The organism is Streptomyces tamarix (assembly GCF_032423885.1).
Lineage (GTDB): Bacteria > Actinomycetota > Actinomycetes > Streptomycetales > Streptomycetaceae > Streptomyces > Streptomyces tamarix.
In genome coordinates, this window is the sequence record NZ_JAWCTQ010000009.1 from 57,672 (window position 1) to 172,696 (window position 115,025).

Below are 115,025 nucleotides of genomic sequence, written 5' to 3' on the forward strand. Positions count from 1 at the left end.
TGGCTCCGCTGGTGCCGGGTGGGTGGTGGGGTGGTCGTGCGGCGGCGAGACGCTGTTCGACCGGGAGCGGGAGGAGACCTGGGGCCGGCGAGGGCGTCGACGCGGGCGGCCAGTTCGAAGTCACGCCCGGTGAGGCGCCGCCGGCGTCGTGGGTGCTCACCGCCCGGGCGACCGTGTCGTACCCGAGGGTCAGGTCGGGGTGGTGGTTCGGCTCGTCCTGCACGCGGGTGACGTGGAGGGCCATCGCGATCGCCGCGAAGTGCGTGGCGAGGCGGTGCGTACGGGATCACGGGGGCGGTGCGGGGACCGGACGCCGGGTGGAGTGCGCCACCCGGTGCCCGGCACGGACCACCCTGCCGGTCGGCCGCCGCCCGGTCGATTACCCCGGAGGTAATGACCGCGGGGCGGCGGCCGCCCGGACCCCGGGTCGGCCCCGTGCGGGGCGCTCCGGGACCGTGACCGCGCAGGGGCGTCGCGGGCCCCCCGTGCGGGGGCGCCTCGGCCCCGGCCGTACGAGGGCCTCCAGGCCGTCCCCGTACGGAGGCGCCCCGGGCCGGCCCGCACGAGGGTGCCCGGGGCCGGCCCGTCCCGCCGTCACGCCGTGCGGCGTCCGGCCCGTCGGTGAGCCCGGTGGCCGCTGCCGGCCGCTGGTCGGTCCGCCATCGACCAGGCGGCCAGCCAGGCGATCTCCATGGCCGCGTCCAGGAGGTACGTGGCGCGGATGCGTCCTCTGGGGACGTACGCCAGGTCGATGGCGAGGAAGGCGAGCGCCGTGCCGACGCCGGTGCGGCGCGCGTGCCGGACGCTCTCCCCGTCGGAGGCGGAGGCGGCGCGCAGCATGTTCCAGCCGGCGGACAGCAGGAGGGCCCCGCTGGTCTTCTGCAGCCATCCGTCGGCGATCGGGCCGTAGATCCGGCCGAAGGTCCGGAGCGACACCAGCGGCCAGACTCCGCCGACCACGTTGAACAGGCCCTGGGCGCGGGCCACCGTCCGCGGATCGACGCGCGGGGAGCCGGGTCCGACGCGCCTCACCGGAGCCGCCTCCGCCCGCGCCGCGCGCGTGCCCCGCCGTGCGGGCCGCCCGGTCACCCGGTCCGCCCCGGGCCGGTGAAGACGGCGCGGACGCGTCCGTCGGTCTTTTCCTTGAACATGTCGTAGCCTTTCGCGGCTTGGTCGAGGGGCATGGTGTGGGTGGCCAGGTGTGCGGTGGTGAGTTCTCCTTTGGCCATGCGGTCCAGGAGCATGGGGATGTACCGCTGGCCGTGCTGTTGTGCGGCGTGCAGGGTGAGGCCCTTGTTGAGGACCGCGCCGAGGGGGAACTTGTCCACCATCCCGGCGAACACGCCCAGGACGAACACGGTGCCGCCCTTGCGGCAGGCGTGGATGGCCTGGCGCACGGCGGTGGGCCGGTCGGTCTGGAGGCGCAGTTGCTGTTTGACCTGCTCGTACAGGTACATCGGTCCGTGGCTGTGGGCTTCCATGCCGACCGCTTCGATGCACACGTCGGGTCCACGGCCGCCGGTGCGTTCGCGTAGTTCCGCGGCGATGTCGGTGGTGGTGTAGTTCAGCGTCTCGGCGCCGACGTACCGCTCGGTCATCGCCAGCCGCTCTGGGATGCGGTCGATGGAGATCACCCGTTCGGCGCCCAGGAGGATCGCGGCCCGTGCCGCCATCTGGCCCACGGCGCCGCAGCCCCAGACCGCGACGACGTCGCCGCGAGGGCGGATGTGACGCGCTTCACCGGGCACCTCCTTCGTAGAGCTCGGGCTCTGAGGACGCCCCTCACCGGTGCCCTTCGCGAGGGTGGGCAAACGGCGTCCACGCGCCGAGTACCCCGTGGAGCCCCTACGACACGGGGACCGCACCCGGGGCGTCCCGGGTGCGGTCCCAACGGTAGGTTACGGAGCGTGACGGACGGGGCAGGGTGCCCCGGACCCGCCGCCCCTCAGGTCACCTGGCGATGGTCCAGGCGCTCGCGCACAGCGCCGCCGCGGTGAGGAGCGAGGCGATGCTCGCGCGCAGGAGGCGCTGTCGCAGCCGCGTGTAGCGCGCGGTGTACTCGCCGCGCAGTTCGACGCAGCGGTCGGCGATCGTCCGCAGGACCTTCTTCGACAGCTCGATGCGGTCCTCGGCGTAGAGGCGGGCGACCTCCTCGTGCTGGGCGGTGGTCAGCCACGGCATGCGGCGTGCGAACGCTTCGCCCTGCTCGCGGGCGTTGAGCAGCTCCGCCTGGGCCAGGAGGTAGCCCTCGACGCGGTTGATGCCCTCGGCCGTCTCGCGGCGCGTCGCCGAGGTGGCCCTCATCACCGCTCCTCCTCGCCGCCCCGCGCGGCGGTCCCCTTCTCGGGCTCGATCATGTCCCGACGGCCCCCCGTCTCCTGGGCCCTGAGCGCGGTGACTTCGGGGTGGTGCAGGTCGAAGGCCGGCGATTCGGAGCGGATCCGGGGCAGGGTGACGAAGTTGTGGCGGGGTGGGGGGCAAGACGTCGCCCATTCGAGGGAGCGGCCGTAGCCCCAGGGGTCGTCGACCTCGACCCGCTCACCGACCTTGGCCGTCTTCCAGATGTTGTAGAGGAACGGCAGGGTGGACAGGCCCAGGAGGAAGGCGCCGATGGAGGAGAGCATGTTGAGGCCGGTGAAGCCGTCGGCGGCGAGGTAGTCGGCGTAGCGGCGGGGCATGCCCTCGGCGCCGAGCCAGTGCTGGACGAGGAAGGTGAGGTGGAAGCCGGTGAACAGGGTCCAAAAGTGGATCTTCTCCAGCCGCGTGTCCAGCATCTTGCCCGTCATCTTGGGCCACCAGAAGCTGAAGCCGGCGAACATGGCGAAGACGATGGTGCCGAACAGGACGTAGTGGAAGTGGGCGACGACGAAGTACGTGTCGTGCACGTGCCAGTCCAGGGGCGGCGAGCCGAGGATGATCCCGGTCAGGCCGCCGAAGAGGAAGGTCACCAGGAAGCCGACCGACCACAGCATGGGCGGCTCGAAGCTGATCGAACCGTTCCACATGGTGCCGATCCAGTTGAAGAATTTCACGCCGGTGGGCACCGCGATCAGGAAGGTCATGAAGGAGAAGAACGGCAGCAGCACCGCCCCGGTGGCGAACATGTGGTGCGCCCAGACCGTCACTGACAGCCCGGCGATGGCGATCGTCGCCGCCACCAGCCCGATGTAGCCGAACAGCGGTTTGCGGGAGAAGACCGGGATGACCTCGCTGACCACCCCGAAGAACGGCAGGGCGAGGATGTAGACCTCCGGGTGGCCGAAGAACCAGAACAGGTGCTGCCACAGCAGCGCGCCGCCGTTCTCCGGGTTGAACACCTGGGCGCCGAGGCGCCGGTCTGCCTCCAGGGCGAACAGGGCGGCGGCCAGGACGGGGAAGGCGAGCAGGACCAGGACCGAGGTGAGCAGCACGTTCCAGGTGAAGATCGGCATGCGGAACATGGTCATGCCCGGGGCGCGCATGCAGATGATCGTGGTCATGAAGTTGACCGCGCCCAGGATCGTGCCGAACCCGGACAGCGCCAGCCCCATGATCCACATGTCGCCGCCGACGTAGGGCGTGCGTTCCCCGCCGCTGAGGGGCGTGTAGGCGGTCCAGCCGAAGTCCGCGGTGCCGTGGGTCGTCAGCAGGCTCCCGACGACGATGAGGCCGCCGAAGAGGAACAGCCAGTACGACAGCATGTTCAGGCGGGGGAAGGCCACATCCGGCGCGCCGATCTGCAACGGCATGATCGCGTTGGCGAACCCGGCGAAGGTGGGGGTGGCGAACAGCAACAGCATGATCGTGCCGTGCAGGGTGAAGGTCTGGTTGTACTGCTCGTTGGAGAGTAGCTGGAGGCCGGGGCGCGCCAGCTCCGCACGGAGCATCAAGGCTAGGAAGCCGCCGAAGAGGAAGAACCCGAACGACGTGATCAGGTACAGGTGCCCGATCTTCTTGTGATCCGTCGTGGTGAGCCAGTCGACGGCGACACGCCCCACACCGCGCCCCTTCACGGGCACGAGGGTGGGCGCCTCCGTGGATGTGACCATGCGAAACCTCATCCGGGCGGTCGGTGGTGATCGGAGAAGAGCGGGCGTCCGTCTTCCCCTGCCGCGCCACGGCAAACACGGCGGTCGACCGTCCGTCGGGGGCGGCCCGGACGGGTCCTCGCGGCGCGGTCCGCCCACCACGGGCCCCGGCCCGGGCCGGTTACGGCCCTGGCGGCAGGGCACTCGTGGGGCGTGGGACGACGCGGAGGGACGGGCGGGCCGGCTGGCCGGAGCAGGCGGCGGGGGGCGGGGCCGGCCCACCTCGTCGCGACGGTGACCGGATCGCACGAGGACCGGCCGGTCGTGGCGGTGATCGGTGAACTCGACGCCACCCAGGTCCCCCACCTGTACGCCACCCTGCTCGCGGCCCTGGAGTCGTCGAGCGGCCTCGACCTCGACCTCTCGGCGGTGTCGGCCTGTGACCGGGCGGGCCTCCACCTCCTCCTCGCCGTCCACCGGCATGCCGTGGCCGACGGGAAGCCCTTCGCCCTGATCAGCAGCAGCCGGGCCGTGCGGCTCGTAGCATGGCTCGCCCACGCGGGTCACCTCCTCGGCGCGCCCACCCGCGCCGGGGTGGCGCGGGCGTGAGGCCGCCCCACGGCGCGGGCCGGGACACGCGACGCGGGGCAGGGCGGCGGACCGTCCCCGTACCGTGTCCGGCGCGCGGGCGCACCGGACACGGGGCTCCCCGCGACCGGGGCGGAAAGCGAATCCTCGGCGCCGCGACCGTCCTCCGCACCCGCGCGGGGAGCGGCGGGGTCCTTCGGGCGGCCGCCGGGTCGGCAGGGGTTCACGGGGCGGCCCGGCGGAGCGTGGTCGCACCGCTGCCGGACCGGATCTCCCCCGCCCGCCGGGTTCCTCCGCGGTCCGCCCCACCGGGGAGAGGGGGGAGCGCCCCTCTACCGGCCCGTGGGACGGCCGCTGCCGCGGGTCAGCAGGACGCCCAGGGCGATCATGCCCACCCCGAGGACGAAGTGCAGCCAGTTGTCGGCGGTGTTCACGGGCACGAAGTTGGCGGCGCTGTCGTGATCGATGATCAGGCCGTAGATCCACAGGATCAGGTAGACCGCACCGCCCCCGATGAGGAAGGGGCGGGCGGTGGAGGCCGCGCGGGCCATGGTGACGCCCGCGAGCCCGAACAACAGGTGCACGATGTTGTGCAGGACCGACACCTGGAACAGGCCCAGCAGCTTGGCCTCGGAGTGGTGCTCGGCGAACTTCAGCGTGTCGTAGTCCGTCGTGATCCCGGGGATGAAGCCGAGGATTCCCACCAGCAGGAACACCGCGCCCACCAGGAGCGCAGCCTGCTGTACGGGAGTCCGTGCGGCCGCCGTACGGGGGTGAGTGGTCATGAGCCGACCTCTTTCTCGCGGGGCGGCGGGCGCCGCCGTCCGGCTCTCACGACGCCGACTACCCCTCCCCCGGCCTTTCAGCCCCGTCGGGGTCGGACCGGGGGTCACCCGCACGGCGGATCAGTCCCGGGCGGAAGCCGGCGCCGGGGCCGGCGGCGGACCGGCCGTACGCGCGCCGCGGGACGCAGCGGGCTCCGAAGCGGCGGACGGCAGCCGGTAGGTGGCGCAGGTGGCGGGAAGCCGTACTCCGGCGAGGCGGAGCTGTGTGACCCGGCTGTGGAAGGCCGCCGCGCGCAGCAGGTGCCCGGCGACCTCGGCGGCGTGCCGGTGCTCCGGCGCGGCCAGCGCGCTGCCCGCGGTCCAGGCGTTGAAGGCGCCCATGGCGGGACCGCACCAGACCTGCCAGTCACCTCGGCGCGCGGTGTCGCCGTCGACGGCCCAGCGGGAGGCCATGCCCAGGTACCAGCGGAAGACCATCGCCATGCGGTGCTTGGGGTCGCTCGCGGCACGGTCCCCCCATTCCGGATGGTGTTCCCGCAGGTAGGCGGCGGCGTCCTGCCACACGTCCGCCACGGGGCGGCGCAGGATCCGCGTCTCCAGGTACGCGCGTTCCGCGGCCGGCAGGCTCTCCAGCCCGTCGTGGTCGCGATAGAGGCGGTACAGCCGTCCGGCCTGTCCGGCGAACATCGTGCCGCGGCCGAGGACCTGGACGGTGACGCCCTGTTCGAACATGTCGGCGGCCGGGGCCATGGTGCAGTCGGCCGGGCCGGCCTGGGCCAGGAGCTGTTTGACGGCCGCCGACGTCCCGGACTCGGTGAGGGCCTGGTTGACCGATCCGGTGACCACGTAGGAGGCCCCGAGGGCCAGTGCCGCCACGACGGCCTCCGGGGTACCGATCCCGCCGGCGGCGCCGACGCGGACCCGCGCGGAGGCCGGCACGCCGCGGGCGAGGTGGTCGCGGAGGCGGAGCACCGCGGGCAGCATCACCACCAGCGGCCGGCGGTCGGTGTGGCCGCCGGAGTCGGCCTCGACCGTGATGTCGTCGGCCATCGCGACGGTACGGGCGAGAGCCGCCTGCTCAGCCGCGATCTGTCCTCGCGCGAGCAGGTCCGCCACCATCGTCTCGGGGGCGGGCCGCAGGAACAGCTCCGCCGTCTCCGGGCGGGACACCTTGGCGACGACCCGGTTGCCGGCCCGCACCCCACCGGACGCGGGGTCGCGTTCGAGACCGGCGACGCGGTAGCGCACCAGGTCGGGGGTGAGCTGTACGAAGGCCGACGCCTCCACGCACCGCACCCCGTGCCGCAGGCACGCGTCGACGCAGGCGCGTTCCCGGGCGGGGTCCATGGGGTGGTGCAGGAGGTTGCAGGCGTACGGCGCGCCGGACGGGCCCAGCGCCCGCCGCAACCGCTCCAGCGCCCGGTCGACCCGGGCGTCGGGCAGCCCCGCGGCGCCGAAGGAGGACAGGTGCCCGGCGCGGGCGAAGGCGGTGACCAGTTCCTCGCCGGCGATGCCGCCGGCCATGGCCCCCGCCATGTGGGCGTACCGCGTCCCGTGGTGCCGCCGGAAGTCCCCGGAGCCGATCTCCTCCGGGGACAGCGGTCCCGCGACGGCCAGCGGGCGCAGGCCGCTGCCGGGCGCGGGCGGTTCCGGCGTGGCGCCGACCCGGCCGCCGCCGGAGACGATGTAGCAGGGGCTCGCGAGGTCGGCCAGCACCTCGTACACGCCCTGCGGGTCGTAGCGCACCGCTGCGGGGGTCATGCGGGCACCTCCTGTGCCTCGTGCCCTCCGGGCTCCCGGCCAATGAGGTCGACGGCGATGTTGCGCACCCGGTAGACCCGCAGGGCGTCGCGCCACACGCTGCCGTCGGCGTGCAGTCGCACGCCGGTGGCGTGCCGGTGGACGCGGCGGACGTGGACCTCCCCGCGCACCCGCTCGTGCTCCCGCAGGACCTGCCCGCGGTAGGACCAGCTCAGCTCCTCCCCCACGGCCACGGCGCACCGGGGGCGGACCAGGTGGTCCACCAGCCCGGTGTGCAGGGCGAGGGCGTGCACGGCCTGGAAGAGCATCTGCACCCCGGCCGAGCCGGGCATGACCGGGTCCTGGAAGAAGTGGTGGTCGAAGAACCAGTCGTCGGGCCGCACCGGCTTGTCGCACAGCACGTACCCCGCGCCGTGCTCCCCGCCGTCGGGGACCAGCACCACGTCCTCCAGCAGGGCCAACCGGCCGCGGCCGAGCCGTTCGTCGTCCCGCAGGTCCATCCGGCGTACCGTGCGTCCCGCCGGGCCGTGGACCTCCAGCCAGGACGGCACGTACCGTCCGCCGTCCAGGCCCTGCTGGAGTGCCATCAGTTCGGGTGTGAAGAGGCCGTGGGCGGCTTCGGCGGTGCAGAGGGGGGCGCCGCCGGAACGCAGTTCCAGGTCGTAGCGGTGCAGGAGGCCGCCGGGCAGCCGGGAGTGGGACCGGAGCACCACGTGCTGCTCGACCGTGGTGCCGGGCAGTTCCACCTCGCGGAGCAGCCGCATCCGGCCGTCCAGGTTGCGGCAGCGCAGGTCCTGGTCGGGGTACTCACCGGCCGCACCGAGCAAGGCGCTGAACGCCCCGGCCGGTTGCAGGGCGATCTCCATGAGGGCGAGCGCGGGCACGGACCCGCCGCACTCCCGGAGGTACCACGGGTCCTCGGGAACGTCGTACTCGAACACCCCCCGGCTGCCGGGCCGGTACGCCTGCCACTCGCCCTCGCCGCTCATCCCCCGGTCGAGCATCCTCATGTCCCCGCGCGGCAGCCGGGGGCGGACCCGGGCGGTGACGGTGCCGCCGTCGGGCACGGCCACGAACAGCTCCGGCCTGCCTTCCGCGGTGTGTACGGCGTGCAACTCGTGTGCGAGGACCGGAGCGCCGCCGGGGCTCCTTCGGCAACTGGGGCGGCCGTAGCGGACGGACAGGTCCGCGCCCCGGCCCTCCCGCAGCGTGATGCCGATGTCGCGCAGCCGGGCCACCGTGCGCCCCCGCGCGTGGAAGACGCAGTCCGCGACGAGGAAGGGGCGGTCGACCATGCCGGTCGCGGTGATCTCGGCGTCCATGTCGAGTTCGCCGCCCGCGGCCCCGACCACCTCGACCAGCAGCGGGGCGCCGGTCAGGGGCACGGCCCGCGCCCCCGGCAGGCACAGGTGGAGGCCGCTGTGCAGCGCGTGCGCCCGGAGCGCCTCCGCCGCCGCGGCGACGAGGTGGCTCCAGAGGTGCCCGGGGTCGTCGTCCGGCAGGCGGAGCACGGCCCGCAGGCTTCCCTGGCCGTACCCGCCGCCGCGGGGATCGATGCCGGTGACGGCGGTCAGGAGCCGGAAGGGCTCCTTCGCCGGCAGGGCGTCGGGCGGCAGGTGGCCCTGGTCGAAGCCGGGGCCGAGCACCGCCGCGATGTCACCCGCCGCGAAGGCGGCCAGGTCCGCGGCGGCCAGCCGGCGCACGGACGTACGGGCCAGGGGGCGGGGGTCCGCGGGGAAACGGGGGACGGGACGCCGCGGCCACACGGCGTCCGCGTACGGCCCGACGGTGACGACGGGGCGGGTTCCGTCCCGGACCTGCCACCCGTCGTCCTGCCGTACCGCCTGAAGCGCCGCCGCGTCCTCGGGCGCCTCACCGTGCCAGGTGACGGTGAGGCGCCCGGGGGCCGGGGCGGCACCGGCGCTCCGGACGGCACGGGCCAGCGCCGCCAGTGCCCCGGCCGTGCCGTACCCGGGCGCGGGTCCCGGCTCCGTTGACCCGTGCGCGGGGCCGAAGCCGTACCCGGGCGCGGGGCCGGGCGCGAGACCGGGCGCGGGCGCGGGGCCGGGCGCGGTGGCGGGGACGCGGCCGGTCCGCACGGCGCGGGCGACCTGCCAGTCCTCGACGGCCTGGTGAGCGGTGAGGACGGCGGCGTGGGCCCGCTGCACCTGGGCGGCGAGCCTGAGCGCCGGCGCCGAGGGGGGAGGATCCACGGCCCGTCCGCCCGCGAGGGGCGGCTCCGCGGGGAGCGGCGTGCCTTCGAAGGCGATTTCGTCCACGGCTGCCTTCCGTCAGTTCCGGTCGGTGGACGCGGTGCGGTCGGCCTGCGAGAGCATGCCGTGGACGACCGTGTCGGGAGCGGCCCACAGCGCCCGTACCGCGTGCCACCGCTGGAGGACCCGGCCGTCCGCGGCGCACCCGGTCAGCGTGCATTCGGAGAAGAACGGTGAGTCGCCGTCGTGGATCTCGACGTCCACGGCGAAGGGCTCGTCGTCGGGCAGAGGGGCGAACAGCTCCAGTCGGCCGACGGACACCGGCATGGGGATGTCGCCGGTGTCCGTGCGGCGCAGCAGGGCCAGCAACCCGCCCTGCAGGAGCAGGTCGGACAGCGCCGGGCTGTACAGCAGCCCCGCGTACGCTCCCTTGGCGAACGGCGGGTCGGGCATGCGGGCTGCGACCACGAACCGGCCGGGTTCCTCCACGAGTACCTCGCGCAGGCCCCGCAGGGCAGGGCCGTGGAACAACCTGCCGTCGGCGTAGCCGGGGTGCAGGTCCCCGTCGGCCGCGAACGCGGGGACGTCCAGCCGTGGCGGCTCCCCGGGCCGCTCGGCGAGCCGGAAGGAGCCTTCGTAGCGGAGCCTTCCCCGTTCGGTTGTGTCGTGGACGGTCACCCGGACGTCGGCGGGGTCCTCCCCGGGGGCCAGGTGGAACCGGAAGCGCTCCTCGTGGCCGTCGGGGAGGGCCAGGCCCCGGGTGATCCGCACGTCGCGGCACTCGACGACGGGGCGGTAGCCGCCGTGGGCGCGTTCGACGGCGTGCAGGGCCCAACCCACGGCGGCGGTCATGGGCAGGACCGGAACGCCGCCGAAGGAGTGGTCGCGCAGGACGGGTTCCGCGGTGAGGCCGCGCAGCGACCGGTGTGCGGTGAGGCCGCCCGCGGGCAGGTGCTCCTGGCGGTGGTGCAGGGGGGCGGTTGGGCCGATGACGGTGACGGTGCCCGTAGGGGCGCCGGCAGTCGTCGCGGCGAGGAAGTGGGCGCAGCCGTCCTCTCGGCTGAGGATGGGGACGCCGATTTCGGTGAACATCTCGTGGACCTGGCCGGCCATGCCACCGGCCCAGGGGCCCCAGGCCAGCGGCAGGACCCGGCATCGCGGATGGGCCGCCTGGAAGGCGCAGCCGAAGCGGTTGAGGCTCTCGTTGGCCAGCGTGTAGTCGGCCTGCCGGATATTGCCCCAGATGCCGGCGACGGAGGAGAACAGGACCAGGTGACGCAGCCGGTCGGTGTCCAGGGCGCCCAGGACCGTGTGGAGTCCGGCGAGTTTGGTGTCGATCACCGTGGTGACGGACTCGGCGGTGACTTCCGACAGCGATCGGTCCCGCAGGACGCCCGCCCCGTGCACCACGCCGGTGATCCGCGAGGCGTACGGGGCGAGGGCGGCGGACACGGCGTCGGCGTCCCGTACGTCCGCGGACACGTAGGCGGCCTCCGCGCCGTGGGCGCGCAGCGCGTCGAGACAGGAGCGGATGCCGCGCTGCGCCAGGAACCGCCCGGCCTCCTCCTCCAGGCGGTTGCGGACCCCGTCCTCCTCCGGGTCCTCGCCCGCCTGCCGGGCCCGCTCAACGAGGACGGCGCGCAGTTCCTCCTCGGTGAGCCCGTGTGCCCACTCCGGTTCGGGCTCCAGCGGAGTGCGGCCCAGCAGCAGGTAGCCGCAGTGGCTCTCGGCCGCCAGGGCCTGGACACACCAGGCGGTGACGCCACCGGCGCCGCCGGTGACGAGCAGCAGGTCGTCGTCGGTGAACTCCGTGGTCCGGTCCGGTGCCGCGGGCTGCGGCGGTGGGTCGGCGGAGACGATCGGGGTACGGCGCCCCTTCGCGTCGACGCCGATCTCCCGGACGTCGGTGGCGATGTCGCAGAGTTCGGCGGCGAACGCCTCGCCGGCATCCCCGTCCGGCAGGCCGGGCGCGAGGTCGACCGCGCGGCAGAACAGGGTCGTCGCCTCGACGGCGAGGGTCTTCACGAGGCCGCCCAGGCCACCGGCGAGCGCGGCGAGTGTGTCGCCGCCCGTCCCCGAGTAGCCGAGCGCACCGTCCAACCGGGTCACCGTGACCAGTCCGGCGCGGGTGCCGTCCGCCGCGGCGGCCTCCAGCAGGGGGCGGGTGTGCTTGACCACCAGGACCGCGTGCCGCAGCCGGGCGAGCATGGTGTCGGCATCGGTGTCCGCGGTACGGCTGACGGGCAGCACGCACAGATCCAGCCGTGTGACGCCGTCCAGCGCCTCCCCCAGGGTTGAAGCCAGCACTTCCTCCCCCCAGTCGGCGAGCTGGACGGCGGTGCCGGTCCCTTCGCCGTGCAGACCGGCACCGGGCAGTGACAGGCGGCGGACTTCCCAGCCCCGTGCGACGAGCGTGTTCTGGAGGATGCCCGGCAGGTCACCGCCGTCGTCGAGCAGCAGGGCCTGTGCCCCGGGGGCGAAAGCGTCGACGCACACGTCGGCGGGCGGCAGGTCCCGGAGCGTGACGAAGACCCGTCCGGTCTGCGGGGCATGGGTGCCCAGGAGCAGGCGGGGCCGGCGGGTGGTGATGACCTCGTGCAGCATGTCCTCCAGTTGCCGGACGGTCCTGGCCTCGCTGAGGCGGTACATATCGGTACGGCCGATCACGGGGTAGCGGCGCCACATCTCCGCGCCGATCTCGACCTGCTTGAGCGAGTCGATGCCCAGGTCCTCCTGGAGGTACATGTCCGGCTCGATCATGTCGATGTCGTAGCCGGTCTTCTCGGCGACCACCCTGCGGAAGGCCTCCTCCAGTTCCTCCGGGTCCACCTCGCCGATGTCCATGGTGGCCTCCCCGTCCAGCCCTTGCCCGCTCCGCTCGGCGGCCCACAACTGGGCGAGCGCGGAACGGGCGGGGTCCTTCGGCGGCTCGGAGGCGGCGTCCGCCGCCGGGGAAGTCGTTCGCGCCGCGGGTTCGCCCCGCCGGGGCCCGAGCGGGGCCGGCGGCTGATCCGGGGCCGGGCCCGCCACAGGCTCGGCGTCCGTGTCCGCTCCGGTGGACGGCCGCCCGTCGTGGGGCAGCCGCAGCATGGCGGCGACGGCCTCGCCGGCCCTGGCGTGGCTCTCCCCCAGCGCGACGCAGTGGTCGGTGACGGTGCTGATGGCCGCCGCCAGGGCCTCGTCGAGCGGACGCTCCGCCAGGAGTCCGGTCAGCTGCTCCGCGGTGCGCAACTGGCTGTCGAGGTAGCGGGTGTGGGCGGCGAGGTGGTCGGCGGCGGCCCGGGCGAGCGGGTCGGTCTCCTGCACGGCCACCGGCGCCACCGGAACCTCCCCCTGGTGAGCGGGGTGGCCCTGCTCCGGGGGCCGCCGGTCCTGTTCCTCCTCCGCCACCGCCCGGGCGAGCTGCTGCTCGTACCTCTGCTGCAGCCGCACCGTCGCGAAGTTCGGGCCGTCCAGGACCCTGGCCAGCTTCGAGGGGGTGGGGCGCGCGGCCGTAGTGGGCCGTGCGTACCGGTCGAACCCGGTGAGGGGCAGTCCCAGCACGGCCAGCCGCAGGGCGGCCTGCTGGAGCGCCGCGCAGCTGTCGGCGCGGGGGCCGGCGTCGCAGGCGATCGTCTCCACGCCCCGGTCGCCCAGGGTCCGCCGCACCAGCCCTGTCAAGGTCTGCCCGGGACCGCATTCGACGAAGACCCGGATGCCGTCCGCGTACATCTGCTCCAGCCGGGCCGCGAAGTCCACCGGTTCGCGGAGCTGTTCGGCCAGCGTGCGCCGGTCGGCCGCCGCGCCCCGGCCGTAGCGGGCGCCCGCGGTGCCGGCGTACACCGGGATGCGGGGTGCGGTGAAGTCCGTCTGGGAGCAGGCTTCGGCGAAGGCGTCGACGGCGTGCCGCACGTACGCGGTGTGGAAGGCGGCGGCGACCGGCAGCAGCCGTGCCGGGAACCCCTCGGCGGCGCAGCGGTCGGTGAAGGCCCGGACGGCGGCGGTCGGACCGCCGACGGCGTGCTCGTCGGGCGCGTTGCGGTTGCACACCACCAGCTCCGGGTGGCCGGCCAGCGCCTGCGTCAGGTCCTCGGCGGGCATCCGCACCGCGGCCATCGCCCCGGCGTCGGCGTCCTGCCCGGCGGGCGGTTCCATGGCCAGCCCCCGCGCCCGGGCCAGCGCGGTGAACCCCTCGTCGGTCAGGGCGCCGGCCGCCCACAGCGCGGTCAGTTCACCGAAGCTGTGCCCGAGGACACCGTCCGGGGCGAGTCCCAGCTCCCGCAGCCACCGGTACTGCCCCATCGACAGCGCGCCGATCGCCGACTGCGCGTAGGCGGTCCGGCGCAACCGCGCCTCCAGTACCTCGGGCTCCGCGGTGCCCGGCGCGGGGAAGACGGTACGTGCGAGGTTGTCCCCCGCGGGGAACAGCGCGTTGGCCTCGTCGAAGGCCCTGCGCACCGGAGGCAGGGCGAGGGCGGCGTGCCGGCCCATGTCCACGTACTGGCTGCCCTGGCCGGGGAAGAGCACGGCGGTCTTGGTGCCGGTGGGCAGGGCGGCGGGGCGGAAGTGGACGCCGCGGGGATGGCTCCAACCGCCTTGGCCGTGTTCGCCGCGGAGTCGGTCCGCGGCGAGGGCCAGCAGGTCGGCGTAGTCCGCCGCGTCCGCGGCGACGAAGCCGACGCGGGCGTGGCCGGCCGGTGGTGGTTCTTGCTGCGGGGCGTCCCCCCGCTCCAGGGCGTGGAGCAGTTCGGAGATGTCCGGGGCGTGCCACAGGTGGATCCGGGGGGTGTCGTGCAGGGGGCGTTCGGGTTCGCCGCGCGTGCCGTCGCCGGTGTACTCCTCCAGGACGGCGTGGTAGTTCACCCCGCCGAAGCCGAAGGCCGAGACCCCGGCCCGCCGTACGGTCCGGGCGGGGTCCCGGATCCAGGGGCGGGTGACGGTGTTGACGTAGAGGGCCCCGTCCTCGCGGGCCGCCTGTGGGTTGGGGGTGCGCACGTTGATGGTGGGCGGCAGCACCTTGTGGTGGAGGGCGAGTACCGCTTTGATCAGCCCGGCCGCCCCGGCCGCCGCCTTGGCGTGGCCGATCTGGGACTTCACGCTGCCGACGGCGGTGTGGCGCCGATCGTCGGGGTCGGCCAGCAGTTCGTTGAGGGCGGTCAGTTCGACCTCGTCCCCCGCCCGGGTGCCGGTGCCGTGCGCCTCGATCAGCTCGACCGACTGCGGCGGGCAGTCCGCGTCCTCGTAGGCCCGCCGGAGCGCGGTGAGCTGGCCCGTGCCGCAGGGTGCGTAGATGCTCTGGCCCCGGCCGTCGCTGGAACTGCCGAGGCCGCGCAGGACGGCGTAGATCCGGTCGCCGTCGCGTTCGGCGTCCGCGAGCCGCTTGAGGGCGACCATGCCGACGCCCTCACCGATCAGTGTGCCGTCGGCGTCGGCGTCGAAGGGTCGCACCCGGCCGCTGAGGGAGAGGGCCGGGGTCTTGCTGAAGCAGAGGAACGACACGACCGTGTTGTCCGTGTCGCAACCGCCGGTGAGCATGAGGTCCGCCCGGCGGCCGACCAGTTCGTCCACCGCGGAACGCAGAGCGGTGAGAGAACTGGCGCAGGCCGCGTCCACCGTGTGGTTGGCGGCCCGCAGGTCCAGCCGATTGGCGACCCGGCCGGAGACGATGTTGCCGAGGACACCGGGGAAGGAGTCCTCCGTCCACGACGGCAGGGCGGCCAGCAGCGTCCGCATGATGCGGCGGACCTTCTCCTCGGGAGTGCCTAAGTTGATCATCGTTTCCGCCATCTGCGGTGCGAGCAGCCGCGCGGCGAGCGGCATCAGGGTGGAGTTGGCACCGCACACCCCGAGCACGACGCCCGCTCGCGCCGGGTCGTACCACTGCGCACGGCCGCGGCCCGCGTCGCGCAGGGTCTCCTTCGCGACGACCAGGCTCAGCAACTGCACCAGGCCCGTGGAGTCCAGTGTGTTGGGCGGCATGCCGAACTCACGGGGGTCGAAGACCTCCGGGGTGAGGAATCCGCCGCGCTGGCAGTAGGTCTTGTCCTCGGCGAACGGATCCGGGTCGTAGTGGAGATCGGTCCTCCACCAGCTCTCCGGTACGGTGTCCGAACAGTCCCGCCCTTTGACGATGTTGTCCCAGAACTCCTGGACGTCACCGGCCTTGGGGAATCTGCCGGCCATGCCGATGACGGCGATCGGGTCGCGGGCCAGTCGGCGGTCGGTCTCCGCGGGGTCGGACGCGTGCGTGGGTGAAGGCACGGGCACCTCACTGGTTCGTCGGGGCGGAGGGCGGGTGGGGCGTAGGGAGCACGCGGGGCGGTACGTGTGCTCTCGTCGTGCCGGCCACCCCTGTCAACCGGGGGCTCCGGCCGGGGCGCGGGGCCGATGCGGTGGCGGGACCGTCTCTTCGTCGCCCCCGCTCGGAGGAGAGAGGGGAAGGACGGACGTGGAATCCACGCCGACCGGGGGCGGGTCCGTCCCGTCCCGTCGGGCGGCCCCGGCAACTGGTGCCTCCAGGGGGCGGTGAGGGTGCCGGCGTTCCGCCGGGCCCGGAAGCGCTCGTGGGTGGCCGGGTCCCGGACCCGTCCGGTGCTCCGTGCCGTCGCGCGCCGGGGGGGCACGGGCTGGGCCCGCCCGCCGGCGGGAACGGTCCGGTCAGGATCCTCTGCATACCGATGCGTTGGCCGAGCGGCACGGCTCCTCCTCACCGGTTCCGCCGCCGCGTCCCCCTCGTCTTAGGGCGGTACGTCCGGAGTGGTTCGGCCATCCCCGCGTCGAAGGTGACCGGCGGTTCGTCTTCGGGCCCGGGCCGGAGGACGGTGGCGAGGGCCGTGAGCTGGCCGGCGAGGTGGCGTGGTGGTACTCCGCGCCCCTGGGCCGCCCGGTGGAGCCGGAGGTGAAGAAGTTCATCGCCGGGCCTTCGGCGTGCGGCTGCGGAGCGTGCGGTCCGGGCCCGCTTCCGTCCGGCACCACGGGCAGGCGCTGCCCCAGGAGCCTGTCCCGACCGGGGAAGGACCGGCCGGTGACCAGGGCCGTACGGACGTGGCCGCGGCCCCGGCCGGGGAGGCGGCGTGCCGCGTGGGCCAGGGGCTTCCCCACGAAGGCATCGGGGGCGATCCTCTTCGGGCGGCGCCGCACCTCGGCGTGGGGCTCGATCAGGACGGGGACGGCGCCGGGCGAGACCGTCCCGTGGACGGCGGCGAAGAGTTCGTAGGCGTCCTGGGTCATCACCACGGCCTTGTCGCCGCGGCGCACTCCGGCGGCCCGGAGGGCGTGCGCGGTGCGGCGGCAGCCGTCCAGCGGCTGTGCCGCCGAGACGGCCTGTGACGCGCGGGCGCCGGTGCGACCGATGGGTACGTCCGCCTCGGGGTGCTCGACCAGGGCGGCCGGGCGCGCGAGGACGTCGTCCTTTGCGGCGGTCATCGCTGTCCTCGCAGGAAGTCGCAGATGTGGGGGCCGAGTTCGTCGGCGGCGTCCTCCATCACCAGGTGGCCGGCGCCGGGGTAGCGGTGGACCACGGCGTGTGGGTGGCGGCGGGTCCACTCGGCGAGGACCAGCGGGGTGAAGACCGGGTCGCGCATGCCCCAGCCGACGAACATCGGCATCCTCCGCAAGTCGTCGGACGTGCCGGGCGGTTCGAGCAGTCGCCACGCCTCGTCCGTGTCGCCCCGGGGGATGGCGCGGATGAACTCCGTGATCGCCCGGCGATTGCCCCGGCGGACGTGGGGCAGCAGGTAGGCGCGTCGCTCGGCGGGGCTGAGCGGGCGGGTGACGCCGACGCGGAACGTGAGGCGGGCGAAGGCGTTGGTGGCGTGCACGGCGGCGGCCACGGGGCGATGGTCCCTGATCCAGCGCAGGTGGAACGGCAGACGGTAGCCGTCGGGCCAGGGGAAGGCGATGGTGTTGAGGACGACCAGGGCGGACACGATTCCCGGGTTGCGCCGGAGCCAGGCGACGCCGAGCGGCCCGCCCCAGTCGTGCACGACGAGCGTCCAGCCCCGCGGCGCCACCCCCTCCCGGTGGACCAGGTGGTGGTACAGGGCGTCCAAGTGGTCCAACTGGGCCCGGTTCCGGGCCGCCGGGTCCGGCGGGAGGGCGAGGTGGTGGGACAGGCCGAGGCCGGGCAGGTCCGGGACGAGGCAGCGCGCGTGGGGGGCCAGCTCGGGCAGGAGCTTGCGCCAGGCGTAGCTCCACGTGGGGTTGCCGTGCAGGAAGAGCAGGGGGTCGCCCGCTCCGAGGTCGAGGTAGTGCTGGTCGGTCGCGGGGACGAGCCGCCAGTGCTCCCGCCCGGGGTAGCCGGGGAGCAACTGCTGGAAGATCGAGGAGTGCGCCGGGACGGCCGTGGGATCGATCATGTTTGTCTCACCAGCGGATCAGGGTCGGGCCGAAGCTGAGGCCGCCGCCCGAACCGAGCATCGCCACGGTGTCCTCCGCTTCGAGGAGTTCGGCTTCCCCGCGCCTCGGCCAGTTGCAGGGGCGGTGGTGCGGCGGCGTGGTCGCCGTGCCCGGCGCCTGCCGGCACGCACCGGTCTGCGGGCGGGGAAAGGGCGTCGAGCGTCTCGTGGTACTGCGGCATCGCGATCTGGCGCCGGGCGGTGAACGCGCTCGAACGCACTGCGCGCAGCTCGTCCCGTGGGGCCTCCGGGATCAGCGGCAGACCGTTGACCACGGTCGTGTGCAGCAGGTCGCCGTCGAGGCGCAGTGTGACGTGCTCGTCGGACAGGGAGCGCGGACACATGGTCCCTCCGCAGGCGGCGGTGCAGGCGTTCCACGCGGTGGAGTCGGCGGCGAGCTTCGACGTCAGCACGCCGGGGCGTCCTGGTCCGCGGGTCCGGCGGTCAGGACCAGCGCGGCACCGGCGCCGGGGACGGTGCGGCCGGGCACCGCCCGGATCAGTGCCTCGTGGTCGGGCCCGTGCCAGCGGGTGGCCGGTGAGCCCACTTCTTCGCAGGCGGTGAGCGCGGTGCGGCAGCGGCCGGTGGCGATGAGGGCGGCGGCCTTCTCCATGGCGTTGAGCACGCTGCCGCAGGCGTTCTTCACATCGGACGCCGGGCAGCCGGCGCCCAGTTCGGCGGCCGTGATGTGAGAGGTGGCGGGCCCGAGCCGGATCCTGCGCGGTGACGGCGAACAGCAGGAGGTCCGCGTCGCCGACGCCTACGCCCGCCTCGTCCAGGGCCTTGCCGGTCGCCACGGCCGGGTCGAAGGCGTCCTCACCCTGCTCACGGACGTGGACGCCGCGTACTCCGGTGTGGTCTTCCAGGAGGCCGGGCAGCGGGGCGTAGCCGCCCGGGGCGGCGATTCTCGCGCGGGTCTCCTCCACGGTGCGGTACGGAGACGGCGAGTGGACGGCGGTCACTACCAAGCGGGTGCGCAGGACATCGAACACCGAATCACCGTAACGACTATCCAACCGAGCCATACGGGTGAATCGAATGAATCACTCCAAGGAGTGGCAAGTCATGGTTTCCTCCCCGCAAGCTGTTTCAGTCACCACCAAAGGTGGAAACCAGCGCGAAGAGGCAGTCAAGCGCCGATGGTGTGATGCGATCGGGCAGTGGCGGTCGTGTGTGGGCCGTCGGCTTCCCGGAGGATCACGGACCGGGCCTTGACGCCTCGATCCGTCACCCCGCGGCTGGTCCCCGATCGGTCGTGACGGATCCTCGCACTCGGCGGTGGCTCGGCCGGTCCCTGGAACGTCATGGACGACCGGGTGAAGTGGATCGCCGGGCTCGCACGGACCAGCGGGGGCCCGGCCGTCGGCCCGCGCGGCACCGCCGACGGGAACACCGCCCCGGCTGGTCCGTACGCCCCCTCGTACAGGGTGTGTTCACCCACTGTCCACCGGTGAGGAGGCCACACCCACCGCCGTCGGAGAGTTCCACCGCGTCCGGCCGCTGCTCCTCGGTGGAAACCGGCTCACCGCGGGCCCGGCGCCCGCGGCGGTTCCGTGACGTCGGGCGCACCGCAACGGCGGTCGGGGAGCCGGTGTCCCACGGGGGGGGAGTTCGGTGCCCGGGCGGGAGCCGGGGCCGCTGCGAGCCGGGGTACGGGCGCGCCGTCCGCCGCACGGACACGGAGGGGACGGCCGCGTACGCGGCGGGCGTGCCGCCGGCCTTCAGGGTGGGTGCCGGCGCAGGGGCACGAGGGGCGGGGCCCGGCCTGAGGCGTGCGGCACGCGTTGTGTCACTGGAGCTCGGCCGCGCAGGTCAGGGGCGTTCCGGCGCGCCTGGTCCGGAGTCGCTCTCGCAACTCGCGTCCCCTGTCCCGGCCGGGGAACGCTTCGACTGGTGACAAGGGCGCTCGGTCACCACACGTCGATGGACCATACGTCGCCGGCCCGATGACCGGCCGGGCCGGGATCATCCGAGCCGTGGGGGCCGGGATCGACGATGACGTGAATGCGGGCACCCGACCCGGACACGCGATAGCGGTGCATGTCACGCGACACGTCGTCGAGCTCGGCCGTGCGGCCCAGGGCCGAAACGGCGGCCTGTAGTTCTCCGAACGGAACCCTGGGCGCGAACTCCCCGTAGTGCCGCGAGAGCGGTACCGGTACGGCGCTCGGAGACCGGTCGTGAAGGAGACGGTGGATCTCGATGCCGAAACCGAAGCAGGACATCCGTCCCCGCGGGTCCGGCGCGAAGTTGATCTCCACGAGTCCGTAGTCCCGTCGCAGCAGGCCGTCACCGGGCACATCGAGGAAGCCCCTGCCCAGGGCGGCTTCCCACCTGTCGGGGTGCGCGCCCGCCCCCGCCCCGAGCACGTCGCGGCGCGTGGCGACATGAGCGTAGAAGTCCAGAGCGGACACGTATTGCCCCTTCCTCCGCTGTGCATGCGAAGCGGCCTGAACGATAACAACATCACCCGGCCGCCTACGACACCCCTCTGACCTGCGCAAACAAACTCCAGTGAGACAAGCCGCCCGGTCGCCGGGTTCGATGGGACTGCTCGGCCTTCGACGCGACAGGACACGTGACGGCCCCGCCGGGGAGGCCCCTCCACCGTTCCGGCCAACCGAGCGCCTCGTCCCCGTGAGGGGATCACCTGAGCCGTTCCACGAGACGCGATCTCCACTCGTCTAGGTGAATTGATCGAACTTTTGACCGTAGGTTCTTTGTTCCGGGTACCGTGCGTTCCGGACGGCCCGGCAGAGCCGGTTCGCGACGGTCAGGGGCAGGGGTGCGGGGATGACGGACGATTCTTCGATCCGGGAGGGCGGGCTGTCGCGGCGCGGGCTGCTCGCGTCGTCGGCCGCCGCGGGCGGTGCGGTCTGGTTGCTGCGCGGGCTCATCCGGCCGGGCAGCGCCCATGCGGCCCCGGCACCGCCGCCGGGCTTCCCGGCCGGGGTCGACCTCCACCGGCGCGTCTACGAGAACTGGGCCGGTGAAATCCGTACCGACCAGTTGTGGACGTGCGTGCCGCGCGGTCCTCAGGAGGTGCTCGATGTCGTCAACTGGGCCCATGGCGCGGGCTGGAAGGTGCGCGCGCAAGGCAAACGGCACGGCTGGGCTCCCCTGACGGTGGCCGACGGCACACCGGCGACGGCCCGGGTCGTCCTGCTGGACACCACCGCACACCTGACCGCGATGTCACTGGAGCGGCGGGCCGACGACGGGTCGGCCGAGGTTCGGGTCCAGACCGGAGCCACCCTGGAGGACCTGCTCGCGTTCGCCGGCGCGAGAGGACACGGGGTCGTCTCCGCACCGGCGCCCGGCGAGCTCTCGGTCGGCGGCGCGCTCGCCATCGGGGCGCACGGCACGGCCGTCCCCGCCGTCGGCGAGAGCCCGTCCCCCGGCCACGGCTACGGTTCGCTGAGCAACCTGGTCACCGAGCTGACCGCGGTCGTCTGGGACGCCGCCTCCGGCCGCTACGTCCTGCGGACCGTCGGCCGGGCGGAGCCCGACTGCGGCGCGCTCCTGGCCCACCTCGGCCGTTCGCTGGTCACCGAGGCCGTCCTGCGGGTGGGTACGGACCACAACCTGCGCTGCCAGTCCTTCGTGGACATCCCCGCCACCGAACTGTTCGCCGCCCCCGGTGCCCCGGCCGGCACGCGGACGCTGGCCGGCTTCGTGGACCGTACCGGCCGGGCGGAGGCGATCTGGTTCGCCTTCACCGACAAGCCCTGGCTGAAGGTCTGGAGCGTCAGCCCGCACCGACCCCTTGCGGCCCGCGCGGTCGACGAGCCGTACAACTACCCGTTCTCCGACTCCCTTCCCGAGCCGGTGGCCCGGCTGGCCGGCTCCCTGGTCTCCGGGGCCTGGGCGAGCGCCCCGCTCTTCGGACGGGTCCAGTACCTGCTGACCAAGGTCGCGCTGACCGGTGACATCACCGACGTCCTCCTCTCCGACGACCTCGTACGGGAGGTGCTGACCGGCGACGTCCTCACCCACCTCCTGGCGGGCGGCCTGCGCTCGGACCTGTGGGGCGCCTCCCGCAACCTGTTGCAGTACGTGCGGCCCACCACGCTGCGCGAGACGGCCAACGGATACGCCGTCCTCGTCCGCCGCGCCGATCTGCAGTGGGTGGTCAGCCAGTTCGCCGACTTCTACCGCACGCTGCTCGCCCAGTACGCGGCACGCGGCGAGTACCCGGTCAACGGCCAGGTGGAGATCCGCGTGACCGGCCTGGAGGATCCGTCCGCGTGCGGCGTCCCCGGCGCACAGCCCCCGCTGCTGTCCGCCCTGCGACCGCGCCCCGACCGGCCGGACGCCGACACCGCCGTGTGGATCGACGTCCTCTCCCTGCCGGGCACACCCGCTCTGCACCGTTTCTACCGTGAGATCGAGCAGTTCCTCCTGGCCTTGGACGGCGACCGGGCGTCGGTCCGGGTGGAGTGGTCCAAGGGCTGGGCCTACACCGACACCGCCGCATGGTCCGACCCGGACGTCCTCGCCCGCCACATCCCCGCCGGCCACCGCGCCGGGGGCGGCCCGGGTTGGGACGAGGCGGTGACAGCACTCGACCGGCTCGACCCCCACCACGTACTGTCCAGCCCCTTCCTCGACACCCTGCTGCGCTGAACCGCGAGCGTGCCGGTGCACAACTGCGCCCCGACCGGAAGTGAACCCGTCGAGATCCAGACCCGGACCGACGACGCCCCGTCCGTTCGCCCCTGCCGGCACGGACTATCCGCGTTCCTCACGGGGCAACGCCCTCGACGCACCGGAGTCGGCCGGCCCGCACCGGGTCGGCGCCGACGCCCGGCGGCCGTCGACCCGCGCGCAGCGGCGGCGCCGGGCGGGGCGGGGCGGCGGTGGGCCGTCCTCGTCTGCGACCTTCCAGCACTCGATCAGCTCCTCCTTCCACACGCGGGTGGGGTGTCCATGAGCGCTTCCCCCAGCAGTTGCCCAGTGCCGCATCGAGCAACGTTCGCCCTGTTGCCGCCTGGCGTCAGCTCGTACTGAATGGTGCGGTTCGTTCGGCGTCGAGTTGGTGGTCGGCCCAGACGTAGCTTTCGGGAAGCAGGTCGGTGATGCGGACGGTTCGGAGACGGTCGCCTGTACCGACGATGACCTTCAGGGCCGGGAAGTAGTCGAGAAGGACTTGGCGGCAACGTCCGCACGGGGGAACGACTCCGCGGTCGCGGTCGCCAACGGCGACGATCGTGTCCAGCTCGTAAGCGCCCTGGGTTGCCGCCGTGCCGATGAGGACCAACTCGGCGCACGGGCCTCCCGTGAAGTGGTAGGCGTTCACCGCGGTGATGATCCGTCCGTCCCGGGCGCGGCCCGCGGCTGCCATGGTGTGGTTGTCGCCGCGGCATCGAGTGCGAGCGACGTGGGCCGCGGCCGCGATGAGTTCGTGGTCGACGGGGTGGGGATGCGTGGTCATCTTCTCTGCCTTCGTGCGGTGTCAGGCGACGTTGGCGCGAGTGACGACGGTGCGCAAGCGAATATCGGCGGTGTGCTCGTTCCGCCAGGCGATGTAACGGCGGATCGTGCTGCCCCGGGCCGTTCTTCTGCTCGACGACGAAGGTTTCAGGCGGTGGTACGCCGCCAACCTCCTCGACATCGGGTTGCCCCGTGGGGGGCGCAGGAACCGCAGGGCCAGGACCCGGCCCTGCGGTTCGCCTCCCAGAACGGGACGAAGGGACTCCTGCCTTCGCTGCCGCACCACGTCGGCGGTCAAGGACAGAGGGGGGTGGGAGCGGGCACCGGCGCAGTCGGCGCGAGCGGCGAAGTCCCCGCGCCGGCACGGGGGCTTCTCGAAGGATCCTCCGCAGGGGGCACCGCCCGCCTTCCGAGGAAGCGGTTGTGAGATGCCTTGACAGCATGTGACAGAGCCATGACAGTTCGTTGGAGGTTCGATCGTGGGAGCGCTCCCACCCCTGCGGAGAAAAACGAGAGGAACCTCATGCGCCTCAGAACCGCCTTGGCACCGGTCGCGATCGCCGGGGTCGTCGCGACCGGTGTCTCCGTGCCCGCGACGGCGGCCGCCGCGGTCGGGCCGGCCCTGACCGTCGACGCGACCGCGGCCGGGCGTTCCATCAGCCCGTACGTCTACGGAATGAACTTCGCCGACGAGGCCCTGGCGGCCGACCTGCGTCTGCCGGTCCACCGCTGGGGCGGCAACCACACCACCCGCTACAACTTCCGCAACGACACCACCAACCGCGCCTCGGACTGGTACTTCGAGAACATCCCCAACGACAACCCCGACCCCGGCAGCCTGCCGAACGGGTCGGAGACGGACCGCTTCGTCGAGCAGAACCGGGCGACGGGCACCCAGACGATCCTGACCGTCCCCCTGCTCGGCCAGGTGGCCAAGGACCGGTCCAAGGCGTGCGCCTTCAGCGTGCAGAAGTACGGACCGCAGCAGTCCACCGACCCCTGGGCGCCGGACTGCGGCAACGGCAGGAAACCGGACGGCACCCCCATCACCGGCAACGACCCTGCCGACACCAGCGTCGAGATCGGTCCGCAGTACGTGACCGACTGGATCAACCACCTCAAGAGCCGCTACGGCGGCGCGGCCGGTGACGGAGTGCGGTTCTACAACCTGGACAACGAGCCCGACCTGTGGCACTCCACGCACCGCGACGTCCGCCGCGAAGGGCTGGGGTACGACGAGCTGCGCGATCTCACCTACCGGTACGCGGGCGCCGTCAAGGCGGCCGATCCCGACGCCAAGACGCTGGGACCGGTCGGCTGGGGACTGAACTCGATCTTCTACTCGGGACTCGACCAGGACGTCTGCGGCCGTACGGGCTGCTGGAGCAACCCGCCCGACCGGGCAGCGCACGGCGGCCAGGACCTGGGCCCGTGGTACCTGGACCAGATGCGCGCCTACGAGAGGGAGCACGGCACCCGCATCCTGGACTACTTCGACATCCACCTGTACCCGCAGCAGGCGGGAGTGCACGGCGAGGAGGCCGGTGACGCCGCCACCCAGGAACGCCGGCTGCGCTCCACGCGGCAGTTGTGGGACCCCACCTACGTCGACGAGAGCTGGATCAACCGCCCGGTCCAGATGATCCCCCGGATGCGCAAGCTGGTCGACGACCACTACCCCGGCACCAAGCTCGCCATGACCGAGTACAGCTGGGGCGCCCACGGGCACATCAACGGCGCCCTGGCCCAGGCCGACGTCCTGGGCATCTTCGGCCGTGAGGGCATGGACCTGGCCTCGCTGTGGACCGCCCCCGAGAGCGACGAACCGGTCGCGCACGCCTTTCGCGTCTACCGCAACTACGACGGCGAGGGCGGTGCGTTCGGAGAGACCTCCCTTCCCGCAGCCAGTGAGGACCAGGACAAGCTCGCCGTCTACGCGGCCCGGCGCGCCTCCGACGACGCCCTGACCGTGGTGGTGGTCAACAAGAGCGGAGCCGACCTCACCAGCCCCGTCAGGATCAACGGCGCCGGCACCGGCACGGCCGAGGTCCACCGCTACAGCGCCCGGCACCTGGACGGCATCGTCCGTGAGGACGACCAGGCCGTCACGGCCGGCGCGTTCACGGCCGACTTCCCCGCCGACTCCATCACCCACCTCGTCCTGCCCGCCGGCGGAGGCGGCGAGCAGGACACCGAAGCGCCCACCGCACCGGGCAAACCCAGCGCCTCGAACATCACGGCCGACGGCCTCACCCTCACCTGGCCGGCGGCCACCGACGACACCGGCGTCACCGGTTACGACGTGTACCGGCTCGACGGCGACACACCCGTCAAGATCGCCAGCACCACCGGCACCTCACACACCATCACCTCTTTGCGACCCGACACCGCATACACCTTCACCGTCAAGGCCCGGGACGCGGCAGGCAACGTCTCGCCGCCCTCGCCCGACGTCACCGTGCGCACAGCGGCAGTTCCCGCACAACAGTGCAAGGTCGACTACACCGTGGCCAACCAATGGCCCGGCGGCTTCACGGCCCATGTGAAGATCACCAACACCAGCGACAAACCGATCGACGGCTGGCAACTGCGCTGGGACTTCACAGCCGGACAACGCGTCGGCCAGGGCTGGGCAGCACAGTGGGAGCAACAGGGCACAACGGTCACCGCGCAGAACCTGACCTGGAACGCGAAACTCGCGGCGGGCGCCTCCACCACCATCGGCTTCAACGGCAGCCGCACCCAGGACGGCCCCGCACCGACCGCCTTCACCCTCAACGGACACACCTGCGGCACCTGACCCGGCACACACCACGCGCCGCACCACCCCGACCGGCCCCGCAGCGGCGACGGCCCGCTCCATGGACGCTCCTCGCCGTGCCCGAGCCCCGGCCGCACGGCAAGGAGCACCCCATACTCACCCAGCTCACCCAGTGGCAGTGCCACGGCCAGGTCCAGCAGCGCTGGACCGCCACCGCCGTCTGACCCGGCCTCCTCCCCCACCACGCCTCCGTACCCGGCCCACTGCCCGGCCCCCATGCCTGGGCAGCGGGCCGCGTACGCCCCCGGGCTTTGTCACAGGAGGGAACCGCCCGCCCGGGGCAGCGCCCCCAGCACGGCATGCGCGGCAGGAGAGCGGAGGGGAGACCCGCCGGCACGACGCCGGCACGGTCGAGACGAAGACATCGACGCTGAAGGCTCCCGCCCACCGGCGGGGGCCTTCACATCCGTACAGGGCCAGGAGCGACCAGCGCCCCACCATGAACAAGCCGCCTTCGCGGCGCCCGGGCCGAAGTGGCCGTACGGAAAGGGCAGGGCGGCGCCGAGCGGGGATCAAGACCGGACTCGGCCGGATTGGCGGCCGAAGAGATGTTTGTCCGGGCCCGGACGGTGCACACGAGGAACTAACACTGCCTTTATACGGAGAGACGGAGACACACCATGGGCATCATCGCGTGGATCATCATCGGCCTGCTCGCCGGCATGATCGCCAAGGCCCTGACGCCGGGCAAGGACCCCGGCGGCATCATCATCACCATGCTCATCGGCATCGCCGGCGGTCTGCTCGGCGGCTGGCTCGGCAAGGTCATCTTCGGCGTCGACTCCATCGACGGGTTCTTCGACCTCTCCACCTGGATCGCCGCGATCATCGGCTCCGTCATCCTGCTCCTCCTCTACCGTCTCGTCACCGGCAACCGGCACTCGCACCGCCACGCGTGACCCGTTTAAGGCGTACCTCGCCGACAAACCGGACGGCTCCCTCCCCCACGCGCGGGACGGGAGCCGTCAGCGTGCACAGCCCACCCGCACCGATCACACACGTCCCACGCACCGGACGGATGGCGGGCCAGCGCCCCGGCAGGCACGACAGCAGCGCCCTCAGCCCGGCAGGCCCCGCAGGCGACGGAAGCACGGCACAGCGGGAGGCCGGGCAGCGGGCGACGACCGACGGGACGGTGGTCCGGCAGTCCGCCGGGCAAACCACGAAACGCGTGACCGTAGACAGCAGCACGAAGTCCGAGGGCACCGAACCGCTCATGACCACCGAGACGGTCGAGGTGGGGTTCGGCAGGAACCGGGCCGGTGCGGCCGACGTCCCGCTCCCCCACACGGCGGCCGTCGACGCGCTCGTCGCCGCGCGCCCCGAGGTCGACTGGGAGGGGCTGCGGCACAGTACCGGTTGGGCTGCGGGCCCGGGTGGTCGACGGTCGGCGCCGTAGACCCGGTGGCACAGCAGGTGCTCGTCATCACGGTCCGTCCGGTCGGCTTCGCAGCCACCGCTGACAGCCGGGCTCGATCACGGCATGCGGTCGACTCCGAGGCCGGAGCCGGCCGCATCCCCAGTACCGGTTGGCCCGACCCACGCGGTGGTTGCTCGACCGGGGCGACACGATCAACGATGCCGTCGGGTGCCGTTCCCGCCTTGCTATCGTTCGCCGGGTGCAGCAGCATCGGGCAGATCCTTCCGCCTTCGCTCCCGCCCCCACGGCTGCCACCGGACGATCCGGCGGACACCACGACGAAGCGCTACCGCCGATCGGCGTGGTCATCCTGGCCGCGGAGAAGGACATGCCCGGGCTGGACGTCTGCGTGCGGGGCCTACGGGATCACTGTCTGAATCCCGTCACCACGGTGCAGGTGATCGCCCAGCGCGTGCCGGAGCGGCCCCGCGGCGACATCGATCCGCGCATCGTGTGGTACGACGAACGCCGGTGCACCGTCGCCGGCAGCACGGTGCGCGCGTACCTGCGGGACCTGGGCAGAGATCCCTCCACCGCCTCGTGGTACTTCCAGCAGCTGGTGAAGCTGGAGTGCTTCACCCTCCTTCCCGCGGACGCGCCGGAGCACGTGCTGGTGGTCGACGCGGACTTCGTGTTCCTGCGGGACACGGTGTTCGTCGACGGACGGGGAAGGTCCCTGCTGTCCTACGGCTATCCGCTCTCCTGGCACCCCGGCTCCCGGACGCACCGGCTGCCCGCCCGCCACTCGGCGCTGGAGGCCGCCGGGAGACTGGTACCGGGCTGGTTGCCCGTGGACGCCTACAGCGGCATGCAGCACCACATGGTCTTCGACCGCACCGTCCTGGGCGACCTCGTCCAGCGCGCCCAGGACGCCCACGGCGAGCCCTTCTGGCAGGCGTTCTTGCGCACCGCCGACCCCGGCAAGTGGACCGGCGCCTCCGAGTACGTCCTCTACCGGCACTTCGCGGCGCGCTTCTTCCCCGAACGCGTGCGCCACCGGCACGTCGACGCCGTCGACGTGATCCAGGGCGAGGGCCCCGGCGGCTTCACCCTGCCCGAGGTGGCCGCCGCGGCGCAGGGCTCCTCCCTGCGTGCCGTCGGCTGCCACCGCTTCCTCCACTACACCGAGCGGCTCGCGACCATGGACTACGTTCCCACCGCCCTGCGCCGCACCCTGGGCGCCGATCCCGGCCCCCTGTGGTTGCGGCTGGACGGCGGGGTGCTGGCCATCGGCCGGGCGGTCCCGCCTCTCGCCCTCGCCTGAGGGCTTCAGCCCTCGTCGAGCCGACGGAGGATACCGGCGGCCACCGCCGTGATGTCCGCCCTGGAGGAAGTCGGACAAGGGCAGGCGGACGTCGAAGTCACGGCTCAGGGACCCGTGGAGCTCGATGGCGCGCAGCGACCCCAGCCCCTGGGCCGCCATCGACACGTCGTCTTCGACCGATGCGGGTCGGACCGCCAGGAGGTCGGCCACGCGGCGGCGCACTTCCGCCGCGACCGCCGCGGCGCGCCGCCCGGCCGGCAGGGCCGCGACCGTCGCGCGCATCTCGCTCCGCGGCGGCGTCCCGGGCGGGGCGGCCGGGGAGACGCCGCGTGCGGGGGTGGTGTGGATCGGATCCAGCAGTCCGGCGACGTACGCCTGCCGGCAGGCGGTGCGGCGCACCTTGCCGCTCCGGGTCGTCGGCAACCCGCCGGAACGCACGAGGACGACGACTCGCCGTGACCGGTGCGACACTGTCCGAAGGGGCTTGCCCGCCTCACCCGACCGGTCTCGGCCTCACTTCTCCACCCTGCCGGAAACCCTGCGGATTTTCCCTCTCTGAAGAACCGGCCTGGTCCTGACGGTCGTCGTTTCCCCGAGGCGGGCCTTTGTCGTCGTGATCACCGGACGACCCCGAGGACGTCAAGGACGACAATGGCCCGGCCGGTGCGGCCCTCCCCCAGGAGGCGGATCGTCGAGCAGACCGCGAGGTCCGCACCAACCGAGCAGACGGCGTGCTCCCGGGCCCGCCCCCGCGTGAGACCGCCACGATGCGAGTACCGGTGCCGGGGCTCTGCCCGGTGCGGTCCGCCCGATGGGCATCGCCCTCCCCTACGGCTTCGGAGGGAACAAGGGACGGCAGCGCACCCGGCGGGCAGACGTGGGTGTCGACGATGTCGCCGAGGCCAAGCGCAGCGAGAGGCCGGCAGGTGGCCGGACGGGCCGCCCGGGGCGGCCTCGAAGCTCGTCACCCGGACTGGGCGGCACTCAAGGACGGGCCGCCCGCGCCCGGGTTCGACAAGGTCGACTCGCCGGCCCTGCTGAGGTCTGTCGACCTTCGGGGACGGACCGTTGCGCAGAAGACCACGGCAGGGACGGCCGCCGCCCTCGCGGTCGAGGAGGCGTCGCCGGTGCCGCCCCCTGCCGTCCGCCTGTCCGCGCGACCTCTTGTCGTCCGGGTGAACACCGATCAGACCAACTCGCCCACAGCCGCCCGGGGCGGGTGTGGCCCTGGGCTCGGCCGTCGCAGACCGACGGCGACGCCGACTGTGACGAGCAGGGCACCGGTGACGTCGGCGGGGCCTGCCCGGCCGAGGCCGAGTGCCACGGCAGTGAGCAGTGCGCCCACCGGCACCAGGCCGGCGAAGAGGCCCGCACGGTCGGCGCCGAGGCGGCGCAGTGCGTCGTACCACAGGAAGAAGGCGGCAGCGGTGACGACCGCGCCGAGGTAGCCGAAGGCGGCTGCTTGGCCAGGGGTGGGCAGCCGCAGGGAGGTCGTACCGTCCAGGGCGAGACCCGCGGCCAGGAGCATGGGGACGGACAGGGCGGCGGGATAGGCGGCGACCCTCAGGGGGCCGAGTTTGGGCAGGAGCGGGACGGCCAGCAGGGAGAAGGCCACCTCGCCGGCGAGTGCGCCGAGGGACAGGAGGAGGCCCCTCACGCTGCCCGAGCCGAGGCCGGCGGCGACGGCTGTGCCGAGTGCCACCACGACCGCGGCGCCGACGGTACGGGGCGCGGGGCGCCGGCGTTCCGTCAACGGCCCCACGAGGGCGAGCACGAGAGGGACCGCTCCGACCACAGCGGCGATCATGGCGGGCCCGGCGTGCCGGGTGGCTTCGACGAGGAAGACGTTGAACCCCGCCAGGCCGGTGGCGGCCAGCGCGAACAACAGCAGAACGTCACGTGCGGTCAGGCGTACGCGGGGCAGCCGCCGGTGGCCCACGACGGTCAGCAGGATCGCCGCGGCGAGCGCGTAACGCAGGGCCTGCCCCGTGAAGACCGGGTAGTCGGCGATGGTGGCGGAGACCGCGGTCGAGGTGCCGACGAGCAGCATCGCCGAGGCGGCGCCGACAGGGGCGGCCGAGGCTCTCATGCGGCGCGCTCCGGCGACGTCGAGGGGGCGGCCGAGGTGGCCAGGACCTTGCGGGTGACGCGTTCGGCGATGGCCGCGACCAGGGTCCGGGGGCGGCGGGGTGACAGGTGTGCGGCCAGGGCGTTGCCAAGTCCGGGGGCGACGTAGCCGCGGTCGCGCTCCAGCGCGCGCAGCGCGGCGCGTACGACGGGCTCCGGGGTGGTCATGGAGCCGGTGACAGCCGCCCGGCGGGTGCCGATGGCGTCGAAGAAGGCGGTCTCGACCGGGCCGGGGCACAAGGTGAGCACGCGGATGCCACGCCGGCGGTACTCCTGGCGCAGGGCGAGGCCGAAGTTCAGCACGAAGGCCTTGGCCGCACCGTAGACGGCGAAGTACGGGGCGGGCTGGAAGGCGGCGTTGGACGCGACGTTGACGACCGCCCCGCGGCCGCGCTCCAGCATGCCGGGCAGCAGTTCATGGGTGAGGTCGACGAGGGCGACGACATTGACCATCAACTGGTCGTGGTCGCGGGCCCCGGAGATCTCCTCGAAGCGGCCGCAGGTACCGAACCCGGCGTTGTTGACCAGCAGGTCGACGCTCAGGCCGCAGGCGGTCAACCGGTCGGCGACGCGGCGGGCCGCGTCCGGTTCGGCGAGGTCCTGGACCAGCACGTGCGCGCGGACGCCGTGCTCGGCGATCAGACGCTCGGCGAGGGCGGCAAGCCGGTCGCCGGAGCGCGCCACCAGGACCACGTCGTGTCCCTGGGCGGCGAGCTGCGCGGCGAACTCCGCGCCGAGGCCGGACGACGCTCCGGTGATGAGGGCGGTGCTGTTCACAAGCTTCTCCTTCAACCGAGGCCAACTGAGATGAGTATGTATCAACAATTCGATGAGTCGCAACAGAAGTGTTGCAGTTATATGCGGCATCGCGTCACAGATGTATGATGTTTCCGGTCAAGGGGTCCAGCAGGAGGCGTGATGGGTGAGACGGCGGGACGGTCGCTGCGGGCTGACGCGGAACGCAGCGTGCGCGCGATCCTGGAAGCGGCCGAGCGGGTGCTCGCCGAAGAACCCGGCGCTTCCATGGAGCAGATCGCCGCAGCCGCGGGTGTGGCCCGCACGACGATCCACCGGCGGTTCGCCAACCGGCAGGCACTGATCGAGGCGTTGGCGTCATCGGCCGCCCGTCAGCTCGCCCGGGCAGTGGACGACGGCAGGCCGGACACCGCGCCGCCGCTGGTGGCGATGCACCGGATCACGGCCAACGTGCTGCAGGTCAAAAGCGCCTGGGCGTTCGCCCTGGAGCTGCCGGCCGACCCGGACAGCGAGGCCGCCGTCCTCCACCAGGACATCGCCCGCCGCTGCATCGCCGTGCTGAAGCGGGCCCAGGACGACAAGCTCATCGACGAAGCGGCCGACCTCGACTGGGTGCGCCGGGTCTACTACGCGCTCATCGGGGAATCCCTGCACGGCAACGCGGAGGGTGCCGACCCGGACACCCTCGCCGCCCGCATCATCGACACCCTGCTGCACGGCGCCGGTCCACGCGCCTGAGCCGAGAGCTGCCGCCGGGAGTCGCGGTCGACCCAGGCGCAGCACCAGGGTGGGGGCGCGTCGGCCGCATGTCCCCCGCCTGGTTCAGCGGCCTGCGCCGGCTCGTCCTCGGCCGCGCGGTGGCTCATCGTCCTCGGCGACGCGACGGTCGGCGTCCCCCGTCCGCCGGGCAGCCTGAGCGGCACGGCGATCGGCTGGTCCGGGGCACCGCCGTCCGCTCCGGCCGCGGGCATGCCGAAGCCGACGGCGCCCGCGCTCGGGCGGGGACGGCTTTGGCCAGGCTCGCCAGGCCGTTTTCCGGCGGCCCGTGGAGCGACGAGGACCGCCAGGGTGTCGTCGGCGAGCGCCTCCTCCATCCGGCAGTGGCCCCGCGCCACCGTCACCTCGGGGGCCTCGTCCGGACCGAGCCCCCGCGCGTACGAGCCGGGGAGCGGGCCGGCCGCCGGGACCGCCGGTCGGGGCGCGGTCCAGCGGGCGGGTGAGGACGTCATCGGATGGCCGGTTCCTTCGCGAGGTCTCTAGGGTCGGTGGAATGGCACACGACACCGTGGATCCGGCGACGATCACGCCGGAGATGGCCGCCCGGATCCGTACGTGGCGAGTCGACGAGGACCTCTCCTGGCGCGCCGTGGCCCAGGCCGCGTCCGACCTGTGGGGTTCCGGTTTCGGCAGCAACCAGCTCTACGGCAAAAACCTCTGCGTGGCCGCCGCGAAGGTACTGGGCGAAGACCCCCACCAGGAACCGTGGAACTGACCCCCCGCCAAGCGGCCCCCTCGCATCAGCGAGCGGACCGGACGAAGACATCGGCGATGCGGAATCCGGCTCGAAAGAGGACGGGTGGGGGCGCGCCCGGTGACGGAGCCGGCCCCGGGCGACAGCGGGATGGTGGTCCACGACTACGACCGCCGGGGCACTGGGGCACTGGGGCACTGGGGCACTGGGGTGACGGTCGGGTGGGGTGCGCCCGGTGGCGGAGCTGACGGCCGGGGCGGCGGGTTGACGCCCGGCCCTGTGGTGCCGGAGATACGGGAGGGCCCGCCCGGGCCCTCCCTGGCGGGTTCCTTCCCGTGGCCCCGTCGGGGCGGACCCGTCAGCCGGGCTCGTCCTTCTTGGGGGCGCGGTCCCCGGTGGGCCGGGGTGCCTCGTCCTGCGCGGGGCCGATGCGGATCTCGAAGTCACCCGCGTACTTCTCGTGTCCCGCGATCACCGCTTCCTCGACGGCCTCCTCGGCCAGTTCGCCCCGGACGATCAGCGGGTCCTTGCGGAGGTCCTTCATCAAGGCCCAGCACATGCCGATCATCACCAGGACGAACGGGGCGGCGACCAGGATCGTCAGGTGTTGCAGGCCCGCGAGGGCGTTGCCCTTGCCCTCGCCGACGAGCAGCATCACGGCCGCGACGCCGCCGGTCACCACGCCCCAGAAGACGACGACGAGCCGGGCCGGTTCGAAGGTGCCCTTCTGGGAGAGGGTGCCCATGACGATGGACGCCGCGTCGGCGCCCGAGATGAAGAAGATGCCGACCAGGATCATCACGAGCAGGCTCATCACGCCGGCGATCGGGAACTCCTGGAGGACGCCGAAGAGCTGGGCCTCGGGCGTGGACGCACCCCCGAGGTCTCCCTCCCCCTTCAGACGCATGGCCGTCCCGCCGAAGACGGCGAACCAGATCAGGCTGACGGTGCTGGGCACCAGGATGACGCCGCCGATGAACTGGCGGATGGTCCGCCCCCGGCTGATGCGGGCGATGAACATGCCGACGAACGGCGTCCAGGAGATCCACCAGGCCCAGTAGAAGACGGTCCAACTGCTCAGCCAGTCGGCGACGTCACCGCCGCCGGTGGACGCCTCCGTGCGACCGACCAGCGTGGGCAGCTCGTCGAAGTACGCGGCGAGCGAGGTGGGGATCAGGTCGAGGACCAGGATGGTGGGACCGAAGACGAAGACGAAGGCGGCGAGGACCACGGCGAGCACCATGTTGGTGTTGGAGAGCCACTGGATGCCCTTCTCCACGCCGGAGACCGCGGAGAAGACGAAGCAGACGGTCAGGACACCGATGATGGTCACGAGCAGTCCGGTCCCGGCCCTGTCGAGCCAGCCCACCTCGTGCATGCCGCTGCCGATTTGGAGCGCGCCCAGCCCCAGGGAGGTGGCGGACCCGAAGAGCGTGGCGAAGATGGCGAGGATGTCGATCACCCGGCCGGGGACGCCGTCGGCGTGCTTCTGGCCGATGAGGGGTACGAAGACGGCGCTGATGGTCTGCCGCCGCCGGCGCCGGAAGGTGCTGTACGCGATGGCGAGGCCGACCACGGCGTAGATGGCCCACGGATGCAGGGTCCAGTGGAAGAGCGTGGTGGCGAGGGCCGTCTGCATGGCGTCCGCCGGGTCGGCGGGGTCGGTGCCCGGCGGCGGGGTCGTGTAGTGGGCGAGCGGCTCGCTGACGCCGTAGAACATCAGGCCGATGCCCATGCCGGCGCTGAACATCATGGCGACCCAGGAGACGGTGCTGAACTCGGGCTTCTCGTGCTCCTGCCCCAGCTGGATCCGTCCGTACCGGCTGATCGCGAGCCACAGAGCGAAGACGACGAAGCCCGAGGCGGCCAGGACGAACGCCCAGCCGCCGTTGTGCATGAGACCGTCGAGCATCGTGTCGGAGACGCTCTCCAGCGTGTCGGTCGCCGTGGCGCCCCAGATCACGAAGCCCAGGGTGAGCACCGCCGTCACACCGAAGACGACCGGGTCGGTGACGGGTGCCCTGTCCTCGTGCGGGTGACGGCCGGGAAGGGCCGCCTTCACGGGTAGGCGCATCCTTTGCCCCGGTTTATGTCGCTCCTGAGACACAGGCGGCACCTTTCACGATCATGGCTGGATTTGGCTCTTGCTACCCCCTATCACGTGGTTAACGCCTGAACCGGGATCAACAGGCGTCAACGGGTCCGCGTGCGTGAGGCGATACGCAGTGCGGGTGTCGAGCGGCAGGGGCACGAGCGGACTGCCGCAGCGGTACGAAGGCACCACCGTTGATCGCGACCCCGGCACTCGCGCGGCGGCCCCTGGCCCGGGCGGCCGTGCTCCCGCATCCCGGACAGCAGGTGGGACCGGTGGCCGGCCGGGGCGCGAGCGGCGGCGCGGTGCGGCGCGGGCACACGGCCCCGGGCCGACACTGGCCGAGCACAGCGGACGGGTGAGCGGCCGGGGCCGCTGGGAGCCGGTGGGCGGGGAGCAGCCGCGCGGTGGGGAAAGGCCGGCGCCCTCCTCTCACCGCGCCGACGAAGCAGACCGCCGCAGCGCCGCGGCCTGACCCGGGCCGCCCGCCGGCGACGTCGCCCCTCCCCCGTGACCGATGGGCGGGGCGGTTGCGGAATGGCGGTCCGCCCCGGCCCCGGCCCGACCCGGTGGGCGGGTCAGACCGGGGCGGAGGGGGACGGGGCGGGGGCCGCCCTCATCCCTACCCGAAGACGGGACCGGGGCGCCCTTGTCCCTACCTGCGGTACAGGAACCATGCGATGAGGGGCACCACGATGATGACGAAAAGGATCACGAAGAGGACGCCGGCCTCCGAGGACTCCAGAGGCATCGGGGCGCCGGTGCTCATCGTCGGGCCTTCCTCATGCTCACGTACGCAAGGACCAGTGAAACGCATCCCGACGCCAGGAGCAGCAGACCACAGCCGAGTGCGACAGAAGCTTGGTTGAACAGTGTGACGAGCAGCAGTCCGCAGACGACCTGCAGGAGGCCGAGCGGTGCGATGGTCTTCTCGCGTCCTGGCTGGATCATTTTCCTGTCTCCTGTCCCCTGTCATGAGGGCCGGGGCCGAACCCCGGCCCTCATCGCGTCAGCTCAGATCGTTCTGGTAGGTGGCACCCACGTACGTGGCTGCGGCTGCGCCGATGGCCATGCAGTAGGGTGTTGCGGCTGCGGCTCCCACCGTGGTGAAGGCCGCTGCTCCCGCCACGCACAGGCCGGTGATGCCGACCTCCGCGATCATCGCGGCCGTGGCCGCCTCGGCCGCGTCCGCGCCTTCGGTCAGGCCGGAGTAGAGGATGCCGCCGATGCCGAGGGCATTGCCGATGCCATCGATGCTGAGGAGCCCCGTGGGGTCGGTGTTGTTGACGGGGTCGCCGGTGGCGTAGAGGTAGGGGTTGTTCTCCTGGCCGCTGGGGTCGGGCTGGGTGAAGCGTCCGAGGTGGGGGTCGTAGTAGCGGGCGCCCATCTTGTACAGCCCCGAGGGGTCGAGGTAGGCACCGGTGTAGCGGAAGGGCTGCTGGGTGCCGGTGTGGGTGCGCGGCTCGCCGTAGGGGCCGTAGGCGTAGGCGGCGGTGCGCTTGCCGGCGGTGTCGACCAGGCCGATGACGGAGTTCTGGGCGTCGGTGAGGTAGTACTGGCTGCTTCCCCCGCTTCGCATGGCTATCAAGGTGCCCGAGGGCTCGCGGACGAAACCGGTGGCCGCGCCGGAGACGCTCTGGCCGGTGATGCCGACGGCGGCGTTGGTGAAGGTGGTGTTGTCGCGGGTGAGGCGCTGGGTGTTGTCGGTGCCGGCGTAGACCTGCTCGGTGGTGGTGCCGGAGTGGGTGTAGGCGGCGAGCTGGGTGAAGGGGGTCCAGGTCGCGTTGGTGCGGGTGCCGGTGGGGCCGGCGGCGCTGGTCTCGTTGCCGGCGCCGTCGTAGGCGAAGCCGGAGTCACCGTCGTAGGCGGTCAGTTGACCGGCGTCGTCGTAGGTGTAGGTGTGCTGGGCGTCGTCGCAGGTCGGGAGGGACGTGCCGGTGGAGCCGGCGGTGCGGTTTCCGGCCTTGTCGTAGCAGTAGGCCCAGCCGGCCGTGGTGGAGCCGTTCTTGGTCTCCACGGCTTTGGTGAGGCGACCGAGGGTGTCGTAGGTGTAGGTGGTGGTGGCGCCGTCGACGGTGCGCTTGCGGATCTTGTCGGTGTCCTTGCCGCTGTTGCTGTAGTCGTAGGAGATCGACGACAGGGTCGCGGTGCCGGACTTCACTTCGATCTTGGTGGGGCGGCTGGAGTCGTCGGGGGTGACGGTCTGGGTGATGCCGCCGGGGAAGGTCGTCTTGGTGCGCTTGCCGTTGTTGTCGTACTCGAACGACGTTTTGGCGCCGCCGGGTTCGGTGACCGAGGTGAGCTGGTTGGCGTCGTCGTAGCCGTAGGTGACGGTGCCGCCGGCGTCGGTGGCGCTCGCCACGTTCCCCGTCGCGTCGTAGGCGATGGATGTGGCCGGGGTGCCGGGCAGGGTGCGGGTGCGTTCGCGGTTCTGCTCGTCGTAGGTGAACGTCGACGTGCCGGCCGGGGTGGTGCGGGTGGTGAGGTTGCCGTCACCGTCGTAGGTGAAGGCGGCGGTCGCCGAGCCGGCGGTCCGGGTCTTGATGCGGTCGCGGTCGTCGTAGGTGTAGGTCGTGGTGGTGCCGCGGCCGTCGGTCATCGTCTTCTGCCGGCCGAGGGCATCGTAGGTGTAGGTGATCGGGTTGAGGGGGCTGGGCGGGGTGACCTTGGTCAGGTTGCCCTCGGCGTCGTAGGTGTAGCCGGTCTTCTTGCCCCGCGGGTCGGTGGCGGTGCAGCGCTGGCCGGGCAGGCCGCCGCAGTCCATCTCACCGGTCTTGGGGTTGTAGGTGTAGGTCCACTTCGCGGCGGTGCCACCGGAGGTGGAGTCCTGCGAGGTGAGCAGGTTGCCCGAGTCGTCGTAGCTGTTGGCGGTCTTCTCCGCCGAAGCGGAGGTCAGCGTCTCGGGGAAGTAGCCGCTGCCCTTCTTCACCCACGTCGCCGTCGCCGTCGCCCCGGTCGGGAGGGTGGCGGTGGTGGGGTTGAAGACCGAGTCGTACTCGAACTTGGTGACGTTGCCGTCCTCCGGGGTGGCACCCATGGCGTCGGTGGCGGTGACGACGTCGTTGTCCGGGCCCCAGGACGTCGAGCGGGTGTGGCCGAGGGGGTCCTCGGTCTTCTTGGTGCGCCAGTAGCCGTCGACGGTCTTGAGGGTGTGCTTGCCGCGGGGGTCGGTGATCCGCACGACCCCTTCGGCGTTGGTGTTGTTGGCGGGCAGGATCCAGCGGAAGGCGGTGGTGTTGCCCGCTCCGGTGGCGTTGTTCACGACGCGGGTGAGGGAGGCGACCTTGGTGCTGTCCCAGGTGAACCTGGTCTGCCGCCCTTCTGCTGTGGTCACCCTGGTCAGGCGGTGGGAGGCGTCGTAGTCGAAGACGGTGGTCTTGCCGGCGGTGTCGGTGAACGTCTTGATCAGGTCACCGGTGTAGGTGTAGCTGATCGACCGTCCGGTTTCGTCGGTGACCTTCGTGATGTGCTCGCCGTCGTTGGCGAAGGTCAGCGTGCGCCCGGAAGCCGAGGTGATCCTGGAGGTGAAGGCGCCGGAGTAGGCGATGGTGGTGGCGTTGCCGTTCTTGTCCTCCACCTTCGTCACGCGCGCGTCCCCGGTGGTGCCGGAGCGGGTGAAGGTGGTCTTCTCTCCTGTGCGACGGCTGGTGAGGGTGAAGGACTTCTTGTCGTCCGCCTCGGTCAGGTCCTGCTTGTAGCCCTTGGCCGGGGTGAAACCCGCACCGTCGCGGGCGAAGACCGCCATGGTGCCGGACGGTCCCTCGACGACGACGGCGTTGGGGGTGGCCTCGTTGACGCGGTAGTCGGTGCCGGTGGTGGCGTTCCAACCCGCCTGGTTGAGGCTGTTGAAGGCGTTGCCGTAGGCCAGCCCGGGCCCGGCGTCGGCGATGTCGAAGCCGTCGACGGTCAACAGCAGGTTGCCGCTGCCGTAGTTGACCTGGGCGCTGACGCCGTCGGACAGTTGGGCGGTGAAGAACTCCGACCACGGCACCTGGCCGACGCCCAGGGCGTAGACGCCCGGTTCGACGGCTGCCGACTTCACCAGTGGTCCGTCGGTCTCGGCCGCCTTGACCGGGGAGCTGGCCGGCGCCTTGGTGGTGCCCAGCGGTGTGGGCGTTGCCTTGGTGGTGGCCGGCGCCGCAGCGGGACGCGGTGTGGCATTGGCCGGGATGGCCGTGGTCATCATGGCGGTCGTGGCGAGGATCGTGAGCGACAGCCAGTGTCTGCGGCGCCGGGTTTCGGGCATGCGAGAATTCACGAAGGTCTCTCCGATGCGTGGATGTCAGAGGAGCAGGGCCTGGAGGGACGGCACCCGTGCCGGGGTGCCGCCCCGCCCTTTCCCCGAGGTGATGACGATGGGGTGGTCGACGTCTGTCAGCAGCGGCGTTCGGTACGCGCGTGGTAGGTGGCCTCGCCCGTGATGCTGAGGGTGCCGTCGGCCGAGGTGCACTCGTCGACGGTGTCGGCGCCGTTGCTCCAGAACTCCTGGGCGTGGGTGTCGAAGGCGTCCTTCCGGCCCACCAGGGCGTTGCGGTCGAATGACCACACCCCCACCGTCAGGTCGAACGTGATGTTCTTGTCCAGGAAGGACTTCCAGGCCCACACGTAGCCGTAGTTCTTGTCACAACCGGGCGAGTAGAACTGCTTGACCGAGGCGATCTTCTCGCTGCCCCGGTAGATGTACTCGGTCGCGCCGATCTGGTAGGCGTCCGAACACACCCCCGTCGCGGCGGCGACGGCGCTGGCCGGGTTGCCGGCTTCCGTGCCCGCCGTACCCGCCGCCTCGGTGGCCTCCCGCTGCTGCGGCGTGGGTGCCGGCCCCGTACCCGCCGAGGCCGTCCCCGTTCCCAGCAAGGACAAGGCGGCCCCCGCCACCGTCGCCGCCACCGTCAAACGCACACGTCGCACGTGCATCCCCCTCTGTGAAGAAGCGCAGCCCCCGAGCCCAACACAAGCAGTCCAGGCAGCTCGCGCAGAACGAAGGCGCACCAGCCGATGCGCCTTCGCATTCTTTCTGAAGCCCCTACGGAACCGTGGATTCCATGAACAAGAACACGCAGCGTTACTTACCTAACGCGCCGTCAATTCATGGTTTTCGCAAGGAACTTCCTGCGAAGGGACGGCAAATCGCCCGTCTTGGGCGAACGTTTCCAGGTAGCTCTCACATTTAGTTGCGACTTGCACGGATGCGCTGTCACCTGTGACTTGAGTGACACGCATGACACATGAAGGGACGGGCAACCGGAGAAGTTTGCCGATCTCGCAGCGACCGCGCCCCTGCCCCGAAAGCACCGCGTTCCCGTACGTCCTCAACGTCGGTTCGAGGAGGGGCGGCCTGCCCGTCACCCCTCCGGAGGACACGCGAGCAGCCGCCCCGCACCTCACCACTGCCACGATCGTCCCGCACGGCACGACCGGCTTGCGTGAGGATCACCGGCAGCGCCGTCACAAAACAGCACGGATGCCCCCGTTCCCGACTTCTTCCCGACCTCGCCGGATCCAGTTCACCGCCAGGCATCCGCCCCACCGTCACGGAGACCATCACGGCCGTGGGGTGCGGCGCCCCCGTCCCGTGCTCCCGTTCCAGGAAGGCCAGGGCCTCCCGGTCCGGCGTTCCAGCCACAGCGGCAGCCCGCCGCACCGGCGCGCGAGAACGGCGAGATCGCCTCGCGCGGAACGTCCCGGCCGCACGCCGCCCGAACGTTCGTCACCGAGGTGGCCGCCGGGCACACCCGCCGTGTCCGACCGCAACGACATCTGGAGGCTGGAAACCGACGGTCGCACACAGGAAGCGGGACGAAAGTTTCCCACTCCCCCGAAACCGGGATAATGACCCCCGGAAGGGCCATGGACACCCGGCCTGCGCAGTGGTCCGCGTCCGCAGACCGCAGGCGATGGAGGAAGGATCGCGGCTGTCGCCAGTACCCCCATGAACCTCACCCGGGCCGCCCCCCTCAGGATCCCGGCCTCGGATCCGGACGCCCCGGTCGCGTTCCACCACGCTCTGACCGGACGTGAACCCGTCGCCGCGGGGGACCATGAGCAGCGTCTCCCGTCCGGTGACTCCCAAGGGCTGTCGAACGCGAAGCCGCGGTACGCCACGATCAAGGTGGACGGTCTCGGCATCGGCCCCCTCCGGTTCCATGAACCGGTGGGCGAGCGCACGAACGGCGGGGCGAACCGCCCCGGCTCGATGCGACGGGACCGCGGGCTGCGCACCGGCCCGAACCCCGACACCCTGAACTGACCACCGCCCCGAGCGCCCGCCCCTCGTGTCACGGGAACGAGCACTCGGGACACCCTGCCGTGCACCGGCGTCGACGTACATCGGCACCGGTGTACAGCCGCCCACCCCCGACGAGGAGGACATCGTGCAGATCGACCTTTCCGGCCGCACCGCCCTGGTCACCGGCTCCACCCAGGGCATCGGACACGCCATCGCCGTCGGCCTCTCCCGCGCCGGAGCCCGGGTCGCCGTCAACGGCCGGGGCGCGGAGCGCGTCGCGGACGCGGTGGACCGGGTGCGTGCCGACTCCGGCGGCGACGTCATCGCCGCCGCGGGCGACCTGGCGACCGAGGAGGGCGCCGCGGCCGTACTGGAGGCCGTTCCCACGGTCGACATCCTGGTCAACAACCTCGGCATCTTCGGCTCCGCCGCCCCGCTGGAGATCGACGACGCCGAGTGGCGCCGCTACTTCGAGGTGAACGTCCTCTCCGCCGTCCGGCTCATCCGCGCCTACCTGCCCGACATGACGGAGCGGGGCTGGGGCCGCGTCCTCAACCTCGCCAGTGACTCGGCCGTGGTCACCCCCGCCGAGATGATCCACTACGGCATGACCAAGACCTCGCTGCTCGCCGTCAGCCGCGGCTTCGCCAAGGAGGCGGCCGGCACGGGCGTGACCGTCAACTCCGTCATCGCCGGCCCGACGCACACCGGCGGCGTCGAGGACTTCGTGCGGGAGCTGGTCGGCAACGAGCTGCCCTGGGACGAGGCGCAGCGCGAGTTCATGATCAAGCATCGCCCGCAGTCCCTGATCCAGCGCCTCATCGAGCCCGAGGAGATCGCCCACATGGTCGTCTACCTCGCCTCGCCCCACGCGTCCGCGACGACCGGCGGCGCCCTGCGCGTCGATGGCGGCTACGTCGACTCGATCCTGCCCTGAGCAGCCCGGCAACCGCTGGTTCCCGGCCCCCCGCCCGTGACCGGGGGGCGAGGCACAGGACCACCGCGTTGCCTTCGACACGGTGGTGAACGCGGCACCCGTTGCCGTAGGGCCCCGTGGAGGGCCGGACGGTGCGCCCGTCCGGCCCTCGCCCGCGGGCGGTCAGTTACGGAATGTCTCGTTCGTGATGTAGGTGCCCGTCGGCGGGGTGACGGTGGTGCGGTTGGGGCCGCTCTCCCATATGACGGGGGCGTTGACGGCCTTGATGACGTACTTGTACTCCACCTTGGTGTCGGCCGGCAGGAGCACGGTCGCCGACCAGGTGGGGTAGGAGGCCGAGGAGAGCGGTACCGCCTTGTCCGGGTTCCACGACCCGAGCTCCGGGCGGTTGCCGGTCACGTAGACCTGCTGGCCCCACTGCGTGTGCGCGGTGACGTTGAACGTCGCCACCACTGAGTTCTGGTTCGCTCCTGCGGCCGGTGCGGCCAGCGCCGGCGGAGTCACGAGCGCCCCGAGGAGCAGGGCGAACACCGCTGCGAAACCCAGGCGCTGGCGGATTCGAGGACGGGTGCGGTCCATGGGAAACGTCCTTTCGGATGGTGACGGCAAGGTCTGTCAGGCCCTGACGGGCGCCCATCCTTGTGACACTCACGCTTCTTGCGCAATCTCATGAAGGTTTTTTCAGACGTAGTCAAGCGATCAAGTAGATCGCCCAGTTCACAGGCCATTGTTCGAGATGAAACGCTTGCAACAGCTCCACGGGTGACGGCTGCTGAGAGCCGACACCGAGCCGACCTGGGGAGTCGTTGCCACGCATCGCCGACGCGTGCGCGCGGAGGACCGGGTCGGCCGACGTGACCGGCCGGAGTCGCCTCCGGCCGCCGGCCAGTCGGTCAATGTCCTGAAGTGCACGCGCTTTCGACGCCGTGGACAGCCCAGCCCTGCCCGCCGGGTGGGCGGCGGAGCCGGAGCGGGACGGCCACCGCCCCGGGAGCAGCGGGCCCGGCTCGCCGACGGCCCCTCCCCCGGGGTACGGGCCGCTCTCGCTCACGGACCCGAATGGCGCACCCCCCGTACGACGGTCGCGCCGCTGCCGGACGACGTGTGCGCCCGCCTGCTCGACGACCCCGACCCCTCCGTACGGGCCGCCCTGCCGGCCCCGCCCCACCTGGTGCCGTCGTTCGCGGCCTCGCCGGCCGCGCACCGCGAGTCCGGCAGTGTGCCGGAGCGCGGCGCGCGCAGGGAAGACGCTGCCGGCGGGCGAGCGGTCGGCGCTGCCGGCCGGCCCGGACCCCGTGGTGCGGCAGGCCGCCGCGCGGTGGGAGTGCCGACGGGACGCACGCGTCACCGCCGGACTCCTCCGCGATCCGAAGTCCGCCGCCGAGGCGCTGCGACGGGGCTCCCGCACCGCGCCGACGCCGGGCGGTGCGTCGCGCCGGGCGGTCGCGCCTGGCCGCCCGCACGCCGGTGCGACACGCCACGGGCAGGAGCGGCCACCTGCGGGTGCCGCCCCTGCCCGTGAGGGTGGTGTGGTCAGCCCCTGCCGAGCAGCTCGTTCATCTTCTCGATCTCGGCCGTCTGAGAGCTGATGATCCGCCCGGCCATCTCCTTGGCCGGCGCGTGGGACCCGTCAGCCTGTTCGGTCTTCGCCATGGCCACGGCGCCCTCGTGGTGCTCGATCATCATCTCCATGAAGGCGGTGTCGAACGCGGCACCCGACGCCTTCTCCAGCTTCTCCATGTCCTCGGCGGTCATCATGCCGCCGGCGCCGTGCACGGAGTGGTCCACGGCGCCTTCGGCAGGCACCTCCTCGCCCCAGGAGGCCAGCCAGCCGGACAGGGTCCTGATCTCCGGGTCCTGGGCCTTCTTGATGTCCGCGGCGAGCCTCTTCACCTCGGTCGACCGCGCCCGGTCGGGGGCCAGCTCGGCCATCTCGACGGCCTGGCGGTGGTGGGGGATCATCCCCTGGGCGAAGGCGACGTCGGCGGCGTTGTGCCGGCCCTGCGACGCGGACGCCGAAGCGGTGGCGGAAGCCGACGTGCTGGTGTGCCCGTCGTGTCCGGCCGGGTCGTCGCCGCTGCCGCCGCAGGCCGCCAGAACGAGAGCGGCCGTGCCGGCGGCGGCCACGGCGGCGCCGCGACGGACGAGGGAACGCTTACTGGTCATGGGGGTGCAACTCCTCTTCGCGCGCACGTTTGGGCGCTCGGAACACAGGTGGGTGTGAGAACAGGCGGAAGCGCGGCACCCGCCTCGGCCGGGGCGTGCGGGGGTGCCGTGCGGGCCGCTCTACACCCGCAGGAGTTGCAGCTCGGAAAGGTCAGGCGGCGCCCGTACCCGCACGGCTGACGCCGGGAGGGCCGACAGCCGGGCCGCCGTCGCAGCCGGGGCGTCGGGCAGGGCACCGGCCAGCGCGGGCGGCACGTACGCGGAGCCGACACCGGCCGCCGCACAGGTACCGTCCGCGTGCGCGAGGTGTCCGGTGCCTCCGTCGCCGTGCGAGCACGCTCCGGTCGCGTGCTCGGCGGCCGGAACGTGAGCCGTGGCCATGGCGTGCTCCGGCACGGGAGCCCCGCCCGGGGGCAGGGCGTGCATGCCCAGCACACCGGCCAGCACCGCCAGCACGAGCAGCGCGAACAGCCGCCCGACGGGGCGGCGGCTCGGTCGCATGCTGCCGGTCACAGCCGCCATCGTACGGGCACGCTGTTCACGGACGCTCCTGGCTCACCGCGCCGTTCGGGTCCGTGGTGCCGGCCCGGGGGTTCCGCCGGGCCGAAGACGGCGAGGGCTTCGCGGGCCGGCACCACTGTGCGACGGCTGGGGACGACATCGGCTACGAGACGCGGCTGGAGCGGGACCGTCTGGTCTTGACGGACCGCGATCTGGAAGTGGTGGGGACCACCTCGTAGGCGTTGCGCGCCGGCAGGACGGCGTTCGGTCTCACGCCCGTGCTTGCTTCGGCAGGGTGAGGACCTCCGCTCCGTCCTCGGTGATGGCGATCGTGTGCTCGCTGTGCGCCGTCCTGCAGCCGGTGGCGCTGCGGAGGGTCCAGCCGTCGGCGTCGGTGACGAGTCGGGCGGTGTCCGCCATCACCCATGGCTCCAGAGCCAGCAGCAGTCCGGGGCGCAGTGTGTAGCCGCGGCCGGGCCGTCCCGTGTTCGGGACGTGCGGATCCTGGTGCATCGTCGAGCCGATGCCGTGACCGCCGAACTCGGTGTTGATCGAGTACCCCGCTCGGGAGAGGACCGTGCCGATGGCGTGGGCGATGTCACCGATTCGCGCCCCGGGCCCGGCGACGGCGATCCCCGCGGCCAGCGCGCGTTCGGTCGCGTTGATCAGGGCGACGCTCTCCGCAGGTCTCGTGTCGCCCACGATGAAGCTGATGGCGGCGTCGGCGGCGACTCCGCCGAGGGAGACGGCAAGGTCGAGGGTCAGCAGGTCACCGTCGGCGAGCGGATAGTCGTACGGACGCCCGTGCAGGACCGCGTCGTTGACGGCGGTGCAGATGTAGTGGCCGAACGGGCCGCGCCCGAAGGACGGGGCGTAGTCGACGTAACAGGAGGTGGCTCCCGCCTCGACGATCATCTCCTTGGCCCACCGGTCGATGTCCAACAGGTTCGTGCCGACCGTGCTGCGGCTCTTCACCGTCTGCAGGATGTCGGCGACCAGGGCGCCGGTGTCCCTCGCCCGGGACAGCAGGGTGGGGTTCAGGATCTCGATCATGTGGCGTCCTTCTCGCGGGCCCAATAACTATACCGGCCTTACTGTACCGGTATAGAATTCGCGCCATGGTCAGGTTGCCGCTCACTCCCGAAGAGGTCGAACGCGGACAGCGGCTCGGCGCCCTCCTGCGCCGGGCCAGGGGAGAGCGTTCGATGCTCGACACCGCGCTCGCCGCAGGCATCTCGCCGGAGACTCTCCGGAAGATCGAGACAGGCCGCGTGGCCACCCCCGCCTTCCCGACCATCGCGGCGATCGCCGACGTCCTCGGCCTCTCCCTCGACGCGGTGTGGGCCGAGATCAGCGGAGCCGAACGCGCCGTCGGGCCCGCCGGCCCCACCCACCGCTCCCCGGAACGGCTGGCGTCCTGAGCGACGCCGCGGCGGCCCTGGGCAGGCGGGTCGGTGCCGGTGACCGCACGCCGTCACGGCTGTTCAGGGCCGACCTCGGCATGACGTTCCCGCAGTGGCGCACCCCACTGCGGCTCCCCCACGCCCTGGTGCTGCCCGCCGGGGACGCACCGGTGACGGTGGTGGCGCACCGGTGCGGCCGGTCCTCGGCGAGCGCGTTCATCGACGTCTTCCGCCGCGCCTTCGGCCACACACCGGGCCCCGCGCCGGGGACCCGGCGCGGCCGGCGGGACGGCAACGGGCGGCGGCCCGCCGTCAGCCGGCGGGAGAGAGCGCCGCGTCGCGCTCCCGGATGGCCGGGTAGAGCACCTCGGTGATCCGCCGGTAGTCCTCCGGGAAATCGCACTCGGAGAACAGCAGGGAGCCCGGCAGCCGCGCGACACCGAGCCGGGACAGCCCGAAGAGGTACTGCCAGACCTCCTCGTGCTCGGACAGGCGACGGCTGTAGCCGTAGGCAGGCCGGGAAGGCGGGTCGCCGACCATCCACCGCGTCAGCTCCGCGCAGGGACGCACGTCCCCGGCGGCGAGGTGGATCATCCCGAGACTCTCCCCCAGCAGTTCCAGGCCGCGTGACACCTCGGGTCCGATCCCCTTGCCGATGAGCCTCGGCACGTGCTCGGACGCGCCGTAGACGCACACCTCCTCGGTGTCGCCGGTCACCCGGTCGACCGTGAAGAGGCGGGAGGCGTCGCAGCGGGCCAGCAACTGGGCGAGCAGGGCGCGTTCGTAGACCACGTCCGCGTCCGTGACCAGCGTGTCCACCCCCCTCGGACGGTGCCGCAGGACGGCGTCCAGGCCGGCCAACATGCTGACGCTGGACCCGGTGGGCGCGGACTCCCGCGGGAGGGCGACGAGCTCCACCCCCTCCCCCAGGCAGGGGGCGAACCGCTCCGCCGCGGGCTCGCCGACGACGACGAACACGCGCTGCGCCCCCGTCGCGAGGAACAGGTCGATCCCTCGGCTGAGGAACGTCGGCGAGTCCGGGTCCCCCGGGTCCAGCGGCAGCAGCGCCTTCGGCACCGGGGCGGCGTCCCCCATCCGGCGGTTCGCCCCGGCGGCCAGGACCACGACGGCCCGCGTCACGTGACCACCTCGCTCGGCCGCGCGGCCCGTGCCGTCGAGCACGCTTCCCAGAAGTCCTCGAGCCAGGTGAGGACGTCCTGCATGACGTGGTGGTTCTGGTTCGGGCGCAACGCGCCCAACTGGAAGAACATGACCCCCTCGGACGGCGGGCCGAGCACGGTGAGGCGCTCCTCGGTCCGGCCGTCGGCCCGGACCGGGTGGAAGCGCGGCGTGATGTCGAGCCCCCCGGGGGCGAAGGAGGTGCCGTCCGCCGCCGAGTTGCGCCACGGGCGCACGAGTCCACCGGCCATCAGGTTCCGGTACAGGGGCAGCACGTCCTTGTCCGGTGAGAAGGGGTGCACCCGTGCGTCGACCAGGGTGTCGACGTGGACGACCGACCCGGTGTGGGGGCCCTCGACGCGGAACCGGCCCGTCGACTCGTCCGGCTCGACGCGGGCCCCGGGGCCGGTGGCCACGTCCAGCAGCCCGTGCCGGATCAGCGCGCGCATCTTCTCCATCACTTCCAGCGCCGCCCCGTTGGCGAGCTTGTTGTGGTGCCGCATGTACCGGTCGAGGAAGACGCGGTGCGAATCCGGGGTGAGCCCCGCCCCGTCCACGGCGTGGGCGAGAACGCCCCGCAGGTCGCGCCAGACTCCGTCGGCGGCGGCCTTGTGCGGGTTGTCGAGGTTGCCCTGCGCCGCCCACGCGTGGTCGCGCGCCATGAAGTCCAGCAGCGCCTCCCGGTACGCCTCCCGATCCGGGTGGCCGTCGGCCGGCAGCGGGTGAACGGTCCGCTCCCAGTCGAAGACGTTGCCGTGCGGGCTCGTCTCCAGGTGCCAGGGCGAGGTCCGGCCCCGAAGGAGCCCGGCGAGCGCCCCCGGATCCGCGTAGCGGTCCGCCGCGAGCGCGGCCACGTCGGCGCCGTGGACGACGTGGATCCAGCGCAGCACCGTCTCCCGCGGTGGCCACCCGCGGGCCCGTACGGCCGCCGGCCCGGCCGCCAGCACCGCGTCCAGGCCGTCGGCGATCTCCGCCACGGCGGCGCGCACCGGCGCGAGCAGGGCGTCGGCGCCGCCCGCCACCGCCCCGTCGAGGAAACGCCGCCACCGCGGCTCGGCACGGGACGCGACGAACGCGGCGGCCCCCGGGCCGAACAGCGTGGCGTAGTGCACGTGGGCCATCTCCAGGATCACCACCGGCAGCACGTGGCCCTCGAAGTCGAGCTGCCGCCGCCCCGTGCCGCCGGGCCCCGCGGGGCTGCCGACCGAGGCGCGGAGCCGGTCGACGGCCTCCTCCGTGAGGAAGACCCCGCGGTGTTCCAGGCGCTCGGGGTCCCGCTCCTTGTGGTTGTGCGGCCGGGCGTAGGTGAACAGCCCGGTGTCGCTGAAGGCGACGATGCGCCGGGGTTCCTGCCCGCTGGGCCGGTACCGCAGCTCCCCGTCACCGTCCGGCGCGAAGATGCCGCCGCGGCCCTCGGTGAGGTACAGGATCTCGTCGATCGCGGTCAGCCCGAGCCCCGCGCAGCCCACCACGGTGTCCGGCCCCGAGACGGACTGCGGCAGCATGACGTCGAGCGGGTAGGCGTACGGCACGTACACGGCGTCGCCGCGCTCGGCGAAACGCGCCAGCCGCTCGGTACGCGCGCTGCTGTCCGCTCGGTTGTGCGAGTGGCCGGTCAGCAGCAGGACGTGGTCGGCGGGGCGGCTGCTGCCGTCGGCGGCCAGTACCACCAGGCCGCCGTCCTCCTCCCGCACGTCGACGACCTCGACGGCGTGCAGTTCGACCGTCACGCCCGGGTGGGCGCGCAGCTCGGCGACGTACGCCTCGAACATCTCCTTGAGCGCGAGGCCGTGCACGTAGCGCTTCGGCCAGTCCTCCGGGCGCAGGTCGAAGTCGGGGTCGCCGGTGGCCTCGAACCGGCGCCGGCACCATTCGTACAGGGTGGGACGGGCCTCCCGGGCGCGCAGCGGATGCGCGCCCCGCACGCTTTCGTCGGCGGCGAAGCCGACCTGGCCCGTGATGCGGTTGAGGAAACTGGTGACGGGCTGGGACCAACTGTGGACGCGTCCCGCCCCGAACTCGCCGCTGCGTTCGTAGAGGTGGACCTCCAGGCGTTCGCCGGGGCCCAGTCGGCCGACGGTCATGGAGAGCCGTTCCATGCAGTAGGTGGCGCTGGGTCCGCCGCCGACGACGGCGAGGCGGAACGGCCCGCCGGCTCCGGGGCCGGTGGCCGGGGCGCGGGCTTCGGTCGCTTCAGGAGGGAACAACGTCGCCTGCCTCGATGATCTTCGAGGTGATGGCCGAGGCACGTCCGACGCAGATGCGCGCCATCCGCTCCCGGTGCTGGGCGTACTTGCGCTCCCACGCCTCGGGGTCCCGCAGGTAGATGCTCTTGTTGTAGCGCTCCAGGAAATCCTCGACGAGCCCCTCCAGCCGGTCCGGCGCGATGGTGGCCAGCCGCAGCGTGGAGCGGGCGGTGTCGATGTGGAGGGCGCCCTCGTAGCTGATCGTCCCGTTGCTCACCGCGCGTTCGAACAGTTCCGAGCCGGGGATGGCCTGCGCGATGAAGACGTTGATGGAGTTGAAGGGCAGCGACTCGACGTACCGGAACCCCTCCTCGATCTGCTCCTCGGTCTCCCCGGGCATGCCCACCACGAGGGTGCCGTGCATGAGGACGCCGAGCTTTTGCAGGTGGTGCATGAGGTCGGGGACCCGCGTGAGGTCCACGGGTTTGCGGTGCTGCTGCTTCAGGGTCTCCGCGCTGCCGCTGTCGAGGGACAGGGTGATCTGGTAAAGGCCGGACGCGACCATGGCGTCCACCAGGGGCGGACTGAGCGTGTTGACCATGATCCCGTTGGGCGTGCACCAGGGCAGCTTCAGCGGGGTCATCCGCTGGAACAGCTCCATGGCGCGCTTCTTGTCGAACGTGAGGTTGTCGTCCGCGAATTGGATCTCGTCGATGCCGTACTCGTCCTTGTAGTACTGCATCTCGGCGATCACGTTGTCGACGGAGCGGGCGACGTACGCCTTGGAGAAGTTGGTGCTGGAGCAGAACGTGCACCCCACGGGGCAGCCGCGGGACGTGTAGATCTGCATCACCCGATGGCCCCGCGGGTAGGGCGAGAACGGCACGTTGTGCTCGAAGTACCGCTCCAACGGGACCTTGTGGTACGCCGGGAAGGGCAGGGCGTCGAGGTCGGTGATCCGGGCGAGCTGCGGGTTGGCGAACACCTCGCCGTCGTGCCAGCCGGCCAGGCCGTCGGCGTTGCGGTCGTAGCGCCCCTCCTGGAGGTGGCGCAGGAACGGGCCGAGCCGGATCTCGCCCTCGCCGCGCAGGACGAAGTCGATGGTCGGCACCCCGTCGACGACGGCGTCCCGCAGGAAGCGCTTGGTGTAGATGCTGGCGTGCAGGCCGCCGGCGATGACGACGGTCCCGGGGCGCACCTCCTTGACGATCTGCGCGTACCGGTAGAGGTTCTGCAGGTCGGAGGAGTAGATCATGGTGAAGCCGACGACGTCGTAGTCGTGCTCGGCGATGTACGCGCGGAAGCGGTCCTCGGACATGCCGAGCCGCCAGACGCCCTCGGCGACCGGCACCTCCTCGTCGACGCCCTCGACGATGCAGTCGAGGATGTCGACGTCGATGCCGTCCCGTTCCAGGGCCGCCGCGACGTAGCACAGGCCCAGCGGCGGGATGACGCGTTTGACCGCGCCTTCGTACAGGCACATCGGCGGTTGGACCAGGAGCGTGCGGGGGAAGGTGCCGGTGGGCGGGCGGAAGTCGACCAGTGAGGGGGCCTTGTGGGGCCGCTTCACACGGGCCGTCTCGTCCTTCTCCGCCAGGTAGAGGCGCAATTCGCTGTCGTGCGGCAGGTTCTCGTCGAGTTTGTTCTGTTTGACGCGCAGGTCGCGCTCGGGTCGGCGGTCGTCTCCGCTGCCGCTCATCGGCTGGTTCCTCCCTGTTCGAAAGTGCTGGCGACGGCCGGTGTGCGGGCCAGCGCGTCCAGGAATCCCGTGATGTCCTCCGTGGTGAGTGCGCCCAGCGTCGAGAGCCGGAAGTGCCCTTCGGCGAGAGGGCCCTGGGCCGCGTAGATGACGTAGCCGGCCGCCTTCAGCGGGGCGTGCAACGCGTCGTAGGACACTCCTGGGGGCAGTCGGACGACGGTGAGGCCGACCGCCCTGTGCTCGGGTGGCAGCAGGAGGGTGAACCCGAGGCGTTCGAGCCCGTCCCGCAGGAGGCGGACGAGCGCGCGGTACCGGTCGCGCCGGGCCGGGACCCCTTCGCGCAGGGCCAGTCGGAGGGCCGTGTCGAAGGCGTAGAAGGTGGGCACCGCCGGTGTGAAGGCGGGTGCTCCGGACGTCTCCTGCGCGGTGAAGTGACGCGCCAGGTCCAGGTAGTACGAGCGCCGGGGGTGCCCGGCGAGGGCGGCGAAGGCGGCGCGCCGGCCGGTGACGAAGGCGAGGCCGGGCATGCCCTCCAGGCACTTGTTGGCGGAGCCGGCGAGCCAGTCGATCCCGTCCCTGACCAGGTCGATGTCCTCGGCGCCGACGCTGCTGACGGCGTCGACGACCACTTCGCGGCCGTGCCGGTGGGCGACGCGGGTGACGGCGGCGAGGTCGTTGAGCATGCCGGTGCTGGTCTCGTGGTGCACCACGGCGACGTGGCTCAGTCCGGGGTCCGCGGCCAGCGCCCGGTCGACGGCGTCCAGGTCGAGGGGGACGGTCCAGCCGAAGTCCAGGCGGTGGCTGCGCAGGCCGTGGGCGACGGCGATGTCGTGCATGCGGCGGCCGTAATGCCCGTTGTCGAGGGTGAGGAGGGCGCCGTCGGCCGGCACCACCGAGGTGAGGGCCGCCTCGACGGCGGAGGTTCCCGAACCGGTGAGGATCAGCGCGGTGTGCTCGTCGCCTCCGCCGCAGATCCGCGTGACGCGGTCCCGTACCCGGCTCATCAACTCCGTGAACTCCGGTTCGCGGTGGCACAGGTCGGGGCCGCCGAGCGCCGCCCGGACCCGCTCGTCGGCGACGACCGGTCCGGGGTTCATGAGCACCGTGCGCCGCGGCGCGGCGGTGGTCTCGCCGGGGCCGTCCAGCGGCTCGTGGGCGGGTGCCGCCTGCCGCCGGCCGGTCCGCTGGGGCGCCGTCATGAACGGACCTCCTTCTGGAAGCGTGCGGCCGAGTCGGGCGGGGCCAGCGCGGGGCGGCCCAGCGCGGGGTCGGAGCCGGGCGCGATACGGACCCTGACCATCGCGGGTCCGGCCGCCGCGGCCGTGCCGACGGCCCGGTCCAGGCCGTCCGCGGTGGAGACGTCCCGGGCGTACCGGTAGCCGCACGCGAGGGCGACGGCCGTCAGGTCCACACCGGGCGAGGCCGTGGGCTGCGCGCCCGTCGACTCGTAGGCGGCGTTGTCGAGGACGACGTGCAGCAGGTTGGCGGGCGCGTGGTGGCCGATGCCGACGACGGCCTCCAGGCGCATCAGCGCGGCGCCGTCGCCGTCCAGGACCGCGACCGGGCGGCCGGGGGCGTGCAGCGCGACACCGAGCGCCACGCTGGAGGCGCAGCCCATGGAGCCGACGACGTACAGGTTGCCGGGGCGGTCCCGGTCGCGTTCGAGTTCCCGCGCGGTCTTGCCGGTGGTGGCGACCACCAGGGTCCGCGGGTCGAGCGCCCGCATGATCCGGTCGATGGCTTCGGCCCGCAGCATGAGTCCGGGGCCGGCCGCGGGGGCGGGGGCGCCGCCGTAACGGCCGATGGCGCCCTTCGGCACGACGAAGGCGAACGGCAGTCCGGTGTCCCGCATGTGCGCCGCGGCCACGGCGAGCCGCTCGTCGAGGTCGGCCACGCGCGCGGGGAACGGCTCGTTGCGGACCTCCATCGCATCGAGGAGGGCCGGGGTGATGCGGCCCATCAGCTCGTGCTGCGGCTCGTCGGGGCGGCCGGGCTCGCCGCGCCAGGTCACGAGCAGCAGGACGGGGATGCGCAGGGTGTGCAGCAGGGAGGTGACGGGGTTGACCGTGTTGCCGAGTCCCGAGTTCTGCAGGATCACCACGGGGGTGCGGCCGGCGAGACGGGCCCCGGCCGCGACGGCCACGGCCTCGCCCTCGTTGCTGGCGATGAGGTAGGAGTCGGGCGCCTCCTGCTGGAGGCAGCTGATGACGGGGCCGAGGAACGAGCAGGGGACACCGGTGAACGGGCCGAATCCCGCCTGACGGAAGGCCCGTACGACGGCGGCGGGGTCCAGCCCGGTCGCGGGGGGCGCGGGCGGGGCGGGGGTGGGCTGAGGGCTCACGCGTCCGCTCCGGCGGTGGTGGAGCCGGCGCGGGCGGCGGTGACGTCGACCGCGGTCCAGCCGGTGTCGGCCAGGTCGCCTATGAGCGCGTGCAGGGCCGTGTCCGGTTGCCCGTCGGCGATGCGCTTGCCCGCGACCTCGCGCAGGGCGCTGTAGGCCGGGCCGGACAGGGCGGCGAGCGAGTCGCCTGCCGTGGCGATGTCCGCGGACTCCGTCAGGAGCCGGTGCAGCGTGCCGTCCTCGGGGGGCTCCGTCCCGCCCACCACCACGACCCGGCAGTGGCCGCCCGGATCGGTGGCGGCGACGGCCTCGGCGTCGTGGCCCGCCGTGCCGACCGGGATGAGGACCGTCTGCACCCCCCGCGCGCGCAGGGCGCCCACCCGGCCGTCGACGGCGGGACGCACGTCGGGCGGCCCCGGGGGCGCGGGCAGGACGACCGCCGCGTGCGGGGCGGTCGGCGCGGGGACGAAGCGGGCCTCGCTCTCCTTGATCCGGTCCATGCCCTGGAGGTCGAAGACCGTGGCGAGGGGAGCGATGCGGGCCTCGATGCCGGTGGTGCGGCCCTCGTCCAGGATGGCCTCGAAGACCTCGCTGACCGCGGTGATGCCCGCGCGCAGCCCGTGGTTGGCGTAGATGACGAGCTTCGCACCGGCTTCGGCCAGCTCGTCGAAGGTGATGGTGTGATAGGTGGTCGGGACCACCACGACGGGGAGTTGCCCGCTCCACCGGTCGAGGAACTCCAGGACCGGCTCCGGGGAGGACCCTTTGGCGTGGATCAGGATCGCGTCCGCGCCGGCCGCCGCGTACGCGTCCGCCCTCGTCAGCGCCTCGTCCATGCCCCAGCCCGCGATCAGCGCCTCGGTCCGGGCGATCACCATCAGGTTCGGATCGCGCTGCGCGGCCTTGGCCGCGGCCACCTTCGCGGCGAACACCTCGACGGACTCCAGTACCTGGCGGCCCGGGATGAAGCTGTTGACCTTGGGGAACCGCTTGTCCTCGATGCAGACCGCGGCGACTCCGGCCGCCTCGTACCGTCTGATCATGTGCATGACATTCAGGGCGTTGCCGTAGCCGGCGTCGCAGTCGGCGACGACCGGGATGTCCACCGCGGCGGCCATCGAGCCGGCCACGGCCAGCAGGTCCGTCATGGTCATCAGGTCGGTGTCCGGGAGCCCCTGGGAGGCGGACACCTCCAGCCCGCTGGACCACACGCCGTCGAATCCCGCGCGCTCGGCCAGTCGCGCGCCGAGCGGGTTGTGGGCGCCCACGATGCGCAGCGCCCCGGGGCGCGCAAAGAGTTCCCTGAGTCGCGCGGATTGCTTCCGTGCGACTCCCCCGGTCAGATTCGGCGAGGCGGTGGAGGTTTCCTCGAATATCTCATCCATCGCGATCTCTAAGTCGTTCCCGGCCATGCTCACGCGAACCCCCGAAGGTCAAGTTCAGCAATAATCGACACACGCCTCGATAAAGGATTCAGGGCACTACTGCGGAGTGGAAGGGACTATATCATCGAGCCTTTCTTTGCGGCCAGTGTTTTCTCACCGTGCACCATCGAGTCACCTTCTCGACGTCACTGCGGGCTACAGGCGTGTTCGACGAATTCAGACACATCGACGCAGGTCAAATGGGGTTCATCTGGTCGAGCCGGCGCCTGGTTCGACAGTTGGTACGCGCGAACCGCATCGAGCGGGGCGACGGAGAGGAATCACAGAAACTTTCGGGTCATAAAAACGGCCCCGGGGGCTTGCCGCTCCGCCGGAAGAGTGCCTAAGCGGCTCATCCCGCGGTTTTCGAAACGGGTGGTTGCGCGGCGACCACCGTGCGTGGGACACCCCTCGGCCACTCCTCGAAGGGAGCCAGCAGAAAAGTAGGGTCCGCGCCGATCCGGGCGCCGTGCAGGATCACACATTCCGCTCCTTTCCGGGAGTGTTCGAGTGCGGCCGTCAGCTTCCCCGCCATCCCACCGGTGGTGTCCCATCGCGGGGCCTCCCACAGGGCCCGCAGCCCGGCGTCGGCCCCGTCCGGGGTGAGGCGCGGGATCACGGTCTCCCCGTCCATCACCCCGTCCACGTCGGTCAGCATCACGATGCGGGTGGCGCCGGGTGCGAGGGCGGCCAGGGCGCCCGGCACCAGGTCGCTGCCCACCACGTGGAGGCGGCCCGAGCGGTCCGGCAGGCAGTCTCCGCTGAGCACGGGCAGCACCCCGGCGGCGAGCAGCCGCGCGACCGCCTCCCCGGAGAGCCGGGCGTCACCCTCCGGCCCCAGTACCGCGGCGGCCGCGAACTGGACCGGGAAAGCGGCCACGCCCGCCTCCCGCAGCGCCACCGTCCACGCCCAGCGCAGTTCGGCGTTGGCGCCGGTCAGCGCCAGCGCCGCGAACGGCTCCGAGGGGTCCAGACCGCGGACGGCACCGTGTCCGTACGCTCCGCCGCCGGACACCAGCACCACGCGTCCCGGCGCGGCCCGGTGCAGGGCCGCGGCGATCCGCGCGTAGCGGCGCACCGCCGCCGGGTCCAGGTGCCGGTCGAGCCGCTTGTCGGAGAAGAGGCTGCCGCCGATCTTCACTACCAGCAGGTCAGCCGTGTGCATGAGTCACCCCCTGTCTCTCGGCGGCCCGGCGCCGGTGGCGCCGCTCGTGTTCCCGGACCTGCTCGGCGAAGGTGTCGAGCAGCGGCCGGCTGCCGGGCTCGCCGGCCAGGTTCCGCAGCTCGCCCTGGTCGACGGTCCGGTCGAACAACAGCGGTGGCAGCGCGGGGAAGTGGACGTAGGTGTGGGACGCGCTGCGCAGGACGGTCAGCCGGCAGGCGTCGGGCTCCGCGCGGGCGGCCCACGGCCAGCTGTCCCGCAGGGCCGCGCGGAAGTGGAACTCGCCCACGGCGTGCTGCCGGAACCAGCCGTCGGGTGTGCCGTGCAGGAACGGGAGCAGCGACCGGCCGCACGCCCCGGGCAGGCTGGGCAACCCGGCCCACTCCAGCACCGTGGGCACCAGGTCGACGGACTCGGTGAACCGGTCCGTGCGCCGCGGCCCGTCCGGTGCCGCGGGGGCTCCGGGGACGGCGATGATCAGCGGCACCCGGTAGGCGCCGGCGGCGAACCCGCCGGTGCCCAGGGTCCAGTGGTCGCCCAGGGCGTCGCCGTGATCGGCGGTGAAGACGACGAGGGTCTCCTCGGCCTGACCGGTCCGGCGCAGCGCGGCGAGGACACGGCCGACGTGGTGGTCCACCTCGGTGAGCAGCCCCAGGTACACGGCACGGCCGCGTGCCACGGCGGTGTCGGTGAGCCGGTCCGGCGCGGTGTCGAGACCCGGCCGGCCGATCCACCGCCGCAGGAAGGGGTGGACGGCGCCCTGCGCCTCCCGGGTGGGCAGCCGCTGCGGTGCCGCCATCGCGGCCGGCTCGTACATCGTGTCGTACGGGGGCGGTGCCACCCAGGGCGGATGCGGGCGCAGGAAGGTGCTGACGATGAGCCAGGGTTCGTCGCGGTGCTCGGTCAGGCAGTCGATGGTGCGGTTCGCCACGTACGCGGTGTCGCTGAGCTCCGCGTCGTAGCGCGCCCGGTGCGCGGTCCCCTCGACGGGACGGAAGACGTCCATCGGGCGCCGCGGGACGGGGTGCCCGGCGGCGCGCAGCGTCTCCAGCCAGCCGCGCAGTCCGGGGTCGTTCAGGTTGAAGCGGGTGTGCCAGGAGAAGCCGGGCGGGACCCCTTCCACCCCGTCGTGGCCGTCCTCGTGGACGCTGTCCGTGTAGCCCACGACGTGGCACGGGATGCGGGCGGTGGCCGGCGTGGGCAGCGCGGGGTCCAGCGGCGCGGAGTTGGAGACGACCCCGTGCTCGGCCTGGTGGAGGCCGGTGAGCAGGGAGGCCCGGGCGGGACCGCAGGGCGCGCAGACGGAGTAGTGCTGCTCGAAGAGGGCTCCGCGGGCGGCGAGTTCGTCGAGGTGCGGGGTGGGCGCCACCGGGTTCCCGTACGCGCCGAGGGCGTCGGCGCGCAGTTGGTCCGCGACGATCAGGAGGATCTTGCGGCCGCGCCCCAAGCGACCGCTCTCCGGACGGCCGCGCACCGGCGCCGCACCGGCCCGCGGCGAGGGGGGCACCGAGGTGCCCTCCCTCCTCAGGGCCACAGCAGTTCCCGCCGCCAGGCGCCCCGGGCCGTGTCCGCGTCCCTGCGGTACCGCACGCGGTGGTGGACGCGGTCCGTGCTCGCCTCCCAGAACTCCACCTCGGTGGGGGTGATCGCATAGAGCGTCCAACTCGGCGGGCACGGCACCTGGTCCGGGTAGAGCGCGTCGAGGCGCTCGAACTCGCCGTACGCGGTGTGACGGTCCGGCAGCGGGCCGGGCCGGTGCAGGTGGGCGGAGAGCCGGGAACCGCGGCCGCGCTCGGCGAAGTCACGCTCGGAGGCGTCCCGGTCCAGGCCGGAAGCCGTCCCCGTGATCCGCACCTGCCGACCGGTGACGGGCCAGTAGAAGTGGGCGGCGACGTGCGGGTTCGACGCGATTTCGATTCCCTTGCGACTGTCGGCAGGGGTGGCGAAGAACAACCGGTCGGTGTCGATGTCCTTCACCAGCAGGACCCGGCTCGACGGAATTCCCTCGGCATTGACCGTGCACAGGCTCATCGCGTGGGGTTCCGGCTGTCCGGCCGCATGCGCCGCGAGGATCCACTCGGCCACCCTCGGCACGGGATTCTCGGGAAGCTCGGATTCCTTGAAATCAACCGGTCCGACGTCCGCGAAGACGGAAATCCTTCTGAGTCTGTCCCGCATTGCTTCGGTCATGCTTCGGGTTCCTGCCCCTTGGTGCGGTCCGTACCGGAGACGCTCCGGACGGCGGTTGCTTTTCGGGAGGGTAACTGATTCTCCGGGCGTACCGCTCCGTCGAAATATTTCGAACCACGGTTCCCGTAATACGGCGTTTACGGAACGCCGCGCGCGGGGGCGCGCCCGCGCTCCGCCGCCGGGGGGTGCACGGCGGCGAGGGCCCGGCAGGTCTCGGCGGCCGCGGCCCGCCCCTCGGCGGCCATCGTGTCGGCCTGGCGCAGGTGGAACCGGCGCACGGCCTCCCGCAGGTCGGCGAGGCTCATCCGTCCCGCGTCGAGCGCGGCCGTCGCCGCGCCGAGGAACCCGTCCAGGTCGACCAGGAGCATGAGGCTGTAGAAGTCGTCGCCCAGCCGCTCCCGGCTCGCCGACCCCGAGGTCGACCGGGGGATGCGGTAGCCCGCCGTCACGTCCGGCAGGAACCCCAGGCCGTCGCCGCCGGCGAGCAGGCGGAACCAGGCGTGGGCGTCCTCGGAGACCGCGGTGTGCGGGAACGGGTGGCGCAGCGCCAGGCCGGTGCGCACGGCGACCGTGCTGGTGAGGGTGGCGTAGCCGGTGGCGGTGCCGATGGGCAGCCAGGCGTCGGGACCCTGCACCGGGCCGGCTTCCAGGGCCTCCAGGATCTCCCGCACCGACGGCGTGACCTCGTCCCGCGGTACCGGCTTGTCGTGCTCGTCGATGACCTCGAACGCGGAGTAGAGGAAGTCGGTCCGCGGCTCCTCGGCGAACCGGCGCCGGGTGCGGTCGAGCCGTTCCGGGTCGGCCAGGTCGTCGGAGTCCTGGAACAGGACGAACGGCGCCTCCCGGGCCGCCGCCCAGCGCACCCCCTCGTTGCGGGCGCTTCCCGGGCCGCCGTTGTGGTCCTGCCGCAGGACGTGCAGACGCTCCGGATCGAGCGCGGCGATCCCTGCCAGTCGGTCGTCGGCACCGGGGTCCGGGGACGCGTCGTCCACGATCACCGCCCGCCAGCCGGCATCCGACTGCGCCAACAGGCTGCGTACGGTCCGGTCGAGATAGTCCCAGGCCAGGGGCGTGTCCCCGTAGTGCGGAACCACGAACACGGGCGAGTTGGCCAACGGATCCAAGGGGGTCTCCTCACATCCTGAGCGAACCGGCTCTGCCGCCGGGCGGGCACGGCCGGGCGGTACGGCGGGGCGGCGAATTCCGACGCGGTACGGTGCCGCAGCCCGTGGCCCGCGTCCACAGGTACCGAGTTCCGAACCGGAACGCCGAACACTCCACACCGCAACCGCACCCCGAACAGCGAAGTGCGCTTTCCTGAATAAGGGCGGACGCCCCGTCCGGCGGCCCGGATGGAGAGCGGTTTCAAGACTCTCCGAGCGCGCACGAGATTGTCAAGGACTGTAAGAAACGGGCTCCGACGGCCCCATTCTCCCGTCGATAGCGTCTTGCGCCCGGCAGGAGCCGCCTGCATATAATGCGCTGCCGCCTTGAGGTGTGCCGCTTTTCTACGTCCGCGTCTGCACCGAAGTGCCGGTAGTAGCGGCTGAGCTGCTTTTTCACATCTCGCCGAGAGGCCACTTCACCGGCGGCGCACGACCCTCGCTGCCGCGCTCCACTCGACCGGGCATCGGCCCGTCCGATCACGAGAGGTGGGCCAACGTGACGTCAGGGGACCTCCGGCGCGACCGGGTGAGCGTCCCGGCCGCCCTGAGTACCGGGCTGCTGCTGAACGCCGCCTTCGCCGGCCTGCTGAGCGTGACGCTTCCCCTCTGGCTGGCCGACCGCGGCCACGGAAAGGTCGGCATCGCCGCCTTCTTCCTGCTCACGGCGGTCTTCGCGGCGGCGCTCAACCTCCTCGTCGGGCGGCGCCCACGGAACTGGGCCCGCGTGGTGCGGACCGCCGCCGTCGTCTCCGTGGCCGGACTGGCGGCCCTGTCCTACCTGCCGTGGTCCTGGACGGTCTTCCCGGCCGGTGCCGCCACGATGGCGATGAGCCTCGTCTACCCCCAGTACATGGCGGCGGCACAGCAGTTGGCCGGCCCGGCCCCCGAACTGCGCGTGGTGGCGCGTCTGCGCACCCTCTACGTGATCGGTTACGTCGCCGGCCTGGGCCTGTTCAGCGTGGTCAGCGCGCTCGACGGGTACGCGGAGGTGCTGCGGCCGATCAACTGGGCGCTGCTGATCGGAGCCGTCATCGCCCTGTTGCCCAGGCCCGCCGCACCGGCCCCCGCCCCGGCTGACGGCCAGTCCGCGGAGCAGCCCGGCGAGCGGGAGCCGGCCGAGGAGCAGCGCCCCGGCCCGGCCCGCACCGGCCTGTGGGTGCTCGGCTGCACCGTTGCCGCGATCGTGCTGCTGCGCGCCGCCGACAGCCTGCGCGGCGTCTACCTCCCGCTGTACGTGCTGCACGGCGGCTGGTCCGAGCAGTGGGTGTCGGCCCTGTTCGCCGTCACCGTGGTCGTCGAGATCGCCGTGCTGCGCCCGCTGGGCCGCATCGGAGGCCGCTACCGCGACGGCGCGGTGCTGACCCTGATCGCCGCGGTCGGCGGTGTCTCCTTCCTGCTGGTCGTGATCGGCGGCGGCCGACCCGTGCTGCTGGTCTCCCAGATCGTGTACGCGGTGTTCACGGCCGGCTTCCAGGCCGTCGGCATGACCCTGCTGGGCCGGCTCCTGAAGACCGGCGCCGCCGGTGGTGCCAGCCTCTACACCGCGGCGGTGCAGATCGGTTCGGCGGCCGGCGTGCTGGCGCCGCTGGCCGTCAGCGGCTACTCACCGGCGATCTTCACCATCGCGGCGGGCTTCTGCGCGGTTTCCTGCCTGCTGCTGGTGCTCGCGCTCCCCGACCGGGCCGGCCGCCGCACCGGCCGAGGGCGCGTTCGGGCCGCCACCGGCACCGCGACCACGTCACGGTGACCGGTCCGCGCCGCTTCACGGCCCGGTGCCGTCCGGCCCGGGCACCCTTCGGAAGAAACGGGCACGCCTACAGATGACGCCGCTTGACCACGACGCCGGCCGGGACAGCTCGGTGCGGGCCCTGCGCGCCGCGATGACCTGGGCCGCTGGCGCCCCCGGAGACCCTCCCGCCCTCGCCTCCGGGCACCTTCCCCGGGTGAGGGAGCTGCTGGACGCCCATCGGCTGGACGCGCGTTTCCTGCGCCGCGTCGACGCGGAGGGGCCGCGGACGTTCGGCGACGACCTGGTCCGCGGCGTGCGGGAACGGCAGGAACGCACCGCGGCGGGCGTCGTCCGGCGCATCGCCCTGGCCCGGCAGGTCGCCGACCTGCTACGGCGTGACGGGGCCGCTCAACCCCTCGTGCTGGTCAAGGGCTTCACCCTGTACGGCCGGACCGGGGACCCGGCCCACCTGCGGCGCAGCGGCGACCTGGACGTCGTGTCCGACGAGCCGCAGCAGTTGGTGGACACACTGGTCCGCGAGGGATTCGTCCCGGAGGGCGAGCTCGACGTCCTGGACGAGTACTGCCGGCTGCGCAGCCCCGACGGCCAGTTGGTCGAGGTGCACTCCCACGTGCGGGTGCCCCGGCTGCCCGACGGCGTTCGGCCGTCCGACTGCGATCCCCGGCTGCACCCCGGCGACTGGCCCCAGCCGTGGCACCTGGAGACGTACCAGCTGGGGCAGAAGCGGCTGGCCGGTCTGCTGGACTCCGGGGACAACGCGGTCGGCCTTCCGCTGCTGCGGCCGGAGCCCGCGTTGCTCGCGCAGGTGTGCCACGCGTTCGGCGACTACGTGACGGCGGTGTTCCCGCTGCCGACGGCCACCGTACGCCTCGACGAGATCGCGGCAGGTGCCGACTACGCCGCGCTGCCGGACTTCCGCCCCGAGTTGCTGGCGGAACTGACGGAGGAGACCGGAGCCCATGACGCGGTGGCCTTCTTCCGCTCGATGGCGGTGGCCCTGCTGGGCACCGACCCGCTGGCCGGCGCGGGACTGCCCGGCCGCTGCGAGCCCCGGGAGTTCTTCCCCGTCGACGCCTGGTGGGACGGCGTCGACGGCTACACGATCGACAGGGGCTGGCACCCCGAGCAGCTCGTGGTCCGTGACAGCGCGGCGATCCCGGCACTGCTGGACCGCTTCGACGCGCCGACCGTGGACCTCCTCGCGCCGGGCGACACCCACCGGGTGGCGGCCCCCGGCCAAGGGGCCGCGGGGCGCAGCGTCCACCGCACGGTTCCGGGCCATGCGTTCGACGTGGAGGCCCGCTTCACCCGCGCGTCCGACGGCGGACTCACCGTGGTCGTCTCCGTCCCCGCGGCAGCCGCGGGAGCGTTCTCGGCCCTCTCGTTGAACTTCGGCGACCACCGCTACGAATGCTTCTACGAACCGGACGGCGACCGGTTCCGCCACGACGACTACTCGCTGGCCGATCCCGGCGGCAACGGCTTCACCTCCCACTTCACGCGCCGCGACGGTCGGGACGTCTTCGAGGCGCGCCTTCCCCGCGCGGCGACGGGCGACCCCGAGGACGGCGTGCTGCCCCTGCTCCTGGGGGCGCGGCACCAGCGCGCGGGCTGGGGCCGCATGCTCGGCGGAGCCGTTCTTCCGCTGCGCCTGCGACTGTCGGAGCGACCGCACCGCGCCCGTGGTTGAGGCGGCCCGGGGCGCCGCTCCCGGCCGCCCGGCACCGTCCGCGACCGTACGGGCGGGAGCGGACGGTCCGTCCCCCGGCCCCGGCCGCGGCATCCGGCGACCAGCGATGGAGGGAAGGTTGCTGTGATCATTTCCGTGGTCGGCACCGACGGGGCCGGCAAGTCGACCGTCACCCGCCGGGTCCACGCCCTGCTCGACAGCCCGGAACATCCGGTCCGGAGGGTCGATCGCTGGGACATCGTGGACAACCCGGCTTATCCGGCAGCCAGGTTCATGCGCCCGGATGTCCCGGACACCCGGCTGTGCGTGGCGGAGATGCCCACCACGTCGCGGTTCCTCTTCCTGATGTGGTCGATCGGTCTGGCCCTGACCGGGAACACGGCGGTGCCCGACGGGCAGCCCGTCCTGCTGGACGGCTACTGGATGAAGCACGCCGCGAGCGAGACGGTGTACGGCCTCGACCGCGCGTGGACGGAGAGCGTGACGGCCGGGCTGCCCCGGTCCGACCTGGTGTTCTACCTGCGGCTCGACCCGGCCGTGGCCTGGCGGCGCAAGTGCGGGCGGGACGTCGTCCCCTACGAGTGCGGGATGGACCCGGACTGCTCGGAGCGAAGCTTCCTCTCCCACCAGCAGGCGATCCTCAAGGTGCTCGACTCCTGGGCCGACCGGGACGGCTGGACGGTGATCGATGCCGCGGCACCGCCGGACGCGGTGGTGGCCGCCGTCGCCGACGGGATCAGGGCGGCCGTTCCGGCCCTGCGGGACCCCGCGGTCGGCGGGCCGCGGGGGCGGTGACCCACGGCCCGGCGAGCGGTGGGCGGCGCCCGGGTGCGCGCCGGGCCCGACGCGTCCCCGCCGGCCCGGTCCCCGCCGGCGCGGACCGGGCCGGCCGTCCCAGGAACGACCAGACCAGACCGAGCGGAAGAAAGCAGGACGTGCCCTCATGAACGGCTCCCCCCTGGCAGGAACGGGCCCCTCGCCCTTGGCACCGCACACCTGGCGCGAGCACGCGGACGGCTCGCTCGGCAGGCACGGACGCGCCCTGCTGTTCGACCTCGACGGCACGCTGGTCGACTCGGCGGCGGCCATCGAACGCCACACCCGGGCCTGGGCCGCGCGCTGCCACCTCGACGGCGACCACGTGCTGGAACTGTCCCACGGGCGCCGGGACACCGATCTCGTCGCCCTGCTGGCCCCCACCCGCCGCCACGACGAGGAACTGGCCTGGCTGCACGACGTCTCCTGCCGTGACACGTGGGGCATCGGACCGATCCCCGGCGCCGCGGCCCTGCTCGCCCGGCTGGCCCCCGAGGACTGGGCGGTGGTCACGTCCGGCGCACGCGAGGTGGCCTTGGCCCGACTGGCGGCGGCGGGACTGCCGGTACCCCGGGTCCTGGTCACCGCCGAGGACGTGGTCGAGGGGAAACCGGCCCCCGAGGGCTATCTGCTCGCGGCCCACCGGCTCGGGGTGCCACCCGCCCAGTGCCTCGCCTTCGAGGACGCGGACGTGGGAGTGGCCGCCGCACGGGCCGCGGGGGTGGCCGTGGTGCGGGTCGGCGGCACGGGCGACCCCGGCGTCACCGACCTGCGCGAGGTATCGGTCGTTCCGGAGACCGGCCGCACGGGACGACGGCTCGCCGTGCGGGTGGACAACCGGCGGGTACGGCCCAGGCCCTGACGGACGCTCAGGTCGGACGGAGCCGAGCGGCACGGACACCCGCCGGCGGTCCGTGCCCGCCGCGCGACGGGCGGCTCCCGGTATCCGGCGAGGACCACCAGGACCTCCGGGGCGAGTGGGGACGGCCGTCTCCACCACGCCCGAAGGCCCCTCCTCGATCGACTGCCGACGGCCGCACGTCACCGACGTGACGGCCGAATGCGGCTGCGCGGGCAGAGCGGGCCTCGGAACCCGCCCGGCTCCGAGGCCGTCCGGTCACCCGCGCGCCGAGGGACGGCCGACACCGCCCTCGGCACACCCGGCGGCCTCGGCCGCGCCCTCGGCCGCGCCCTCGGCCGGGAGTCGCGCGGGATCCGGCTCCGGCCCCACCGACCGGCGACCATCCCACCGCCACCGGCCCGGCCCTCACTGCGCTGGCCCCGCCCTGAGGGCCTCAGGAGGAGGGAGGCGGCTCGGTGCCGAGGCCGTGGACGGTGGCCAGGTCGGCGAGCCCGGAGACGGTCAGGACCGGCGCCAGGAGGGGCGTGGCGATCAGCTCCAAGCGGTTGGCGTGGGCGAACAGCACGCTCAGTCCGGCGCTGTCGAGGTAGTCGACCGCCGTCAGGTCCAGCACCAGCGGCCCGGTGGTCGCGTCCAGGGCGTCGGCGAGGGAGTCGACGTTGCTCATGTCGATCTCACCGGCGACGGCGAGGTGGGAGGTCCCGTCGGGGCGCCGGCCGGGGGTGAGGGTGAGGGGGGTGGTCATCAGGCGATCCTTGTGTGCATGTCGACGATGGTGCCGATGGGACCGGGGGTGATGGTGACCTGCTGCATCAAGGAGCGCATCAGGGTCACTCCGCGTCCGCGGTGGGCGTTGAGCTCGGGCTGCGGGGTCTTCCACCGGCCGGTGTCGGTGACGGTGAGGTGCAGCCCGTGGACGAACGCTTCGGCGCGCAGGCGCACGGTGTCGCCGGGGGCGTCGCGGTGGCCGTGCTCGATGGCGTTGGCACACGCCTCTCCCGCGGCGACCAGGACGTTCTGGACCGTGTGCGGGGGCAGCTCGCACTGGTCCAGCCAGCTCCGCAGGGCCTTGCGGACCGGGGCCAGCTGGGAGGACTCGGCCGGGAAGGACACCTCCAGGGGTGCCGGGTGGCGGTACAGGAGCAGGGCGACGTCGTCGTCGTAGCCGTCGGCGGGGGCGAGGCGGGTCATGACGTGGGTGGCCAGGTCGTCCACGGCGATGTCGCGACCGTCCTGGACGGCTTCGCTGGCCTGGTCGATGCCCGCCGTCAACGGGCGGCGGCGGCGTTCCACCAGTCCGTCGGTGTACAGCAGGAGGGTGCCGCGCGCCGGCATGACGCACTCGGCCTCGGGGCGCGTCCTGCCGGGGCGGACCGCGAGGGGGATGGAGCGCCCGTCCTCCAGCAGTCGGGTGGTGCCGTCGGGGTGGGTGAGGATGCCCGGCGGGTGCCCGGCGCTCGAGTACGTCAGGCGGCCGGTGTCCGGGTCGAGCACGCCGCAGAACACGGTGGTGCACAGGGCGCCGGGGATGGTCGCGGCGAAGTGGTCGAGGGCCATGAGCGCCTGGGCGGGGCTGGCGTCCTGCAGCAGCAGGGCGCGGCAGGCGCTGCGCAGCTGTCCCATGACCGAGGCGGCCTCCAGGCCGCGGCCTACGCAGTCGCCGACGACGATGCCGATGCGGCCGTCGGGCAGGGTGACGGTGTCGTACCAGTCGCCGCCGACTTCCAGCGGCTGGGTCGCCGGCTCGTAGCGGACGGCGAATCCGTCGGGCAGGTGGGACGGGCCGAGGATGGCGCGCTGCAGCGCGATGGCGGTTTCGCGCTGCTGGTCGATCTGGTGCGCACGGGTCAGGCCCTGCGCGAGGTGGCCGGCCAGGAGGGACAGGAGGAGCTGGTCCTGCTCGCTGAACGGCCTGTGCTCCCCCAGGTCGATCCAGATGACCATCGGGCCGCTGGGGTGTTCGACGGCGATCCCCGCCCCCGTGTGGTCGGGGTGGGGGGTGAGCAGGGGACGCCGGCGGATGTCGGTGATCGTCCGGCGGTGCTCCTGGGGCAGCTCGTGCCAGGCCGAGCCGTCGGTGGCGGTCAGGGTCGGTTCGTCGCCGCCCTCGAAGACGGCGGCGAGCACGTTCCGGGCGCGCCACAGGTCCTTCAGCTCGTGCAGGGCCCCGGAGAGCGCGTCGGGGAGGCTCGGGGCCCGCGAGAGGCTGGTGCTCAGGGAGGCCAGGGCGCTCTCGCGCTGGATGGCGTAGTGCTCGGCGGTGACGTCGCGGAAGGTGCCGACGGTGACGCGGCGCCCCGAATCGGGGTCCTGCGCGTGAGCGAAGCTGGCGGTCACCCACAGTCGATGGCCGTCGCGGTGGGTGACGGGGATGGTGTACGAGCCCTGGGGGGCGCCCAGGAGCAGGTCGAACGCCTCCCCGACCTGCCGGTGCGCCTCGGGGTCCGTCTCGGCGTCCGGCCACCAGGGGTGGATCGGCTCGTAGGGCAGGGATTCGGGGCCGTAGCCGAGGATGTCGGTGAACGCGGCGTTGATCTCGACGACGGCGCCCTCCTCGTCACAGACGAAGAACGCCTCTTGGAGGGAGTCCACCAGTGCGGTGCGCCAGCGGGCGTGGTGGGTGCGCAGTCGGGCCAGCTTCACGTTGACCTCGACCCGGGCGAGGAGCTCGGCGGCCGCGAACGGCTTGACCAGGTAGTCGTCGGCACCGGCCTGGAGCCCCTCGATGGAGGCCTCCTGCCCGGCCCGGGCGGACAGGAGCAGCACGGGCAGCGAGGCGGTACGGGCGTCGTCGCGCAACGCGGCAACCAGTTGCAGACCGTCCAGGCGGGGCATCATGACGTCGCTGACGAGCAGGTCGGGGGCTTCCCGGCGGACGGCCTCCAGCGCTTCCTGCCCGTCGGTGACCGCTTGGACCTGGTAGCCGGCGCCGGTCAGGAGGCGGGTGAGGTACTCGCGCATGTCGGCGTTGTCGTCGGCGACCAGTACGCGCGCCGGGGCGACGGAGCCGGCGGCGCGGAGGGGCGCCTTGCCCTCCGCCGGCATCTGCGCCGGCGCGTCCGCCGCGGTGTCGGAGGGCAGCCAGCGCAGGGCTTCTTGCAGATAGGGGTCCGCGGTGGCGGAGGCGGCGGAGGGGCCGGAGGCGGGGGCGAGGGAGTCGGCGGGCAGGTGGCCGGTGCCGAAGGGCAGGCGGATGGTGAAGCAGGTGCCCTCGCCCTCGGTGGACCGGGCGGTGATGGTGCCCCCGTGCAGGCCGACCAGCTCCTGGACGAGCGCCAGGCCGATGCCGCTTCCCTCGTTGGAGCGGGAGCGGGCGTTCTCGATGCGGTGGAACCGCTCGAACAGCCTCGGCAGCTCCGCCTCCGGGACGCCGATCCCGGTGTCCGCGACGGTGACCACCGCCCGGCCGCCCTCTTCGCGCACGGTGACGCTGATGGAGCCGTCGAAGGTGAACTTCAGCGCGTTGCTCAGGAGGTTGAGGACCACCTTCTCCCACATGTCGCGGTCGATGTGGACGGGCCGCCGCAGCGGGGCGCAGTCGACGTGGAAGTCGAGGCCGGCCTTGTCGACGGCGGAGCGGAACACGCTGGCCAGCTCTCCTGTGACCACGGCCAGGTCGACGGGTTCGTAGCTGGCCCGCATCCGGCCGGCCTCGATGCGCGAGAAGTCCAGCAGGGTGTTGACGAGCTTGCTCAGACGCAGCCCGTTGCGGTGGATGGTGTCCAGTTCCTGCCGGGCCCGTTCGTCGTCGGCCAGCCGGGTCCGCAGTTCCTGCACCGGTCCCATGATCAGTGTGAGGGGGGTGCGGAACTCGTGGCTGATGTTGGAGAAGAACGTGGTCTTGGCCCGGTCGAGTTCGGCGAGTTCCTCCGCGCGCCGCTGCTGGCTCTGGTAGCTGCGGGCGCTGCCGATGCCCGAGGCGAGGTGCCCGGCGATCAGCTCGACAAAGCCGCGGTAGCCCTCGTCCAGGGTCCGGTAGCGGTTGAGGGCGGCCACCAGGAAGCCGAAGGGCGCGTTGCCCTGCTGCAGGAGCGGCACGACCAGTGCCTGCGTGGGCGGCTGCTTCCAACTTCCCGTCGGCAGGTCGGTGAACGGGGTGTCCCGGAGGGGTATCAGCGCCGTCTCACCGCGGGCCGGGGTCGCCGCGGGCCACGGGGCGTCCGGATCGTCGACGCGCACGGCGTCCACGGCGGCCGGGTGGTCGGCGGGGAGCCCGGTGGTGGCCGCGAGCCGGGCCGAGCCGTCCTCCCCGTACAGGTAGGTGAGGGTGAAGGGAAGGTCCCGCTGGTTCGCGGTGAGCTGCTGGCCGGCGAAGTCCAGCACTTCCTGTTCGGTGCGGATGACGCTGGGGTCGGAGCCCAGGTCGCGCAGGGTCGCCATCCGGCGCTCGCCGATGACGCGCTCGGTGTCCTCGCTGACCACGCACAGCATGCCGACCACGGAACCGGCGTCGTCGCGCAGCGGGCTGTAGGAGAAGGTGTGGTAGCTCTCCTCGGTGTAGCCGGAGCGCTCCAGGAAGAGCAGCAGCGCCTCGTCCCACGTCGCTTTCCCGCTGGTGAGGACGGTGTCGATGCGCGGGCCGATGTCACCCCAGATCTCGGCCCACACCTCGCTGGCGGGACGGCCCAGCGCCCAGGGGTACTTGCGGCCCAGGGTGTCGCGGCGGTAGGCGTCGTTGCAGAAGAACGTCAGCTCCGGTCCCCAGGCCATCCACATCGGGAACCGGGAGGACAGCAGGATGCTCACCGCGGTCCGCAGGCTCTGCGGCCAGCTTTCCGGCGGCCCCAGCGGTGTCGCCGCCCAGTCCACCGCGGTCAGGTCCCGGCCGACTTCACGGTCGGCCTCGAACACCTCGGCTCCGGCTGCCGACAGCCCGTGCCCAGCCTCTTCCGAGCGCGCCACGCGCCACCCTCCTGTCCGTTTCGGTCACTGCCCCGTCGTCCCACCGCCCACAACAACCGACCGCAGTGCACGGGTGGTGCACCCTCGTGGCCCCGGCGCGGTGGAGCCCCCGCCCCCGCGGCCCCGGTGTCACCGCTCCGCCACCTGGTGCGACTTCGTAGGATAGGCGAGCGGACCGGCTGTCCATCCACCGCATAGGAGTCGAACGGTGACCGAGGTAGAACGCACTCTGGCTATCACACAGCAGCCCGGGACCAGCGGGTCAGTCCTGCTGCGCGTGGAGGGGGAGCTGGACCACCACACCGCCGGCCAGCTCCGCGAAGCCTTCGCGTCCGTGCCCTTCGGCACGAGCAGGGGCGTGGTCGTGGACCTGTCGGGCCTGGAGTACTGCGACTCCACCGGTCTCACCGTGCTCATCACCGCCTACCACCGGGCGACGAGCGCGGGCTCCACGCTGAGCATCGTCGGCTTGAGGCCCGGTCTGGAGCGGGTCTTCCGGATCGCGGGGATCGACCAGGTCATCTCCCTGTACCCCACCCTCGACCACGCCCTCGACCGCTTGTGACGGTGAAGCCGGACGGCACGGTCGCCCCGGATCGCAGGGCCCGGAAGGACACGAGGACGCACCGGGTGCCGAGTAAATGCCGCCGCCGAAAGGTGTCGTCGAGGGGGGATCCGGCCCGTCGGCCTCCACGACGTCGACGAAGGCTGTGGGGGTCGCGTACGCGCACGGGGACCTCCCCGAGCGGGACATCGGGTACGGGGACCATCTGCGCCTGCCGTTCACCGACGACACCGAACAGCGTGACCTCCTCACCACCTGGATCATTTGCTCCTACGACACCCGGGTACTGCCCCGGGACGTGGTCGTCGATGCGCGCCGCACCCACCCCGAACTGGCCGTCCGCCGGAAAGCCGAGACGCCGATCGTCCTCACGGATGGCGGGCCAGAACCTGCGAACGAGCAGCGGGTGCCCACCGCTTCGGCGGGCGTCGGCACGGGGCGCCGTTCGTCTTCCGGCCCGGCCGGTCGGTCGTGACCGGGTTGCTCGATTCCCCCGGTGTCACCGGACGTGGGCCAGCAAGGTGCGCAGGACGGTCTCGGTGTGCGTCCAGAGCAACGATCCCCCGGCGGCGGGAAGGAGGTGCCGGGTCGCCTTCGGAATCAACCGGGCGAGGGATTCGCCCCGGTCCGGGGAGTGGACCGGGCTGGTGTCCTGCTGTCCGTACCAGAGGTCGACCGGGACGGCGATGTCGGCCGGGTCGAACGGCCAGCGGCCCATCGCCAGGACCGTGTCGCGGGCGTAGCCGCTCGGGCCCTGGCTGAAGGCTTCGGCCATCGCGCTCCGGAAGGCGCGCTGGAAGGCCGGGTCGGTGTAGACCGTGCGGTCCGGCTCGGAGCTCGTGGTGACGATCAGGTCCCACAGCGTGTCGGCGCTGCCGAAGCCGGCGAAGGACGCCTCGGCAGCGCCGGGGTCGGCCGCGACGGCGTCCACCATGTTCTTCACCTGCGGGTCCAGCGAACGGGCGAAGCGAGGATGGGCGAGTTCGTCACTGCCGGACACCACTGCCACCGCGTCCACCAGGCCGTTCGCCGCCAGGGCGAGGGCGAACGGCGCGCCCTGGGAGAACCCCACCGCCGACGGCGCGCGCAGAGCCCGCTCGTGGATGAGGTGCCGGATGTCGGCGGCCCAGCCGGACAGGGTCCGGCCGGGAGCAGGATCGGAGGTGCCGAGGCCGGGCCGGTCCACGCTGATGAGCCGGACACCTGCCGCGTCGACGACGTCGCCGCCGAAACCGAGCCGCCTGCTGGTGGCCGCCCCCGGGCACACCAGCACCGGGGTGCCGTCGGCCGGCCCCCATTCCGCCCAGCCCAGGGATCGACCGTCCGGCAGTCGGATCTGTCCGAGCCGCGCCGGCTCCCGCACGCCGTAGTCCATGATCCGTATCATCCCTTGCCGCCACCCCGCGCACCAACCTCCACCCCCCTGGGCGTCATCCGGCCGTTCCGGCTCTACTGCCCGACGAGACCGGGCCGGAGCGCCTTGGTGAACAGCACGGTGCCGTCCTGCTCGCGCAGCCGGACCGTCAGTTCCGCGGTGTCGCCGTCGATGTCGACCTCGCCGAAGAACTGGTAGCCCTCCGCAGGGGAGACGTTCGCCCGGGTGGGCGCCTTCACGAAGACCCGTTCCGGGCCGAAGGTGCCGTCGAGCGCGTTCGCCGGGAAGGCACCGGCGTTCAGCGGGCCCGACACGAACTCCCAGAACGGCTCGAAGTCGGTGAACGCGGCCCGCGACGGCTGGTAGTGCTGCGCGGAGGTGTAGTGCACGTCGGCCGTCAGCCAGACCGTGCCGGTGATCCGGCGGTGCTTGACGAACCGCAGCAGCTCCGCGATCTGCAGCTCACGGCCGAGCGGGGCGCCCGGGTCGCCCTGCGCCACCGCCTCGATGTTCGGCTTGCCGTCCCCGCCGTCGGGCACGACCAGGCCGAGCGGCATGTCGGAGGCGATCACCTTCCACACCGCGCGCGACCGGGACAGCTCCTTCTTCAGCCACTCCAGCTGTTCCCGGCCGAGGATGCCCTGCGGGTCGCTGCTCTGGCCGCCCGGGGAGTTCGCGTTGCGGTGGGTCCGCATGTCGAGCACGAAGACGTCCAGCAGCGGACCGTGGCGCTGCACCCGGTGGACGCGGCCGCCGGGGCGGCGCAGCGTGGAGATCGGGAAGTACTCCGAGAACGCCTGCCGGGCCCGCGCGGCGAGCACGTCGACGTTCTTCTCCGTGTAGCGGCTGTCGGCGAGGATCTCGCCCGGATACCAGTTGTTGGTGACCTCGTGGTCGTCCCACTGGATGATCGAGGGCACGCGGGCGTTGAACGCGCGCAGGTTGTGGTCCAGCAGGTTGTAGCGGAAGTTGCCGCGGAACTCGGCCAGGGTCTCGGCGACCTTGGACTTCTCCTCGGTGGTGACGTTCCGCCAGGTCCGGCCGTCGGGCAGGGCCACGGTCTCGGTGATCGGGCCGTCGGCGTAGACGTTGTCGCCGGAGCACAGGAAGAAGTCCGGGTCCAGGGCGGCCATCGTGTCGTAGATGCGGTAGCCGCCGAGGTCCGGGTTGATGCCCCAGCCCTGTCCGGCCAGGTCGCCCGACCAGACGAACCGCACCCCGTCACGGCGGCGGACGGACGCCGTGCGGAAGGTGCCGGTGACCGGCTCGCCGGTGCGGCGCGGGTCGTCCGGGTCGGCCAGCAGCACCCGGTAGTGGATCTGCTCGCCGGGCGGCAGTCCGCGCAGCCGGGTGGTGCCGGTGAAGTCGGTGTCCGCGCCCAGCAGCGGGCCGTGCCACCTGCGCGGGTTGCGGAACGACTCGGTGGCGGACGTCTCGACGATCATCCGGGCCGGCCGGTCCGAGCGCACCCACACCAGCCCGGAGTCCGTCGTCACATCGCCGGTCTGCACCCCCCAGCCGGCCCGCGGTCGCCCCGACAGGGCCAGCGCGGGCGCCGCGCCGGGACCGGCGGGCAACGTCAGGGCGGCGGACGCGGCGAGCGAGCCGCGCAGCACGGTACGGCGGTCGGGGAGCGAACGATGTGCCATGGAAGGGTCTCCAGACGGGATCCGGCCAGTGTGTGCAGCCACACCTACTGGTGCGTCGAGGCGCGCGCGGAAACAGCGAGTGAACAACTGGCCGCTCGCGGAGCGAACGCGGCTCGCCCGGCCTTTCCGGCTCGCCGTACGGGCGTCGGCGGCGCTGCCGGTACCGCTACTGGACGGGGTTGTTCGTCAGGCCGGTCGGACAGGCCGTGTGCCACGCCCGGGCAGCACGGCGCGCCGGGGCCGGCCGGACGGCGCCGGGGCCGGGGAGCCGAGCGGGGTGGCGTCGCCGGGCCGGTCGCCGTGCCTTCTCCTCCTCCGGCCTCAAGGCGCCGCCGTCCGCCGGGGCGTGAAGCACCGGCTGCGCGGCGGGGAGCCGCCGGCGGCAGCGGTCAGGCGACGAGGCCGAGCCGCGGACCGCCCCGGTCGCGCAGTCGTCTGAAGAAGGCCAGCACGCCCGCGGAACCGCCGGCCCAGGTGGCGCTCGCCCCGGCGAGACCGGTGTCCGGGAACACGGGCCGGGACCAGGTGCCGCCGCTGCGGCTCAGGATGAGCAGGGCCACGGTCTCGGCCGCGTCCCGGAACTCCTCGGACGCGGACGCCTCCGCGACGTCCACCATCAGGTCGCCCACCCCGGCCAGTCCGCAGCACTGCGTGACCAGCGGCATCCGCGGCGCCAGGGCGGCGCAGGCGCGCGCGGCCCGCTGGGCGAGGTCGAGGTACCCGGGCTCGTCGAGGCGTTCGGCGGCCCGGACGAGTACGGTCCCGATGCCGGCCAGGCCCCGGCACCACGAGCCGTAGCGGCGTGTCGCCCCCCGCTCGGCAGCCGCCGCGATGATGTCCGGGGTCACGGCGGCCAGGCGCGCGACGGCCTTCTCTGAGCGGCTGATCGCGTCCGGGTCCCCGGTCTCGCCGCCGTATTCGAGCAGGAAGCAGGCGACGCCCGCCCCGCCGTGCGCGATGCCCTCGCGGAGTGCGGCGCTGCCGGCCGTGTCCGAACCGGTCGGGGCCAGTCGGGCGGTGCCCGACGCCAGCATCCGGTCGCAGTCGGCGGCGACGGCGAGGTGCCGGTCCGCGGCGTGCCGGTGACCGGACCGGAGGGCGTGTCGGGCGAGCAGCAGCCGGCCGAGGCCGATTCCGGCGGCGCCCGCGATCAGATCCGCCTCCGGCGGTCCGCCGTCCGGTGCCCGATCCGGCAGGACGGGGTGCCCGGGCCGCGCGTCCGTCCCCGGGACCGCTTCCACGCCCGCTTCCGCGAGGAAGAGTTCGACGCCGGTGCGCCCCGTGTAGAGACCGGCCGGCAGGTTCCTGGACTGTTCCGCCGTCCACCGCGCCAACGCGGTGACGGCCGGACGCACGTGGGGCCGGTGCGCGTGGTGGAGGAGTTCCAGTCCGAGTCCCGAACTGCCGCCGTAGACGTCGATCGAGGTGGGGACGTTCAGCCGCGCCGCCCGTACCGGGTCCACGATCGCGTGCGCTTCGCCGAGGCAGAACGCGGTCGTGTGCTCGATGACCTCGTCCAGCAGGTCGCTGTCGATCCGGGGGCGCGCGGGGCGGCGCGGAGGCCGGCGCGCGGTGCCGGCCGTGCCGGTGCGCAGGCGGTCGGCGGCGGCGGTCCGTACGGCCGGGTCGAAGCTCAGGAGGCCGGTGATCGACGACCGGACCTCCCGGTGGGCGCGCCCGGGCAGCGCCCATGCCAGGCAGGCCAGGGTCCGGTCCCGGTTGACCCGGTGGTCGGGGTCGACGATCACCGGGTCCATGCCGGTGGCGGCGAAGAAGAGGGTCGCGCCGAGGGCGTAGTGATCGTCGGCGGGGGCGGCCGGTCCGGTCGTGCGCAGAACCGGCTCGCTGTATCCGGGGGTCGCCCCTCCCGGGCCGGCGCCGTTCCACTCGCTGATCCCGAAGTCGATCACGTGGCAGTGGCCGGGGCCGGAGTCGTCGAGCACGACGTTGTCGGGTTTGAGGTCGCGGACGACCACGTTCCGGCCGTGGATCGCGTCCAGGACGCGCAGGAGCCGGGAGGCGAGGACGGACAGGGCGCGCGCCGGCCGGGTGCCGTCGTCCCGGTAGGGGCCGTTGCGCAGGACCTCCCTGCGCAGGTCCCGGTCGCCGCAACTGCTCGTCACCAGGTACTCGTCCGACTGGTGGGCGAAGTAGTCCAGTGCGCGGGGCACGCCCGTGACGCCGTCGAGCGCGGTGAGGACCGCGCGCTCGTTGCGCAGCCGGTGGCGGGCGTCCGTACCGGATTCGTCCTCCCCCACGAAGGCCCTCGCCTGTTTGACCACCACCGGCCGCCCGAGAGCGCGGTCGACCGCGCGGTAGACGTTGCCCCGGGGGGTGCGCGCGATGCCGGCGGTGACCGTGTAGCGCCCGCCGCCGAGGCCGGGCGCGGACGGCTCGTCACCGTGTGCGGAGCCGCCCGCGAAGGGGTCCTCGGCCCAGGGCGGGCACCGGTAGCGACCGACGGCCAGGCCGTCGAAGATCCGGCCGTCCGGCCCGGTCATGACGGATTCGAGCCGCCCGCTCCGGCCGGTTCGGTAGTCGCCCGTGAAGGGGCCGTAGCGGTAGTAGACCGGGGCCCTCGGGTCGACCCGCCGGTCGCTGACGACCCGAGGGCCCTCCCGGTCGCGCAGTACGGCGACGAGTTCCCGGGCGACCCGGACCACGGTGCCGGCCAGGGGGTAGACGGTGATCGCCTTTCCGACGGCTCCGGCGCTCACCACCCCGGAGTTGAGGCGGCGCAGCGTCTCCGGGTCACGGGCGAACTTCGCGTGGCAGACGTGCCGGGACAGAACCGGCAGGACGAGCCGGGTCACGGCGTCGAGGTCGCCGGGGCGCGCCGAGACGTGCAGTTTCCAGCCGTGTTCCATCGCCGGCATCCGCGGATCGTTCAAGTACGACCACGTGTCGTCGGACCAGCCGCTGCGGCCGGCGATGGAAACCGCCACCGCTACGAGTTCAGGTCACAGGCGAAGCGGGTGGTGGCGGTCACCCAGGGGTCGGCGAGACACGCCGTGTGCTCGCGGTCGCCGCGGTCGTCGTCCTCGAACACGATCGCCTCGTCGTCGATCTCCAGTGGACCCGCGTCGCGGAATCCGTCGGCTTCCAGAAGATCCGGCACGGCTACGGGCATGTGACGCCTCCATGGTTTGTCCTGCGCCGAGGAGCAGGAAATGGCCGGCGCGGGCCGGTGGACCCGCTGGACCAAGGACTCGCTGCACAAAGGTAGGGAGGGGTGGGGCTACTGACAAGGGGTCAGCGGCGGACCGGTGGAGACCATCCGCCCCGACGACCGCGTCCTGCTCGGGGCCGGCGAGGAGCACCGGCACGGCGCTGCGCCGAACCGGCTGATGGTCCACCTGGCCATCAACGAGGGCGATCACGACCACGACGTCGTGCACTGGCTGGACCCCGTCACCGACGAGGAGTACGCCGCCGCCCCGGCCACGCGCTGAACCCGGCGCCGGGCCGCCGCACCCCCGGGCGGCCGTTCCCGGACCGCCGCGTCCGCGGTGCGGCGGCCCGTCCGGATCCGCGCCGGGCGAGGAGGCCGGGTGAGGAGGCCGAGCCCGTGCCTCACGCTCCTGGCGCCGAGGGACGGCGCCAGCGCGCGCACCATCGTGAGGAGAGCGGCCCGTGCCTCACGCCCTCCTTCGTACCGTCGTCCTCGGCCGCCTCACCGGCCACCGGGACACCGGGCCCCTCGTGACCGCCGACCGGGTACGCGTCGAAGCCGCCCTCCGACACCGGCACACCGGGCAGGAAGAAGAACCGACGTGGACATCGCCTACGACTTCCGCGGCAGGACCGCGTTCGTCACCGGAGCCGCCTCCGGCGTCGCCGACGAGCCCTTCGGCCGCCTCGGCAAGCCCGAGGAGATCGCCTCCGCCGTGCTGTGGCCGTGCCACACGGCGCCGCCTTCACCACCGGCGCCGCCCTCGTCGTCGACGGCGGCCAGACCACCTGACCTCACCAGGCCCCGTACGAGGAGTACGGCCGTCGTGGTCGATGGGCGCCCCGCCGGGGCGGTGGAGCAGCGTGGAACTCCTGAACCGTTCGGTAACGTGTTCGCCCGGGGAGGGCGCGTACGGCTGCCGCCGGGCGACAACGGCCACAGCCGTGGACACGTCCCATGACCGCGGACATCGGCACGGCCTCCGGCTCCCCGGCCTCGAAGGACGGATCACGAGACGGAACGGGGGACACCGATGACGACCGCTCACGCTTCGCCCGGAGCAGGGAGCAGCCCGTCGCCGAAGAGCGACAGGGTCATCGACGTACGGGACCTGCGGATGTGCTACCGCAGCCAGGACGTACTGAAGGGGGTGGGGTTCACGGCCCGGCGGGGCGAGGTCGTCGTGCTGCTCGGCCCGAACGGCGCGGGCAAGACGACCACGATCGAGGTCCTGGAAGGCTTCCGGATGCGCTCGGCCGGTGACGTGACCGTCCTCGGCGTCGATCCGGCGCGCGGGGACGAGCGGTGGCGTGCGCGCTTGGGCATCGTGTTGCAGTCGTGGCGCGACCACGGCAAGTGGCGGGTGCGGGAACTGCTGGCACACCTGGGGTCCTACTACGTGCCGTACTCCACCGCCCTCGTACGGCGGCCGTGGGACGTCGACGAGCTCATCGCCGCGGTGGGGCTGACCGAGCAGGCGGACAAGCGGGTCGGGACGCTGTCGGGCGGGCAGCGCAGGCGGTTCGACGTGGCCGTCGGCATCGTGGGCAGACCCGAGCTGCTGTTCCTGGACGAGCCGACGGCCGGTCTGGATCCGGAGGCCAGGAACGAGTTCCACGGCCTGGTGCGTGGGCTCGCGGACGAGAACACCACCGTTTTGATGACCACGCACGACCTCGCCGAGGCGGAGAAGCTCGCTGACCGGATCCTCGTTCTGGCCGGCGGCCGGATCGTGGCCGATGGCACGGCCGAAGAGCTGTCGCGGCAGGTCTCGGCCGAGGCCACCGTGCGCTGGACCCGGGACGGGCGGCGTTTCGAGCAGGCGACGGCCGAACCCACCCGGTTCGTCCGTCGGCTGTTCGAGGAGCACGGCGAGGCGATCGGCGGGCTGGAGGTGCGCCGGGCGAGCCTGGAGGACACCTACCTGGCGATGGTGAGGGAGTGGGAAGCGGGGAGTGTCCCCGGCGAGCGGGCGGCACACGTTTTCGGGGAGGGGGCGCGATGAGCCCGGTGTGGTACGCGGCGGGGGCAGGGGTGCGGCGTGGCTGGACGGAACTCCGGCAGACCTTCACCACCGGCCAGGACGTGTTCGGGTACGTGCTCTGGACGGTCCTGCTCATGGTGCCGCTGTTCCTGGCCGGGGACGATCCGCTGGCGGGTGCGGGCATCTCGACCGGCGCGTTCATGCTGCCGAGCATGCTGGGGATGACGCTCGCGTTCACCGGGGTGATGACCACGGCGCAGTTGCTGGCGACCGAGCGGGAGGACGGCACGCTGCTGCGGGCGAAGGCCGTGCCCCACGGCATGGTCGGCTACCTGACCGGCAAGATCATCATGGTGTCGGGTACGGCTCTCGTCTCCATGGCCCTCCCCTTCGCCCTGGGCGTGTTCATGGTCGACGGAGTCGCCCGACAGGGCGGTGGGGCGTTGCTGACGCTGGTGTGGGTGGTGCCGCTGGGCCTCCTGGCGACCCTGCCGATGGGCGCGGTCATCGGCTCGCTCGTCAACAGTCCGCGCGCCGTCGGGTTGATGATGCTGCCGGTGATGGGACTCATCGTGGTCTCCGGAATCTACTTCCCCCTGTCGGAGCTGCCCGGGTGGCTGCAGACCGTCGGGCAGGTCTTCCCCATGTACTGGCTCGGCCTCGGTCTTCGGGCCGCGTTGCTGCCGGCCGAGGCGGTCGCCGCCGAGATCGGCGGATCCTGGCGGTACCTGGAGACGGTGGGCGTGCTGGGCGCATGGGCAGTCGCCGGGTTGCTCCTCGCACCGGCCGTCCTGCGCAGGATGGCCCGCCGCGAGTCCGGGGCCGCGATGGCGGAACGGCGCCAGAAGGCGATGCAGCGGGTCGGTTAGCGAGGTGCCGGGGCGTCGGCCCGGTTCGTGACCGGGCCGGGGCGTCCCGGCCTCGGCGCGGCCCCGCCCCCTGCGGACACGCGTGTGTCCTCGGTGCTGAGCGGCCGGGGGTCGTCGGAGTCGTGGGCGCCGGCGTTGTGCCGGCGCGGGTGGCCGGGCGGGCCCCGGGTCTGCGCAGGGTGGCTGCGGGCCCTGTTGAGCCGCGTGCTGAGCGCACGAGTTCGGCAGGGCCCGCAGTGGCAGGTGCGGCACGCGGCATCGGGAAGCGGGGCTGCCGGTCGGACGGTTCGACGGGGGCGGCGGGGGGGGTGGCGGCGGGCCGCGGAGGGGCAGGGGCTCCGGGTCGTGGCAGCGCCCGGGGTCCCGTGCTGCGGCCCGGTGGGACCCCTGGCCGGGTGGGCTCTTCATCCGGTCCGGGAGCCACGGTCGATTGTCAGTGGTGGGTGAGACGGTAGGAGCATCGAGTCGGAACGAGGGGGAGCTGTCATGTCCGGGAGCCAGAACTACATCAATCACGTCGCCCTTGTGCTGGATGCCAGTTCGTCCATGTCGCACCTGAGCCGCAAGGTCGTCGAGGTCGCCGACCAGCAGATCGCCTACCTCGCCCGCCGGTCGAGGGAGTTGGACCAGGAGACCCGTGTCACGGTGTACGTCTTCGCGGACGAGGTGCAGTGCGTCATCTACGACAAGGACGTGCTGCGGATGCCGTCGCTGAAGCAGTTGTACCGGGTCGGTGGAATGACGGCTCTGCTGGCGGCCGCGCTGAAGTCGCAGCGGGAACTGGCGCAGACGGCCCAGTTGTACGGCGACCACAGCTTCCTGACGTTCATACTCACCGACGGGCAGGAGAACGCGAGCCACCGCTGCCCGGGCGCCCCTACCAGGGATCCGCGTGAACTGGTGGGGGCCGTGGCCGAGATGATCGAGACGCAGGAGGACAACTGGACGCTGGCCGTCCTGGTGCCGGACCAGGTGGGCAAGCGCGAGGCCATGCGGTGCGGTTTCCCGAAGGACAACATCGCCATCTGGGACGCCACGAGCTCCCAGGGCCTGGAGGAGGCCGGGCAGGTCATCCAGCAGGCCACCGAGAAGTTCATGGTGGGCCGCACCCAGGGCATCCGGGGATCGCGGACGGTGTTCTCCACGGGTGCGGAGGCGGTCAACGAGGACACCATCAAGGCCGCCGGCCTCTCCCCGGTGGACCCGTCGCGGTACCAACTGGTCCCGGTGGCCCGTGACGCGGCGATCCGGGACTGGGTCGTCGAACGCGGGCACACCTATCGTACCGGGTGCGCGTTCTACCAGCTGAGCAAGTCGGAGAAGGTCCAGGCGCGGAAGCAGATCGCGGTGCTGGAGAAGAAGACGGATCGGGTGTACACGGGACCCGAGGCCCGGGCCCTGCTCGGTCTGCCGGACGTGGAAGTCCGCGTCAAGCCGGATCACAACGACGACTTCACGATCTTCGTGCAGAGCACCAGTGTGAACCGGAAGCTCGTCGCGAACACACGCCTGCTGTTGATGAACTGACACCTCGGGAACCCTGTCGGGTCCCGGAGACCTCGACGTACCGGCACCTCGCCGGCAACGGAGCCAGTGGGGGCGGGTGCGGATGCGGACGCGGCAGTGCGGGGCAGCGCGGGGCAATCGTCGGTAGTGGGGTGGTGGGCCGGTGCGCGGGTGGCGGACCGGCCCGGCCGGGTCGTCAACACGCGCCATGAGAGCGTCTGGATCGGTGACACCAAGGGCGGGGTCGAGTGCGTGCGGCCCGGGACGGTCGTCGACACGTGGTTGGGGACGCTCGAAACCGTGCGGATCGACGACTCGGTGGAGTGCAGGCTCATCTGATCCCGGCTCGGGTGCGACCGGCGGCGCAGGCGCCTTCCGCCGCCCGCCGCTTTCGACTCGTAGCCGCGCCCGGTCCGTAGCCGCCGCCCGGTCTTGGAGGTGATGTGAGGTCAGGTCCGCCGCGTGCCCGGCCGGCTGCGGGCCGAAGGCCGGAGCCGGAGTGCCGGGCGGGCAGCCCGACCACGGCCCTTCAACCGCTCGGGAATCAACGCCGCTCCCGGTGACGGCGGTGCTCGGACGGCGGCCCGGCGGCACGGCCCGCCCGCCCGCGCCCGGTTGCGTTTCGTGGGAGGACCGAGAGAAACACCCTGGCATCCACCAGGGTGCCAGGGTGCGGGAAAAGGGTGCCTCCGTCGCCGCGGCGTCCGGTCACCCGGGGGTCCTCAGACCCGGCGCCACCGGGCCGAGGCGAAGGAGAACAGTCCGAAGAGCGCCATCCCCGCGGCGACGAGCACCAGCAGCCCCGGGCCCGCCGGGGTTTCGGCGAACGAGCGCAGCGCGTCGTCCAGGCCCTTGGCCTCGTCCGGCTCGTACGTCAGCGCGGCGCGCGTGACGAAGACGCCGACGGCCGCGAACACGGCGCCGCGCGCCACACCCCCGCCGACCCCGGTCACGTCGGTGAACCGCCGTTCCCAGCGGGACATCGTGGCGAGTTCCAGGTGCTTGCGGTACTTCCGCAGCGCGGCCCGTCCGGCCATCCACACACCCGCCACGACGATGCCCGCCCCGACCAGGCCCACGATCCACTGGCCGCCGGGCAGTTCGAGCGCCCGCGCGGTGACGTCCTTGGACTGCCGGTCGCCCGACCCGCTGCCGCTGCCGCTCTCACCGGCGGCGAACGCCAGGACCGAGTAGGCGACGAACGCGTAGAAGACGCAGCGGGCCGCCGACATCAATCGCTTGCCCGGCTTGCGCCCGCCGGCGCCGGCCGCGCCGAACACCGCCTCCGAAAGCCGCCACAGGGCCATTCCGACCAGCCCCAGGCCGACCGCCCACAGCAGGACCGATCCCATGGGCTGGGTCGACAGTTCGGCAAGCGCGCCGCCGCGGTCCGCCTGGCCGCCTCCCTCACCGAACGCGATCCGCAGGGCGATCAACCCGATGAGTACGTACAGCACGCCCCTGGCCGCCAGGCCGCACCGCGCCGCCACACCGAGAGCCGAGCTGTTCGCCGCGCCCCGCGCCACCGCGCGAGGTGACAAGGACGTCCCGCGTACCGCGCTCATGTCAACCTCCCCCATCTCACCGACTTGCCCTGCGTCGGTTGCCCCCTGTCGCCCCGGGGAAACACGGCCACCGGCCGTAAGCACACGCCGGCCCCCGGCACCGCGGCGTATCAGCCGGACCGCCCGGGCCCGGCGGGCGGGACCGGTCCTGGGGCGACTGCCCCGTCATCGCTGGGCGTGCCGATCGGGGCCGGGACGGACGGCAGCGCGGCGCCGGTGCGCCTTCGCCGGCACCGCGGTCCGCAGTACAGGAAGTCCGCGCGTCCGGCCGTAGTGGGCCGGTCGCGGGCGCCACAGGGACGCCCGCATCCGGAAGGAGGCCCGGGGCGGGAGAGCGGGAGATCAGCACCCAGCGATCCTCCCCGCGCCACAGGGGCCGGGACTCCCCCGCACCTCATCTGACTCGGCGGTCGCGACAGCCGCCGCACGCGCGGCTTTCCGCTCGCGCCGGCGGCCTCCACCGCCGACCGCTACCGTGCCGGAGTCGCCCTGGACCGGCTGGTGCTCCGGCTCCGCGGACCGGTCAAGTGATCACTGTCGAGCGGGTTCCGGACTGCCCGCAGGCCGATCCCGGTCCATCCCCCGGGTCCGGGGCTCGGGCACGGGCGGCGTCCCCGGGTCACTCCTCCCCGGAGAACCGTTCCCAGGCCGACTGGCGGGTGATGCCGAGCGCCTCACCGATCCTGGCCCAGGTCACGCCGCGTCGCCGCAACTCCGTGACCCACATGCGCAGATCGGCCTCGACCTGATCGGCGACGGTCGCGACCCGGGGCAGCCGCTCCAGCATCTCCGCGTCGGTCAGATCGCCCCACATCGGCATCCGCAGCTCGATCGGGCCCGGGCGGTACTCGGCCACGATCGAGGCGGCCAGGTCCACACACTCGTTGCAGATGTTCACCCCCGGACCGGCGATCAGCTTGGCCAACTCCGCCTCGGGCTTGCCGCAGAACGAGCACACCCGGCCGTCGCGTTCCAGCATCTCCGCGGGCATGGCGCCCCCTCCTGCGACCCCAACCTGCCTGTCAGGCTGATCCTGACAGGCAGCGTACGGACGTCAGGGCCACCCTGACAACCCTCGACACCCCGGCGCCACGCCGGGCGACGGGCCCGGACGCGGCCGGACGACGCGGCCGACTCGGCGCCGGAGCACCAGGGCACCAGGGCCGAACGGGACCGCGGATACCGGCACGACAAGGCGCCCACAGGGGGACACCGAGCGGGAGGGAGCGGAGCCGTCGCGGGGGGAGAGCGGTGACGAAGCGGCCACGCCACACACCGGACCGGCCGGATGCCGCCGACCGCCGTACCGCTCGCACTTGACCGCCGACCGTCCGTGCCCCTCGTACCCGGCCACCGGACAGTCAGGCAGTCGGCGCGCTCCTCGGGCCGGGCCACCGTGGAGGGGGAGCCGCCTCCTGGGCCGCGTCCGTCCGTGACGCACGCCTGGCCATGTGCGCCTCGGAGCACCGTCGCGCCCCCGCGGCGGTGAAGCCGCTCGGCGGCGTCGACGGCGGTTGACCGGACCCGCCGCCCGCCGGACCCGCCGTGTCCGGCCGTCTGCCGGACGCGCTGCGGCCCGGACGCGCCGTGGCGGGGTCGACGGCCGGCGCGCCCGGCCGGGTCGGTCAGGGTGCCGACTTCGTGGTTCCGTACAGGGCCTGTCGGTACAGCGCCTCCAGCGCGTCGTCGATGGGGTGGTGCTGCGGTTCACCGGCGGCGTCCAGCCGGTTCCATCTGATGAGGTTGACCGCGACGGACATCCGGCGTTTGCCGTCGGCGCGGGTCAGGGACATCGTGCCGGCTCCCCAGACCGTGCCGTCGTGCCCCCAGAAGGTGCCGCAGCCCGGGACGGACACCTTGTGCAGGCCCAGGCCGTAGTCGATCGTCGATCCGTCGAGGGCGCGCACGGGGACCGTCCGCTGCATCTGCGCGAGCGACGCCTCGCCGACGACCCTCCCGGCGAGCAGTTCGCCGTAGAAGCGGTTGAGGTCCTCCATCGTCGAGACCAGGGCGGCACCGGTGCCCACCCACGACATGTCGTAGACGCTGTAGTCGCGCGGCGGGTCGACGAAGCCGTGCAGCGCCTCGTACATCCGCGAGTGGGGGCCCTTGAGGCGCGGCCCGGTCGGGAAGCCGGTGTGGCGCAGGCCGGCGCGCTCGATGACGTGGCGGGTGATGTACCACTCGGCCGTGGTGCCGGTCACCTCTTCCAGGAGCTGGCCGAGGAGGAGGTAGTTGACGTTGGAGTACACGCCCGTCGAACCGCCGGGCTCGCCGGCCGGAGGGGCCGTGAGGCCCAGCTCGATCAGTTCGGCCGGGCTGAACCGGCGGAACCGGTTGTCGTCCAGGCTGCCCGGGTGGACGGGGACCTGAAGAAGTGAGGGGAACGCGTAGCGGATGTGGTCGGGGATGCCGCTGGTGTGGTTGAGCAGCATCCGTACCGTGATCTTCCTGCCGCGCTCCGCCGGTACCAGATGGGGCAGGTAGGTGCCGATCGGCACGTCGAGTCCGATGCGGCCCTGCTCGACCTGCTGCATGATCGCGGCGGCGGTGAAGGTCTTGGTGACGCTGCCGACGCGGTGGCGCAGGTCGGGGGTGACGGGGCGGCCGGTCGCGAGGTCGGCGACCCCGGAGGCACCGCGCCAGGTCCGGTCGGCGTCGCGGACCTCTGCGAACACCCCTGGTATTCCGGCGCGGTGAACACCGTCCAGCGCGGCCCCCAACCCCGCGGGGTCGAGGCCGGTGTCCGAAGCGGTACGGGCGGCCGGTGCGGCCCTCGTCGGGTCGGGTGCCGGCGCGGGTGCTGCCGTCACCGCGCTCGTGCACATGCCCAGTGCGGCTGCGCTTGCGCATAAGACGAGTCGGATCTTCACGACGTCCGTCCTTTCAGGATCGGGTCACTGCGGGTGCGAAGGGAGATGTTCCGCGAATCGGCCAGGCAGCTGGCCCCGACACGGCATCCCGTCGCGGTCCGGCACCGCTCCCGGCCGCCCGTCGCGAGGACCGCCTGCGGACGGGTGGGGACTGCCCTCCCGGCCGGGTGGGAGCGGTGCGGCCCATCGCCCTCCCGTGTCCTGCCGCTTTCCGGCGGTGCCACACGCGGTGGCGGCCACCCCCCTTTAGGAACATGTTCCGAAAGTAGCACCGGAAGCCGCCACCGGGAACACCGAAAGCCGAACCCGCGCCCCGTTCCGCGACGGGAAGGGCGGACGGCATGATGGGGCGATGCCCCGACCACCCGCACCGCGCGGCCGCATCGGCCGGCCGCCCGTGACCTCCCGCGCGCAGATCCTGGCCGCGGCCCGCCGACTCATCGACCAGGACGGCTGGGAGAAGCTCACCATCCGCCGCCTGGCCGCCGAGCTGGGCATCGGGGCGACCACCCTCTACCACCACATCCGCGACAAGGAGGACCTGCTGGTCCTCCTCCTCGACCAGCACGTCGGCCAGCTCGAACGCCCCGAACTCCCCTCCGCGCCGAAGGACCGCATCATCGCGGCCGCCACCGCCATGCACGACGCCCTCGCCGCCTGGCCCTGGGCCGCGGAGGTCCTGTCCGCCGACGGCTTCGTGGGCCTGCTCGACGAGTCCGCGCTGTGGATGGTCGAGGCCATCGTGGCCGCGGCCGGCGACCACGGATGCACGCAGGCGGAAGCCGTCCACGTCTTCCGCAGCCTGTGGTACTACACCGTCGGCGAAGTCCTCGTCCGCGCCCGCTCCCCGCACCGGCGCTCCGACGACCGGCGCCCCGCCCACCGCAAGACCTTCGACGCGGCCCGCGTCCCCCACCTGGCGGCCATCGGCGAGCAGTGGCCCGCCCTGGCCGGGCAGGACACCTACCGCGACGGGCTCCGCGCGTTCGTCGACGGACTGCTCGCCCAGGCCACCGGCCCGAGCACATGACGCGGACCGCGCCGGCGCCCGCCGGAGGACCAACGAGGAGCACGCGGCCGGTCTGAGCCCCTACCGCAAAGGAGGGGGGCGCAGCCGGCGGACGGGCGGTCCCACGACGCCGGGGCCCACCGGACGGCAAGGGAGCCGAGCCGTCCTGCGACAGGACGGCGCGGCGCCGTACGGAACAGCCGGAACAGGCACGGCCAGGGCAAACTCGACCGCCACCCGAGCGACGACCGGCGGGACGACGCAGCACGGCGGGCGGCCCCGCGCCCCTCCACCGCCGACTGGAGAGAACGAGCGAAATCAATCGCCCCCCGCCCCGTCAGAGCCGTCCGGTGTCGCGAGACCGTACTTCTCCACGGCGGCACGGAAGGCGTTGAGCGGATCCCCTGACTCCGCTTCATATTCAAGGAGCAGATTAGTCATTTTCTTGATTATGATGCGGCGGTGGACGAGGACCGGGGAGGGGACTGCTTCGATGGCCTTGCGACATGCCGTGCTGGCGGCGCTGCTGGACGGCGAGTACAGCGGATACCAGTTGGCGAAGGCGTTCGACGTCGGCGTCGCGAACTTCTGGCACGCCCTGCCCCAGCAGTTGTACGCCGAGCTGGCCAAGCTGGAGAAGGAAGGGCTGGTCGCGGGTCGGCAGGTGGTCCAGGAGTCCCGGCCCAACAAACGCCTGTTCCACGTCACCGACGCCGGTCGCGCCGAGTTGGAGGAGTTCGCCGCAGCCGTGTCGAAGCCCTCGTTCATCCGCGACGACCTGCTGGTCAAAGTCCAGGTCGCCGACCGCATCGGCACCGCACCGGTGATCGAACAGCTCGAGAAGCGGGCGGCCGAGGCCGAGGCCAAGATCGAACTTTTCGGCAAGCTCCTGCGGCAGATGCGCGGTGACGCGGACGAAGAGGAATTCCTACGCCGAGCCGAGCGGATCGGGCCGTACTTGACGTGCCTGCGCGGCCTGGCCTTCGAGCAGGGCCATCGGGACTGGTGTCTGCGGATCGCAACCGTCCTGCGAGAAAGGCAGACGACTCATGCCGCACGGTGAATACCTGCGTTACGTCGCCCTGGGCGACAGCCAGACCGAAGGGCTGGGCGACGGGAACGACACCGTCGGCCTGCGCGGCTTCGCCGACCGGTTCGCCGAACACCTCGCAGCCGTCAACCCCGGGCTCCGGTACGCCAATCTCGCCGTACGGGGACGTGTCGCCGGTCAGGTCCGCGCCGAACAACTGGGGCCGGCCCTGGCCCTGCGCCCCGACCTGGCCACCGTCGTCGCCGGAGTCAACGACCTGCTCCGACCCCGGTTCGACGCCGCAGAGGTGGCCGGTCACCTGGAGGAGATGTTCGCCGCGCTCACGGCCGCCGGAGCCCACGTGGTGACCCTGACCTTCCCCGACGTGGGGAAGATCGCACCCCTTGCCCGGCCCCTCAGGTCCCGCGTGTTCGACCTCAACACCCGCATCCGCGCCGCGGCCGCCCGTCACGGGGTCACGGTCGCCGAAACCGCCCGGCACGCCGTCACCACCGACCCACGGCTGTGGACCGCGGACCGGCTCCACGCCAGCCCCCTGGGCCACGAGCGGATCGCCGCAGCGCTCGCCCAAGCCGTCCACCTCCCCGGAAGCGACGACGCCTGGACGCGTCCCCTGCCGCCGCAGACGGTCCCTTCGGGACGGCAAGCCGCGGCAGCCGAACTGCGCTGGGCGGCCGCGTTCCTCGCTCCCTGGCTCGGACGCCGTCTGCGCGGCCGGTCCTCCGGCGACGGCCGGACCGCGAAGCGCCCCCAACTCCTGCCTCTGAGCGCCAGCCCCGTCTCTCCGGTGGACGCCGAGCGACGGGAGTTTCCGTAGGGACGGCATCGGTCCCGAGGCGGGCTCCTCCCGAACGACCCGCCGCCGGCTCCTCCCGAACGGCCCGGCGCTGCGCGGCACGCCGGAGTGGGCACGTTCACGCGTACCCGGGGATCCTTCGCGAGTGCGCCGGGTACGCGGGCGGCGTCCACGACGCAGCCCCGCAGACGACGGCGCCGGTTCTTCCGGTGGTCGGGGACCTGTTCCCGGAACGAGCCCGCGGACACGGCGGGCGCAGCGACGACACGACAGCAGCCACGCGGGAGGGTGGTGGCCGGGCTGTGCCGACGGCCGTGGGTTCCGCAGATCACCAGGGCATGGGGGTCGGCTCCTTGCTCACGGCCCTCGACGGCAGGGACAAGCGCCTGGGTGTACCCCGCGGGAAGGGACTCGGGCAGCCCGTCCCAGTGGATCGGCACACGCCTGCCCGAGGCGACGGGGGCATCGTCTTCGTCCACCCACGTGAGATTCACATCGGCGAACCACTCCCCGACCCCGCCTGTGCACTCCTTCACCAGTCGGTCAGCGGTGATGAACTCCGGGAAGGCTTCGCTGAGAAGCTCCTTCAGGTGCGCGTCCGGCTACGCGCGCCAGTCCGTTCACCCTTTCATCCTCGTTGCCCGTCCATGACACGCGGTCCGTGAAGAACCGCCCTCCCGACCAGGCCCGACCCCCAGTGCCGTCACTCCCCGTGAACCCCTACGGAGTCGGAGGAGCCACCGACCGGTGCTCTCCCCGTGCCACCGACTCTCCGGCGCCCGACGAGAAACGCTTGAGCCGGAAGCCGGCCAGGGCGGTCGGCGGGGTGAACGTCCCCTTCACTACCGGCCCTCAGCGGCTTCCGGGCAGGTCCGGGAGGTTGTCGACAGGCGCGGGGTGACCGCATCGCCTATCGTGGAAGGCGGTGGGCCGACCGGGGCCCACCTTCTCGGGGCCATCTGGTTCGCAGTCTCGACACACACCTCGTCCCGTGGGGCCGTGAGTACACCGGCCACATCACGTGTCCGCGGCGCATCCCGCCGACCGGTGCCGTTCTGACCGGCGCCGCCGGAACCGGTCGCGCCATCCGGCCGATCACACCGCTCCGTTCGAGGCACCGGCGGCTTTCGCCGCGGGGGCGCCCGAGAACGGCCCGCGGGATCCCGGTTCGCAGCGAACCGGGGAATGGAGGGACCATGGCAGCATTCCGCCTGACTCTGAAAGCCACGTTCTGCACGGTCGTCGCGTTGTTGATGACCGCGGTCTGGACGCAACCGGCGAACGCGTGGACCTGGGCCACCAGGGTGACCGTGTACAGCGGTTCCGGCCTGTGCGTCCAGGGGGACGCGGGAATCGACCACCTGCGACCCGGCGGGTTCTCCGGCAACCTCGCCTACGCGAACACCTACGCGCTGACCCAGGGGTGCGGGACCGGCCTGTCCAAGCCCGACGGCTGGGCCGCCGCGCGGGCCGTCGTCTACCGGTGGAACGGCTCCGCCTGGGCGGTGTGCCGCGCCAGCGACTGGAAGTACGGCGCCACGGGCCAGGCGGGTGGCGAGTTCCCGGGGCCGTGGGGGCCGGAGCAGGGGCTCGACTGGGGTGGTTGGCAGGCGTGCGGGCCAGGCTATTACGGGACGCTCGCCTCGGCCTACGTCTGGGACGGGTCCGCATGGCGTGGCGGCGGCGTCTGGTCGGGCTACGAGTTCGCCTCGTCCACCCGGTTCAGGGAGAGCCGGCCGTCCGCGCCCGAGGTCGCTCCCACGCGGCATGCCACGCCGCCCCCCTCCCACCCGCGGGTGCAGTCGGGGACCCGGTGAGGCCAGGAGCACGCGGCCGTGCTCCGCACGTGCCCGGCGGATCCGCGAGGACCCGCCGGGCACGGTGGTGCTGCGTCAGGTTCTGGTTCTCCTGCCCGGCCGGGGGACGGCCGCGGGTGGTGCGGGGTGTCGGCTTGCTCGGACGGCCGCCGACAGGTCACCAGCACGTCCGACGCCCCGTGGGGAGGGCAACCGAAGGCCGGGCGTACCAGCGTCCGTTCGGGGTGTGTCGTACGGCTACCGCACGGGCTGCACGAGGCGGCGCGGGGGTCTGGTGGTCGTGCGCGCGGTCGTGTCCACAGGGCGGCGGTGGGGACTCCGGAGCTACGCGGGCGGCTGCCCTGCCCGCTCGGCGGCGGCGGCGCGCAGCCTGCCCGCCCGCTCGGCCGGGTCGTAGTCCGGACCGACACCCTCGACCAGCACCACATCGCCCTCGATGTGATCGGTACGCAGCCGCAGGATGTCCTGGTAGGGCGGTGAGTCATACCAGGCCCGGGCCTTCGCCAAATCGGGGAACTCGATCAGGACCATGCTGCCGGACCACGTGCCCTCCAGCACCTCGGCCGGTGGGCCGTGGATGACGAAGCGGCCCGCGAAGGGGTCGAGGGTGGCCTGGATGCGTTCCAGGTACTCGATGATGTCGCTGTGATGCCGACGGTGGCGGAGATGAGCGAAGCCGTAAGCGGGCACGGTGGGGCTCCTTCGTTCCGGTTCCGATCCGCCCGGAGCGGGGCGGTGACCAGACGGTAGCCGGAGGCCGCTGACGACAGCGATTACCTCACGGGTAGTTGCCATCGGCCCGGACGGGCCGCCGCGCGGCGGGTGGCAGCACCCACGGCGCACACAGCCCGCCGTCGACGGGCCGGAACGGCGGCGGCACCCGGTCGGAAGCGACGGATCCGGGCCTGCCCACGTGTGCCGGCGGGTGCGCCCCGTCAGGAGCTGCGGTCAGGAGCAGAAGCGCGCGGACCGGCCCTTCCTCCGTTCGGACGGACCTCGGCGCTCGTGCACGGCAGGCGCGACCCGGCGCGTCACTGCCGCGGCGATCCGTCCCTGGGCCGGGGCCGTACAGCGGCGGGGGCGGCGCGGGCCCGGTTCCGGGGGTCCGGTGTGGCTTTCCAGCGGCCGTCGGTGGACTTCGCACCGCGCTTGGCGCGGACCGGTCGGCGGGCCTCGCGCCCGGCTGCCTTCGGCAGGGCCGCGCGGCACGGCGCTCCCCCGACCCGTACGCCCCGGCGTTCCCTGGCCGCCCCGCGCTCGCGGGTCGCCGGCCGACCTGGGCGGCGCGCTCGTCGTCAGTGCAGGTGAAACCGTTCGCCGCGACGATGAACCGGACGCTCGTCCGAGGGAACCGGGGGCTGAGAATTCCATGGAACCTGTGGTGCGTCCCGGGTTGTCGAGGGGGTGACAGGGGCCTCGGCCCGAACGAGTGGGGGGAGTATCCGTGGGTGACCGCGACTCGGAACGCGACGCAGGGTTCGCGGAGTTCGTGAGGGGGGCGCACGCGTCGCTGCTGCGGACAGCCGTCCTCCTGACGGGAGATCGGCATGCGGCCGAGGACCTACTGCAGGCGGCGCTGGTGCGGGTGTACGTGCGCTGGAACCGTTCGGCGGGCTGGGAGTCGCCCCAGGCCTACGCCCGCAAAGTGGTGGTCAACCTCTTCGCCACGTGGCGCAGGCGCCGTTGGAACAGCGAGGTCCCCAGCGGCGCGGAACACCACGTGACCGACGCGGGGGACATGGCCGACGGCGCGGCGAGACGGCTGCTGGTGGGGCGCGTGCTGGCCGCTTTGCCCCGTGCGCAGCGTGCCGTGGTGGTGCTGCGCTTCTACGAGGACTTGTCCGTGGAGCAGACGGCCGAACTGCTCGGCTGTTCGCCGGGGACCGTCAAGAGCCGGACCAACAGGGCTTTGGAACGGCTGCGCGCCTCAGGGGCGCTGGCCGAATACGCAGGAAGGAGTGCACGATGAGCGAGACGACCCATTCGGATGAGGAACTCCTGAGGCGGAACCTGCACGAGCTGGCCGCGGCGGAGGTCGGCACGGCGGGTTCCCCGCAGTCGGCCGTGCTGGTGGCCCGGGGCCGCCGGGCGTTGCGGCGCAGGCGGGTGGCCGCCGTCACGGCGAGCCTGGCGCTGGTGGGCATCGTGGGGGCGGCAGGGGCGTACGCGGGGCTGCTCGACGACCGGCGGGACGTGACCGTCGCCTCGCCCGGGGACGAGAAGCGGGCCGGGGAGGAGCGGGTGGTCTCCCTCCTCAAGGGGCTCCTCCCGGAGGGGAAGGTCACCGAGGTGAGTCCGGACGGGGAGGGCCTCGTGCTGGGCGCCTATCTGAAGGGTGTCGTCACCTTCGACGACGGCAAGGGCGCCGGGACGGTCTCCATGGCCCTGGGCCGGACCGACGACCCCTCCCTCGCCCTGGTCAGCCTGGCCGATTGTTCGGCGAAGCCCGGGACGGTCGGCCGGTGGGGACCCAAGGGAACGTGTACGGCCAGGAACCTGCCGGACGGCTCCCGCCTCCTGCTCACCCAGGGACGCGAGGCCCCCTACCGCGAACAGGATCCCGAGGTGTGGTCGGCACGGCTGACCAAGCCGGACGGCTCGACGCTCACCGTCACGGAGTCGAACGCGCCGGCCGGGAAGGGCGCGGCACCGTCCCGGGAGGATCCGCCGCTGACACAGGAGCAGTTGACGACCCTCGTCACGGCGGAGGAGTGGCGGCCGCTGCTGGACTCGTTCCCGCGCCGGGGTGGTGGGAACACGGATCCGGACGCCCCGTCCGGCTTCGAGCTCGTGAACACCTTCAAGCCGCTGCTTCCCCCACCCCTCAAGCTCGTCGGGAACGCGGGCGGCACGGGCCCCAGCGGCTACGTGCGTCTCCAGGTCGACGACGGGAAGGGCGGGGCCGCGGTCGAGGTCACCGTCGACCGCCGCGGAACGAACACCGGCGACCGGATGAGGATCGAGGAGCGGCAGGGCCCGGATCCCTGGAGTGACAAGGGGACCCTGCGCTGGTCGGTCACCGCGATCCGGCCCGGCGGCTTCCAGGTCACCATCACCGCCTACAACGCCCACCCCGTAGAGGGCGAACCCAGTCGCTCCACTTCCCCCCTGACGATGGAGCAGCTGAGGGACATCGCGAGCGACGGCGCCTGGGACCGGTACCGGTAAGCCGGACCCGCCCCCGTCGACGACGGCGGCCGACCGGGCAGGCGGCAGACCGCACCGCGGCCAGGGGGCGCGGCGCGGCCCGGTTGCCGGGGTGGACGAGTCACCCCGGCAGCCGCCCGGCGGCGCGGGCGCGGGGTGCGGGTCCCGGGGGCGCGGGTCCCGGGGGCGACGGTGTGGCTCCGCTCCCCCGCCGCCGGGGCCGGAGCCCTCCCCCTGGCCCCCGCCGGCTCGGGCCGGGTCCGGGTCCGGCGTGTTCCCCTCACCTCCACCCCTCCTCCGGTACTCGCCTTACCGGGGTGATCACAACGGGCTGGTCCGACACACTGGTTCGATGCAGCGCGAAGAAGAACGGCCGTTGTCCGGCGGCAACGTCAGTGCGGGTGTCGTCCGTGTCGGAGACACCGTCCGCCGCCCGACCGGACCGTGGACCCCCGCCGTGCACGCCTTGCTCACCCACCTTCACGAGGTGGGGTTCCGGGCGGCGCCCCGCCCGCTGGGCATCGACGACCGGGGGCGCGAGGTCCTGACCTTCGTGCCGGGACACGTGGTCTGGCCCGACCGGTTCTCCCTGCTCGAACCCGCTCGGCGACTGGCCCGCGTGGCCCGCCTGGTCCGGGACTTCCACGACGCCGTGCAGGACTTCACGCCACCGCCCGACGCTCACTGGCAGGTGCTGGTCCCGGCGGAGGGCGACGACATCATCGCCCACCACGACCTGGCGCCGTGGAACCTCGTGGCCGGTGGCGAGGGGCAGTGGGCCTTCATCGACTGGGACACCGCCGGCCCCGGTTCCCGCCTGTGGGACGTCGCGTACGCCGTGCACGGGTTCCTCCCGCTGTCCGCCCACCCCGACTGGCAGCACCCCGACGCGGCAGGCCGGCTGCGGGTCTTCGCCGACGCCTACGGCCTCGACGAGGCCGAACGCCGCCGGCTGGTCCCCCTGCTGGGGCGCCGTACGCGTTCCATGCACGACTTCCTGCGGGACCGGGCCGCCCAAGGCGTCCAGCCCTGGGCGGCCCTGTGGGCCGAAGGCCACGGCGACGCCTGGCGAAGCGACGCCGAGTACATCGAGCAACGCGAGGACCACTGGGAGCGCGCCCTGCTGTCCGGCTGAGGCCCCTCCGCGCCCGGCCCCCGGCGACGCCGTCCCCGACACGACCGCGAGGCGTCCTCCCCGTCTTCCCCGTCTCCGGCGGCACGGCCCGAGGAACGGCCGATGGACGCGGGCGCGGCCACATGGCGCGCCCCCGGTGGATCAGGTCCACCGGGACGATCGAGGTCCGCCCCGGCACCAAGGCACGGCCGCCTCCCGCGGCGCGGAAGGCGGTCGGCTCCGTCGCACCGGGTCAGGAACCGGCCCTGACCTCCTTCGTCGGGGGCGGGACCGCAGGCACAGGGCGCCGGGCAGCCGTCCGGCGGAGGCGGCGCGCATCCGGGTGGCCCTCCGGCCGGAAACAGTTCCCCGGCGCGTTCCCGACCGCGATAGTGGTGTCGTACACCCACACCGAGGAAGGGACGCGCCGCGATGGCACAGCAGGTCCGAGGGGTCGTGGCCCCGGGGAAGAACGAGCCCGTGCGGGTCGAGACGGTCATCGTCCCGGACCCTGGCCCCGGTGAAGCGGTGGTGAAGGTGCAGGCGTCGGGGGTCTGCCACACCGACCTGCACTACAAGCAGGGCGGCATCAACGACGACTTCCCCTTCCTCCTCGGCCACGAGGCGGCTGGTGTGGTGGAGTCCGTCGGCCCGGACGTCACCGATGTCGCCCCCGGCGACTTCGTGGTCCTCAACTGGCGGGCCGTCTGCGGCAGGTGCCGGGCCTGCCGGCGCGGCAGACCCTGGTACTGCTTCGACACCCACAACGCCACGCAGAAGATGACACTGGAGGACGGCACCGAGTTGTCGGCGGCGCTCGGCATCGGGGCCTTCGCCGAGAAGACCCTGGTCGCCGCCGGCCAGTGCACCAAGGTCGACCCGTCCGTCTCCCCCGCCGTCGCCGGTCTGCTCGGCTGCGGCGTGATGGCCGGCATCGGCGCGGCGGTCAACACCGGCCGGGTCGGCCGGGGCGACACGGTCGCCGTCATCGGCTGCGGCGGCGTCGGTGACGCGGCGGTCGTCGGTTCCCGCCTCGCCGGCGCCGCCCGGATCATCGCCGTCGACATCGACGACCGGAAGCTGGAGACCGCCCGTTCGATGGGCGCCACCCACACCGTGAACAGCCGCACCACCGACCCCGTCGAGGCGATCCGCGAGCTGACCGGCGGGTTCGGCGCCGATGTCGTCATCGAGGCGGTCGGCCGTCCCGAGACGTACCGGCAGGCGTTCTACGCCCGTGACCTCGCCGGTACGGTCGTCCTCGTCGGCGTCCCCACTCCCGAGATGAAGCTGGAGCTCCCGCTGCTCGACGTCTTCGGGCGCGGCGGCGCGCTCAAGTCGTCCTGGTACGGCGACTGCCTGCCGTCCCGCGACTTCCCGATGCTCATCGACCTGCACCAGCAGGGCCGCATCGACCTCGGCGCGTTCGTCACCGAGACGATCGGCCTCGGTGACGTCGAGGACGCCTTCGCCCGCATGCACGAGGGCGACGTCCTGCGCTCGGTGGTGGTCCTGTGATGGCCGCCCGCGTCGAGCACCTCGTCACCTCCGGCACCTTCTCGCTGGACGGCGGCACCTGGGACGTCGACAACAACGTGTGGATCGTCGGGGACGGCACGGAGGCGATCGTCATCGACGCCGCGCACGACGCCGACGCCATCCTGGCCGCCCTCGACGGCCGTGCGCTGCGGGCCGTCGTCTGCACCCACGCCCACGACGACCACATCGGTGCCGCCCCCGCCCTCGCGGCCGCGACCGGCGCCCCGATCCTGCTCCACCCCGACGACCTGCCGCTGTGGAAGCTGACCCATCCCGACCGCCATCCGGACGGCGAGCTCGCCGACGGGCAGACCCTCGCCGTCGCGGGAACCGACCTCACCGTCCTGCACACCCCGGGCCACGCCCCCGGCGCGGTCAGCCTGTACGCGCCCGACCTCGGCACCGTCTTCACCGGGGACACGCTCTTCGCCGGCGGCCCGGGCGCCACCGGCCGGTCCTTCTCCCACTTCCCGACGATCCTCGAATCGATCCGCGACCGGTTGCTCACCCTGCCGCCGGAGACCGTCGTCCGCACGGGGCACGGCGACACCACCACGATCGGTGCCGAGGCCCCACAGTTCGACGAGTGGGTCAGGCGGGGCCACTGAGCGGCGGCTCCGGACGGACCGCACCGGGGCGCCCGCGAAGAGGACGCCGGGGCGGAGGTCCCGGTGCGTGAGGCGCCCCGGGAGGCGGGCGCCTCACGCCGGACGACGTTCCACGCCCGCGTACGCGTGCGGGCGAGGACGTACGCGGCACTCCGCCGACCGGGGAAGGCGCCCGCCCCCTCCCGCGCGGGCCGAAAGGCCCCGACCCGCCCGGGCGCCTTCCGTGCCTGGTCGCCGGTCCGCGTACAGGCTTCCGCCGGCCGCCCGGCGGTGGCCCGGCACCGCGCCGCGACGTCCGTCGCCGACCGGCGGGACGGCGGATCACCCGCCGGGCCGGCCGGTGAAGTGGCCCATGCGCAAGGCCCCTCATTGTCCTACTCGGAGGTGCCGATGTCTGCGTACCGTCGCGGCCATGCCACCTCTGCTACCGCCCGCCGGCCCACGACGCACTCTCGCCCTGGCCCAGTTGAGCAACTCCGTGGGCGACGGCGCGTACTACGTCACCTCGGCCCTGTACTTCACCCACGTCGTCGGGCTCTCCCCCGGCCGCATCGGCCTCGGCCTCACCGCGGCCTGGGCCGTCGGCTCGGTCGTCGGGGTGCCGCTCGGCCGGGTCGCGGACCGCCGGGGCCCGCGCGGCACGGCGGTGCTGCTCGCCCTGGGGACCGGCGCGGCGGTCGCGTCCTTCCTGTTCGTACGGGACTTCCTGCCGTTCCTCACGGCCGCCTGCCTCTACGCCACCGCCCAGTCGGGTCTCGCCGCCGCCCGGCAGGCGCTGCTGGCGGGTCTGGTCGCCAAGGAGGAGCGCACAGGTGCCCTGGCCCACCTTCAGTCGACGCTCAACGCGGGCCTCGCCGTGGGCGCCGCACTCGGCGGGCTCGCGCTGTCCACCGGCACCAGGCGCGCGTACCTCGCGGTCTTCGCGGTCGACGCCCTGAGCTTCCTGCTCTGCGCGCTGGTCCTGCTGCGGCTGCCGGCCGTCGCGCCGGTTCCCGCCGCCCGGGACGCGAAGCTCGAAGTCCTGCGGGACCGGCCGTATGCCGTCGTGACCCTCCTCAACACCGTGCTCCTGCTGCGCATGCCGCTGCTCAGCCTCGGCCTGCCCCTGTGGATCACCGAGCGCACCGATGCCCCCGAGTGGCTCGTCTCCGCGCTCTTCCTCCTCAACACCGGTGCCGTGGTCCTCTTCCAGGTCCCCACCGCCCGCTCGGTCACCGGGCTCGACACGGCCACCCGCGCCATTCGCCGGTCCGGCGCGCTCATGGTCCTCACCTGCGCGACCTTCGCCCTCTCGGCGGGGGCCCCGCCCTGGGGCGCGATCGCCGCCCTGGTCGGCGGCTCGGTCCTCCTGGTCGCCGCCGAGATGCTCCAGTCGGCCGGTTCCTGGCAGCTCGGCTTCGACCTGGCACCGGTCGGGCGCGTCGGCGAGTACCAGGGCTTCTTCGGCACCGGCGTCACCGTCGCCCGTACGCTCGGACCGCTGGTGCTCACCGCGCTCCTCATGGGGATGGGCGCGGCGGGCTGGTTCCTGCTCGGGACGCTGTTCCTCCTGGCCTCGTGCGCGCTGGGGCCGGCGGCGCGGTGGGCGGCCGGAACGCGCCGGGAGCCGACCTCCGCGTTCCCCTCCGCGCAGGCCGTCTGAGCCCGGGGCCGGAGGCGGCTGGGCGGCTCGGCGGCTCGGCGGCTGGGAGAACGGCTACCGGGCGCGCGGTGCCGACTCGGCGTGCGCCGCCTCGATCAGGGCCTGGTGCGCCTCCCGCCGGGCGCACTCCGGTTCGTCCGCCTCCAGGCGCGTGCTCTGCCCGTCGGGTGCCGTCAGACGTGCGGGGTCGTGGTCGGGAACCTCGGAGCGGCCGGTAGGGCGGGCTCCGGGGACGTGACGGGGCGGCGCGGAAGCAGGCCGCCTGGGTCCGGAGCGCCGCGGCGAGGCTGCCGCAGGCCGCGACGCCCGGCGGCCCGTCCCCGGTGGCCCGTCCCCGGCGGTCCGGTCGAGCGGCTGCCCGCGCTCGACCGGCCACGTGCGGCGCTCGGACACCGCGCGGCTCGCAGCGGGGCCCGCACCGCGCGTCAGCCGGTCTCTTCGGCCGCTCCCCAGCCTGCGGACGCGACGTGAGTGGTCCCGCCCCGTCACCCACCCCCAAGACCGCGCGGGTCAGGCGGTGGCGCCGGGGCCGGGCGGGATGTGGACGGTCATGATCAGGTGGCAGGTCTCCGTGCCGGCGCCGCGGTAGGTGTGGGCGGCGTCGCCGTCGAAGGTGGCGGTCTGTCCGGCTTCGACGGGATGCTCGGTGCCGTCGACGACCAGGGTCATCCGGCCGGAAGTGACGCTGACGGTCTCCACGACACCGGCCTGGTGGGGGTGGCTGGGATACTCCTCGCCCGGTTCCAGGCGCCAGCGCCAGACCTCGACCGGGGCGGGACCGGAGGTCGTGAGCATGAGCCGCGCCTCGCTGCCCTTGGCTCCGGTCCACAGCGGTATCACGGCGTCGGCGGTCACGACGCGGACGCGGCCTTCGGCCGGCCCCTCCATCAGGGCGGACACCGAGACGCCGAGGGTGTCGGCCAGCCGGACCAGGGTGGAGAAGTTCGGGTTGCCCTGGGCCTTCTCCAGCCCGACCAGGGCGCCCTTGCTGACCCGGGCGCGCTGGCCGAGTTCGTCCAGGGACAGGCCCGCGCGCTTGCGGGCCGCCCTGACGTTGTGCGCGAGTGTCCGCAGGGCTGCCTCTGTCTCGGCCATCCGATCACCATCCTCACCAGTGGACCACTTCACTGAACCGTCCGGTCGTTTGGTTGACACAGGGCGGTCGATTCGTTGTACGGTTTGGTCGTTCCATTGAAATAGTAAGGGATGTACATACCGTGATCGCTCTGCTGCTGGCCCTGGGCAGCTCCCTCGCCTACGGATGCGCCGACTTCCTCGGCGGCCTCGGCGCCCGCAAGGCCCACGTCCTGCGCACCGTGATGATCGCGGCCCCGGCCTCGCTCGCGGTCGAGCTGCTGCTGTGGCCGTTCCTCGGCGCCTCGTTCAGCTCCGGCGCCCTCGCCTGGGGCGCCGCGTCCGGCGTCGCCTCGGCCGCCGCGTTCGCCCTGCTGTACCGCACCCTGGCGATCGGCCCGATGAACATCCTCTCCCCCGTCACCGCGCTGGTGTCCGCCATGCTGCCCGTCGGCGTGGGCCTCCTCCAGGGGGAGCGCCTGGGCGCCGCCGGACTGGTCGGGCTGCCGCTCGCACTGGTCGCGGTGGTGCTGGTCAGCGCCGGACACGGCGCCGGCTCGGCCCGCCCGTCCCGTACGGCGCTGCTGCTGGCCTTGGGCGCGGGCGCCGCCATCGCCCTCCAACTGGTCTGCCTGCACCAGGCGCCGTCCGACAGCGGCGTGGCCCCGCTGATCATCGGCCGGGCGGTCTCCTCGGCCGTCACGCTGGCCGCGGCCGGGCTGGTGCACCGCAGGCTCGGGCCGGAGAAGCCCGCGTACGCGATATCGGCGACCGCCGGCGTGCTGGACTCGGTGGCAAACCTGCTGTTCCTGCTCGCCGCCCGCAGCGGGGACCTCGCCGTCGTCGCCGTGATCACGGCCCTCTATCCGGCCGGTACCGTCCTGCTCGCCCGCAGCGTGCTCGCCGAACGCATCCACCGGGGCCAGCTCGTCGGCCTGGGCACCGCCGCCGTCGCCGTCAGCCTCCTCGCCCTCACCTGAGCCGCCCCTCACCACCGCACGACCACTGCACGACCACCGCAAGGAGCACACCGCGTGTTCATCCAACCCTGGGACGCCGGCCTGGACGAAGCCGAATGGCAGGCCTGGATCGCCGACGGCCATGATTTCGGCCTCCTGAGCGTCAACGGCCCGCCCGGCCAGGCGCCCCTCGCCGTCCCCACCCACTTCACCTGCGACCCCGGCCACCTCCTGGTCCACCTCGCCCGCCCCAACCCCGCCTGGAAGGCGATCGAGGACGACCCGAACGTCCTGTTCACCGTCTTCGGCGACTACGCCTTCGTCCCCGGCCCCTGGCGCGCCAAGCCGGACACCCCGGCCGCCGACGGCGTTCCCACCAGCTACTACACGACCGTCCAGTTCACCTGCCGCGCGCACATCGTCGACGACCCCGAGGCCAAGGCCGAGCTGCTGCGCCGCCAGATGGCCCACTTCCAGCCCGACGGCGACCACGCCCCCGTCACCGTCGACCAACCCCCCTACGGGCGGCTGCTGCCCGGCATCCGGGGCCTGCGCCTGGAGGTCACCGACGTGAGGGCGAAGTTCAAGTACGACGACCAGAAGCCCGTCGAGCACCGCGCGGCCGTCGCCGGCCACCTCACCGAACGCGGCCGGGGCCTCGACCTCCCCGCCGCCCTCCAGCAGCGCCGCCGCCTGGACCGCATCGGCCCCTGGAAGCCCTGACCGCCCCGCCCCCCGCACGTACGTACGCGCGCACGCACGCACACTCGCAGGAACGGAAACCCCTCCCATGACCGTCTTCCGCCTCGCCCCCGCCGTCGCGGACGCCTTCCCCGACACCCTCATCGCCGTGGTCAGCGCCACCGGCCTGCGCGGCCACGAGCCCTGGCCCGACACCACCGCCGCCGTGGAGGAGTTGGAGCGGCAACTCGCCGCCGGCGCTTGGCAGCCCGCCGACGAGACCGATCCGCGCATCGAGGCGTGGCACACCGCCTACCGCTCCTTCGGCACCAACCCCCGCCGCGTCCGCCCCAGCGTCGACGCGCTCGGCCGACGCCTCGCCAAGAAGGGGTCCCTGCCGCGCATCAACCCGGCCGTCGACTCCTACAACGCCGTCTCCGTCCGTCACGGCCTGCCCGCCGGCGCCTTCGACCTCGACCACGTCACCGGCGACGTCGACATCCGCCACGCGGACGGCACCGAGTCCTTCACCCCGCTCGGCGAACCCGACACCGTCGAGAACCCCAAGCCCGGCGAGATCGTCTACACGGACGCCACCGGCGTCCTCACCCGCCACTGGAACCACCGCGACGCCCACCGCACGCGCGTCACCGAGGACTCCGTCCACGTCGCCTTCGCCCTGGAAACCCTCCGCGCCACCCACGACGGCCACCTCCTCAAGAGCGCCGCGAGCGAACTGCGGGACCTCCTCGCGCCGCACGCCGGACAGACCGCCGTGCACTACCTCAGCCCGGCACAGCCACGGGCCACCGTCTGAGCTCCCGCCTCCCTCGGGCACCCGTCGATCCCACCCCCGCGTCCCGGACCGTGCCCGGGGCGGACCGCGGGTGCCCGGGGGAGGCGACGGGTCAGGGCCGTGGGCGTACGACGGTCAGACCGCACCGGTACGGCTCGTCGAGCTCGCCGTCGGGGAAGATCCGCGCCAGCGCGGCGCGGTTCGCGTCGAGGAGCCCGGCCCGCTCGACGGGGTCCATGACGGCGAAGTGCGAGTGGGTGGCGAGGTTGCGGATGTGCTCCTCGACGGTGACGCGGCGCGCCCACGCGACCTCGCGGGTGGACACCTCGACGGGAAACGGGACGAGCAACTCGTTCACGGTCATCGGGAAGTCGCGGGTGAAGGGCGCGAGGCGGGCGTCCTCCGCCGCGACCCAGGGGACGCGGAGGTCGGCCTGGTTCCACCACAGGGTCAGCACGCCGTGCGGGCGCAGCACGCGCAGGGCTTCGGGGACGGAGCGGTCCGGGTCGGTCCAGTGCCACGCCTGGGCGTAGGCGATCACGTCGAAGCTGCTGTCGGCGAAGGGTAGGTGGTCCCCCTCGCCTCGTACCAGCGGGATCTCCGGCGCGGCCCGGCGCAGTTCCGCGGCCATACCGGCGCCCGGCTCCAGGGCGACGACCCGGGCGCCGCGATCGCGCAGCAGCCGGGTGGCGATACCGGTGCCGGCCCCGCAGTCCAGCACGTCGGCTCCGGCCAGCGGTCGGCCGGCGAGCTCCTCCACGGCGTCGAAGAGGGCCGGCGGATAGGCCGGTCGGGCGGCGGCGTACTGCGAGGCGACGGTGTCGAAGGACAGGGCGCGGGCCCGGTTCACGTGGGATGCCATACCGGTGATCCTTCCGGGTGGAGGGCGAAGTGCCAATGGCGCACGGCACAAGCGGCGACCGGCACGCGCGGTGGGCGGGCCCGGCGGCACGCGCGGCTGCGGGAGGGCGGGCCGTCTCGTCTGCGGCTCCGAAACCGCTACGCCTCCGTACCGCTGTCATGGGACGGGGCAGGCACCTTCCGGCCCGTGGCCGGGTGCCGGTCGGACGCTGCGTGCGGGGTGCCGGACGCGACCGCAACGAACGACCGGTCGCCGACGGCTGCGGCTTCCTTCGGTGCGCCCGGTGCCGTCACCGGGCAGCGACACGATTCGGTCACCTTGGGTGGACGTTCGATGAACCCGGCGCGACGATCAGCAGGTCAACGACCCTCCACCAGGCGGTCGCGCTCGGCCCCCGAGGCGTTTCCCCTTGCGCGCGCGGAGGCGCGGACCCGTCCTGAGCTGCCAGAACGATCGTTCGGTAGCCGGTAATCGAACGAGATGTCTGTAAATCGGTGACGAACATGCGCAGCTCCTTCACTTCGTAGAGACTCGGCGGCGACCAGTCGGCAGTACGCAGGCAACTGCTTTCGATTTCCTACGCATTGAAAGGACGTCATCGTGCGTCACCGCATCGCCGCCGTCTCCGCCGCCGCCCTCCTGACCCTGGCGGGCGCCTCCGGCGTCGCGCAGGCCCAGCCCTCCAGCCTGTACGCCCCCTCCGCGGTCGTCCTGACCGTCGCCAAGGGCGGGGTCGAGGGTGAGGCGACCGTCGTGCGGGCCGCCACCCTCAGTTGCGCACCGACCCCCCGGGGCACGCACCCGGACCCGCAGGCCGCCTGCGCCGAACTGGCCGCCGCGGCCGGTGACTTCGGCACGCTCCTGGCCTCCCCCGACCCGGACCGCGTCTGCCCGATGCACTACGACCCCGTCACCGTCACCGTGGACGGTGTCTGGCAGGGCAGCCGGGTCTCCTGGAAGCACACCTTCTCCAACGCGTGCCTCATGTCCGCGACCCTGAACGGCACTTCCCTCTTCGCCTTCTGACGCGTCCGTCCGGACCACCCTGCCCGTGCGTCCGCCCCCGCCCTCTCCCCGGGCGGGGGCGGACGCGCGTTCCCGCGCCGAGGGCACCAGCACGGCGGCCACCCGGTGGCACGGCAGGCGGCACGGGGGCCCGGTGGCGGCCCACGGCCCGGCGGTCATGGCCCGGCGGTCACGGTCCGCACCACTTCACGAGCAGGCGAACCAGACCGCGTCGTAAAGACGTTGGCCGACCGAGCGACCTCGCCCGTGCTGCCGCCGAGACCCGGAGGAGCAACGGAACCGGCCCGCGCCCCACGACTGCGCCACCACCCTGCCGGCGTTGTCCGGCAGGACGCTTCGCTCCCACCGGGCGCTCGGCCCGGCTTCGCCGGTCCACGGGATACCGGTCCCCCGCTCCTCGCCCTCGGCCGGAACGCCCTGTCCGGTCCGGGGGGCCGCGCCCTCGCCTCGCTCGTCCCGGAGGAGACCGCGGTACGGCTGCGGGAGCCGCTGTTCCCCTGCTTCCGCGTGCGTCCTCGTCCGACCGCTCACGATCCCCCGCCGCACCCGCCCCCGCCCCCTCCCCCGCATCCGCCGCCTCCGGCGTCGCCTCCGCCGCACGCGCCGGCGTCCCCGAACGCGCCCCAGTCGGCGTACGCACCGCTCCAGGCGGCGCCGGTGCCGTCGCCGTAGGGGCTCTGCCGGGCCTTCCAGGTCTCCGGCGTGACCAGCTCCCGCAACGCGGGATCCCGGGAGGCGGCCAGGCCGTCGAGGGCCACGGCGCCCAGGGGGGTGGCAGCGAGGGTGGTCAAGGCGTCCGTCGGGCGGGAGGGAGCCAGGCACCCGTGTTCGGCGCGCAGGGTGTCGAGCTGCGACTGGACGCGGTACGGCACCTGTGTCCCCACCGGCCTGATGAGCCTGGCCGGTACGGCGGCGACGACGGACAGGGCCAGGCCGGCCCACCAGCGGTGAGGCGCACCGACGGTGAGCTCGTACACGGTCAGCGTCACCGGGAGCGCCGCCGACCACCACAGCAGGCGCCGGGCGCGGTGCTGCCCGCCCCGCAGGGAGGGGGCGACCAACAGGCCCTCCGCCCGCAGGCGGTCGCCGACGGACCGCACCGCGCGGCTCGTGGCGGCGCGGCCGACCAGCTTGCCGAGGCGTTCGGCGCGGGAGACGCCCGCCGCCTCGACGAGCGCCTTCTCGATGCCGTCCGTCGTGTCGGCCGCGTACAGGTCGTCGTGGAGGGTGACCGTGCCGTCCTCGGCGACGGACAGCCGGCCCTCCCGTTTCATCCGGAACAGCACTGTCGTCACGACCCGGCGCGGTCCGCCCGCCAGGAAGGCCAGTTCCTCGGCGGAGAGGTCCTCGCGGACCTTCACGCCGCCCTTCAGCGCCGCCGCGATCCTCGCGGCGGCGGCGAGGCGGTACCCGATCGCGCCAGTCGTCAGGATGAGCGCGGCGAGATAGATCCGTTCGTGGAGCATCGTCGTTCCCCCGTAGTCCCCGTTTCCCCAACGGGGTTGTCCCCGGAGCGGGAGATCGGCAAGCCCACCGGCGACGGGCCACCGCGCCGGGTCCCCGGGGGTGGACGACGACGGCCGCCGGGACGACGACCGCCCCCAGGCCAAGAGCCATACGGTGGCGGCGGGCGGGCGCGTCCGGCGCGGTACGGGGTTGCGGTCCCGGGAGACGCCGCGCTTCCCGGCAGCGGTGCGGGCGGCCCCCGGCGCGGGCCCGCGTCTGCGTTTGCGCCCGTGCGGGGTCCTTACGCGCTGTGCACGATCTGGATCAGGTTGCCGCAGGTGTCGTCCAGGACCGCGGTGGTGACCGCGCCCATCTCCAGCGGCTCCTGGGTGAACCGCACCCCGAGCTCGCGCAGCCGGTCGAACTCCGCCCGTACGTCGTCCACGGCGAAAGAGGCGGCCGGGGTGCCGTCCTGGGCCAGCGCCTTCTTGTACGGCGGCACCGCGGGATGGCCGGAGGGCTCAAGCAGCAGTTCGGTCCCGTCGGGGTCCTCCGGCGAGACCACGGTCAGCCACCGGTCCGTGCCCAACGGCACGTCGTGCTTCTTCACGAAGCCCAGCACGTCGGTGTAGAAGCGCAGCGCCTTGTCCTGGTCGTCGACGAAGACACTGGTCAGATGGATCTTCATGGGGTGCTCTCCGGGGGATCGGGCCTGAGCCATCGGGTCATGACGCGCTCAAGGGGTTCGGTGTTCAGGTCGTGGAACTTGTAGCGGCCCTGGCGCCTCGAAACGACCAGACCCGCGGACTCCAGTACGGCCAGGTGCTGGCTGATCGCCTGGCGGGACAGCCCCAGACCGTGCTTGGTCACCAGCCGTGCGCAGATCTCGAACAGGGTCTGACCGTCCCGTTCCACCAGTTCGTCGAGGATGCGCCGACGGGTGGGGTCGGCCAGCGCCTTGAAGACATCCTCCGTCATGCCCCCACCATAGGCAAGTATCGACTTGCCTATCAAGTGAACCGCCGCCGTTGCCCGATCGGACGGCGCCGACGCGGCAGGACCGCTGCGCGGGTACGGGTTCCCGCCCTCGACGCGCGCGGAGACGGCGCACGGCGCGGCGAGGAGCGCGCCGGCGCGGAGCCCGGTCGGGCCGGAGCACCGGGCGGAAGAGGAGCGCGTGACATCCCGCCGGACGGTCGTTGAACCGGACGGTCACGCAGCACGGAGAAGCCCCGGGCGACGAGCGTGCGCCCGGGGCTTCGCGCTGCCGCCGCGTCCGGGGCCGGACCGGCCGCTTCGCTCGTTCGATCGGACGGACGGCCGGTCGGCCGGTGACGGGCCGGCCGTCCAGGAGGACGTGGACACGGCCCCGGCGTCCCCCGCGTCGGCCGCGTGACCGCGTCGGCGACCCGTTCCGCCGGGCCCACGGCGGCGGTGTGCCTCGCCCGGCGTGCCGGGACAGCCCCCGCCCATGCCTCCCCCCGGCTCGCGGTTCCGGCCGACGACGGCGCTGCGGTCGCCCGCGCCGTGGTGGGGCGGACCGGACCGCCCCCGCCCGGCCCGGTGGCGTCCCGTACACCGGGCAGGGGTAGTTTCTCCGCCACCATGTCCGGTTTTGTACAGTAGGGGGAGTCTCGCCCGCCCCGGCGCGAGCGCCGGCGGACGGCTCGTAGCGGAGGCCGCCGTCCCGTCCGCCCCCTGTTCGGCATCGGAGCTCCCGAGGTGGTCATGCGGCATCGTCCCAGGGGTGCGGACGGCGATCAGGCGGGGCTGTTCTCCCTCGACGACCTGGCGGCGGCCGGGGGCGGCGACGGGCGGGCAGCGCGGAGCCGCGCCTTCCGGGACTCGCCGGAGGCCCGCAGGATGCTCGACGTGAGCGAGATCCACGCGGAGCCGGCCGCGGCGGCGTCGCACCGCGGCCGGCAGATCATCGCCCGCTTCCCCGGGGCCCGGGTGCTGGAGACGGACTCGCACTGGCGCATCCCCCGGCTGCACGGCGACGAGGGCAACGCCGAGCGCTGGGTGCGGGTCAAGCGCCAGACGCTCGTGCTCGGCGAGCGCTCCTCCCTCACCACGCGGCCCAACGGCAGGTCGGCGGACTGGATCGCGCCCGGGCTCAGCAACGGGTGCGCGATGGCCTGCGCGTACTGCTACGTGCCGCGCCGCAAGGGATACGCCAACCCGATCACCGTCTTCACCAACGTCGAGCAGGTCGTCCGGCACATCGCCCGGCACGTCGCCGCGCAGGGCACCAAGCCCGAGCCGAACCAGTGCGATCCGCGGGCGTGGGTCTACGACATCGGTGAGAACGGCGACTGCTCGGTGGACGACCTGATCTGCGACAACACGGCGGATCTGATCGAGGCGTTCCGCCACTGGCCCACGGCCAAGGCGTCCTTCGCGACCAAGTTCGTCAACCCGGACCTGCTGGAGCTGGATCCTCGGGGCCGCACCCGCGTCAGGTTCTCGCTGATGCCGCCCGCCGACTCCCGGACGCTCGACATCCGCACCAGCCCCGTCGAGCGGCGCATCGCCGCCGCGGCGGACTTCCTCGACGCCGGGTACGAGGTCCACTTCAACCTCTCGCCCGTCGTGGTCCGCCCCGGCTGGGAGGAGGACTGGGCCGAGCTGCTGCGGCAACTGGACGACGTGGTGCCGCGCCGGGTCAAGGAGCAGGCGCAGGCCGAGGTCATCATGCTGACCCACAACGACCGCCTGCACGAGGTGAACCTCGGCTGGCACCCGCGCGCCGAGGAACTGCTGTGGCGCCCCGACATCCAGCAGCCCAAGCGGTCCCAGAACGGGGACTGGAACGTCCGCTACCGCAACGCCGTCAAGTCCGCGTCCCTGGAGACCCTGCGCGGGCTGATCGAGGCCCGGGCCCCCTGGCTGCGCGTCCGGTACGCCTTCTGAGCACGGTCGTACCGGCGCCGACCACCGCCCGCGGACCGGTCCCGCCCGGTGGGGCGGCCGGCCGAACCACACGGTCCGGTCGTGGTGGAGCACGGGCCCCGAGGGCGTCACGACCGGCCCTCCTGCCCTGCACCCCCCTTTCACCGCATGCGTGAACCCGGCGGGCCGCATGCCGGAGCGGTGACCGGGCCCCGCCCTTCCTCCCGCAAGCGTTCGTTCCGGTGGCGGGGAGGCGGGCGGACGGCTTCGCGGGCATCGGGGTGCGGCTCGCCGGGGGCCACCCCTGGCCGTACTTCCGGAACCGGGAGGGGCGGTCTCCCGCCGCGCGGCTCGGTGCGGTCGGGCCCGGCGGGGAGGGGGGCGGGGTCGGGAGTCAGACGGCGTCGGCGGCCGGGCGGATGGTGAAGACCTGGTCCAGGCCGACGATGGCGAGGACGCGCATCAGGTTGGGGGGCACGGCGGCCAGGGCGATGTCGGCGTCGGCTGCCTGGGCGTGCTGGCGGGCGACGAGGAGGGCGGTGATCCCGGTGGAATCGCAGAATTCCAGACCGGACAGATCGATGACCAGGCACTGGCCCCTCTCCAGGGGAAGTTGCTCGACCTGTCGGCGCAAGGCGGTGGACTGGGCGTAGTCGAGTTCGCCGGCCACGTGCAGGACGGGTCCGGTGGCGGTGTCGCGGTGGGTGATGTTCAGCGGGCTCATCGTGGGTTGTTCGTCGCCGGGGGGAGGCTGGGGTGGGTGGCGGGGACGCCGAGGGCGAGCAGGGCGGTGTCGTCGTCGAGGCCGTCGCCGAAACTCTTCAGCAGGCCGGTCAGCGCGGTGATCGTTTCCTGGGGGGTGGCGGGGGCTCGGTCGGCGGCGAAGGCGAGCAGGGCGTCTTCGCCGTACAGGTTGCCGCGGTCGGGGCCGGTGCGGGCCTCGGTGAGGCCGTCGGTGTAGAGCAGGAGCGTTTCGCCCGGGGCGAGGGTGGTCTCCGCGGTGCCGATGGGAGCGGTGGGCAGGATGCCGATGAGCAGCCCGCCGGGGGCGGGCAGGAAGTCGGCGCGGCCGTCGGCGCGCAGGACGAGGGCGGGGGGATGGCCGCCGGAAGCGAGGCGGACGGTCGTGTGGCCGAGCTCGGTGGCGGGTTCGACGATGCCGAAGACGCACGTGCAGTAGCGGGGGTCGCCGCCGGCGGCGTACCGCTCGTGCAGGACGGCGTTCAGTGTGGTCAGGGCCGCCGCGGGCTCGGGGTCGTGAAGGGCGGCGGCGCGCAGCGTGTAGCGGGTCAGTGAGGTGAGGGAGGCGGCCTGGGGGCCCTTGCCGCACACGTCGCCGAGGAAAAACGCCCAGCGTTTGCCGTCGAGGGGGAACAGGTCGTAGAAGTCGCCGCCGAGCCGGTCGGCCGAGGCGGTGTGGTAGTAGACGGCCGTCTCCAGCCCGGGTACGTCCGGCAGCGAGGTCGGTACGAGGGACTGCTGGAGCACGGCGAGCGCGTCGGCCAGCCGGGCCCGGTCGGCCTCGGCCTGCCGACGGGCCTCCTCCGCTTCCGCGCGCGCCCGCTCGGCCTCGGCGCGGGCCTGCTCGGCGTCCTGGCGGCGGCGCAGCAGTTCCTCTTCGTAGGCGCGGCGGTCGGAGGCGTCGAAGACGGTGGTGCGGATCAGCAGCGGCTCGCCTTCGCTGCCGTGCTTGACCAGTGAGGAGACCAGCACCGGCAGCCGGCCGCCGCCGGCGGTCTTCATCTCCAGGGCGATGCCGCGCAGCTCGCCCTGCATCCGCAGCAGGGGCGCGAAGTGGGTCTCGTGGTACAGCTTCCCGCCGACGGTGAGCAGGTCGGTGAACCGCTTGCGTCCCACCACGGCCTCCCGTGTGAGGCCGAGCAAGTTCAGCAGCGTGGTGTTGATCTTGGCGATGGTGCCGTCCATCAGGGTGGAGAGGTAGCCGCAGGGAGCCGACTCGTACAGTTCCTCGATGCTGTCCTCCAGCAGTGTGGTGAACGCCACGTCCATGTCCGCGTCGCCCCCGGTGCCGGACGGTTCCGGCTCCTCGTCCACGCGGCACATCACGGCAGGTCCGCCAGGAAGGCGAGGATCGCTTCCGCGGTGGCCTCCGGGGCGCTCAGCTGCGGGCAGTGGCCGGTGGCGTCCAGCGTGACCAGGTGGGAGGAGGGGATCGCGGCGTGGACATAGGCGCCGACCTCGCGCGGCGCGATCACGTCCTGGGAGCACTCCAGCACCAGCGTCGGCACCGTCACGTCCTTCAGGTCGTCGCGGCTGTCGGTCAGGAACGTGGTGCGGGCGAAGACGCGGGCGATGTCGGGGTCGGTGGCGCAGAAGCTGTTGGTCAGTTCCTGACCCAGCTCCGGCCGATCCGGATTGCCCATGATCACCGGAGCCATCGCGGAGGACCAGCCGAGGTAGTTCGACTCCAGTGACGCGAGCAGCTCGTCGATGTCCTCCGGGCTGAAGCCGCCGCGGTAGCCGTCGTCGTCGATGTAGCAGGGTGAGGGCGCCACCATCACCAGCGCCCCGATCCGCTCCGGGGCCGCCTGCGCCGCCAGGACTCCGACCATGGCGCTGACCGAGTGCCCCACGAACACCGCCCCCTCGAGGTCCAGCTCCTCGCAGACCTCCACCACGTCCTGGGCGTACCCCTGGAGCGAGGAGTACCGCTCCGGGTCCCACGCCGACAGGTCCGAGCCGCCGGCACCGACGTAGTCGAACAGCACCACCCGGTACCGCTCCGCCAGCGCCGGCACGATCAGCCGCCACATGTTCTGGTCGCAGCCGAACCCGTGCGCCAGCACCACCACCGGTCCGTCGACGGGGCCGGTGGTCGTCACGTTGTTCCTACGGTGGATGTACATACCCACCATCCTCACATCCGGCCGGAGTCGCCCGACAGGCGGTTCACCACTACCCCACATCCCGCGCGCCCTACGCACCGGCGCGGCCCCTGTCCGGCGCGCCCCCGGCGGGGGCGGCGAGCCCCCGCGGGGAGGCGGATCGCCCGGGGCTGCGGGGCTCGCCCGGGCCCCGGCTGTCCGGCGGGGGCCCGGGGGCCACCGGGGGGCCGACCGTGCGGGCGGCCCGGAGGGGCGGTTCCCGGCGTTCGCCTTCGGGCGGTGCCGGTTCCCGTTCCCCCGAGGAGCGGGTGGGGGACGGGCCGCAGCAGTTCCCGCTGCCGCTTCCCCGGTCTCCGGAAGCGGCAGCGGCCCCGGGCCGCCCTGGGGGCCGGTCGGGCCCTGACGGATCGCGGCGGGCCGCCCTGGGCTCCGGCCCTCGGGGGGACAGCCGCTCCGCCCCCGTCCTGGAGGGCCCGGCGGCAGGCCCGGGCCGGCGTCCACCGCCCCGTCCACGGCCCGGGCGACCCGGTGGCGCCGCCCTTCACGGCCCCACCGGCGGAACCCCTTCGGGTGGCGCGGGCCGGAACGTCGCCGCAGTACGGCCCGGGGACCGTCAGGACGTCCTGAGCAACATCGCGACGGCCGCGCGCGCATGGCGGGCCGGAGCCGGGTCGCCGGTGATGCCGGCGGTCACGATCGCCCCTTCGGCGAGCAGGAAGACCGGTTCGACCGCCGTCGCCCCGGCAGCGCGGACCCATCCGGCGATCTGGTCGTGGAACGCCCGCTTGTGCGACCGGACCTCGGCGAGGACCGCTTCGGACGACGAGCCAAGTTCGCCGTGGGCGTTGACCCAGGCGCATCCGCGGAAGCCCGGTTCCGCGAACCACTCGGCGAGCCAGTCGAAGACCGCGAGTACGCGCTCGCGAGGCTCCGGGAACTGTTCCACGTGGGCGGCCAGGTCCCCCCTCCACCGCCGGTCGCGGCGTCGGAGCACCGCCACCACGAGGTCCTCCTTCGCGGCGAAGAGGCGGTAGATCCGTTTCAGCGGCAGACCGGAGGCCGCCCGGACCTGGTCCATTCCGACCGCCTGGATGCCCCGCTCGTAGAAGAGGCCCTCCGCCGTGTCGAGCAGCGCTTCGCGGTCCAGGCGGGCCTGTTCTTCGGTGATCGGCGCGGGCATCCGGACTCCTTGACGTAGAGAACGATCGTTCTCTACCTTAGGCCCCACCGATGGAGAACGACCGTTCTCAACTTGAGGAGGCCGCAGTGCCGGAAGATCGCCCGCCCTACCCGCCCTTCACCCGGGAGACGGCCCTGCGGAAGGTCCAGGCAGCCGAGGACGCGTGGAACACCCGTGACCCCCAACGGGTGGCACTGGCCTACACCCCGGACTCGACGTGGCGGAACCGGGACACGTTCGTCAACGGCCGCGAGGAGATCGTCCCTTTCCTGAAGCGGAAGTGGGAGCGCGAACTGGACTACGCGCTGCGCAAGAGCCTGTGGGGGTTCAGCGGGAACCGGATCGCCGTCCGGTTCCAGTACGAGTGGCACGACGCGGGGGGCCAGTGGTGGCGCAGCTACGGCAACGAACTGTGGGAGTTCGACGAGCGCGGCCTCATGCGGCGCCGCGAGGCGAGCATCAACGACGTGGCCATCACGGAAGCCGAGAGGCGCATCCGCGGCCCCCGGCCCACGAGCGAGTACGGGATCGACATCCCGATCCGGTAGGTCCCGTCGCCATGCCGTTCCGGGGCGGTGGACGCGGGCGGCACGACCGGCCGGGCCCGCCGTGCCCGTGGTCCGCGGGCGGAGAACCGTGCGCTCCGCACCGGCGCGCCCCGTCCCCCGAGGGTCGACGTCGCCTCGCGGACGAGGCCGGCCGCCCGGCGGGCGGGCCGGGCACGGCAGCGGCGGCCCGCTGAGGACGGCGTGGCGGGCCCCGCTGAGGACGGCGTGGCGGGCAGCGGGCAGCGGGCAGCGGGCAGCGGGCAGCGGGCAGCTGGCAGCGGGCAGCGGGCAGCGGGCAGCGGGCAGCGGGCAGCGGGCAGCGGGCAGCGGGCAGCGGGCAGCGGGCGAACGGCTGGACGCCGCCGGCGATACGGCGGCGACGTCAGAACCACCGGCCTGCTTCGGCCGCCGGGGCCCGTACCGCCGCCCCCTCCCCGGCGTGGCGCTCCCGGTTCAGACGGTCGCGGTGGCCGCCGCCGGTTCACCGTGCCGCGTGAAGCGCGGATGACGGGCCCACCCGGCGCCCGCCCGGCGCCCGCCGCCGATCGGCGCCCCTCCCCCGCGACTGCCGGAGGGGAGAAGGGCCCCCCCTTCCCCGCCGCGAGATCGACTCCGTACGGGGCCACGGGATCTTTCTTCGCCGGGCGTCGGAAAAGCCGGCGCGGGAGCGCTCCCACCCTGGAATCGTGAGACGCGTGAAGAGAGAACCGTTCATACGCCCCTACCGGCCGTCCGACCGCGCTGAGCTCGCGGACATCTGTGTCAGAACGGCGCACGAGGGCCGGGACTCGTCGTCCCTCTATCCCGATCCGGAGCTGATGCCCTCGATATTCGCCTATCCGTACGTGGAGTTGGAGCCGGGGTTCGCCTTCGTCCTGGACGACGGCGCCGGCAACGCTGTCGGGTACGTGTTGGGCGCTCCGGACACCGCCGCCTTCGTCCGGCGGTTCCGCACCGAGTGGCTCCCCCGGGTGGCCGCGCGGTACCCCGCCCCCGTGGGAGGGGCCCGCACGCCGACCGAGGAGATGATCGGACTGCTGCACACGCCGGAGCGCATGGTCCGGGACGAACTGGCCGCGTTCCCCGCCCACCTGCACATCGACCTGCTGCCGCCGTGGCAGGGCCGGGGATACGGCCGTGCCCTGATGCGGACCCTTCTGGACGCACTGCGGCGGCAGGGGGTTCCAGCGGTGCACCTCTGCATGGTGCGGGCGAACGCACCGGCCAGGGCCTTCTACGACCGTCTGGGGTTCCAGCCCCTGGCGGTACCCGACCCCGCCCCCCTCTGGTACCTGGGCAGGTCGACGACGACCCCTCTCTGAGAGCCGGCCCCCCTCTGGGGGCCGGCGCCCCCGAGGCGCCGCCTCGGCAGACGGCCGGGGGCGGCGCGGCCGGGACCTGGCACCCGAACGGCCACGCACGCCCCTCGCCGGCCGGGGCCGCACCGCTTCGGAGCCCGGCGCCTCCTCACGCGGCGGCACGAGGAGCAGCGGAGGCGGCCTGGCGGGCGCAGCGGCAGCCGGCGCCGAGCCTCCCGCGACCGCTTCCGCCGACCACCCGGCAGGGCTGGCCGCACTTCGCCACCAGCCCGCCGTCCGCGCCGCCCGAGCCCGGCGCGGCGGCTGGCTGCACGGCGGTACGGCTATGGCTCCGGCTCCGGCTCGGCGTCAGGACTTCGGCGCGTCGGGGTCTTCCTCCGCCGACGGAAGACGGCTGTGCCCCTCCGCCCAGTTGTTCACCCAGCCGCACACTCCGCACGCGTACCGGCCGTTCAACCCGGACACCTGCGATCCGCACGCCCCGCACACCGTCGTCGTGATGTCCGGCGTCGTCGACGGCACCACAGTCGACTCACCGCTCTGCTCGGATTCCCACCTACTGATCATCGCCACCGGACCCTACCCCCTCCCGTCGGCGGAACCGGCGGACCGGGGCCGCTGCCGACCGGCATCGGCAAGAGCGCGCTCCGCGCACCGGACGAGTACGTCACCCCCACCGTCGACGTGACGCCCCGGGCGGGCCCGCGAGGGGCGCGCGATCCTCGCGCACCAGGGCGAGATCGCGCGCGAGCGCCCCCTGCCCGGAATCCCCGCCCGTCTGCCCGAGGAGGCCCGCCGCGAGGTCATCTCCACCGAGGAGCGCGCCCGGCGCCCCGTCCCGTCCCGGGCGGTCCGCATCAGCTCCTCCCCTGACGGCGCCGACCCTCGCGTCCCTCCCCGTCCCCACCTGGTCCGGCAGGGGGCGGCGCATCCGACACGAACGCGCATTCGCCTGCTTCGGGGGCTCCTGGGCTACATTGGGGCGTCCTGCCACAGGGGGTGTGATGCCGCAGATCGAGCTTTCGTCGGGGTCCGTCGACTACCAGGACACCGGTGGTGACGGGCCGGTGCTGGTGCTCTGCCACGGCATGCCGATGAACGAGACGCAGTGGCGCAAAGTGGTGCCGCTGTTGAGCGGGTACCGCTGCATCCTCCCCACGCTCCCCCTCGGCGGACATCGCCGGCCGATGGCCCCTGACGCCGATCTGTCCCAGCGCGGTGTCGCACTGCTCGTGGGGGAGTTCATCGAGCGGCTCGGCCTCGACGACGTGACGCTCGTCCTCAACGACTGGGGCGGCGGCCAGTTCCTCGTGTCGGAAGGAAAGGCCCAGCGGATCGCGCGCCTGGTGCTGGTGGCCTGCGAGGCGTTCGACAACTTCCCTCCCGGGCCCGCCAAAGCGGC

Annotated in this window: 97 protein-coding genes and 4 pseudogenes (1 of these 101 only partly in view); 43 read left to right on the top strand and 58 right to left on the bottom strand. The window is 73.0% G+C overall.

Features of this window, described 5'->3' with window-relative positions:
* Positions 1-86: 86 nt before the first annotated feature.
* From RND61_RS09845 to ctaD, 5 genes and pseudogenes are all read right to left on the bottom strand, one after another.
* Positions 87-286, bottom strand: a pseudogene (locus RND61_RS09845) (4a-hydroxytetrahydrobiopterin dehydratase); the annotation flags it as partial.
* 308 nt (positions 287-594) lie between these two features.
* The gene (locus RND61_RS09850; RefSeq protein WP_315877455.1) at positions 595-1,032 is read right to left on the bottom strand and encodes a hypothetical protein; all 438 of its coding nucleotides are present in this window, start codon (positions 1,030-1,032) and stop codon (positions 595-597) included.
* A gap of 53 nt (positions 1,033-1,085) precedes the next feature.
* Positions 1,086-1,748 carry a zinc-binding dehydrogenase gene (locus RND61_RS09855; protein WP_315877456.1) on the bottom strand — a complete coding sequence of 221 codons (663 nt, stop codon included), beginning with the start codon at positions 1,746-1,748 and terminating at the stop codon, positions 1,086-1,088.
* Positions 1,749-1,950: 202 nt separating this feature from the next.
* Positions 1,951-2,304: a hypothetical protein gene (locus RND61_RS09860; protein ID WP_315877457.1), complete on the bottom strand. Its 354-nt coding sequence runs from the start codon at positions 2,302-2,304 to the stop codon at positions 1,951-1,953.
* Complete coding sequence (ctaD, locus tag RND61_RS09865; RefSeq protein ID WP_315877458.1) at positions 2,304-4,028, bottom strand: aa3-type cytochrome oxidase subunit I; 1,725 nt, start codon at positions 4,026-4,028, stop codon at positions 2,304-2,306. Before ctaD ends, RND61_RS09860 begins: the two co-directional genes overlap by 1 nt.
* A gap of 273 nt (positions 4,029-4,301) precedes the next feature.
* On the opposite strand from ctaD, the gene RND61_RS09870 reads away from it, so the two are divergent.
* Positions 4,302-4,616 carry an STAS domain-containing protein gene (locus RND61_RS09870; RefSeq protein WP_315877459.1) on the top strand — a complete coding sequence of 105 codons (315 nt, stop codon included), beginning with the start codon at positions 4,302-4,304 and terminating at the stop codon, positions 4,614-4,616.
* Between the two features lie 311 nt (positions 4,617-4,927).
* On the opposite strand, the gene RND61_RS09875 is transcribed toward RND61_RS09870, so the two are convergent.
* The 9 genes from RND61_RS09875 to RND61_RS09915 form a co-directional block, all read right to left on the bottom strand.
* Positions 4,928-5,380 carry a DUF4383 domain-containing protein gene (locus tag RND61_RS09875; RefSeq protein WP_315877460.1) on the bottom strand — a complete coding sequence of 151 codons (453 nt, stop codon included), beginning with the start codon at positions 5,378-5,380 and terminating at the stop codon, positions 4,928-4,930.
* Positions 5,381-5,500: 120 nt separating this feature from the next.
* Positions 5,501-7,141, bottom strand: coding sequence for a PfaD family polyunsaturated fatty acid/polyketide biosynthesis protein (locus tag RND61_RS09880; protein WP_315877461.1), 1,641 nt, complete (start codon positions 7,139-7,141; stop codon positions 5,501-5,503).
* The gene (locus RND61_RS09885) at positions 7,138-9,420 is read right to left on the bottom strand and encodes a 3-hydroxyacyl-ACP dehydratase (protein ID WP_315877462.1); all 2,283 of its coding nucleotides are present in this window, start codon (positions 9,418-9,420) and stop codon (positions 7,138-7,140) included. The genes RND61_RS09880 and RND61_RS09885 overlap by 4 nt, the downstream gene beginning before the upstream one ends.
* 12 nt (positions 9,421-9,432) lie before the next feature.
* A complete protein-coding gene (locus RND61_RS09890) occupies positions 9,433-15,594 on the bottom strand; it encodes a polyketide synthase (RefSeq protein ID WP_315877463.1) in 6,162 nt (2,053 codons plus the stop codon).
* Between the two features lie 396 nt (positions 15,595-15,990).
* Positions 15,991-16,758: an AMP-binding protein gene (locus RND61_RS09895; protein ID WP_315877464.1), complete on the bottom strand. Its 768-nt coding sequence runs from the start codon at positions 16,756-16,758 to the stop codon at positions 15,991-15,993.
* Positions 16,755-17,690 (bottom strand): alpha/beta fold hydrolase, encoded by a 936-nt coding sequence (locus RND61_RS09900; protein ID WP_315877465.1) that lies wholly within the window; start codon positions 17,688-17,690, stop codon positions 16,755-16,757. The genes RND61_RS09895 and RND61_RS09900 overlap by 4 nt, the downstream gene beginning before the upstream one ends.
* Positions 17,687-18,142 (bottom strand): hypothetical protein, encoded by a 456-nt coding sequence (locus RND61_RS09905; protein WP_315877466.1) that lies wholly within the window; start codon positions 18,140-18,142, stop codon positions 17,687-17,689. Before RND61_RS09905 ends, RND61_RS09900 begins: the two co-directional genes overlap by 4 nt.
* Positions 18,136-18,375: a hypothetical protein gene (locus tag RND61_RS09910; RefSeq protein WP_315877467.1), complete on the bottom strand. Its 240-nt coding sequence runs from the start codon at positions 18,373-18,375 to the stop codon at positions 18,136-18,138. The genes RND61_RS09905 and RND61_RS09910 overlap by 7 nt, the downstream gene beginning before the upstream one ends.
* 1,264 nt (positions 18,376-19,639) lie before the next feature.
* Entirely contained in the window at positions 19,640-20,143 is a 504-nt protein-coding gene (locus tag RND61_RS09915) for a hypothetical protein (protein WP_315877468.1), read from the bottom strand.
* Positions 20,144-20,522: 379 nt separating this feature from the next.
* Here RND61_RS09915 and RND61_RS09920 point away from each other — a divergent pair, with 379 nt between their 5' ends.
* A complete protein-coding gene (locus RND61_RS09920; RefSeq protein ID WP_315877469.1) occupies positions 20,523-22,355 on the top strand; it encodes a cholesterol oxidase substrate-binding domain-containing protein in 1,833 nt (610 codons plus the stop codon).
* A 370-nt stretch (positions 22,356-22,725) separates the two neighbouring features.
* Here the strand turns inward: RND61_RS09920 and RND61_RS09925 are convergent, their stop codons facing one another.
* Positions 22,726-23,163, bottom strand: coding sequence for a cytidine deaminase (locus RND61_RS09925; protein ID WP_315877470.1), 438 nt, complete (start codon positions 23,161-23,163; stop codon positions 22,726-22,728).
* 522 nt (positions 23,164-23,685) lie between these two features.
* On the opposite strand from RND61_RS09925, the gene RND61_RS09935 reads away from it, so the two are divergent.
* From RND61_RS09935 to RND61_RS09950, 4 genes are all read left to right on the top strand, one after another.
* Complete coding sequence (locus RND61_RS09935) at positions 23,686-25,962, top strand: glycoside hydrolase family 44 protein (RefSeq protein ID WP_315877471.1); 2,277 nt, start codon at positions 23,686-23,688, stop codon at positions 25,960-25,962.
* Between the two features lie 641 nt (positions 25,963-26,603).
* Positions 26,604-26,882, top strand: a complete 279-nt coding sequence (locus RND61_RS09940) for a GlsB/YeaQ/YmgE family stress response membrane protein (protein WP_315877472.1) — start codon at positions 26,604-26,606, stop codon at positions 26,880-26,882.
* 272 nt (positions 26,883-27,154) lie between these two features.
* Positions 27,155-27,382 carry a hypothetical protein gene (locus RND61_RS09945; RefSeq protein ID WP_315877473.1) on the top strand — a complete coding sequence of 76 codons (228 nt, stop codon included), beginning with the start codon at positions 27,155-27,157 and terminating at the stop codon, positions 27,380-27,382.
* Positions 27,383-27,704: 322 nt separating this feature from the next.
* Entirely contained in the window at positions 27,705-28,667 is a 963-nt protein-coding gene (locus tag RND61_RS09950; protein WP_315877474.1) for a DUF6492 family protein, read from the top strand.
* A gap of 72 nt (positions 28,668-28,739) precedes the next feature.
* Here the strand turns inward: RND61_RS09950 and RND61_RS32675 are convergent.
* Positions 28,740-28,949, bottom strand: a pseudogene (locus RND61_RS32675) (acyl carrier protein); the annotation flags it as partial.
* 608 nt (positions 28,950-29,557) lie between these two features.
* On the opposite strand from RND61_RS32675, the pseudogene RND61_RS09955 reads away from it, so the two are divergent.
* Positions 29,558-29,797 (top strand): annotated as a pseudogene (locus tag RND61_RS09955) (hypothetical protein); the annotation flags it as partial.
* A 56-nt stretch (positions 29,798-29,853) separates the two neighbouring features.
* Here the strand turns inward: RND61_RS09955 and RND61_RS09960 are convergent.
* Together RND61_RS09960 and RND61_RS09965 are read right to left on the bottom strand one after the other, a co-directional pair.
* Complete coding sequence (locus RND61_RS09960; RefSeq protein ID WP_315877475.1) at positions 29,854-30,756, bottom strand: DMT family transporter; 903 nt, start codon at positions 30,754-30,756, stop codon at positions 29,854-29,856.
* Positions 30,753-31,571: an SDR family NAD(P)-dependent oxidoreductase gene (locus RND61_RS09965; protein ID WP_315877476.1), complete on the bottom strand. Its 819-nt coding sequence runs from the start codon at positions 31,569-31,571 to the stop codon at positions 30,753-30,755. Before RND61_RS09965 ends, RND61_RS09960 begins: the two co-directional genes overlap by 4 nt.
* A 141-nt stretch (positions 31,572-31,712) precedes the next feature.
* Between RND61_RS09965 and RND61_RS09970 the strand changes: the two genes are divergently transcribed.
* Positions 31,713-32,288 carry a TetR/AcrR family transcriptional regulator gene (locus RND61_RS09970; protein ID WP_391653186.1) on the top strand — a complete coding sequence of 192 codons (576 nt, stop codon included), beginning with the start codon at positions 31,713-31,715 and terminating at the stop codon, positions 32,286-32,288.
* A 532-nt stretch (positions 32,289-32,820) separates the two neighbouring features.
* Positions 32,821-33,042, top strand: a complete 222-nt coding sequence (locus RND61_RS09980; protein ID WP_315877478.1) for a hypothetical protein — start codon at positions 32,821-32,823, stop codon at positions 33,040-33,042.
* Positions 33,043-33,379: 337 nt separating this feature from the next.
* On the opposite strand, the gene RND61_RS09985 is transcribed toward RND61_RS09980, so the two are convergent.
* From RND61_RS09985 to RND61_RS10000, 4 genes are all read right to left on the bottom strand, one after another.
* Positions 33,380-35,095, bottom strand: a complete 1,716-nt coding sequence (locus RND61_RS09985) for a BCCT family transporter (RefSeq protein ID WP_315877479.1) — start codon at positions 35,093-35,095, stop codon at positions 33,380-33,382.
* 783 nt (positions 35,096-35,878) lie between these two features.
* Positions 35,879-36,064, bottom strand: coding sequence for a hypothetical protein (locus RND61_RS09990; protein ID WP_315877480.1), 186 nt, complete (start codon positions 36,062-36,064; stop codon positions 35,879-35,881).
* A gap of 58 nt (positions 36,065-36,122) precedes the next feature.
* Positions 36,123-39,359 (bottom strand): RHS repeat-associated core domain-containing protein, encoded by a 3,237-nt coding sequence (locus RND61_RS09995; RefSeq protein WP_315877481.1) that lies wholly within the window; start codon positions 39,357-39,359, stop codon positions 36,123-36,125.
* Between the two features lie 128 nt (positions 39,360-39,487).
* A complete protein-coding gene (locus tag RND61_RS10000) occupies positions 39,488-39,973 on the bottom strand; it encodes a hypothetical protein (protein WP_315877482.1) in 486 nt (161 codons plus the stop codon).
* A 1,069-nt stretch (positions 39,974-41,042) separates the two neighbouring features.
* Between RND61_RS10000 and RND61_RS10005 the strand changes: the two genes are divergently transcribed.
* Both RND61_RS10005 and RND61_RS10010 read left to right on the top strand, forming a co-directional pair.
* Complete coding sequence (locus tag RND61_RS10005; RefSeq protein ID WP_315877483.1) at positions 41,043-41,360, top strand: hypothetical protein; 318 nt, start codon at positions 41,043-41,045, stop codon at positions 41,358-41,360.
* 124 nt (positions 41,361-41,484) lie between these two features.
* A complete protein-coding gene (locus RND61_RS10010) occupies positions 41,485-42,276 on the top strand; it encodes an SDR family NAD(P)-dependent oxidoreductase (protein WP_315877484.1) in 792 nt (263 codons plus the stop codon).
* Positions 42,277-42,438: 162 nt separating this feature from the next.
* On the opposite strand, the gene RND61_RS10015 is transcribed toward RND61_RS10010, so the two are convergent.
* From RND61_RS10015 to map, 4 genes are all read right to left on the bottom strand, one after another.
* Positions 42,439-42,855: a CBM20 domain-containing protein gene (locus RND61_RS10015; protein WP_315877485.1), complete on the bottom strand. Its 417-nt coding sequence runs from the start codon at positions 42,853-42,855 to the stop codon at positions 42,439-42,441.
* Positions 42,856-43,809: 954 nt separating this feature from the next.
* A complete protein-coding gene (locus RND61_RS10020) occupies positions 43,810-44,442 on the bottom strand; it encodes a DUF305 domain-containing protein (RefSeq protein ID WP_315877486.1) in 633 nt (210 codons plus the stop codon).
* A gap of 120 nt (positions 44,443-44,562) precedes the next feature.
* Positions 44,563-44,955 (bottom strand): DUF6153 family protein, encoded by a 393-nt coding sequence (locus tag RND61_RS10025; RefSeq protein ID WP_391653191.1) that lies wholly within the window; start codon positions 44,953-44,955, stop codon positions 44,563-44,565.
* Positions 44,956-45,213: 258 nt separating this feature from the next.
* The gene (map, locus tag RND61_RS10030) at positions 45,214-45,996 is read right to left on the bottom strand and encodes a type I methionyl aminopeptidase (protein WP_315877488.1); all 783 of its coding nucleotides are present in this window, start codon (positions 45,994-45,996) and stop codon (positions 45,214-45,216) included.
* A 65-nt stretch (positions 45,997-46,061) separates the two neighbouring features.
* Here map and RND61_RS10035 point away from each other — a divergent pair, with 65 nt between their 5' ends.
* Both RND61_RS10035 and RND61_RS10040 read left to right on the top strand, forming a co-directional pair.
* Positions 46,062-46,364, top strand: a complete 303-nt coding sequence (locus RND61_RS10035; RefSeq protein ID WP_315877489.1) for a helix-turn-helix domain-containing protein — start codon at positions 46,062-46,064, stop codon at positions 46,362-46,364.
* 11 nt (positions 46,365-46,375) lie between these two features.
* Positions 46,376-46,720 (top strand): annotated as a pseudogene (locus RND61_RS10040) (helix-turn-helix transcriptional regulator); the annotation flags it as partial.
* On the opposite strand, the gene RND61_RS10045 reads toward RND61_RS10040, so the two are convergent.
* The 10 genes from RND61_RS10045 to RND61_RS10090 form a co-directional block, all read right to left on the bottom strand.
* Positions 46,659-47,486, bottom strand: coding sequence for an Sden_1164 family protein (locus RND61_RS10045; RefSeq protein ID WP_315877490.1), 828 nt, complete (start codon positions 47,484-47,486; stop codon positions 46,659-46,661). The pseudogene RND61_RS10040 and the gene RND61_RS10045 sit on opposite strands and share 62 nt — an antisense overlap.
* Positions 47,483-49,732, bottom strand: coding sequence for an FAD/NAD(P)-binding protein (locus RND61_RS10050; RefSeq protein ID WP_315877491.1), 2,250 nt, complete (start codon positions 49,730-49,732; stop codon positions 47,483-47,485). The genes RND61_RS10045 and RND61_RS10050 overlap by 4 nt, the downstream gene beginning before the upstream one ends.
* Entirely contained in the window at positions 49,719-51,410 is a 1,692-nt protein-coding gene (locus RND61_RS10055) for an Sden_1168 family B12-binding radical SAM P-methyltransferase (protein WP_315877492.1), read from the bottom strand. The genes RND61_RS10050 and RND61_RS10055 overlap by 14 nt, the downstream gene beginning before the upstream one ends.
* Positions 51,407-52,609 carry a pyridoxal-phosphate-dependent aminotransferase family protein gene (locus tag RND61_RS10060; protein WP_315877493.1) on the bottom strand — a complete coding sequence of 401 codons (1,203 nt, stop codon included), beginning with the start codon at positions 52,607-52,609 and terminating at the stop codon, positions 51,407-51,409. Before RND61_RS10060 ends, RND61_RS10055 begins: the two co-directional genes overlap by 4 nt.
* Complete coding sequence (aepY, locus tag RND61_RS10065) at positions 52,606-53,751, bottom strand: phosphonopyruvate decarboxylase (protein ID WP_315877494.1); 1,146 nt, start codon at positions 53,749-53,751, stop codon at positions 52,606-52,608. The genes RND61_RS10060 and aepY overlap by 4 nt, the downstream gene beginning before the upstream one ends.
* Complete coding sequence (locus RND61_RS10070) at positions 53,748-55,163, bottom strand: isocitrate lyase/phosphoenolpyruvate mutase family protein (protein WP_315877495.1); 1,416 nt, start codon at positions 55,161-55,163, stop codon at positions 53,748-53,750. Before RND61_RS10070 ends, aepY begins: the two co-directional genes overlap by 4 nt.
* A 364-nt stretch (positions 55,164-55,527) precedes the next feature.
* A complete protein-coding gene (locus tag RND61_RS10075) occupies positions 55,528-56,340 on the bottom strand; it encodes an amino acid kinase family protein (RefSeq protein WP_315877496.1) in 813 nt (270 codons plus the stop codon).
* Complete coding sequence (locus RND61_RS10080) at positions 56,327-57,784, bottom strand: sulfatase-like hydrolase/transferase (RefSeq protein WP_315877497.1); 1,458 nt, start codon at positions 57,782-57,784, stop codon at positions 56,327-56,329. The genes RND61_RS10075 and RND61_RS10080 overlap by 14 nt, the downstream gene beginning before the upstream one ends.
* Positions 57,785-57,861: 77 nt before the next feature.
* Entirely contained in the window at positions 57,862-58,527 is a 666-nt protein-coding gene (locus tag RND61_RS10085; protein ID WP_315877498.1) for a pyridoxine/pyridoxamine 5'-phosphate oxidase, read from the bottom strand.
* Positions 58,528-58,664: 137 nt separating this feature from the next.
* On the bottom strand, positions 58,665-59,651 hold the full coding sequence (locus RND61_RS10090; RefSeq protein WP_315877499.1) for a glycosyltransferase family 2 protein: 987 nt from the start codon (positions 59,649-59,651) through the stop codon (positions 58,665-58,667).
* Between the two features lie 538 nt (positions 59,652-60,189).
* On the opposite strand from RND61_RS10090, the gene RND61_RS10095 reads away from it, so the two are divergent.
* The 4 genes from RND61_RS10095 to RND61_RS10110 all read left to right on the top strand — a co-directional run bounded on the left by RND61_RS10095 (position 60,190) and on the right by RND61_RS10110 (position 64,811).
* Positions 60,190-61,440 (top strand): hypothetical protein, encoded by a 1,251-nt coding sequence (locus RND61_RS10095; RefSeq protein WP_315877500.1) that lies wholly within the window; start codon positions 60,190-60,192, stop codon positions 61,438-61,440.
* A gap of 73 nt (positions 61,441-61,513) precedes the next feature.
* A complete protein-coding gene (locus RND61_RS10100) occupies positions 61,514-63,133 on the top strand; it encodes a nucleotidyltransferase family protein (protein ID WP_315877501.1) in 1,620 nt (539 codons plus the stop codon).
* A 123-nt stretch (positions 63,134-63,256) separates the two neighbouring features.
* The gene (locus RND61_RS10105) at positions 63,257-63,928 is read left to right on the top strand and encodes a thymidylate kinase (RefSeq protein ID WP_315877502.1); all 672 of its coding nucleotides are present in this window, start codon (positions 63,257-63,259) and stop codon (positions 63,926-63,928) included.
* Positions 63,929-64,076: 148 nt separating this feature from the next.
* Complete coding sequence (locus RND61_RS10110; protein WP_315877503.1) at positions 64,077-64,811, top strand: HAD-IA family hydrolase; 735 nt, start codon at positions 64,077-64,079, stop codon at positions 64,809-64,811.
* 433 nt (positions 64,812-65,244) lie between these two features.
* On the opposite strand, the gene RND61_RS10115 is transcribed toward RND61_RS10110, so the two are convergent.
* Both RND61_RS10115 and RND61_RS10120 read right to left on the bottom strand, forming a co-directional pair.
* On the bottom strand, positions 65,245-65,556 hold the full coding sequence (locus RND61_RS10115; RefSeq protein ID WP_315877504.1) for an STAS domain-containing protein: 312 nt from the start codon (positions 65,554-65,556) through the stop codon (positions 65,245-65,247).
* Positions 65,556-69,713, bottom strand: coding sequence for a SpoIIE family protein phosphatase (locus RND61_RS10120; protein WP_315877505.1), 4,158 nt, complete (start codon positions 69,711-69,713; stop codon positions 65,556-65,558). Before RND61_RS10120 ends, RND61_RS10115 begins: the two co-directional genes overlap by 1 nt.
* 208 nt (positions 69,714-69,921) lie before the next feature.
* Between RND61_RS10120 and RND61_RS10125 the strand changes: the two genes are divergently transcribed.
* On the top strand, positions 69,922-70,278 hold the full coding sequence (locus tag RND61_RS10125; RefSeq protein WP_315877506.1) for an STAS domain-containing protein: 357 nt from the start codon (positions 69,922-69,924) through the stop codon (positions 70,276-70,278).
* A gap of 76 nt (positions 70,279-70,354) precedes the next feature.
* Positions 70,355-70,753, top strand: a complete 399-nt coding sequence (locus tag RND61_RS10130; protein ID WP_315877507.1) for a hypothetical protein — start codon at positions 70,355-70,357, stop codon at positions 70,751-70,753.
* A gap of 24 nt (positions 70,754-70,777) precedes the next feature.
* Here the strand turns inward: RND61_RS10130 and RND61_RS10135 are convergent, their stop codons facing one another.
* The 4 genes from RND61_RS10135 to RND61_RS10150 all read right to left on the bottom strand — a co-directional run bounded on the left by RND61_RS10135 (position 70,778) and on the right by RND61_RS10150 (position 76,432).
* Positions 70,778-71,653 (bottom strand): alpha/beta fold hydrolase, encoded by an 876-nt coding sequence (locus RND61_RS10135; RefSeq protein WP_315877508.1) that lies wholly within the window; start codon positions 71,651-71,653, stop codon positions 70,778-70,780.
* A 74-nt stretch (positions 71,654-71,727) separates the two neighbouring features.
* Positions 71,728-73,302 carry an alkaline phosphatase D family protein gene (locus RND61_RS10140; protein WP_315877509.1) on the bottom strand — a complete coding sequence of 525 codons (1,575 nt, stop codon included), beginning with the start codon at positions 73,300-73,302 and terminating at the stop codon, positions 71,728-71,730.
* A gap of 389 nt (positions 73,303-73,691) precedes the next feature.
* On the bottom strand, positions 73,692-76,247 hold the full coding sequence (gene lanL, locus RND61_RS10145; RefSeq protein WP_315877510.1) for a class IV lanthionine synthetase LanL: 2,556 nt from the start codon (positions 76,245-76,247) through the stop codon (positions 73,692-73,694).
* 2 nt (positions 76,248-76,249) lie between these two features.
* Complete coding sequence (locus RND61_RS10150; protein WP_315877511.1) at positions 76,250-76,432, bottom strand: SflA family class IV lanthipeptide; 183 nt, start codon at positions 76,430-76,432, stop codon at positions 76,250-76,252.
* A 136-nt stretch (positions 76,433-76,568) separates the two neighbouring features.
* Here RND61_RS10150 and RND61_RS10155 point away from each other — a divergent pair, with 136 nt between their 5' ends.
* The 6 genes from RND61_RS10155 to RND61_RS10180 all read left to right on the top strand — a co-directional run bounded on the left by RND61_RS10155 (position 76,569) and on the right by RND61_RS10180 (position 81,172).
* Positions 76,569-76,754, top strand: a complete 186-nt coding sequence (locus tag RND61_RS10155) for a hypothetical protein (protein ID WP_315877512.1) — start codon at positions 76,569-76,571, stop codon at positions 76,752-76,754.
* A 321-nt stretch (positions 76,755-77,075) separates the two neighbouring features.
* Complete coding sequence (locus RND61_RS10160; RefSeq protein ID WP_315877513.1) at positions 77,076-77,435, top strand: hypothetical protein; 360 nt, start codon at positions 77,076-77,078, stop codon at positions 77,433-77,435.
* A 72-nt stretch (positions 77,436-77,507) separates the two neighbouring features.
* The gene (locus RND61_RS10165; protein ID WP_315877514.1) at positions 77,508-78,479 is read left to right on the top strand and encodes an ABC transporter ATP-binding protein; all 972 of its coding nucleotides are present in this window, start codon (positions 77,508-77,510) and stop codon (positions 78,477-78,479) included.
* Positions 78,476-79,327 (top strand): ABC transporter permease, encoded by an 852-nt coding sequence (locus tag RND61_RS10170; protein ID WP_315877515.1) that lies wholly within the window; start codon positions 78,476-78,478, stop codon positions 79,325-79,327. The genes RND61_RS10165 and RND61_RS10170 overlap by 4 nt, the downstream gene beginning before the upstream one ends.
* A 486-nt stretch (positions 79,328-79,813) precedes the next feature.
* The gene (locus RND61_RS10175) at positions 79,814-80,854 is read left to right on the top strand and encodes a vWA domain-containing protein (RefSeq protein WP_315877516.1); all 1,041 of its coding nucleotides are present in this window, start codon (positions 79,814-79,816) and stop codon (positions 80,852-80,854) included.
* Positions 80,855-81,004: 150 nt separating this feature from the next.
* On the top strand, positions 81,005-81,172 hold the full coding sequence (locus RND61_RS10180) for a hypothetical protein (RefSeq protein WP_315877517.1): 168 nt from the start codon (positions 81,005-81,007) through the stop codon (positions 81,170-81,172).
* 383 nt (positions 81,173-81,555) lie between these two features.
* On the opposite strand, the gene RND61_RS10185 is transcribed toward RND61_RS10180, so the two are convergent.
* The 3 genes from RND61_RS10185 to RND61_RS10195 form a co-directional block, all read right to left on the bottom strand.
* A complete protein-coding gene (locus RND61_RS10185) occupies positions 81,556-82,398 on the bottom strand; it encodes a DUF1206 domain-containing protein (RefSeq protein ID WP_315877518.1) in 843 nt (280 codons plus the stop codon).
* A gap of 619 nt (positions 82,399-83,017) precedes the next feature.
* On the bottom strand, positions 83,018-83,389 hold the full coding sequence (locus RND61_RS10190; protein WP_315877519.1) for a ClpX C4-type zinc finger protein: 372 nt from the start codon (positions 83,387-83,389) through the stop codon (positions 83,018-83,020).
* Positions 83,390-84,023: 634 nt separating this feature from the next.
* Positions 84,024-85,121 carry a serine hydrolase domain-containing protein gene (locus tag RND61_RS10195; protein WP_315877565.1) on the bottom strand — a complete coding sequence of 366 codons (1,098 nt, stop codon included), beginning with the start codon at positions 85,119-85,121 and terminating at the stop codon, positions 84,024-84,026.
* A 502-nt stretch (positions 85,122-85,623) separates the two neighbouring features.
* Here RND61_RS10195 and RND61_RS10200 point away from each other — a divergent pair.
* The gene (locus tag RND61_RS10200) at positions 85,624-86,301 is read left to right on the top strand and encodes a TetR/AcrR family transcriptional regulator (RefSeq protein ID WP_315877520.1); all 678 of its coding nucleotides are present in this window, start codon (positions 85,624-85,626) and stop codon (positions 86,299-86,301) included.
* 297 nt (positions 86,302-86,598) lie between these two features.
* Here the strand turns inward: RND61_RS10200 and RND61_RS10205 are convergent, their stop codons facing one another.
* Positions 86,599-86,721 carry a hypothetical protein gene (locus RND61_RS10205; protein WP_315877521.1) on the bottom strand — a complete coding sequence of 41 codons (123 nt, stop codon included), beginning with the start codon at positions 86,719-86,721 and terminating at the stop codon, positions 86,599-86,601.
* 52 nt (positions 86,722-86,773) lie between these two features.
* Between RND61_RS10205 and RND61_RS10210 the strand changes: the two genes are divergently transcribed.
* The 3 genes from RND61_RS10210 (at position 86,774) to RND61_RS10220 (ending at position 89,944) form a co-directional block, all read left to right on the top strand.
* Positions 86,774-87,343, top strand: a complete 570-nt coding sequence (locus tag RND61_RS10210; RefSeq protein WP_315877522.1) for a PadR family transcriptional regulator — start codon at positions 86,774-86,776, stop codon at positions 87,341-87,343.
* Entirely contained in the window at positions 87,330-88,148 is an 819-nt protein-coding gene (locus RND61_RS10215) for an SGNH/GDSL hydrolase family protein (protein WP_315877523.1), read from the top strand. The genes RND61_RS10210 and RND61_RS10215 overlap by 14 nt, the downstream gene beginning before the upstream one ends.
* Before the next feature lie 1,175 nt (positions 88,149-89,323).
* Positions 89,324-89,944 carry a hypothetical protein gene (locus tag RND61_RS10220; RefSeq protein WP_315877524.1) on the top strand — a complete coding sequence of 207 codons (621 nt, stop codon included), beginning with the start codon at positions 89,324-89,326 and terminating at the stop codon, positions 89,942-89,944.
* A 324-nt stretch (positions 89,945-90,268) separates the two neighbouring features.
* On the opposite strand, the gene RND61_RS10225 is transcribed toward RND61_RS10220, so the two are convergent.
* Positions 90,269-90,634: a DUF1330 domain-containing protein gene (locus RND61_RS10225; RefSeq protein WP_315877525.1), complete on the bottom strand. Its 366-nt coding sequence runs from the start codon at positions 90,632-90,634 to the stop codon at positions 90,269-90,271.
* A gap of 754 nt (positions 90,635-91,388) precedes the next feature.
* Here RND61_RS10225 and RND61_RS10230 point away from each other — a divergent pair.
* The 6 genes from RND61_RS10230 to RND61_RS10255 all read left to right on the top strand — a co-directional run bounded on the left by RND61_RS10230 (position 91,389) and on the right by RND61_RS10255 (position 97,994).
* Complete coding sequence (locus RND61_RS10230) at positions 91,389-91,913, top strand: SigE family RNA polymerase sigma factor (protein WP_315877526.1); 525 nt, start codon at positions 91,389-91,391, stop codon at positions 91,911-91,913.
* Positions 91,910-93,112, top strand: a complete 1,203-nt coding sequence (locus RND61_RS10235; RefSeq protein WP_315877527.1) for a hypothetical protein — start codon at positions 91,910-91,912, stop codon at positions 93,110-93,112. The genes RND61_RS10230 and RND61_RS10235 overlap by 4 nt, the downstream gene beginning before the upstream one ends.
* Before the next feature lie 331 nt (positions 93,113-93,443).
* Positions 93,444-94,226, top strand: coding sequence for a phosphotransferase enzyme family protein (locus tag RND61_RS10240; protein WP_315877528.1), 783 nt, complete (start codon positions 93,444-93,446; stop codon positions 94,224-94,226).
* Positions 94,227-94,637: 411 nt separating this feature from the next.
* Entirely contained in the window at positions 94,638-95,723 is a 1,086-nt protein-coding gene (locus RND61_RS10245; RefSeq protein ID WP_315877529.1) for an S-(hydroxymethyl)mycothiol dehydrogenase, read from the top strand.
* A complete protein-coding gene (locus RND61_RS10250) occupies positions 95,723-96,352 on the top strand; it encodes an MBL fold metallo-hydrolase (protein WP_315877530.1) in 630 nt (209 codons plus the stop codon). Before RND61_RS10245 ends, RND61_RS10250 begins: the two co-directional genes overlap by 1 nt.
* 412 nt (positions 96,353-96,764) lie before the next feature.
* Positions 96,765-97,994 (top strand): MFS transporter, encoded by a 1,230-nt coding sequence (locus RND61_RS10255; protein WP_315877531.1) that lies wholly within the window; start codon positions 96,765-96,767, stop codon positions 97,992-97,994.
* A 510-nt stretch (positions 97,995-98,504) separates the two neighbouring features.
* Here the strand turns inward: RND61_RS10255 and RND61_RS10260 are convergent.
* A complete protein-coding gene (locus RND61_RS10260; protein ID WP_315877532.1) occupies positions 98,505-99,089 on the bottom strand; it encodes a helix-turn-helix domain-containing protein in 585 nt (194 codons plus the stop codon).
* A 122-nt stretch (positions 99,090-99,211) separates the two neighbouring features.
* Between RND61_RS10260 and RND61_RS10265 the strand changes: the two genes are divergently transcribed.
* From RND61_RS10265 to RND61_RS10275, 3 genes are all read left to right on the top strand, one after another.
* A complete protein-coding gene (locus RND61_RS10265; RefSeq protein ID WP_315877533.1) occupies positions 99,212-100,048 on the top strand; it encodes an EamA family transporter in 837 nt (278 codons plus the stop codon).
* A 54-nt stretch (positions 100,049-100,102) separates the two neighbouring features.
* Entirely contained in the window at positions 100,103-100,750 is a 648-nt protein-coding gene (locus RND61_RS10270; protein WP_315877534.1) for an FMN-binding negative transcriptional regulator, read from the top strand.
* Positions 100,751-100,817: 67 nt separating this feature from the next.
* The gene (locus RND61_RS10275) at positions 100,818-101,525 is read left to right on the top strand and encodes a B3/B4 domain-containing protein (protein ID WP_315877535.1); all 708 of its coding nucleotides are present in this window, start codon (positions 100,818-100,820) and stop codon (positions 101,523-101,525) included.
* 91 nt (positions 101,526-101,616) lie between these two features.
* Here RND61_RS10275 and RND61_RS10280 read toward each other — a convergent pair whose 3' ends face one another.
* Both RND61_RS10280 and RND61_RS10285 read right to left on the bottom strand, forming a co-directional pair.
* Complete coding sequence (locus RND61_RS10280) at positions 101,617-102,366, bottom strand: class I SAM-dependent methyltransferase (protein WP_315877536.1); 750 nt, start codon at positions 102,364-102,366, stop codon at positions 101,617-101,619.
* Between the two features lie 313 nt (positions 102,367-102,679).
* Entirely contained in the window at positions 102,680-102,871 is a 192-nt protein-coding gene (locus RND61_RS10285; protein ID WP_315877537.1) for a hypothetical protein, read from the bottom strand.
* 95 nt (positions 102,872-102,966) lie between these two features.
* Between RND61_RS10285 and RND61_RS10290 the strand changes: the two genes are divergently transcribed.
* Positions 102,967-103,392, top strand: a complete 426-nt coding sequence (locus tag RND61_RS10290; protein ID WP_315877538.1) for a subtilase-type protease inhibitor — start codon at positions 102,967-102,969, stop codon at positions 103,390-103,392.
* A 527-nt stretch (positions 103,393-103,919) separates the two neighbouring features.
* Here RND61_RS10290 and RND61_RS10295 read toward each other — a convergent pair.
* The 3 genes from RND61_RS10295 to RND61_RS10305 all read right to left on the bottom strand — a co-directional run bounded on the left by RND61_RS10295 (position 103,920) and on the right by RND61_RS10305 (position 105,816).
* Positions 103,920-104,858 carry a TIGR04222 domain-containing membrane protein gene (locus tag RND61_RS10295; protein ID WP_315877539.1) on the bottom strand — a complete coding sequence of 313 codons (939 nt, stop codon included), beginning with the start codon at positions 104,856-104,858 and terminating at the stop codon, positions 103,920-103,922.
* 281 nt (positions 104,859-105,139) lie between these two features.
* Positions 105,140-105,526, bottom strand: a complete 387-nt coding sequence (locus RND61_RS10300; protein WP_315877540.1) for a VOC family protein — start codon at positions 105,524-105,526, stop codon at positions 105,140-105,142.
* Positions 105,523-105,816, bottom strand: a complete 294-nt coding sequence (locus RND61_RS10305; RefSeq protein WP_315877541.1) for an ArsR/SmtB family transcription factor — start codon at positions 105,814-105,816, stop codon at positions 105,523-105,525. The genes RND61_RS10300 and RND61_RS10305 overlap by 4 nt, the downstream gene beginning before the upstream one ends.
* A gap of 750 nt (positions 105,817-106,566) precedes the next feature.
* Here RND61_RS10305 and RND61_RS10310 point away from each other — a divergent pair.
* Entirely contained in the window at positions 106,567-107,751 is a 1,185-nt protein-coding gene (locus RND61_RS10310) for a spore photoproduct lyase family protein (RefSeq protein ID WP_315877542.1), read from the top strand.
* A gap of 373 nt (positions 107,752-108,124) precedes the next feature.
* On the opposite strand, the gene RND61_RS10315 is transcribed toward RND61_RS10310, so the two are convergent.
* The 4 genes from RND61_RS10315 to RND61_RS10330 all read right to left on the bottom strand — a co-directional run bounded on the left by RND61_RS10315 (position 108,125) and on the right by RND61_RS10330 (position 111,756).
* Positions 108,125-108,454 carry an STAS domain-containing protein gene (locus tag RND61_RS10315; protein ID WP_315877543.1) on the bottom strand — a complete coding sequence of 110 codons (330 nt, stop codon included), beginning with the start codon at positions 108,452-108,454 and terminating at the stop codon, positions 108,125-108,127.
* Positions 108,451-109,794: a PP2C family protein-serine/threonine phosphatase gene (locus RND61_RS10320; RefSeq protein WP_315877544.1), complete on the bottom strand. Its 1,344-nt coding sequence runs from the start codon at positions 109,792-109,794 to the stop codon at positions 108,451-108,453. Before RND61_RS10320 ends, RND61_RS10315 begins: the two co-directional genes overlap by 4 nt.
* A complete protein-coding gene (locus RND61_RS10325; protein WP_315877545.1) occupies positions 109,794-110,597 on the bottom strand; it encodes an alpha/beta fold hydrolase in 804 nt (267 codons plus the stop codon). Before RND61_RS10325 ends, RND61_RS10320 begins: the two co-directional genes overlap by 1 nt.
* A 592-nt stretch (positions 110,598-111,189) precedes the next feature.
* The gene (locus RND61_RS10330) at positions 111,190-111,756 is read right to left on the bottom strand and encodes a TetR/AcrR family transcriptional regulator (RefSeq protein WP_315877546.1); all 567 of its coding nucleotides are present in this window, start codon (positions 111,754-111,756) and stop codon (positions 111,190-111,192) included.
* A gap of 50 nt (positions 111,757-111,806) precedes the next feature.
* Here RND61_RS10330 and RND61_RS10335 point away from each other — a divergent pair, with 50 nt between their 5' ends.
* Positions 111,807-112,304: a nuclear transport factor 2 family protein gene (locus RND61_RS10335; RefSeq protein WP_315877547.1), complete on the top strand. Its 498-nt coding sequence runs from the start codon at positions 111,807-111,809 to the stop codon at positions 112,302-112,304.
* Between the two features lie 695 nt (positions 112,305-112,999).
* Positions 113,000-113,626 carry a GNAT family N-acetyltransferase gene (locus RND61_RS10340; protein WP_315877548.1) on the top strand — a complete coding sequence of 209 codons (627 nt, stop codon included), beginning with the start codon at positions 113,000-113,002 and terminating at the stop codon, positions 113,624-113,626.
* Between the two features lie 345 nt (positions 113,627-113,971).
* Here RND61_RS10340 and RND61_RS10345 read toward each other — a convergent pair whose 3' ends face one another.
* The gene (locus RND61_RS10345) at positions 113,972-114,190 is read right to left on the bottom strand and encodes a hypothetical protein (RefSeq protein WP_315877549.1); all 219 of its coding nucleotides are present in this window, start codon (positions 114,188-114,190) and stop codon (positions 113,972-113,974) included.
* A gap of 437 nt (positions 114,191-114,627) precedes the next feature.
* Here RND61_RS10345 and RND61_RS10350 point away from each other — a divergent pair, with 437 nt between their 5' ends.
* On the top strand, positions 114,628-115,025 hold the 5' portion of the coding sequence (locus tag RND61_RS10350) for an alpha/beta fold hydrolase (protein WP_315877550.1). 460 nt of this gene lie beyond the right edge of the window; the window shows 398 of its 858 coding nt (coding positions 1-398); its start codon is at positions 114,628-114,630; the stop codon falls past the right edge of the window.

Excerpts from the sequence above, each read along its gene's own strand:
- RND61_RS09860 (WP_315877457.1), bottom strand. The coding sequence starts at position 2,304 with ATGAGGGCCACCTCGGCGACGCGCCGCGAGACGGCCGAGGGCATCAAC.
- ctaD (WP_315877458.1), bottom strand. The coding sequence starts at position 4,028 with ATGGTCACATCCACGGAGGCGCCCACCCTCGTGCCCGTGAAGGGGCGC.
- RND61_RS09875 (WP_315877460.1), bottom strand. The coding sequence starts at position 5,380 with ATGACCACTCACCCCCGTACGGCGGCCGCACGGACTCCCGTACAGCAG.
- RND61_RS09880 (WP_315877461.1), bottom strand. The coding sequence starts at position 7,141 with ATGACCCCCGCAGCGGTGCGCTACGACCCGCAGGGCGTGTACGAGGTG.
- RND61_RS09895 (WP_315877464.1), bottom strand. The coding sequence starts at position 16,758 with ATGACCGCCGCAAAGGACGACGTCCTCGCGCGCCCGGCCGCCCTGGTC.
- RND61_RS09900 (WP_315877465.1), bottom strand. The coding sequence starts at position 17,690 with ATGATCGATCCCACGGCCGTCCCGGCGCACTCCTCGATCTTCCAGCAG.
- RND61_RS09920 (WP_315877469.1), top strand. The coding sequence starts at position 20,523 with ATGACGGACGATTCTTCGATCCGGGAGGGCGGGCTGTCGCGGCGCGGG.
- RND61_RS09925 (WP_315877470.1), bottom strand. The coding sequence starts at position 23,163 with ATGACCACGCATCCCCACCCCGTCGACCACGAACTCATCGCGGCCGCG.
- RND61_RS09935 (WP_315877471.1), top strand. The coding sequence starts at position 23,686 with ATGCGCCTCAGAACCGCCTTGGCACCGGTCGCGATCGCCGGGGTCGTC.
- RND61_RS09940 (WP_315877472.1), top strand. The coding sequence starts at position 26,604 with ATGGGCATCATCGCGTGGATCATCATCGGCCTGCTCGCCGGCATGATC.
- RND61_RS09960 (WP_315877475.1), bottom strand. The coding sequence starts at position 30,756 with ATGAGAGCCTCGGCCGCCCCTGTCGGCGCCGCCTCGGCGATGCTGCTC.
- RND61_RS09970 (WP_391653186.1), top strand. The coding sequence starts at position 31,713 with ATGGGTGAGACGGCGGGACGGTCGCTGCGGGCTGACGCGGAACGCAGC.
- RND61_RS09980 (WP_315877478.1), top strand. The coding sequence starts at position 32,821 with ATGGCACACGACACCGTGGATCCGGCGACGATCACGCCGGAGATGGCC.
- RND61_RS09985 (WP_315877479.1), bottom strand. The coding sequence starts at position 35,095 with ATGCGCCTACCCGTGAAGGCGGCCCTTCCCGGCCGTCACCCGCACGAG.
- RND61_RS09990 (WP_315877480.1), bottom strand. The coding sequence starts at position 36,064 with ATGATCCAGCCAGGACGCGAGAAGACCATCGCACCGCTCGGCCTCCTG.
- RND61_RS09995 (WP_315877481.1), bottom strand. The coding sequence starts at position 39,359 with ATGCCCGAAACCCGGCGCCGCAGACACTGGCTGTCGCTCACGATCCTC.
- RND61_RS10005 (WP_315877483.1), top strand. The coding sequence starts at position 41,043 with ATGAACCTCACCCGGGCCGCCCCCCTCAGGATCCCGGCCTCGGATCCG.
- RND61_RS10015 (WP_315877485.1), bottom strand. The coding sequence starts at position 42,855 with ATGGACCGCACCCGTCCTCGAATCCGCCAGCGCCTGGGTTTCGCAGCG.
- RND61_RS10020 (WP_315877486.1), bottom strand. The coding sequence starts at position 44,442 with ATGACCAGTAAGCGTTCCCTCGTCCGTCGCGGCGCCGCCGTGGCCGCC.
- map (WP_315877488.1), bottom strand. The coding sequence starts at position 45,996 with ATGATCGAGATCCTGAACCCCACCCTGCTGTCCCGGGCGAGGGACACC.
- RND61_RS10035 (WP_315877489.1), top strand. The coding sequence starts at position 46,062 with ATGGTCAGGTTGCCGCTCACTCCCGAAGAGGTCGAACGCGGACAGCGG.
- RND61_RS10055 (WP_315877492.1), bottom strand. The coding sequence starts at position 51,410 with ATGAGCGGCAGCGGAGACGACCGCCGACCCGAGCGCGACCTGCGCGTC.
- RND61_RS10060 (WP_315877493.1), bottom strand. The coding sequence starts at position 52,609 with ATGACGGCGCCCCAGCGGACCGGCCGGCGGCAGGCGGCACCCGCCCAC.
- RND61_RS10070 (WP_315877495.1), bottom strand. The coding sequence starts at position 55,163 with ATGGCCGGGAACGACTTAGAGATCGCGATGGATGAGATATTCGAGGAA.
- RND61_RS10075 (WP_315877496.1), bottom strand. The coding sequence starts at position 56,340 with ATGCACACGGCTGACCTGCTGGTAGTGAAGATCGGCGGCAGCCTCTTC.
- RND61_RS10085 (WP_315877498.1), bottom strand. The coding sequence starts at position 58,527 with ATGACCGAAGCAATGCGGGACAGACTCAGAAGGATTTCCGTCTTCGCG.
- RND61_RS10100 (WP_315877501.1), top strand. The coding sequence starts at position 61,514 with ATGACGCCGCTTGACCACGACGCCGGCCGGGACAGCTCGGTGCGGGCC.
- RND61_RS10110 (WP_315877503.1), top strand. The coding sequence starts at position 64,077 with ATGAACGGCTCCCCCCTGGCAGGAACGGGCCCCTCGCCCTTGGCACCG.
- RND61_RS10115 (WP_315877504.1), bottom strand. The coding sequence starts at position 65,556 with ATGACCACCCCCCTCACCCTCACCCCCGGCCGGCGCCCCGACGGGACC.
- RND61_RS10130 (WP_315877507.1), top strand. The coding sequence starts at position 70,355 with ATGCCGCCGCCGAAAGGTGTCGTCGAGGGGGGATCCGGCCCGTCGGCC.
- RND61_RS10135 (WP_315877508.1), bottom strand. The coding sequence starts at position 71,653 with ATGGACTACGGCGTGCGGGAGCCGGCGCGGCTCGGACAGATCCGACTG.
- RND61_RS10140 (WP_315877509.1), bottom strand. The coding sequence starts at position 73,302 with ATGGCACATCGTTCGCTCCCCGACCGCCGTACCGTGCTGCGCGGCTCG.
- RND61_RS10150 (WP_315877511.1), bottom strand. The coding sequence starts at position 76,432 with ATGCCCGTAGCCGTGCCGGATCTTCTGGAAGCCGACGGATTCCGCGAC.
- RND61_RS10165 (WP_315877514.1), top strand. The coding sequence starts at position 77,508 with ATGACGACCGCTCACGCTTCGCCCGGAGCAGGGAGCAGCCCGTCGCCG.
- RND61_RS10170 (WP_315877515.1), top strand. The coding sequence starts at position 78,476 with ATGAGCCCGGTGTGGTACGCGGCGGGGGCAGGGGTGCGGCGTGGCTGG.
- RND61_RS10175 (WP_315877516.1), top strand. The coding sequence starts at position 79,814 with ATGTCCGGGAGCCAGAACTACATCAATCACGTCGCCCTTGTGCTGGAT.
- RND61_RS10185 (WP_315877518.1), bottom strand. The coding sequence starts at position 82,398 with ATGAGCGCGGTACGCGGGACGTCCTTGTCACCTCGCGCGGTGGCGCGG.
- RND61_RS10190 (WP_315877519.1), bottom strand. The coding sequence starts at position 83,389 with ATGCCCGCGGAGATGCTGGAACGCGACGGCCGGGTGTGCTCGTTCTGC.
- RND61_RS10200 (WP_315877520.1), top strand. The coding sequence starts at position 85,624 with ATGCCCCGACCACCCGCACCGCGCGGCCGCATCGGCCGGCCGCCCGTG.
- RND61_RS10205 (WP_315877521.1), bottom strand. The coding sequence starts at position 86,721 with ATGACTAATCTGCTCCTTGAATATGAAGCGGAGTCAGGGGATCCGCTC.
- RND61_RS10210 (WP_315877522.1), top strand. The coding sequence starts at position 86,774 with ATGGCCTTGCGACATGCCGTGCTGGCGGCGCTGCTGGACGGCGAGTAC.
- RND61_RS10215 (WP_315877523.1), top strand. The coding sequence starts at position 87,330 with ATGCCGCACGGTGAATACCTGCGTTACGTCGCCCTGGGCGACAGCCAG.
- RND61_RS10220 (WP_315877524.1), top strand. The coding sequence starts at position 89,324 with ATGGCAGCATTCCGCCTGACTCTGAAAGCCACGTTCTGCACGGTCGTC.
- RND61_RS10235 (WP_315877527.1), top strand. The coding sequence starts at position 91,910 with ATGAGCGAGACGACCCATTCGGATGAGGAACTCCTGAGGCGGAACCTG.
- RND61_RS10240 (WP_315877528.1), top strand. The coding sequence starts at position 93,444 with ATGCAGCGCGAAGAAGAACGGCCGTTGTCCGGCGGCAACGTCAGTGCG.
- RND61_RS10245 (WP_315877529.1), top strand. The coding sequence starts at position 94,638 with ATGGCACAGCAGGTCCGAGGGGTCGTGGCCCCGGGGAAGAACGAGCCC.
- RND61_RS10250 (WP_315877530.1), top strand. The coding sequence starts at position 95,723 with ATGGCCGCCCGCGTCGAGCACCTCGTCACCTCCGGCACCTTCTCGCTG.
- RND61_RS10255 (WP_315877531.1), top strand. The coding sequence starts at position 96,765 with ATGCCACCTCTGCTACCGCCCGCCGGCCCACGACGCACTCTCGCCCTG.
- RND61_RS10260 (WP_315877532.1), bottom strand. The coding sequence starts at position 99,089 with ATGGCCGAGACAGAGGCAGCCCTGCGGACACTCGCGCACAACGTCAGG.
- RND61_RS10275 (WP_315877535.1), top strand. The coding sequence starts at position 100,818 with ATGACCGTCTTCCGCCTCGCCCCCGCCGTCGCGGACGCCTTCCCCGAC.
- RND61_RS10280 (WP_315877536.1), bottom strand. The coding sequence starts at position 102,366 with ATGGCATCCCACGTGAACCGGGCCCGCGCCCTGTCCTTCGACACCGTC.
- RND61_RS10285 (WP_315877537.1), bottom strand. The coding sequence starts at position 102,871 with ATGTTCGTCACCGATTTACAGACATCTCGTTCGATTACCGGCTACCGA.
- RND61_RS10295 (WP_315877539.1), bottom strand. The coding sequence starts at position 104,858 with ATGCTCCACGAACGGATCTATCTCGCCGCGCTCATCCTGACGACTGGC.
- RND61_RS10300 (WP_315877540.1), bottom strand. The coding sequence starts at position 105,526 with ATGAAGATCCATCTGACCAGTGTCTTCGTCGACGACCAGGACAAGGCG.
- RND61_RS10305 (WP_315877541.1), bottom strand. The coding sequence starts at position 105,816 with ATGACGGAGGATGTCTTCAAGGCGCTGGCCGACCCCACCCGTCGGCGC.
- RND61_RS10310 (WP_315877542.1), top strand. The coding sequence starts at position 106,567 with ATGCGGCATCGTCCCAGGGGTGCGGACGGCGATCAGGCGGGGCTGTTC.
- RND61_RS10315 (WP_315877543.1), bottom strand. The coding sequence starts at position 108,454 with ATGAGCCCGCTGAACATCACCCACCGCGACACCGCCACCGGACCCGTC.
- RND61_RS10320 (WP_315877544.1), bottom strand. The coding sequence starts at position 109,794 with ATGTGCCGCGTGGACGAGGAGCCGGAACCGTCCGGCACCGGGGGCGAC.
- RND61_RS10325 (WP_315877545.1), bottom strand. The coding sequence starts at position 110,597 with ATGTACATCCACCGTAGGAACAACGTGACGACCACCGGCCCCGTCGAC.
- RND61_RS10330 (WP_315877546.1), bottom strand. The coding sequence starts at position 111,756 with ATGCCCGCGCCGATCACCGAAGAACAGGCCCGCCTGGACCGCGAAGCG.
- RND61_RS10335 (WP_315877547.1), top strand. The coding sequence starts at position 111,807 with ATGGAGAACGACCGTTCTCAACTTGAGGAGGCCGCAGTGCCGGAAGAT.
- RND61_RS10345 (WP_315877549.1), bottom strand. The coding sequence starts at position 114,190 with ATGATCAGTAGGTGGGAATCCGAGCAGAGCGGTGAGTCGACTGTGGTG.